General features: G+C 36.0%; 103 protein-coding genes and 1 riboswitch (2 of these 104 running past the window's edge). Of the genes, 59 read left to right on the plus strand and 44 right to left on the minus strand.

From position 1 onward, the window contains the following. The 4 genes from panC to LUA86_RS10245 all read left to right on the plus strand — a co-directional run. Window positions 1-495, plus strand: partial view of a pantoate--beta-alanine ligase gene (gene panC / locus LUA86_RS10230; protein ID WP_231460528.1) — the 3' portion only. It extends 351 nt beyond the left edge of the window; the window shows 495 of its 846 coding nt (coding positions 352-846); its start codon lies off the left edge, out of view; the stop codon is at window positions 493-495. A 129-nt stretch (window positions 496-624) separates the two neighbouring features. Beyond that, entirely contained in the window at window positions 625-975 is a 351-nt protein-coding gene (gene panD / locus LUA86_RS10235; RefSeq protein ID WP_231460529.1) for an aspartate 1-decarboxylase, read from the plus strand. A 5-nt stretch (window positions 976-980) separates the two neighbouring features. Beyond that, window positions 981-1,973 carry a lysylphosphatidylglycerol synthase transmembrane domain-containing protein gene (locus LUA86_RS10240; RefSeq protein ID WP_231460530.1) on the plus strand — a complete coding sequence of 331 codons (993 nt, stop codon included), beginning with the start codon at window positions 981-983 and terminating at the stop codon, window positions 1,971-1,973. 111 nt (window positions 1,974-2,084) lie between these two features. Further along, window positions 2,085-3,224, plus strand: coding sequence for an acyl-CoA dehydrogenase (locus tag LUA86_RS10245; RefSeq protein WP_231460531.1), 1,140 nt, complete (start codon window positions 2,085-2,087; stop codon window positions 3,222-3,224). Between the two features lie 128 nt (window positions 3,225-3,352). Here LUA86_RS10245 and LUA86_RS10250 read toward each other — a convergent pair whose 3' ends face one another. Beyond that, window positions 3,353-3,697 (minus strand): phage holin family protein, encoded by a 345-nt coding sequence (locus LUA86_RS10250; RefSeq protein WP_231460532.1) that lies wholly within the window; start codon window positions 3,695-3,697, stop codon window positions 3,353-3,355. 18 nt (window positions 3,698-3,715) lie between these two features. Between LUA86_RS10250 and LUA86_RS10255 the strand changes: the two genes are divergently transcribed. The 4 genes from LUA86_RS10255 (at window position 3,716) to infB (ending at window position 9,094) form a co-directional block, all read left to right on the plus strand. Continuing rightward, on the plus strand, window positions 3,716-4,144 hold the full coding sequence (locus LUA86_RS10255; RefSeq protein WP_231460533.1) for a hypothetical protein: 429 nt from the start codon (window positions 3,716-3,718) through the stop codon (window positions 4,142-4,144). 121 nt (window positions 4,145-4,265) lie between these two features. Then, window positions 4,266-4,730: a ribosome assembly cofactor RimP gene (rimP, locus tag LUA86_RS10260; protein ID WP_231460534.1), complete on the plus strand. Its 465-nt coding sequence runs from the start codon at window positions 4,266-4,268 to the stop codon at window positions 4,728-4,730. Window positions 4,731-4,732: 2 nt separating this feature from the next. Next, window positions 4,733-5,977, plus strand: a complete 1,245-nt coding sequence (gene nusA / locus LUA86_RS10265) for a transcription termination factor NusA (RefSeq protein ID WP_231460535.1) — start codon at window positions 4,733-4,735, stop codon at window positions 5,975-5,977. A gap of 60 nt (window positions 5,978-6,037) precedes the next feature. Next, a complete protein-coding gene (infB, locus tag LUA86_RS10270) occupies window positions 6,038-9,094 on the plus strand; it encodes a translation initiation factor IF-2 (protein WP_231460536.1) in 3,057 nt (1,018 codons plus the stop codon). Between the two features lie 69 nt (window positions 9,095-9,163). Here the strand turns inward: infB and cphA are convergent, their stop codons facing one another. Further along, window positions 9,164-11,779, minus strand: a complete 2,616-nt coding sequence (gene cphA, locus LUA86_RS10275) for a cyanophycin synthetase (protein ID WP_231460537.1) — start codon at window positions 11,777-11,779, stop codon at window positions 9,164-9,166. A gap of 261 nt (window positions 11,780-12,040) precedes the next feature. On the opposite strand from cphA, the gene LUA86_RS10280 reads away from it, so the two are divergent. The 4 genes from LUA86_RS10280 to LUA86_RS10295 all read left to right on the plus strand — a co-directional run bounded on the left by LUA86_RS10280 (window position 12,041) and on the right by LUA86_RS10295 (window position 17,052). Next, window positions 12,041-12,940 (plus strand): cyanophycinase, encoded by a 900-nt coding sequence (locus LUA86_RS10280; protein WP_231460538.1) that lies wholly within the window; start codon window positions 12,041-12,043, stop codon window positions 12,938-12,940. 99 nt (window positions 12,941-13,039) lie between these two features. After that, complete coding sequence (locus tag LUA86_RS10285) at window positions 13,040-13,882, plus strand: isoaspartyl peptidase/L-asparaginase (protein ID WP_231460539.1); 843 nt, start codon at window positions 13,040-13,042, stop codon at window positions 13,880-13,882. 29 nt (window positions 13,883-13,911) lie between these two features. Continuing rightward, window positions 13,912-14,595: a hypothetical protein gene (locus LUA86_RS10290; protein ID WP_231460540.1), complete on the plus strand. Its 684-nt coding sequence runs from the start codon at window positions 13,912-13,914 to the stop codon at window positions 14,593-14,595. 255 nt (window positions 14,596-14,850) lie between these two features. Then, complete coding sequence (locus tag LUA86_RS10295) at window positions 14,851-17,052, plus strand: carboxy terminal-processing peptidase (RefSeq protein WP_231460541.1); 2,202 nt, start codon at window positions 14,851-14,853, stop codon at window positions 17,050-17,052. A gap of 257 nt (window positions 17,053-17,309) precedes the next feature. On the opposite strand, the gene LUA86_RS10300 is transcribed toward LUA86_RS10295, so the two are convergent. Continuing rightward, window positions 17,310-18,242, minus strand: coding sequence for an SPFH domain-containing protein (locus LUA86_RS10300; protein ID WP_231460542.1), 933 nt, complete (start codon window positions 18,240-18,242; stop codon window positions 17,310-17,312). A gap of 89 nt (window positions 18,243-18,331) precedes the next feature. On the opposite strand from LUA86_RS10300, the gene LUA86_RS10305 reads away from it, so the two are divergent. The 3 genes from LUA86_RS10305 (at window position 18,332) to LUA86_RS10315 (ending at window position 21,027) form a co-directional block, all read left to right on the plus strand. After that, window positions 18,332-20,374: a M13 family metallopeptidase gene (locus LUA86_RS10305; protein WP_231460543.1), complete on the plus strand. Its 2,043-nt coding sequence runs from the start codon at window positions 18,332-18,334 to the stop codon at window positions 20,372-20,374. Window positions 20,375-20,526: 152 nt separating this feature from the next. Continuing rightward, a complete protein-coding gene (locus tag LUA86_RS10310) occupies window positions 20,527-20,712 on the plus strand; it encodes a hypothetical protein (protein ID WP_231460544.1) in 186 nt (61 codons plus the stop codon). 96 nt (window positions 20,713-20,808) lie between these two features. Beyond that, a complete protein-coding gene (locus LUA86_RS10315; protein ID WP_231460545.1) occupies window positions 20,809-21,027 on the plus strand; it encodes a helix-turn-helix domain-containing protein in 219 nt (72 codons plus the stop codon). Window position 21,028: 1 nt separating this feature from the next. Here the strand turns inward: LUA86_RS10315 and LUA86_RS10320 are convergent, their stop codons facing one another. The 3 genes from LUA86_RS10320 to LUA86_RS10330 form a co-directional block, all read right to left on the minus strand. Continuing rightward, on the minus strand, window positions 21,029-21,214 hold the full coding sequence (locus LUA86_RS10320) for a hypothetical protein (RefSeq protein ID WP_231460546.1): 186 nt from the start codon (window positions 21,212-21,214) through the stop codon (window positions 21,029-21,031). Between the two features lie 38 nt (window positions 21,215-21,252). After that, window positions 21,253-22,347, minus strand: coding sequence for a CapA family protein (locus tag LUA86_RS10325; protein WP_231460547.1), 1,095 nt, complete (start codon window positions 22,345-22,347; stop codon window positions 21,253-21,255). A gap of 176 nt (window positions 22,348-22,523) precedes the next feature. Beyond that, complete coding sequence (locus LUA86_RS10330; protein WP_231460548.1) at window positions 22,524-23,081, minus strand: C40 family peptidase; 558 nt, start codon at window positions 23,079-23,081, stop codon at window positions 22,524-22,526. A 754-nt stretch (window positions 23,082-23,835) separates the two neighbouring features. Between LUA86_RS10330 and pdhA the strand changes: the two genes are divergently transcribed. Both pdhA and LUA86_RS10340 read left to right on the plus strand, forming a co-directional pair. Beyond that, entirely contained in the window at window positions 23,836-24,831 is a 996-nt protein-coding gene (gene pdhA / locus LUA86_RS10335; protein ID WP_231460549.1) for a pyruvate dehydrogenase (acetyl-transferring) E1 component subunit alpha, read from the plus strand. A gap of 30 nt (window positions 24,832-24,861) precedes the next feature. Continuing rightward, window positions 24,862-26,526 carry a pyruvate dehydrogenase complex dihydrolipoamide acetyltransferase gene (locus tag LUA86_RS10340; protein WP_231460550.1) on the plus strand — a complete coding sequence of 555 codons (1,665 nt, stop codon included), beginning with the start codon at window positions 24,862-24,864 and terminating at the stop codon, window positions 26,524-26,526. A gap of 156 nt (window positions 26,527-26,682) precedes the next feature. On the opposite strand, the gene LUA86_RS10345 is transcribed toward LUA86_RS10340, so the two are convergent. Further along, a complete protein-coding gene (locus LUA86_RS10345; RefSeq protein ID WP_231460551.1) occupies window positions 26,683-26,952 on the minus strand; it encodes a GxxExxY protein in 270 nt (89 codons plus the stop codon). A 280-nt stretch (window positions 26,953-27,232) separates the two neighbouring features. On the opposite strand from LUA86_RS10345, the gene LUA86_RS10350 reads away from it, so the two are divergent. The 4 genes from LUA86_RS10350 to LUA86_RS10365 all read left to right on the plus strand — a co-directional run bounded on the left by LUA86_RS10350 (window position 27,233) and on the right by LUA86_RS10365 (window position 30,614). Then, complete coding sequence (locus tag LUA86_RS10350) at window positions 27,233-27,784, plus strand: cupin domain-containing protein (protein WP_231460552.1); 552 nt, start codon at window positions 27,233-27,235, stop codon at window positions 27,782-27,784. A 68-nt stretch (window positions 27,785-27,852) separates the two neighbouring features. Beyond that, the gene (locus tag LUA86_RS10355; RefSeq protein ID WP_231460553.1) at window positions 27,853-29,082 is read left to right on the plus strand and encodes a serine hydrolase; all 1,230 of its coding nucleotides are present in this window, start codon (window positions 27,853-27,855) and stop codon (window positions 29,080-29,082) included. 515 nt (window positions 29,083-29,597) lie between these two features. Further along, window positions 29,598-29,903, plus strand: a complete 306-nt coding sequence (locus LUA86_RS10360) for a YbaB/EbfC family nucleoid-associated protein (RefSeq protein ID WP_231460554.1) — start codon at window positions 29,598-29,600, stop codon at window positions 29,901-29,903. 33 nt (window positions 29,904-29,936) lie between these two features. Further along, on the plus strand, window positions 29,937-30,614 hold the full coding sequence (locus tag LUA86_RS10365) for a metal-dependent hydrolase (protein ID WP_231460555.1): 678 nt from the start codon (window positions 29,937-29,939) through the stop codon (window positions 30,612-30,614). A gap of 55 nt (window positions 30,615-30,669) precedes the next feature. Here the strand turns inward: LUA86_RS10365 and LUA86_RS10370 are convergent, their stop codons facing one another. From LUA86_RS10370 to polA, 3 genes are all read right to left on the minus strand, one after another. After that, window positions 30,670-31,005 (minus strand): hypothetical protein, encoded by a 336-nt coding sequence (locus LUA86_RS10370; RefSeq protein ID WP_231460556.1) that lies wholly within the window; start codon window positions 31,003-31,005, stop codon window positions 30,670-30,672. A 222-nt stretch (window positions 31,006-31,227) separates the two neighbouring features. Continuing rightward, window positions 31,228-31,602, minus strand: coding sequence for a hypothetical protein (locus tag LUA86_RS10375; RefSeq protein ID WP_231460557.1), 375 nt, complete (start codon window positions 31,600-31,602; stop codon window positions 31,228-31,230). Window positions 31,603-31,611: 9 nt separating this feature from the next. Next, complete coding sequence (gene polA / locus LUA86_RS10380) at window positions 31,612-34,422, minus strand: DNA polymerase I (protein ID WP_231460558.1); 2,811 nt, start codon at window positions 34,420-34,422, stop codon at window positions 31,612-31,614. Window positions 34,423-34,569: 147 nt separating this feature from the next. On the opposite strand from polA, the gene LUA86_RS10385 reads away from it, so the two are divergent. Then, on the plus strand, window positions 34,570-35,250 hold the full coding sequence (locus LUA86_RS10385; RefSeq protein ID WP_231460559.1) for a hypothetical protein: 681 nt from the start codon (window positions 34,570-34,572) through the stop codon (window positions 35,248-35,250). Between the two features lie 27 nt (window positions 35,251-35,277). Here the strand turns inward: LUA86_RS10385 and LUA86_RS10390 are convergent, their stop codons facing one another. From LUA86_RS10390 to trmB, 5 genes are all read right to left on the minus strand, one after another. Beyond that, window positions 35,278-35,817 carry a GNAT family N-acetyltransferase gene (locus LUA86_RS10390; RefSeq protein WP_231460560.1) on the minus strand — a complete coding sequence of 180 codons (540 nt, stop codon included), beginning with the start codon at window positions 35,815-35,817 and terminating at the stop codon, window positions 35,278-35,280. Further along, window positions 35,814-36,398 (minus strand): DNA-3-methyladenine glycosylase I, encoded by a 585-nt coding sequence (locus tag LUA86_RS10395; RefSeq protein WP_231460561.1) that lies wholly within the window; start codon window positions 36,396-36,398, stop codon window positions 35,814-35,816. Before LUA86_RS10395 ends, LUA86_RS10390 begins: the two co-directional genes overlap by 4 nt. Before the next feature lie 220 nt (window positions 36,399-36,618). Further along, window positions 36,619-36,960, minus strand: coding sequence for a carboxymuconolactone decarboxylase family protein (locus LUA86_RS10400; protein WP_231460562.1), 342 nt, complete (start codon window positions 36,958-36,960; stop codon window positions 36,619-36,621). Window positions 36,961-37,017: 57 nt separating this feature from the next. Beyond that, window positions 37,018-37,353 (minus strand): MGMT family protein, encoded by a 336-nt coding sequence (locus LUA86_RS10405; RefSeq protein ID WP_231460563.1) that lies wholly within the window; start codon window positions 37,351-37,353, stop codon window positions 37,018-37,020. After that, window positions 37,353-38,003: a tRNA (guanosine(46)-N7)-methyltransferase TrmB gene (trmB, locus tag LUA86_RS10410; RefSeq protein ID WP_231460564.1), complete on the minus strand. Its 651-nt coding sequence runs from the start codon at window positions 38,001-38,003 to the stop codon at window positions 37,353-37,355. Before trmB ends, LUA86_RS10405 begins: the two co-directional genes overlap by 1 nt. Window positions 38,004-38,120: 117 nt before the next feature. On the opposite strand from trmB, the gene LUA86_RS10415 reads away from it, so the two are divergent. Next, complete coding sequence (locus tag LUA86_RS10415; protein ID WP_255713443.1) at window positions 38,121-39,047, plus strand: GDP-L-fucose synthase; 927 nt, start codon at window positions 38,121-38,123, stop codon at window positions 39,045-39,047. Here the strand turns inward: LUA86_RS10415 and LUA86_RS10420 are convergent, their stop codons facing one another. The 3 genes from LUA86_RS10420 to LUA86_RS10430 are packed head-to-tail and all read right to left on the minus strand — an operon-like array spanning window position 39,048 to window position 43,172. Continuing rightward, entirely contained in the window at window positions 39,048-39,617 is a 570-nt protein-coding gene (locus LUA86_RS10420) for a Crp/Fnr family transcriptional regulator (RefSeq protein WP_231460565.1), read from the minus strand. Between the two features lie 34 nt (window positions 39,618-39,651). After that, window positions 39,652-40,434 carry a GLPGLI family protein gene (locus LUA86_RS10425; protein WP_231460566.1) on the minus strand — a complete coding sequence of 261 codons (783 nt, stop codon included), beginning with the start codon at window positions 40,432-40,434 and terminating at the stop codon, window positions 39,652-39,654. A 5-nt stretch (window positions 40,435-40,439) separates the two neighbouring features. Further along, on the minus strand, window positions 40,440-43,172 hold the full coding sequence (locus LUA86_RS10430; RefSeq protein WP_231460567.1) for an outer membrane beta-barrel family protein: 2,733 nt from the start codon (window positions 43,170-43,172) through the stop codon (window positions 40,440-40,442). 364 nt (window positions 43,173-43,536) lie between these two features. Between LUA86_RS10430 and LUA86_RS10435 the strand changes: the two genes are divergently transcribed. Next, window positions 43,537-44,175: a GIN domain-containing protein gene (locus LUA86_RS10435; protein ID WP_231460568.1), complete on the plus strand. Its 639-nt coding sequence runs from the start codon at window positions 43,537-43,539 to the stop codon at window positions 44,173-44,175. An 82-nt stretch (window positions 44,176-44,257) separates the two neighbouring features. On the opposite strand, the gene LUA86_RS10440 is transcribed toward LUA86_RS10435, so the two are convergent. Both LUA86_RS10440 and LUA86_RS10445 read right to left on the minus strand, forming a co-directional pair. Continuing rightward, complete coding sequence (locus LUA86_RS10440; RefSeq protein ID WP_231460569.1) at window positions 44,258-45,799, minus strand: aldehyde dehydrogenase family protein; 1,542 nt, start codon at window positions 45,797-45,799, stop codon at window positions 44,258-44,260. A gap of 26 nt (window positions 45,800-45,825) precedes the next feature. Beyond that, entirely contained in the window at window positions 45,826-46,284 is a 459-nt protein-coding gene (locus LUA86_RS10445; RefSeq protein ID WP_231460570.1) for a nuclear transport factor 2 family protein, read from the minus strand. Window positions 46,285-46,533: 249 nt separating this feature from the next. Here LUA86_RS10445 and LUA86_RS10450 point away from each other — a divergent pair, with 249 nt between their 5' ends. The 11 genes from LUA86_RS10450 (at window position 46,534) to LUA86_RS10500 (ending at window position 54,735) form a co-directional block, all read left to right on the plus strand. Next, window positions 46,534-47,937, plus strand: coding sequence for a tetratricopeptide repeat protein (locus tag LUA86_RS10450; protein WP_231460571.1), 1,404 nt, complete (start codon window positions 46,534-46,536; stop codon window positions 47,935-47,937). Window positions 47,938-47,997: 60 nt separating this feature from the next. Next, a complete protein-coding gene (locus LUA86_RS10455) occupies window positions 47,998-48,765 on the plus strand; it encodes a phosphosulfolactate synthase (RefSeq protein WP_231460572.1) in 768 nt (255 codons plus the stop codon). A gap of 114 nt (window positions 48,766-48,879) precedes the next feature. Further along, complete coding sequence (locus tag LUA86_RS10460) at window positions 48,880-49,629, plus strand: shikimate dehydrogenase (protein ID WP_231460573.1); 750 nt, start codon at window positions 48,880-48,882, stop codon at window positions 49,627-49,629. A 21-nt stretch (window positions 49,630-49,650) separates the two neighbouring features. Further along, entirely contained in the window at window positions 49,651-50,235 is a 585-nt protein-coding gene (locus LUA86_RS10465; RefSeq protein ID WP_231460574.1) for a gliding motility lipoprotein GldD, read from the plus strand. Between the two features lie 11 nt (window positions 50,236-50,246). Continuing rightward, window positions 50,247-50,885 (plus strand): MBL fold metallo-hydrolase, encoded by a 639-nt coding sequence (locus LUA86_RS10470; RefSeq protein WP_231460648.1) that lies wholly within the window; start codon window positions 50,247-50,249, stop codon window positions 50,883-50,885. A 59-nt stretch (window positions 50,886-50,944) separates the two neighbouring features. After that, window positions 50,945-52,177: an ABC transporter permease gene (locus LUA86_RS10475; protein WP_231460575.1), complete on the plus strand. Its 1,233-nt coding sequence runs from the start codon at window positions 50,945-50,947 to the stop codon at window positions 52,175-52,177. Between the two features lie 2 nt (window positions 52,178-52,179). Beyond that, a complete protein-coding gene (locus LUA86_RS10480; RefSeq protein WP_231460576.1) occupies window positions 52,180-52,557 on the plus strand; it encodes a hypothetical protein in 378 nt (125 codons plus the stop codon). Between the two features lie 85 nt (window positions 52,558-52,642). Beyond that, window positions 52,643-52,978: a tRNA-binding protein gene (locus LUA86_RS10485; protein ID WP_231460577.1), complete on the plus strand. Its 336-nt coding sequence runs from the start codon at window positions 52,643-52,645 to the stop codon at window positions 52,976-52,978. A 7-nt stretch (window positions 52,979-52,985) separates the two neighbouring features. Then, window positions 52,986-53,453 carry a nucleoside deaminase gene (locus LUA86_RS10490; protein ID WP_231460578.1) on the plus strand — a complete coding sequence of 156 codons (468 nt, stop codon included), beginning with the start codon at window positions 52,986-52,988 and terminating at the stop codon, window positions 53,451-53,453. Window positions 53,454-53,594: 141 nt separating this feature from the next. Further along, entirely contained in the window at window positions 53,595-54,203 is a 609-nt protein-coding gene (locus LUA86_RS10495; protein ID WP_231460579.1) for a superoxide dismutase, read from the plus strand. Between the two features lie 91 nt (window positions 54,204-54,294). Continuing rightward, the gene (locus LUA86_RS10500; protein ID WP_231460580.1) at window positions 54,295-54,735 is read left to right on the plus strand and encodes a hypothetical protein; all 441 of its coding nucleotides are present in this window, start codon (window positions 54,295-54,297) and stop codon (window positions 54,733-54,735) included. Between the two features lie 3 nt (window positions 54,736-54,738). On the opposite strand, the gene LUA86_RS10505 is transcribed toward LUA86_RS10500, so the two are convergent. Further along, entirely contained in the window at window positions 54,739-55,671 is a 933-nt protein-coding gene (locus tag LUA86_RS10505) for a hydrogen peroxide-inducible genes activator (protein WP_231460649.1), read from the minus strand. 151 nt (window positions 55,672-55,822) lie between these two features. Between LUA86_RS10505 and LUA86_RS10510 the strand changes: the two genes are divergently transcribed. Next, on the plus strand, window positions 55,823-56,257 hold the full coding sequence (locus tag LUA86_RS10510; RefSeq protein ID WP_231460581.1) for a carboxymuconolactone decarboxylase family protein: 435 nt from the start codon (window positions 55,823-55,825) through the stop codon (window positions 56,255-56,257). 45 nt (window positions 56,258-56,302) lie between these two features. On the opposite strand, the gene LUA86_RS10515 is transcribed toward LUA86_RS10510, so the two are convergent. Both LUA86_RS10515 and LUA86_RS10520 read right to left on the minus strand, forming a co-directional pair. Then, entirely contained in the window at window positions 56,303-57,094 is a 792-nt protein-coding gene (locus LUA86_RS10515; RefSeq protein WP_231460582.1) for a rhamnogalacturonan acetylesterase, read from the minus strand. Further along, window positions 57,091-58,719 carry a glycoside hydrolase 43 family protein gene (locus tag LUA86_RS10520; protein ID WP_231460583.1) on the minus strand — a complete coding sequence of 543 codons (1,629 nt, stop codon included), beginning with the start codon at window positions 58,717-58,719 and terminating at the stop codon, window positions 57,091-57,093. Before LUA86_RS10520 ends, LUA86_RS10515 begins: the two co-directional genes overlap by 4 nt. Before the next feature lie 242 nt (window positions 58,720-58,961). Here LUA86_RS10520 and LUA86_RS10525 point away from each other — a divergent pair, with 242 nt between their 5' ends. From LUA86_RS10525 to LUA86_RS10575, 11 genes are all read left to right on the plus strand, one after another. After that, window positions 58,962-59,918 (plus strand): pectinesterase family protein, encoded by a 957-nt coding sequence (locus LUA86_RS10525; RefSeq protein WP_231460584.1) that lies wholly within the window; start codon window positions 58,962-58,964, stop codon window positions 59,916-59,918. Window positions 59,919-60,074: 156 nt separating this feature from the next. Then, entirely contained in the window at window positions 60,075-61,745 is a 1,671-nt protein-coding gene (locus tag LUA86_RS10530) for a glycoside hydrolase family 28 protein (RefSeq protein ID WP_231460585.1), read from the plus strand. A gap of 6 nt (window positions 61,746-61,751) precedes the next feature. Next, window positions 61,752-63,680: a glycoside hydrolase family 88 protein gene (locus LUA86_RS10535; protein ID WP_231460586.1), complete on the plus strand. Its 1,929-nt coding sequence runs from the start codon at window positions 61,752-61,754 to the stop codon at window positions 63,678-63,680. 44 nt (window positions 63,681-63,724) lie between these two features. After that, window positions 63,725-64,711: a pectate lyase gene (gene pelA / locus LUA86_RS10540; protein WP_231460587.1), complete on the plus strand. Its 987-nt coding sequence runs from the start codon at window positions 63,725-63,727 to the stop codon at window positions 64,709-64,711. Between the two features lie 34 nt (window positions 64,712-64,745). Continuing rightward, a complete protein-coding gene (locus tag LUA86_RS10545) occupies window positions 64,746-66,257 on the plus strand; it encodes a tagaturonate reductase (protein WP_231460588.1) in 1,512 nt (503 codons plus the stop codon). Between the two features lie 2 nt (window positions 66,258-66,259). Continuing rightward, window positions 66,260-67,906 (plus strand): UxaA family hydrolase, encoded by a 1,647-nt coding sequence (locus tag LUA86_RS10550; protein ID WP_231460589.1) that lies wholly within the window; start codon window positions 66,260-66,262, stop codon window positions 67,904-67,906. A 96-nt stretch (window positions 67,907-68,002) separates the two neighbouring features. After that, a complete protein-coding gene (gene uxaC, locus LUA86_RS10555; protein ID WP_231460590.1) occupies window positions 68,003-69,403 on the plus strand; it encodes a glucuronate isomerase in 1,401 nt (466 codons plus the stop codon). A 113-nt stretch (window positions 69,404-69,516) separates the two neighbouring features. Next, window positions 69,517-70,584, plus strand: coding sequence for a sugar kinase (locus LUA86_RS10560; protein WP_231460591.1), 1,068 nt, complete (start codon window positions 69,517-69,519; stop codon window positions 70,582-70,584). Continuing rightward, entirely contained in the window at window positions 70,565-71,227 is a 663-nt protein-coding gene (locus tag LUA86_RS10565) for a bifunctional 4-hydroxy-2-oxoglutarate aldolase/2-dehydro-3-deoxy-phosphogluconate aldolase (protein ID WP_231460592.1), read from the plus strand. Before LUA86_RS10560 ends, LUA86_RS10565 begins: the two co-directional genes overlap by 20 nt. A 20-nt stretch (window positions 71,228-71,247) precedes the next feature. Beyond that, entirely contained in the window at window positions 71,248-72,693 is a 1,446-nt protein-coding gene (locus LUA86_RS10570) for an MFS transporter (protein ID WP_231460593.1), read from the plus strand. 117 nt (window positions 72,694-72,810) lie between these two features. Beyond that, on the plus strand, window positions 72,811-74,436 hold the full coding sequence (locus LUA86_RS10575) for an NADP-dependent glyceraldehyde-3-phosphate dehydrogenase (protein WP_231460594.1): 1,626 nt from the start codon (window positions 72,811-72,813) through the stop codon (window positions 74,434-74,436). 81 nt (window positions 74,437-74,517) lie between these two features. On the opposite strand, the gene LUA86_RS10580 is transcribed toward LUA86_RS10575, so the two are convergent. The 4 genes from LUA86_RS10580 to LUA86_RS10595 all read right to left on the minus strand — a co-directional run bounded on the left by LUA86_RS10580 (window position 74,518) and on the right by LUA86_RS10595 (window position 81,374). Next, a complete protein-coding gene (locus LUA86_RS10580; RefSeq protein WP_231460595.1) occupies window positions 74,518-75,276 on the minus strand; it encodes a rhamnogalacturonan acetylesterase in 759 nt (252 codons plus the stop codon). Further along, window positions 75,251-76,264 (minus strand): pectinesterase family protein, encoded by a 1,014-nt coding sequence (locus LUA86_RS10585; protein ID WP_231460596.1) that lies wholly within the window; start codon window positions 76,262-76,264, stop codon window positions 75,251-75,253. Before LUA86_RS10585 ends, LUA86_RS10580 begins: the two co-directional genes overlap by 26 nt. A gap of 99 nt (window positions 76,265-76,363) precedes the next feature. Further along, on the minus strand, window positions 76,364-78,157 hold the full coding sequence (locus LUA86_RS10590; RefSeq protein WP_231460597.1) for a RagB/SusD family nutrient uptake outer membrane protein: 1,794 nt from the start codon (window positions 78,155-78,157) through the stop codon (window positions 76,364-76,366). 10 nt (window positions 78,158-78,167) lie between these two features. Beyond that, window positions 78,168-81,374, minus strand: a complete 3,207-nt coding sequence (locus LUA86_RS10595; RefSeq protein ID WP_231460598.1) for a TonB-dependent receptor — start codon at window positions 81,372-81,374, stop codon at window positions 78,168-78,170. 260 nt (window positions 81,375-81,634) lie between these two features. Here LUA86_RS10595 and LUA86_RS10600 point away from each other — a divergent pair, with 260 nt between their 5' ends. Both LUA86_RS10600 and LUA86_RS10605 read left to right on the plus strand, forming a co-directional pair. Next, the gene (locus tag LUA86_RS10600; RefSeq protein ID WP_231460599.1) at window positions 81,635-82,669 is read left to right on the plus strand and encodes a LacI family DNA-binding transcriptional regulator; all 1,035 of its coding nucleotides are present in this window, start codon (window positions 81,635-81,637) and stop codon (window positions 82,667-82,669) included. A 64-nt stretch (window positions 82,670-82,733) separates the two neighbouring features. Continuing rightward, the gene (locus tag LUA86_RS10605; protein ID WP_231460600.1) at window positions 82,734-83,918 is read left to right on the plus strand and encodes a class I SAM-dependent rRNA methyltransferase; all 1,185 of its coding nucleotides are present in this window, start codon (window positions 82,734-82,736) and stop codon (window positions 83,916-83,918) included. 77 nt (window positions 83,919-83,995) lie between these two features. Here LUA86_RS10605 and LUA86_RS10610 read toward each other — a convergent pair whose 3' ends face one another. Together LUA86_RS10610 and LUA86_RS10615 are read right to left on the minus strand one after the other, a co-directional pair. Further along, window positions 83,996-84,244 (minus strand): DUF6814 family protein, encoded by a 249-nt coding sequence (locus LUA86_RS10610; protein WP_231460601.1) that lies wholly within the window; start codon window positions 84,242-84,244, stop codon window positions 83,996-83,998. 12 nt (window positions 84,245-84,256) lie between these two features. Further along, complete coding sequence (locus tag LUA86_RS10615) at window positions 84,257-85,780, minus strand: MFS transporter (RefSeq protein ID WP_231460602.1); 1,524 nt, start codon at window positions 85,778-85,780, stop codon at window positions 84,257-84,259. Window positions 85,781-85,913: 133 nt separating this feature from the next. Between LUA86_RS10615 and LUA86_RS10620 the strand changes: the two genes are divergently transcribed. Next, a complete protein-coding gene (locus LUA86_RS10620; protein WP_231460603.1) occupies window positions 85,914-86,804 on the plus strand; it encodes a bestrophin family protein in 891 nt (296 codons plus the stop codon). Here LUA86_RS10620 and LUA86_RS10625 read toward each other — a convergent pair. The 5 genes from LUA86_RS10625 to LUA86_RS10645 form a co-directional block, all read right to left on the minus strand. Next, window positions 86,801-87,430, minus strand: a complete 630-nt coding sequence (locus LUA86_RS10625) for a Pr6Pr family membrane protein (RefSeq protein WP_231460604.1) — start codon at window positions 87,428-87,430, stop codon at window positions 86,801-86,803. The genes LUA86_RS10620 and LUA86_RS10625 overlap by 4 nt on opposite strands. 88 nt (window positions 87,431-87,518) lie before the next feature. Beyond that, the gene (locus LUA86_RS10630) at window positions 87,519-88,301 is read right to left on the minus strand and encodes a TerC family protein (RefSeq protein ID WP_231460605.1); all 783 of its coding nucleotides are present in this window, start codon (window positions 88,299-88,301) and stop codon (window positions 87,519-87,521) included. A gap of 168 nt (window positions 88,302-88,469) precedes the next feature. Further along, a complete protein-coding gene (locus LUA86_RS10635) occupies window positions 88,470-89,771 on the minus strand; it encodes a hypothetical protein (protein WP_231460606.1) in 1,302 nt (433 codons plus the stop codon). 82 nt (window positions 89,772-89,853) lie between these two features. Further along, window positions 89,854-90,390, minus strand: coding sequence for a hypothetical protein (locus tag LUA86_RS10640; RefSeq protein ID WP_231460607.1), 537 nt, complete (start codon window positions 90,388-90,390; stop codon window positions 89,854-89,856). After that, entirely contained in the window at window positions 90,383-90,940 is a 558-nt protein-coding gene (locus LUA86_RS10645) for an RNA polymerase sigma factor (protein ID WP_231460608.1), read from the minus strand. The genes LUA86_RS10640 and LUA86_RS10645 overlap by 8 nt, the downstream gene beginning before the upstream one ends. Window positions 90,941-91,351: 411 nt before the next feature. Here LUA86_RS10645 and LUA86_RS10650 point away from each other — a divergent pair, with 411 nt between their 5' ends. Continuing rightward, the gene (locus LUA86_RS10650; protein WP_231460609.1) at window positions 91,352-91,756 is read left to right on the plus strand and encodes a hypothetical protein; all 405 of its coding nucleotides are present in this window, start codon (window positions 91,352-91,354) and stop codon (window positions 91,754-91,756) included. A gap of 121 nt (window positions 91,757-91,877) precedes the next feature. Continuing rightward, complete coding sequence (aspS, locus tag LUA86_RS10655) at window positions 91,878-93,623, plus strand: aspartate--tRNA ligase (RefSeq protein ID WP_231460610.1); 1,746 nt, start codon at window positions 91,878-91,880, stop codon at window positions 93,621-93,623. Window positions 93,624-93,804: 181 nt separating this feature from the next. Here the strand turns inward: aspS and LUA86_RS10660 are convergent, their stop codons facing one another. The 7 genes from LUA86_RS10660 to LUA86_RS10690 form a co-directional block, all read right to left on the minus strand. Further along, a complete protein-coding gene (locus LUA86_RS10660) occupies window positions 93,805-94,242 on the minus strand; it encodes a hypothetical protein (protein ID WP_231460611.1) in 438 nt (145 codons plus the stop codon). Further along, a complete protein-coding gene (locus tag LUA86_RS10665; protein ID WP_231460612.1) occupies window positions 94,229-94,609 on the minus strand; it encodes a phage holin family protein in 381 nt (126 codons plus the stop codon). Before LUA86_RS10665 ends, LUA86_RS10660 begins: the two co-directional genes overlap by 14 nt. 53 nt (window positions 94,610-94,662) lie before the next feature. After that, on the minus strand, window positions 94,663-94,929 hold the full coding sequence (locus LUA86_RS10670) for a YtxH domain-containing protein (protein WP_231460613.1): 267 nt from the start codon (window positions 94,927-94,929) through the stop codon (window positions 94,663-94,665). Window positions 94,930-94,997: 68 nt separating this feature from the next. Then, a complete protein-coding gene (locus tag LUA86_RS10675; protein WP_231460614.1) occupies window positions 94,998-96,047 on the minus strand; it encodes an AI-2E family transporter in 1,050 nt (349 codons plus the stop codon). Window positions 96,048-96,113: 66 nt separating this feature from the next. After that, the gene (locus LUA86_RS10680) at window positions 96,114-97,538 is read right to left on the minus strand and encodes a sigma-54 dependent transcriptional regulator (RefSeq protein WP_231460615.1); all 1,425 of its coding nucleotides are present in this window, start codon (window positions 97,536-97,538) and stop codon (window positions 96,114-96,116) included. Between the two features lie 99 nt (window positions 97,539-97,637). After that, window positions 97,638-98,414, minus strand: coding sequence for an enoyl-CoA hydratase/isomerase family protein (locus tag LUA86_RS10685; protein ID WP_231460616.1), 777 nt, complete (start codon window positions 98,412-98,414; stop codon window positions 97,638-97,640). Between the two features lie 3 nt (window positions 98,415-98,417). Beyond that, entirely contained in the window at window positions 98,418-98,837 is a 420-nt protein-coding gene (locus LUA86_RS10690; protein ID WP_231460617.1) for a cobalamin B12-binding domain-containing protein, read from the minus strand. 116 nt (window positions 98,838-98,953) lie between these two features. Between LUA86_RS10690 and LUA86_RS10695 the strand changes: the two genes are divergently transcribed. Next, window positions 98,954-100,609, plus strand: coding sequence for a glutamine--tRNA ligase/YqeY domain fusion protein (locus tag LUA86_RS10695; RefSeq protein WP_231460618.1), 1,656 nt, complete (start codon window positions 98,954-98,956; stop codon window positions 100,607-100,609). 273 nt (window positions 100,610-100,882) lie between these two features. Here LUA86_RS10695 and LUA86_RS10700 read toward each other — a convergent pair whose 3' ends face one another. Then, the gene (locus LUA86_RS10700; protein ID WP_231460619.1) at window positions 100,883-101,719 is read right to left on the minus strand and encodes an N-acetylmuramoyl-L-alanine amidase; all 837 of its coding nucleotides are present in this window, start codon (window positions 101,717-101,719) and stop codon (window positions 100,883-100,885) included. Window positions 101,720-101,833: 114 nt separating this feature from the next. Here LUA86_RS10700 and LUA86_RS10705 point away from each other — a divergent pair, with 114 nt between their 5' ends. Continuing rightward, window positions 101,834-103,507, plus strand: coding sequence for a Zn-dependent hydrolase (locus tag LUA86_RS10705; protein ID WP_231460620.1), 1,674 nt, complete (start codon window positions 101,834-101,836; stop codon window positions 103,505-103,507). Window positions 103,508-103,911: 404 nt separating this feature from the next. Continuing rightward, entirely contained in the window at window positions 103,912-106,353 is a 2,442-nt protein-coding gene (locus LUA86_RS10710) for an outer membrane beta-barrel protein (RefSeq protein WP_231460621.1), read from the plus strand. A gap of 310 nt (window positions 106,354-106,663) precedes the next feature. Here LUA86_RS10710 and carB read toward each other — a convergent pair whose 3' ends face one another. Beyond that, on the minus strand, window positions 106,664-109,501 hold the full coding sequence (gene carB, locus LUA86_RS10715) for a carbamoyl-phosphate synthase large subunit (protein ID WP_231460622.1): 2,838 nt from the start codon (window positions 109,499-109,501) through the stop codon (window positions 106,664-106,666). A gap of 209 nt (window positions 109,502-109,710) precedes the next feature. Further along, window positions 109,711-110,028, minus strand: a complete 318-nt coding sequence (locus tag LUA86_RS10720) for a carboxypeptidase-like regulatory domain-containing protein (protein ID WP_231460623.1) — start codon at window positions 110,026-110,028, stop codon at window positions 109,711-109,713. A gap of 444 nt (window positions 110,029-110,472) precedes the next feature. Here LUA86_RS10720 and pnuC point away from each other — a divergent pair, with 444 nt between their 5' ends. The 4 genes from pnuC to LUA86_RS10740 all read left to right on the plus strand — a co-directional run. Continuing rightward, window positions 110,473-111,090 carry a nicotinamide riboside transporter PnuC gene (gene pnuC, locus LUA86_RS10725; RefSeq protein WP_231460624.1) on the plus strand — a complete coding sequence of 206 codons (618 nt, stop codon included), beginning with the start codon at window positions 110,473-110,475 and terminating at the stop codon, window positions 111,088-111,090. Continuing rightward, on the plus strand, window positions 111,074-111,604 hold the full coding sequence (locus tag LUA86_RS10730) for an AAA family ATPase (protein WP_231460625.1): 531 nt from the start codon (window positions 111,074-111,076) through the stop codon (window positions 111,602-111,604). Before pnuC ends, LUA86_RS10730 begins: the two co-directional genes overlap by 17 nt. Window positions 111,605-112,040: 436 nt before the next feature. Next, window positions 112,041-112,177, plus strand: a riboswitch (TPP riboswitch). A 56-nt stretch (window positions 112,178-112,233) separates the two neighbouring features. Next, window positions 112,234-114,675 (plus strand): TonB-dependent receptor, encoded by a 2,442-nt coding sequence (locus LUA86_RS10735; protein WP_370634358.1) that lies wholly within the window; start codon window positions 112,234-112,236, stop codon window positions 114,673-114,675. A gap of 94 nt (window positions 114,676-114,769) precedes the next feature. Continuing rightward, window positions 114,770-115,343, plus strand: partial view of a thiamine phosphate synthase gene (locus tag LUA86_RS10740; RefSeq protein WP_231460626.1) — the 5' portion only. It continues 59 nt past the right edge of the window; 574 of the gene's 633 nt are visible here — the first part of the coding sequence; it begins with the start codon at window positions 114,770-114,772; the stop codon falls past the right edge of the window.

Below are 115,343 nucleotides of genomic sequence, written 5' to 3' on the forward strand. Positions count from 1 at the left end.
TTAGAAGGTGAATTTAGAAAAGGTCATTATCAAGGTGTTACCCAAATCGTTAAAAAGCTTTTTGATGCCGTAGAGCCCAATATTGCTATGTTTGGGCAAAAGGATTTTCAGCAGGTGTTAATGATAAAAAATATGCTGACTCATTTCAACTTACCTATTAAGATTTTTACCTGCCCAATTATCCGTGAAGATGATGGCCTGGCCATGAGCAGCCGAAACATTCACTTGTCGGCATCTGATAGAACTCATGCACTCGTGCTCAACAAATCTCTCCAATTTGTTTTAGATAACTATAATAACTATTCCTTAACCGAACTTCAGGAAAAAGCAAAAAACTTTTATAATGGAATTAAAGATGTAGAATTAGATTATTTTGTAATAGCTAATGGAGATACATTAGAGCCTGCAACTTCAAAAAATGAAAAAAATCAGGTAGCTTTAGTTGCTGCAAAAGTTGGTACAACAAGATTGATTGATAATATGATTATTAATTAATGATTGAATGATATGATATTCGAAAATACATAATATCATTAGTTGATTAATTCCTTAATTCAAATTCAAATCGTTCTGTAATTCTATCATTTCATTAATTCTCTAATTCATTATTACTAACTTTGCAAAATGGTTATCACAATATTAAAATCGAAAATACACCGTGTTAGGGTTACACAAGCCGAATTAAATTATGTTGGCAGTATAACGATTGATGAAGATTTAATGAATGCAGCGAATATTATCGCTAACGAGAAAGTTCAGATTGTAAATAATAATAATGGTGCTCGTTTCGAAACTTATGTTATAAAAGGCGAACGTGGCACAGGTACAATTTGTTTAAATGGTGCTACCGCCCGGTTAGCACAACTTGGAGATGTACTTATTATTATGTCTTACGGTTCTTTACCAATTGATGAAGCAAAAAAGTACAATCCTATTTTGGTTTTTCCTGATGATAACAACCATTTGCTAAAATAAATGATTTGATACTCGACCTAAAGACAGCATTAAAATATATCATCCTGTTTTTAATAGGTGTAGGAGTTCTATATTTAGCTTTTAAAGGTCAGGATTTAGCCAGAATATGGCAGGAAATTAAAACTGCTAATATTTTTTGGATTTTCATTTCAGCTTTTACCGTGTGGATAGCTAATTTTTTAAGAGCACTTAGATGGCAAATGCTGTTTCAATCCATCGATTACAAGGTAACGTTAAAAAATGCTTATCACGGTGTAATGATTGGCTATCTTGCTAATCTTGCGCTACCAAGGTTCGGAGAAATCGGGAGATGTTCTATTATTAATAAAACCCATGGCGTTCCAATGTTTTCATCCATCGGAACCGTAATTACAGAAAGACTTTTTGATATTTTAGCTTTATTTCTAAGCGCATTAATTCTATTAATATTTCAGTATAATCTAATTTCCAATTTTCTTCACGAAAATATTTATCAGTCCATAGCAAACAAAATTTCCTCATTAAATTACTTTTGGATTATCGTAACTGCTTTAGCATTTATTCTTGTTGTAATTGTTCTGATATATTTTTTAAGACAAAAATTCAACACAAAATTTTTAAAAATTATTGTCGGCTTACGTCAAGGATTTAGTTCATACGGAAAACTTCAGCAAAAAGCATTATTTCTTTTTTATACGATAGCCATCTGGCTGTGTTACTTTGTTTCGATGTATACTTGCTTTTTTGCACTCGAAGAAACTTCAACACTACCGGTTAATGCTGCTTTTACGGCAATAGTATTTTCCGGTTTCGCAATGGTTGCTCCCGTTCAGGGTGGTATTGGTGTATTCCATTGGATGGTTGCACAATCTTTAGTGCTTTATAATTTGCCGTTTAAAGATGGCTTAGCTTATGCAACCATTATTCATTCATCACAATTGCTCTTAACACTTTTATTAGGAACCTTAAGTTTATTAGCGGTTTTTATGGTCAAGAGAAATACATCAAAAGAAAGATAATTATATTTTATCTGTTTCACAGCTTCTCCTCATAAATAATACTATGCAACCATAGTATTTTTGAACTATAAACCCTACATTTGAATTACTAACCTTTTATAGATAAATGTTATGCATTTCGAATTAAATGAAGAACAATTAATGATACAACAGGCTGCCCGCGATTTTGCGCAGCAAGAATTAAAGCCTGGAGTTATAGAACGAGATGAACACCAAAAATTCCCGACAGAACAAGTTAAAAAACTTGGTGAATTGGGTTTTTTAGGGATGATGGTTGATCCAAAATATAATGGAAGCGGTTTGGATGCAATTTCCTACGTTTTAGTAATGGAAGAGCTATCAAAAATCGATGCTTCTGCATCTGTTGTAGTTTCTGTTAATAATTCACTGGTTTGTTACGGCCTTGAAGCCTACGGTAGCGAAGAACAGAAAGAAAAATACCTTAAACCTTTAGCATCCGGAGAGAAAATCGGAGCATTTTGCCTTTCTGAACCTGAAGCCGGATCTGATGCAACTTCTCAGCGAACAACTGCAGAAGATAAAGGCGATTACTATTTGCTAAATGGAACTAAAAACTGGATTACCAATGGTGGCACCGCATCTACCTATTTAGTTGTTGCCCAAACCCATCCCGAGCTTAGGCATAAAGGCATTAACGCATTTATTGTAGAAAAAGGTGCCGAAGGATTTACAATTGGCCCTAAAGAAAATAAGCTGGGTATACGTGGCTCAGATACACATTCTTTAATGTTTAATGATGTTAAGGTGCCCAAAGAAAATAGAATTGGCGAAGATGGTTTCGGGTTTAAATTTGCCATGAAAACTTTAGAAGGCGGCAGAATCGGAATTGCTGCGCAAGCTTTAGGCATTGCACAGGGTGCATTCGAATTGGCAACTCAATATGCAAAAGAACGTAAATCTTTTGGCAAGCCGATTTCAGAACATCAGGCTATTGCCTTTAAACTTGCAGATATGGCTACACAAATTGAGGCTGCCCGATTATTGGTTTACAAAGCTGCGTGGCTCAAAGACCAGGGTTTACCATACACTCAAGCAGGTTCAATGGCAAAATTGTATGCTTCGAAAGTTGCTATGGATGTAACGGTAGAAGCCGTTCAGGTGCACGGCGGCTATGGCTTTGTGAAAGAATATCACGTAGAACGATTAATGCGTGACGCAAAAATTACTCAGATTTACGAAGGAACTTCTGAAATTCAGAAAATGGTAATTTCAAGAGAAGTGATTAGATAGCCTTAAGGGCAATGTAAAAGAAAATGTAGATTAATGCAAAATGAGTAATGTAAGATGGATAATGGAATTTCATTTGCCATCTTACATTTCCCCTCCTACATCTTCCCTCTTACATTTTCCATCCTCACCTATTCTTTCTCTCCTGCAATTGCACCGAATACTGCTTTAATCAACGCTACCACAATTGCTAAAAATGCTGCAGCAAAAAAACCAGTTGTATTAAAAGAAGTCATCATGCTGTCTACTAATAAAATCATTAGTACCGTTATAATGAAAGACATTAACCCAAGGGTAAGAAAATTAACCGGGAAGGTTAAAAGCCTTAAAATAAAACCGATGGTTGCATTTGCAAGTGCAATTAAAACTGCCGCTATAATTGCACTTCCGTAACCATCAACAGTTACGCCCGGAACAAGTTTTGCACCAATAAAAACCGCTAATCCCATTAAAAGGATTTCAATAATTAGTCTCATAAAGTTTAATTTAGTAAAATGTTAAAATCAATTAAATATTTGTTTTTTGCGTTGTTGGTTATAAATTTAACTTCTTGCACGAATACAAACAACAATATTGTCATTAAGTTTTCGCCAGATAGTAATTTAATTATCCTCAACAAAATAGATAAAAAAAGCATCTATCAGGTTAAAAACGATTTGAAACAAAATTTAGACTCATCAAATTTAGTTTCGGTGGTTTGCATACCAGGCGAATTAGATAGTTTACAAGATGAAGAAACTATTTCAGGTAAATTAACACTTGCAGGCGACTCCTTAATTTTTGCACCTGATAAGCCTTTTCTAAAAGGAAAATCATATTTAGTTGAAAGCTATCTCGGTACATCTTTTGCAGATAGAAACAAACTATTTAAAGGCACAATAAAACATAATCTTAAGCCCCAAACTCAATTGCTGAAAAGATGATTTAAGATGTAAAATACTGTATAAGAGTTTGATTATTTCCAAAATAGTTGTACATTTGCATCGTAATCGAAGAAAAGAGAAGGGGACCATGTCCCCTTTTTCTGTGAAATCAGGTTAAAATATGCAGGTAGAAAAGAGAGTTACAGCACTCATAGAGGAAAAAATTGCAGACAGGCCAGAACTATTTTTGGTTGAAGTGAAAATGTTGCCAAACAATAAATTAATTATCCATGTTGATGGCGACCAGGGCATAAGCATACAGGATTGTGTAGCCATTAGCAGGCATGTTGGTTTTCATCTCGAAGAAGAAAATACAATAGAGCAAGCTTACAATTTAGAAGTTTCATCTCCAGGTGTAGGCGAGCCATTAAAACTCATCCGCCAGTATAATAAAAACATTGGCCGTTCGGTTGGAATTAAACTTAAAGACGGACAAAAGAAAGAGGGTAAGCTTTTATCGGTTACAGAGAATGAATTACTGATTGAAGAATCGGTTAAACAAAAAGGCAAAAAAGCGGTTTCAGTAGAAACAACTGTTCCGTTTAATGATATAATAGAAACAAGTGTGTTAATTTCATTTAAGTAAAAATGAGTACTACAACAATTAATTTAATTGACTCTTTTCAGGAGTTTAAAGATTTCAAAAATATAGATCGCCCAACGGTGATTAGTGTGTTGGAAGAAGTTTTTCGTAGCATGTTACGTAAAAAATACGGAACAGACGAAAACTGTGACGTGATTGTGAATCCAGATAATGGGGATTTAGAAATCTGGAGAACGAGAAAGGTGATGGAGGATGGATTTTCTGAAGATGATGATTTAGAAATTGAACTTGCAGAAGTTTCTAAACTTGATAGTACTTTAGAGGTTGGTGATGACTACATTGAACAAATTACTTTAGAGAGTTTTGGTCGCAGAGCAATTTTAGCCGCTCGCCAAACATTAGTTTCTAAAGTTTTAGAATTAGAGAAAGACGAAATTTTCAAGAAATATAAAGATCGCGTTGGCGAAATTATTACAGGTGAGGTTTACCAGGTTTGGAAAAAAGAAACTTTAGTTTTGGATGATGAAGGCAACGAACTTTTGATGCCGAAAACTGAGCAAATTCCTGCAGATTATTTCAAAAAAGGAGATTCTGTAAGAGCAGTAATTTCTAAAGTAGAAATGATTAACGCTAACCCGAAAATTATCATTTCAAGAACAGCACCAGAATTTTTGCAACGTTTATTTGAGCAAGAAGTTCCGGAAATTTTTGATGGCTTAATTACCATCAAGAAAATTGTTCGCGAACCGGGAGAACGTGCTAAAGTGGCTGTAGAATCGTATGATGACCGTATTGACCCGGTTGGAGCATGCGTGGGCATGAAAGGTTCACGTATTCACGGTATCGTTCGCGAATTGAAAAACGAAAATATTGACGTGATTAATTTCACAAATAACATTTCATTATATATTACCCGTGCTTTAAGCCCGGCAAAAATTACCTCTATTAAATTAGATGATGAAACTAAACATGCATCGGTTTACTTAAAACCAGATCAGGTTTCATTGGCAATTGGCCGTGGCGGACACAACATTAAATTAGCCGGCAAATTAAGCGGTTATGAAATTGATGTTTATCGCGAAGCAGGTGAAGAAAGTGATGAAGACGTTGATTTAGAAGAATTCTCAGATGAGATTGATAGCTGGATCATCGATGAATTAAAGGCTATCGGTTGCGATACCGCTAAAAGTGTATTAGCACTTACAGTGGAAGATTTGGTAAAACGCACCGACTTAGAAGAAGAAACAATTAAGGAAGTGGTTCAGATTTTACAGTCAGAATTTGAATAAGTGGTGTAATTGCCAAATAAACACTACTTTTGTATTAAAATAAAAAATAACAGGAGCTAAATGTCAGACGACAAACCAATCATTTTAATTAAAGCTATTAAAGAACTTAATATAGGCATGGGTACGGCCGTAGAGTTTTTAAACAAAAAAGGGTTCTCAGCCGAGAAAAGCCCTATGTTTAAACTTTCGGGCGATATGTATGATGCCTTATTAAAAGAGTATCAGGGAGATAAGATCGTAAGAGAAGAAGCCAAACAAATAGTGATTGGTAAAATACGTCGTGACGAGCCTGAGACTGAAAAGCCAGCTGAAGCACCTAAAAAGAATACCGATTTCGAGAAAAATGAAGAGATTTTGATAAAAAATACTCAATCATTTGCACCTCCGGTAGAAAAGCCTAAAGCTGAGCCAGAGAAGGTTGAAGCACCTAAGGTGGAACAACCTGCAGCTAAAGAAACTGTTGCGGAAACGAAGCAGGAAGAAAAAGCAGAAGACGGAAGTTTGCCAGGTGTAAAAATTGTAGGGAAAATCAATTTAAATGATTTAAACTCAAAAACTCGCCCCGCTAAAAAAGAAGAGGCTCCGGTTGAAGCGCCAAAAGTTGAAACTGCTGCAAAGCCTGTTGTAGAAACTCCAAAGGTTGAAGAAAAACCAATTGAAGTTAAAAAAGAAGAAACACCAGTTGCACCGCCTGCACCTGTAGCGCCAACCGCTACGGTTACAGCGCCAGAGCCAGCTAAACCTGTTGAGCAGCCTAAAGCAGAAGAAAAACCTGCTGAAGTTAAGCCTGCCAGCAACGAGCCTGAAGTAATGAAAGCTCGTAGCGTAAAATTAACCGGTCCAAATATTATTGGTAAAATTGTTTTACCTACTACGCCCGATAGAAGAAACGGCCCAGTTGCATCATCTAGTGATAGCGAAGCCGCCAAACGTAAACGTAAGCGTAAAAAAACTCCTGGAGCTCCGGGTCAACCAGGTCAACATGGTGGTAATCCAGGGCAGCAAGGGCAAAACCCAGCTGGTCAGGGTGGTGCACCAGGACAACCGCGTCAACCTTACCAAGGTAACAGACCGGCCGGAACACCATATCAGGGTAACAGACCTGCCGGGCAAGGTGGAACTCCATATCAAGGAAACAGAAATAACAACAGACCAGGTTTTCAGAATAGAAATGCTACACCAAGCGGACCTAAAGAAGAACCTACTGAGAAAGAAATTCAAGATCAAATCAAGGCTACTCTTGCTCGTTTAAGCGGTGCGGGTAAGTCTGGTAAATTTGCTCAACGTGCTAAGTTACGTCGTCAAAAACGTGATGATGTTGCGTTTTCAGCAGAAGAAGCAGCAAATGAGCTTGAATCTCAATCAAAAATATTAAAAGTAACAGAATTTGTTACGGCAAATGAATTGGCGAGCATGATGGATGTTCCGGTAACAAAAATTATCGGTACTTGTATGAGCCTCGGCATGTTCGTATCAATTAACCAGCGTTTAGATGCTGAAACTTTAACCATTGTTGCGGATGAATTTGGTTACGAAATACAATTTGTTAAACCAGATGAAGACGAAGAAAATGTAATTGAAGAAGTTGATAACGAGGCAGACTTGATTGAAAGAGCGCCGGTTGTTACAATCATGGGGCACGTCGATCACGGTAAAACCTCATTGCTGGATTATATCCGTAAAGCAAATGTTGTAGCTGGTGAGGCAGGTGGTATTACCCAGCACATTGGTGCCTACATGGTAACTACTCCTTCAGGCAAAAAAGTAACCTTCTTAGATACACCTGGTCACGAAGCTTTTACGGCGATGCGTGCTCGTGGTGCGAAAGTTGCAGATATTGCAATTATTGTAGTTGCGGCGGATGACGCTGTGATGCCTCAAACTAAAGAAGCAATTAACCACGCACAAGCGGCTGGCGTTCCATTGGTTTTCGCTTTTACTAAAGTAGATAAACCTGGTGCTAATGCAGATAAAGTTCGTGAGCAATTATCAGTAATGAATATTTTAGTTGAAGATTGGGGTGGTAAATATCAATCACAAGAAATCTCAAGTAAAAGTGGTTTAAATGTTGATTTGCTTTTAGATAAAGTATTATTAGAAGCTGAATTATTAGAACTTAAAGCTAATCCTAACAAGAGAGCAACAGGTTCGGTTATTGAATCAGCATTAGATAAAGGCCGCGGTATTGTAACTACAGTGTTGGTACAAGCGGGTACTTTAAGAGTGGGTGACCCGATTTTAGCTGGTAGCTATAGCGGACGTGTAAAAGCATTAACTAATGAGCGTGGACAAAAAGTTGAGTCGGCTGGTCCATCTCAACCCGTACAGGTATTAGGTATGCAAGGAGCGCCTACTGCTGGCGATAGATTTAATGCACTTGAAAGTGAAACTGAAGCACGTGATATTGCAAACAAACGTATGCAATTACAGCGTGAGCAAGGTTTACGTACGCAGAAACATATTACACTTGATGAGATTGGCCGTCGTTTAGCGATTGGAAACTTTAAAGAGCTTAACATCATCGTTAAGGGTGATGTGGATGGTTCGATTGAGGCCTTAGCCGATTCATTATTGAAATTATCGACTGAACAGATTCAAATTAACATTATTAGTAAAGGTGTTGGTCAGATTTCAGAATCTGATGTATTGTTAGCTTCTGCTTCTGATGCGATTATTATTGGTTTCCAGGTTCGCCCATCAACTGGTGCACGTAAACTGGCAGAAGCTGAACAAATCGACATCCGTCTATATTCTATCATCTATGATGCAATCAACGAGATTAAATCTGCAATGGAAGGCATGTTAGACCCAGAATTTGAAGAGAAAATTGTGGCTAACGTAGAGATTCGTGAAACGTTTAAAATTACTAAAGTTGGTACTATTGCAGGTTGTATGGTATTGGATGGTAAGATTACACGTAACAGCAAAATCCGCATCGTTAGAGATGGAGTTGTAATTTACACTGGTGAACTTGCTTCATTAAAACGCTTTAAAGACGATGTTAAGGAAGTTAATAAAGGATATGAGTGTGGTTTAAACATTCAAAACTTTAACAATATCGAAGTTGGAGATATTGTAGAAGCTTACGAACAAGTAGAGGTTGCAAGAAAATTATAATTAGAATTTCTTATAAACAAAGAAGCCCCGAAAATTTCGGGGCTTCTTTGTTTATGGCTTTTTGGCAAGTTAACCTTCCAGCTCTCTATCTAAATGCTCCGTAACACGCTGAATTGTATTATCAATTGTGTTACTTAAAATGGTAATGTACGAACCTTTTTCAGCCGTATCAATCGCATCCTGAAGGCATGCAGTGCTTTTATTGTTTACTACAACTTCTTTATTAGGATCAACTTCTTTGATTCCTTGTAATAACAAATCAACCAATTCCTGCTGATCGCGGCCACGTAAATATTTCTCCTGGCACACATAAATTTTATCAAACATCTGGGCAGAAATTCTTGCAGTTTCTATAATGTCTTCATCTCTCCTATCTCCAGTACCTGAAATAATTCCAACATGTTTTGTTGCCTCAACAGATTGTAAATAAGCTTTTACACCATTAAAACCATCAGGATTATGTGCAAAATCAACTAAAACCTTAAAATCTTTAAAGTTGAAAACATTCATTCTGCCAGGCGTATGAGCTGCTGAAGGAATAAAAGTTTCTAGAGACAAACGAATATCTTCTGGTTTGTAACCCCACAAATAAGTAGCAAGTGTTGCTGCAAGAACATTTTGAATCATGAAATTAACGGAGCCACCAAAAGTTAATGGAATATGTGTTGCTTTATCCACACGCAGCTTCCAATCTCCGGTTTTAATGGTGATAAAACCATTTTCGTAAATTGCAGCTACGCCACCTTTACGGCAATGCTCTTTAATAACCGGATTATTTTCATCCATACTAAAGTAAGCTACGTTACAACGGGCATCCTTTGCAATACGTACACAGTAACCATTATCAGCATTTAAAACAGCCCAGCCTTTTCTTCTTACTGCGCCAATAACAACGGCTTTAACCCTTGTTAAATCATCAAGCGTATGAATATCAGAAAGGCCTAAATGATCTTCTTGTATGTTAGTAACAACGCCAATATCGCATGCATTAAAGCCTAAACCAGCTCTTAAAATACCACCTCGTGCAGTTTCGAGCACTGCAAATTCTACCGTTGGATCTTTTAAAATAAATTCTGCGCTGACTGGTCCGGTTGTGTCACCTTTCATCAGCATAGTATTATGTACATATACGCCATCAGAAGTGGTAAAGCCAACACGTTTACCATTGCTCCTTACAATATGTGCAATTAACCTCGTGGTTGTGGTTTTTCCATTAGTTCCGGTTACAGCAATAATCGGTATTTGAGACAATCGCCCTTGCGGATATAACATATCTACAACAGAAGCCGCAACGTTTCTTGGTAAGCCTTCGCTAGGCGCCAAATGCATTCTGAAACCTGGTGCGGCGTTTACCTCTAAAACGACACCCCCGTTCTCGGTAAGCGGTTGGGTTAAGTTCTGTGCCATGATATCAATACCGCAAATATCCAGTCCAATAACTCTTGATATTCTTTCGCAAATAAAGATATTCTGAGGATGAACAATATCAGTAACATCTATGGAGGTGCCTCCGGTACTTAAATTAGCCGTTGATTTTAGGTAAACAACTTCGCCCTTTTCAGGAATCGTTTCCAATGTATACTCTTTTTTAGCTAATAAATCCAGTGTATCTCTATCAACGCTAATTTCTGTTAATACATTTTCATGCCCGTAACCACGACGAGGATCTTCATTCTCCTTATCTATTAGTTCCTGAATAGTATGGATGCCATTTCCACGCACATGAGCTGGGTCGCGTTGAGCCGCCGCTACAACTTTATTATCAATTACGAGTACTCTAAAATCATATCCGGTAATAAACTTTTCTATGATAACTCTTCTTGAATATGTTTTTGCATATTCAAAAGCAGCCCTTGCAGCTTCTAAAGTTTTAACATTTATGGTGGCGCCTTTACCATGGTTACCATCCAGAGGTTTAAAAACTAATGGGAAACCCACTTTCTCCACAGATGCTTCTAAATCATCAGGATTTGAAATGGTAACGCCTTTCGCAACAGGAATAGCCGCCTCAGTAAGCAAGCGTTTGGTTTCTTCCTTATTACTGGCAATATCTACCGCAATGCTACTTGTTTTTTCAGTCATGGTAGCACGAAAACGAACTTGATTTTTACCATAACCTAATTGTACTAAAGAACTTTTATTTAATCTTATCCAGGGGATGCTTCTGCTCACCGCTTCTTGAACGATAGAGCCAGTACTTGGACCTAAAGCCTCCAATTCACGGATTTCTTTCATTCTTCGAATATCATGTTCTAAGTCATATTCCACATCATCAATTAAAGCCTGGGCAATATTAACAGCTGCCTCGGCAGCATAAACGCCTACCTTTTCTTCCAGATATGTGAATACAACATTATATATACCTTCGGTTTTTGTTTGGCGGGTTCTTCCAAAGCCAGTTTCCATACCAGCTATCGATTGAATTTCCAATGCAATATGTTCTATAACATGCCCCATCCACGTTCCTTCTTTCACACGGGTAAAAAAACCTCCCTCTACTCCTTTAGAGCAGCGATGGGTAAACATGCTTGGCAAAAGTTTTTCTATTCTATCACTAAATCCATCTATGGTATTGGTTGGCCTTTGCTCTAAATCCTCCAAATCTAAACGCATTTGGATTAGCTTTTTACGACTGATAGACCATATGTTTGGTCCTCTTAATACTTGTATATTTAATATCTTCATGTAAAGTTTTGTATTCGTTTAATAAGGCTTGGAATTGCCCTTTTCATTTATTAATTGAGCAGAATTTAGTGACTGTAAATTATACATTTATTTTCAATTAGTGATAATCAAATACCTAAATCAATTTAAAGTGTAATTGTTTTAATTTCAACCCGAAGAAAGCCGATTTAAAATAAAGTTTTTTGCACGTTTGTTAATAAAGTGAATATTATTGACAAAAAAAGTCGTGTTTTTTATCATAAGCTGATATATTTGAGTTTTTTGATAAATACTAATACACAAAGAATGGTTCCGAAAGGTAAACTTATCATCATAGGTGGGGCAATAAACACTGGTAGCTTTGCAGAAACGCAATTTGGACTGCCAGAAAACATGAATTTTTTTGAGCGTGGAATTTTAAAGAGAATTACCACAGAATCTGTTAAGGATGCAGAATCTCGATTTGAAATCATTACAACGGCATCCTTAATGCCAGAAAAAGTTGGTGAAGAATATATAAAGGCTTATGCTCAACTTGATGTTCATAATTTGGGCGTATTAAATATTGCTAACCGCGAAGATGCAAATGCTGAAGAAAATTGCGAAAGAATTAAAGCCGCTGATGTTATCATATTTACTGGTGGCGACCAACTAAGGCTATCATCAATATTCGGGGGAACAAAAATCCATCAAATTTTATTGGAGAAATATAAGAATGAAGCCGTAGTTATTGCCGGCACATCTGCTGGTGCTGCTGCAAGTTCTAAAAACATGATATATCAAGGCAGCAGCAAAGATGCCTTACTTAAAGGTGAAGTAAAAATAACAGGTGGTTTAGGTTTTATTGATGATGTTATTGTTGATACACATTTTGTACAACGCGGTAGAATTGGCCGTTTATTGTATGCAGCAGCTAGTAATCCTGGTATTTTAGGCATTGGTTTAGGTGAAGATACCGGTTTATTTATTTCTGATGGACATACCATGGAAGCCATCGGCTCTGGAATGGTAATTTTAGTTGATGGCAGAAACATGGCCGATACAAACTTAACTGATGTAGAGATGGGGCAACCAGTTTCGATAAAAAATATGGTGGTGCATGTTATGTGCGATGGTGATGTATATGATTTAACCGATCACAGCCTGGTGATTCACCATCCAAAAGTTATTCCTGTAGCATAGTTCAGCAAGCTTAAAGCAAAAAGGATAAAAAACCTTAATAACTATTAGTCTTATTATCTGATACTGACATCTTAATACTAATAGCTAGAAACTAACAAAATGAAACTAATTATTCATGGTGGCTTTTTTAGCGAGTCATCTACAAATTTAGAAACCAAAAAAGCGAAGCAAGATGCCCTTGCAGAAATTGTAACGCTTGGACACCAGTATTTAAAAAATCATACCGCTCTAGAAACTGTAGTTTACACTGTTGCACTTCTGGAAGATAATGAATTGTTTAATGCTGGCATTGGCTCACAAATACAAAGTGATGGTAAGGTTAGATTGAGTGCTGCACTAATGGATGGTAAAACTGAAAAGTTTAGCGGTGTTATCAATGTTGAAGATGTTAGGCATCCTGTTGAGTTATCTTTAAAATTAATGGATTACGATGATCGCGTTTTGAGTGGTGCAGGTGCGCAAAATTTTGCAAGAAAAAACGGCTTTGATTTTTTTAACCCGATTACAGCACAAAGACAGCAAGAATACCAAGCCAAATTAAATCAGCAAAACAATAAAGGTACGGTAGGTTGTGTGGCTTTGGATAAAGATGGAAATCTTGCAGCTGCTACATCAACCGGTGGTAAAGGTTTTGAAATTCCTTGCCGCGTAAGTGATTCTGCAACCGTTGCCGGAAACTATGCAAACCAATTTGCTGGTATATCTTGTACCGGTGTTGGCGAAGATATTGTTAGCGGTGCATTGGCCGCAAAGATTGTAACACGGGTAACAGATGGTTTTTCACTAAAAGATGCCGCTGATAAATCTTTCAAAGAATTAAAAGCTTTTAATGGCTTTGCAGGCGTTGTTGGAATAACCGCAGGGGGAGAAATTTACCACTGCGATTCTCACCCATACATGGTTTGGGCATCTTTCGATGTTAATTTACAGGTATTTAGCTAAAATCTAATTTAAAGTATTATTTTTGTTGCATGACTAAAATAGTTGTGGCTTTTTTAAGCCTCTTTGCATCCCTACAACTTAATGCTCAAAACATTGATAAATCTGATAATCAAGAACCAGGTATAGGCGGAAGTGCTATCAACATAGCTGTATCTAAATATGATTTGGCAGAAGGTAATAACTTTTTTGAAGATGCAGAGGATTTGGAACGCAAAGGCGATTTCAACGAAGCCCTAACGCTGTTTGGCAAAGCTGCATTTGAATTTAATGCCGTAAAAAATCTTAATCTTTACGTACAAGCGCTTACTAAAATGAGCAACATGCACTATTTATTAGGTCGTTTTGGCGATGCAGAGCAGATTCTGTTAAATGTTGTTTTAAAAAATTATTCGAAAATGGGAAGCCGTAGCGGGCAAATGAATACCTATAATTTACTTGGCAAGGTTTATCTGGCCAGTAATAAATATACTCAATCTATGTGGTTTTACACCCAGCAAGGCATTTTAGCTAAGCAATTAAGCAACAATAGCGCTTACGTAGAATCAGTTCTTGGCTTGGCTCAGGTAAAAATTAAAAAGAAAGACTATATTTTAGCAAGCAGAGACTTAAATCAGGCTGAACTCCTTTCGCGTTCGCTTAAAAACACATCATACAAATCTCAGATAAAAGACGCCCGAGAAGTCATCGCTTCTAAAACATCTGCAAAGAAATAACCAATATCTTCCATCCTCATCAAAACAATTTTAACACTATTTAACATAGTGATAATCTTGATGTAAATTTCATACATTAAACCAAGCTAATTCTTCATTTCAAAACAAAAGGCGTACATTATCGTTGTTTTAGTGGATTGAAAAATAAAAAGCTTTTGGTTAGATTTGGTACATTTTAAAAACAGACGGAAATAATACTTCCGCTTTTTTGTTTATTTGATAAAATGGTATCATATTGGCTATATAAAATTTGAAATGGATTTTAAATTATTTAAAGAGATGTTGAAGAGAATATTTTTTGTACTATTTACGGCGGCAGTTCTCGCTTGTCAAGCGGCTCCGAAACCCCAACCTATGGTTGAAGGTGTAGTAAATGTTAAGCCAGACGAGCAACAACAGCTTGTAATTAGAGAGGTGGTTAATTTAATTGAGAGTTACAACTATAAAAAACTCGAAATTAACGATTCAATATCGTCTATTATTTTAGATAGATATATAAAATCTTTAGATCAAGGTAAAAACTATTTTATAGCTTCTGATATTAAGGAGTTTGAAAAATACAGATACAAGCTTGATGACGATTTCAAAAATGGCGATTTAAGTGGCCCTTTTTACATCTATAATGTTTATGCTAAACGTTTAAATGAGTATTTCACATATTCATTGGCTCAAATCAAAAACAAATACGATTTTAATCAAACAGATTCATACGTTTACGATAGAGAGAAAATGCCATGGGCAAAATCCATTGCATCACTTAATGATACCTGGAAAAAACGTGTTAAGTATGAGTTAATTAACTTGAATTTAGCAGGTACAACCGGACCAAAAAGTATTGAAACTTTAACCAAGCGTTATCAAAATCTTCAATCTCAAACGTCTAAAACCAATAATCAGGATGTTTTCCAGATATTGATGGACTCATTTACTGAATCTATTGACCCGCATACCAATTATTTCAACCCTGTTAATGCTATTGCTTTTAACGAAGACATGTCGCGTTCATTTGAAGGTATTGGCGCTCGTTTACAATTAGAAAACGAAGTGGTTAAAATTTCGGAAATTATCGCCGGCGGACCAGCTTTTAAGGACAAACAATTAAGTCCGGGTGATAAAATTATTGCTGTTGCGCAAGGCGATGGAGAATTTGTAGATGTTGTAGGCTGGAGATTAGATGCTACTGTTGCAAAAATTAAAGGCGCTAAAGGCACAAAAGTTCGCTTAAAAGTGATTCCATCCGGAAAAGAGATGTCTTCGAAACCAGTTATCATTTCATTAATTCGAGATAAAATTGTTCTGGAAGAAACATCGGCGAAGAAAAAAGTTAAAACCATAACACAAAATGGCAAAGAATATAAAATGGGTATAATTTCATTACCTGCATTTTATGCCGATTTTAAAGCTGCTAATGCAGGTGATAAAAACTATAAAAGCACAACCCGTGATGTTAGGAAATTAATTGATTCGCTAAAAACTTTTGATAAGGTTGATGCAATTGTAATGGATTTACGCGGTAACGGCGGTGGCTCTTTAATTGAGGCTATTTCATTAACGGGTTTATTTATTGATAAAGGGCCGGTTGTACAGGTTAAAGATTTACGCGGCAAAATTGAGATTAATGAGGATGAAGCGCCGGGTGTTGCCTGGGATGGACCGCTTGGAGTGATGGTAGATAGATTAAGTGCATCTGCATCTGAAATTTTTGCCGGAGCGATTCAGGATTATGGCCGTGGTATTATTATGGGAAGCCAAACCTATGGCAAAGGAACTGTGCAATCATCAATCGATTTAAACAAATTGGTTAACCCAAGTATGTTGCAAAGAATTGCCGGCATTATCACTAAAAACAAAACAACTGGCACAGCACCTTCTGGCGCTGCAGCAGCAACAGCAGCAGATATTAACCTTGGTCAGATTAATTTAACAATGGCTAAATTTTACCGTGTAGCCGGAAGCAGCACACAACATAAAGGCGTTGTACCTGATGTAACTTTCCCATCGCTTTATCCAATGGATAAAATTGGTGAAGATACTGAGCCGTCTGCATTGCCATGGGATGTAATTCCAAAATCAAACTTTAAATCTGTAGCAAATTTAACGGCAGTTAAGCCTAATCTGATTAAAAATAGCGAACAACGTGTTTCTAATTCATTAGATTTTAAATATCTGAAGGAAGACATTGCCGAAATGAAAAAACGTGATGCAGAAACTTCGGTTACGTTAAACGAGGCAAAACTTAAATCGGAGCGTGACGCACAGGAGACTAAATCTTTGGCTCGTGCAAACGAGTTGAGAACAGCAAGAGGTTTACCTGCATTAAAGAAAGGTGAAAAAGTTACCAAACAGGATGCTTTTGACTTCATTGAGGATGAATCGTTGCATGTTATGGGTGATTTTATGCAACAGTCGGGTAGTTACGTTATGAATTTAGGATTAGGTTCTTCGCCGAAGTTTTAATAATATTTAATTAAGAAAAACCCGATAGTGAAATAAGCTATCGGGTTTTTTTATGCAATTAGCTTTTTGATGCAGCAACCTTTGTAAATAAACAGGATGGTAGCGGTATACTTTTTTGCTTCTGAAGGCCAGAGTTATGAAACTTTATGATACAATACAGCCCAAAACTTTGTAAGGTTTTGGTAAAGCAAAAAAGATTTAGCGAACAGCCTGACTGGTTTAACCGAATACTAACTGCTTTTGCTTTTCATATAATATTATTTTTTTGCGTTATTTGCCTGAGTTTGTTGCATTGCCATCATTTGCTTCATGGTATTGTTCATTCCCTCAGTACTGCCATCAAGGAAAATAACATTGCCTTCGCTGTACTCTGCAAATTGTTTAATGGCTTCAGTCCACATAGTGAATAAAATTACCGAAGTATCTAAATTAGCTTGTTGCATTTCGTGGGCAGCATTTGTCATACCTTTTGCAACCTCTTCTCTAAATAATGCAATACCCTGACCACGAAGTTGAGCGGCCTCACGCTCGGCAGTAGCAGCGATTTTTATGGCATTACCATCGGCTTCAGCGCCTTTTGTTTTCGTAATTAATAACGCTTGTCCTTCGTTTTCTGCGGCTGCTTTTAAGTTATTTGAAGCTACAACACGACTCATTGAGCGCATAATTTCTTCATCGAAAGTAATATCGTTTAACTGTAAATCTTGCAAGTGATAACCCCAACCATCTAAAACCTGGTCGATTTGCTCTTTAACATGTAGCACAATTTCATTTCTTTGTGCCAATACATTTGCCTGCTTTTGGGTGGCAACATAAGCCCGGATAGAACCTTCAATTGTTCTGATTAATGCCTGCATTAGGTTGGTCGCATCAACAAATTTAAAAGCTACATTTTTTATGGTTTCTTCATCCTGATTTATAACCGAATAAAGCAACATGGCTTTAAAATACACATTAGCCTGATCTTGAGTAACCGCCTGAAATGACAGTTCTACAGAACGATTCTGGATGGAAATACGTGAATAAATTTGCTCGATTAATGGTATTTTAAAATTTAAACCCGGACGAAGCAAACGTTGGTATTTACCAAAAACAGTTACCACTGCTATAGTACCTTGCTTTACCGTAACAAAAGAGCTTAATAGAATGATAACACCAATAAAAATGAGAATGTAGATTGTATATTGCATAACTAGATTTTTTTATGAAGTTAGAAAAAATTTAATATAAACTACCTGCTGCATTTTGTAGCTTTACTTAACTAACTTTTTAAAAACGTATGAAAAAACAATTAATTCTGCCTGCAGCTGTGTTGTTAATGTTAGCTGCTTGCCAAAATGACAAAAGCCATCAGGCAAATGAGGCTGACCAAAGAACTGTATTTTTTGATACAGCCGGTATGGATACAACCGTAAAACCTGGTGATAACTTTTTCCTTTATGCGAATGGAAAATGGCTTAAAGAAACCGAAATTCCAAAAACCGAAACTGGTTGGGGCTCTTTTTATACTTTGTATAATGATAACCTTAAAAACCTAAAAACCATATTAGAGCAGGCTGCCAAAGGAAATGCAACCAAAGGTACTGCAGAACAAAAAGTTGGCGATTTTTACGCTAGCGGAATGGACTCAATTACTATCGAAAAACTAGGTATTGAGCCAATAAAACCACTTTTATCTCGTATCGATGCGATTAAAGATGGCAAAGATTTAATCAACTTTGTCGCCGATGGCTACAAAAATGCAGAGGGAGATTTACTCGGCTTCGGCGTTGAACCTGATGATAAAATTAGTAATAAAAATGCGTTGGTATTTTCGCAAACCGGCCTTAATTTACCCGAGAGAAGTTATTATTTAGACCAGGATGATAAGGCAAAAAAGATAAGAACACAATACTTGGCATACATTTCTAAAATTTTTGCGCTTGCTGGTGATTCTACAAACAGTAAAAAATATGCTGACGATATTCTTAAGCTTGAAACAACGATTGCACAATCGCACTCTACGCCTGTTGAGTTGAGAGATCCGGTAAAGAACTATAATAAATTTGCTGTTGCAGATTTTCAAAAACAAGTGCCGGACATTGATTTTAAAAGTGTTTTAAGCAAATTGGGTACAAGTGTAGATACGATAATTGTACGCCAACCCAAATATTATAAAACATTGGCGGCTTTAATAAAAACACAACCAATAGCCGTTTGGAAAGAAAAATTAAAGTTTGATGCTTTAAACAGTAAAGCCTATGCCCTGCCTCAAAAGTTTAGAGATGCCAGGTTTGAATTTTTCGATAAAACATTAGCTGGCCGCCAATCGCAAAAAGAGCGCTGGAAATCGATGGTAAATAATACTGATAATAATTTAGGCGATTTATTGGGTCAGTTATATGCGGAGCAATATTTTAAACCAGAAGCTAAAAAGAGAATGCTTGAGCTGGTTAATAATTTGCAAAAAGTGTATGAGGATAGAATAAAAAAACTAGATTGGATGAGTGCTGAAACCAAGAAAAAAGCACTGGAAAAATTAAATGCCTTTGTAAAGAAAATCGGTTATACTGATAAATGGAAAAAATACGATGATGTGGAGATAGCTAAAAATACATTTTTTGCTAACCTTCAATCGGCTGAAAAAAATCAGTATAAAGAAATGATTAATAAGCTTGGTAAACCAGTTGATAAAAGTGAATGGTTTATGACGCCGCCAACGGTAAACGCATATTATAATCCTGCCTACAATGAGATTGTTTTCCCTGCCGGAATTTTACAATTTCCATTTTTTGCATTTAATGCTGATGATGCCATTAATTATGGAGCGATTGGCGCTGTAATTGGTCACGAAATGACTCATGGATTTGATGACCAGGGCAGACAATACGATGCCACCGGAAATTTAAAAGAATGGTGGACAAAAGAAGATGCTGCCAAATTTAAAACCAAAGCGGATAAAGTTGGTGCATTCTACAGTAATTTTGCTTTGTTAGATAATCAACATGTTAATGGTGCCTTAACAATGGGCGAAAACCTGGCAGATTTAGGCGGTTTAAATATTGCTTATGATGCGTTTAAATTAACTAAACAAGGAAAAGAAACTGATAAAATTGATGGCTTTACTCCAGATCAACGTTTCTTTTTAAGTTTTGCTCAGGTTTGGAGAATCAAGAATCGCGATGAAACAATGCGTGTGCGTTTAAAAACCGATCCACATAGCCCGGAAATGTTCAGAGTAAATGGCCCAGTTTATAATATGGAAGCATTTTATAAAGCATTTAATGTACCGGCAACAGCAAAAATGTACATTGCGCCTGAGAATAGATTAGGCGTTTGGTAATCTTTAATAACAAGTAAATAGATTTTTACGTTAGCCACAGATTTTTCGGATTAATCATCTGTGAGATCTGTGGCTTTTATTTTTAACATATTTAACGAAGTTTAAAACAAAACGAAACCATTATTGTATTATACTCTGATAAATTTTAACATATGAATGTAAAACGCACTTTTGGAACAATATTAACCATATTAGGTGTTATTGGATTAATTTATGCAGGTTATGGTTTTGTACAACACAGCCAAGATACACGCGGACTGATGGTTTACGGTATAATTGGTTTGATTTTCTTTGTATCAGGTATTGGCCTGGTTAAGAATACTAAAGATGAAAGTTAAACTTCATTAACTCCTATAATTTGTTTTGAGAATGCGATCATATTCGTATTTTTGCATTCTCAAAATCATCCCAAAATTTATTTAAAACTCTAAATTATGGGACAAGATATGCGATATCAACTTATAGGTGATACAATTCGTACGAGACGAGTTGAATTAAAAATTACTCAAGAAAAAATGGCTGGCCTGCTTAACATTGCTACCGCCACCTACTCTAAAAACGAAAAGCAAGCAAAAGATATACCTCTAGAAAGACTCTTCCATATTGCTTTAATCTTAAACTTATCTGCTGAAGAAATACTAATACAAAAATAATCTACTTATTTTTTCTTTTGCTTTTGATAATCAGATATTGGCTATAGGCTACAACCGAACCTGCAAGAATAATTATACCAGCAGATAATAAGTTTTTAGGATTTTGGTTGATGTAAAATCCAGCAGCAAAAACTAAAATTACTGCGCTTATGCAAATTATATAATGTACGTAAATTAAATTTTTCATTAACAAATGGTCTTAATTATAGGGAGGTTAAGCAAACTTTAATCTTTTAAGCTTATTTTATTGTTTTCAAATTTTAATTGATGACCATTAAAATCAATATCCGTTAGCTCTTTAATTTTCTTAAATGCAGTATAATTTTCATCAAGCGTTAAACCGTTAATTTTATCTTGCTTAACCGAAATCATATTTGCAAATAAGAAATCGCCTCTGCTATTAATTTTAAGCTTCAAAAGAGGTGCAAAACCATTTGAACCTTTAAGGCTAAACATGCCATAAGTACAAAAGTTACCTAAACTGTATGCTATAAATTTATTTTTATACACTTCTACAGCTCGGCTTACATGCGGCCCATGACCCAAAACCACATCAGCACCGGCATCAATTACAGCATGCGCAAATGCGTAAACATTTCCACGATTTTCATTGTAAAAAATTTCGTTTTTTCGTGTTACGTGTTCAAACCTTGCACCTTCTCCTCCACCATGAAAAGAAACGATTACAATATCAGCAATTGCTTTAAGCCTTGCAACCAGCGCTTTAGCACTATCAATTTTATTTATTGATACGGTATTTTCGTTTGGAGCAAAGGCACAAAAGGCATATTTAACACTATCTTTTTCAAAAACATCAAAAGGTTTATTTAGCTGGCCGGCATAATGAATTTGGAGTGAATCTAAAATTCTTGCGGTATTTTTACGGCCTTTTGCATCAAAATCACCTACATGGTTATTGGCAATACTTAAAACATTAAAACCTGCCTTTTTGTAGATGCCTGCATAACGCTCGGGCATTCTGAAAGCGTAACAATTGTTTGGATTAATGCCATTACATTTTGTAGAATTTCCAGAATTTAGAAAGCATCCTTCTAAATTTCCAAAAACGATGTCGCCTTTTAAAAGACTGTCAACCGCCTTAAAGCTACCTACAGCATCATCGGGTGGAAGATTAACTTTGGATGGAAATGCCGAACCAAGCATAATATCGCCAACTGCAGTTATGGTAATTGTATCCTTTATTTTTCTGGCAACAGTATCTGCTTTGTTGATAGGTAGGGTTTGAGCATTATTGCTCGTACAACTGATTATTGCTATTAAAATGAGGAATGATAGAATTATGCTAGCGGTTAATTTCATTAAGTAGTCAATTAAAGTTATGTGCTTCCAATAAATACCTATCGCTTTAAGATTCTGAAATAAATTTAGAATGACGACTATAGTTGAACGGGTATGTATAAAAAAATCCTCCAAAATTGCTTTTGGAGGATTGTATATATTTATTTTAAGTCGTAATTCTACAATCTTAAATTTATTTATTCTACTGTAAAATCTTTCTTAAACGACTCTAAAATACGGCCACCTTTATAAAAATAACGGCTGTAATAAGGCTCATTTAAATTGCTGATAACTACCCCACGAGAACTTGATGCGTGAGCAAATCTGTTATCTCCTAAATAAATACCGATGTGAGAAATGCTTCTGCTTTTTATTTTGAAGAAAACTAAATCGCCTTCTCTTAAATCTTCTTTAGATAATGGATCAACCATGCTAAAAATATCTCTTGAATTTCTTCTGATGGTTGTGTTGAAAACTTTATCGTAAATAGCTTTGGTAAAAGCTGAACAATCGATGCCTCTTTTGGTATTTCCACCGAAACTGTAAGGCGTTCCAATCCATTCGTAAACGAATTTGTATAATTTTAAATTAGATGTTGCATCTACAGCTACACCCATAACCTGAGAAAAATACTGAGAAGCCAGGTTATCTGGGTCATTTAATTCTTTGCCTGTTTCTTTTGTTTTTGTTTGCGCAAATGCGGCGGAGAGCGTGCAAATAGCGATTAGAGATGAAAACAAAAATTTTTTAATCATGTTATACAGTTATGTTTGGGTACTTCACTTACACATTAACGTACACCAGCTAGGGCTTATTGTCTGAGTTTCAAAATTATTAATTAAACAAATGTTATCCAAATGTTTGTTGTTAAAAACCTAAAGTTATTAACATTTTTTCTTTTTTGGAAGATGCTTTGATAGGAATATAGCTATAGGTTTTGTGATTTATCACCAGTATTTATTTCGAAGAAAAACTCAAAAATTGTTTTCGCACACATATTTAGTTATGATATTTTGTAATCATTAAAGGCTTAATGTTAATTTCTAAAACAATGGTTTAAACGATAACCAAATTATACAAGATGTAAAATGGTATTTATTAGAACAGGCTCAAATTAAATAAGCCCGACAGCAGCAATTATACTTTTTTGATGCAATTCCTAAAAATCAGCAGAAAATTTCGATAAAAAAGATAATGCGAATGGCGGGACTGATGTAACCGATTTACTACTTCAATTGCCTTTCTAAAAATCTTTATATTATGAATAATTTGCCTTTTGCAGAATTAAATTTTACTTGTATTTAAAATCAATATCTTGAAAAATTGCAAAGTTAAACTTCTATAAAATCGGCTACTTAGTGTAAATGCCAGAGATTTGATTTATTTAATTGTAAAACAACTATTAAGTGATATTTTAACCCTATTATTATGATGTTTTTACAATAGAAAGTGACAAAAATTACAATAAAAAAATTAGATTTGCTGTCGCAAAAAACAAATAACCTTAAAATGAGTGCAGTAGAAATAAATAAAGATACCTGGTTGAAGTGGTTCGAGTCGATGTTGCTTATGCGCAAATTCGAAGAAAAAACTGGCCAGTTATACGGACAACAAAAAATTCGTGGCTTTTGTCATTTATACATTGGACAAGAAGCTGTAGTTGCAGGAGCAATTTCTGCAATGCAAAAAGGCGATTCGATGATTACTACTTACCGTGATCATGCTCATGCATTAGCTTTAGGCGTAAGTGCCGATAGTATTATGGCTGAAATGTATGGTAAAGCTACTGGTTGCTCTAAAGGTAAAGGTGGTTCTATGCACATGTTTAGCAAAGAGCATAACTTTTATGGTGGCCATGCAATTGTTGGAGGTCAAATTCCACTAGGTGCTGGTGTTGCTTTTGCAGAAAAATATAAAGGAACAGACAACGTAAATATTTGTTATATGGGCGATGGTGCGGTGCGCCAGGGTGCATTAAACGAAACTTTTAACATGGCTATGTTGTGGAAATTGCCTGTTGTTTTTGTTTGCGAAAACAACGGTTATGCAATGGGTACGTCGGTACAACGCACAACAAACATGACAGATATTTACAAAATAGGTTTAGGTTTTGATATGCCTTGCGCTCCTGTTGATGGTATGGACCCTGTTGCTGTACACAATGCAATGGATGAGGCCATTCAACGTGCCCGTAAAGGTGAAGGACCAACTTTCTTAGAAATGAGAACTTACCGTTACCGAGGTCACTCTATGTCTGACCCTGCTAAATACCGCTCTAAAGAAGAATTAGAAGATTATAAGGCAAAAGATCCGGTTGAGCATGCAAGAGAAACTATTCTTAAAGAGAAGTATGCTGATGAAAAATGGATTGAAGAAGTAGAATCTAAAGTTAAAGCTACGGTAGACCAGGCTGTGAAATTTGCAGAAGAATCTCCTTGGCCAGATGCATCTGAATTGTACAAAGATGTATACATGACTGAGAACTACCCTTACGTAATGGACTAATTTTATAAGGATTTCAATTAATTAGATATAATGGCTGATGTAATTAAAATGCCCAAAATGAGCGACACCATGACCGAAGGGGTTTTGGCTAAGTGGCACAAAAAAGTAGGCGATAAAGTGAAAAGCGGCGATGTTTTGGCAGAAGTAGAAACTGACAAAGCAACAATGGATATGGAATCTTATTGGGATGGTGTTCTTTTATACATTGGTGTAGAAGAAGGTACTGCTGTTCCGGTTGATGCTGTTATGGCCGTTATTGGTAAAGAAGGCGAAGATTACAAAGCGGCATTAGAGGCTGAATCAGGAAGTCAGGAATCGGCAAGCCCGAAATCTGAAGATGCAGCGCCCAAAGCTGAAGATAAAAAAGAAGAAGCGGCTCCTGCCCAAGGCGGTGGTTTAAGCGAAGAAGAATTAGCAGCTAAAGGTGTTACGGTTATCCGCATGCCTTTATTAAGCGATACAATGACTGAAGGCGTAATTGCTGAATGGCATAAAAAAGTTGGCGATAAAGTGAAGGATGATGATGTTTTAGCTGATGTAGAAACCGATAAGGCTACTATGGAAGTTATGGGCTATGCAACCGGTACTTTATTACACATTGGGGTAGAAAAAGGTTCGGCTGCTAAAGTAAATGGAATTATTGCTATTGTTGGCCCGGAAGGAACTGATGTTAGCGGAATTTTAGCTGGCGGTTCTGCGCCAGGAGCAAAAGCTGAAAGCAAAGAAGAAGCTCCGAAAGAAGAAAAACAAACTGCTACTGCCGATGCAAATACATCTGCTCCTGTTGCAGAAAGTTCTTCTGATAGCCGTGTAAAAGCATCTCCTTTAGCTAAGAAAATTGCTAAAGATAAAGGAATCGATTTATCGCAAGTTGCAGGTAGTGCAGAAGGTGGACGTATCATTAAAAAAGATATCGAAAACTTTAAGCCAGCTGCTGCGCAACAATCTGAAAGTCCGAAGTCAGAAAGTCAGAAGCCTGCTGCCGCTCCGGTAATTCCAACTTATGTTGGCGAAGTTAAATATACCGAACAACCTGTTTCGCAAATGCGTAAAGTAATTGCAAAACGTTTGGCAGAAAGCTTATTTACTGCTCCACATTTCTATTTAACGGTAAGTATTGATATGGATAACGCAATGGCCGCTCGTACAACTATCAATGCAGTTGCTCCTGTTAAAGTATCTTTTAACGATTTGGTTATTAAAGCAGTTGCTGTTGCGTTGAAAAAACATCCGGCAGTTAATTCATCGTGGGGTGGCGATAAAATCCGTTTCAACGAGCATACTAACATTGGTGTTGCTATGGCAGTTGAAGATGGCTTATTGGTACCTGTTGTGCGTTTTGCTGATGGTAAATCATTATCTCACATTTCGGCGGAGGTTAAAGATTTCGGCGGCAAAGCAAAAGCTAAGAAATTACAACCTGCAGATTGGGAAGGTTCAACCTTTACCGTTTCTAACTTAGGTATGTTTGGCATTGATGAGTTTACCTCAATTATCAACTCTCCTGATGGTGCAATTTTATCTGTAGGTGCTATACAAGCAGTTCCTGTGGTTAAAAATGGGGCAGTGGTTCCTGGAAACGTAATGAAATTGACTTTAGGTTGCGATCACCGTGTGGTTGATGGCGCAACCGGAGCACAGTTCTTACAAACTTTAAAAGGATTATTAGAAGAGCCAATTAGATTGTTAGCGTAACATTAAAAAGCAATTGTCATCCTGAACTAGTCGAAGGATCTCGTAATATTTTTAAGGCTTCCTGATTTATCGGGAAGCTTTTTTGGTTTTTAATATTTGTCCCGCAGATTTTTATGATTTACACAGATTTTAATGATTTGAAATATAACCAGAAATTTATAAGCCATTTGCCTCTCTATAAATCGAATCGATAATGTTTGCAGTATTAAAATTGACTAAAATCCCTTGCTTCACTCCTGAAAGTTTAAGATAAGTTAATAATTGATTATGATGAACAGGTGCGATAATTTCAACGGATTTTATTTCAATGATAACCAAATCATTTATTAATAGGTCTAATCTATACCCTGCATTTAATTCGATACCACCAAAAATTATAGGCAAGACAACTTGCCTTTTTACGTCTAAGCCATTTTCAGTCAACAAGTGAACTAATTACTGCTTCATAAGCAGATTCTAACAATCCTGGGCTTAGGGCATTGTAAGTTGTGAAGATTGCTCCTCTGATTAGATAGATATATCATTTTCATCCATAATTGTCTTTATTTAAAGTATGGATGATTACTTTAAATCTAATAAATATCATACCATAAAGAATAGATGTAAGAAAAAATAATACCTCTGCGAAAATCTTCTTTAATCTGCGGGACAAACAATCTTAAACCCTTTCCCTATTCCATTGTTAATTAATTAAAACACCCTAATCATGGATAAAGAAAAATTAATTCAGGAAGCCTATTTAGTTTCGCATAAAATTGAAGAAAACGGAAATTTCCCAAATAACCCCCTATATCCACTTATGATTTATAAGGGTGCATTTTTGATACATCCTGATGATAAAATCGATGTAATTAAAACAGTTTTTGCTAAAAACGGCTATACAAATGCCTGGGTTAATGGTATTTTTGACTATCATCACTACCACAGCAATACGCATGAAGTTATGGGTGTTTTCTGCGGCAAAGCCGATGTACAATTTGGTGGCGAACATGGTGTTTGTATAGAACTTGATAAAGGCGATGTAGTATTAATTCCTGCCGGTGTTGCACATAAAAAGTTAAACTCAAGTGATGATTTTCAGGTTGTTGGCGCTTACCCGAAAGGCGCAGAATATAACATGAAATATGGTGAAGCAAGTGAAAGACCACAAGCAGATGAAGATATTGCAAAAGTAGAGAAACCCGACAACGACCCGGTTTATGGTAGCAAAGGACACTTATTTGAGTGCTGGTATAATCAGAATTGCCAAAATGTGTAAAACTCTTTGCCTTTAACCGTACAAAATTATTTAATTTTCGGGTTTTAAATACTACACTACCTGAATAAATGAATTTTAAGCATATAATTTCTGCATTAGCAATTTCGATTACCATATTAACCGCCTGCAACAGCAAAAAAACAGAAGAAAAAAAGGCTGCTGAAAAGAAAGTCAGAATTAAAGAAGATGACAAAGCCGACAGCTTATTATTAACTTACGACCCGCAAAAAGGCGATAAATGGATTGCAGATTTTGTAACCAATTTGCACAAAAAATATGGTTTTAACGGAAATATGCTTGTGGCCAAAGATGGTAAAATTCTTTATGAAAAAGCAATTGGATGGGCAGATTATCTTCATCGCGATAGCTTAAAAATCAATTCAGAATTTGAATTGGCATCCATTACCAAAACTTTTACCGGCGTTGCCATTATGCAATTGGTAGAAGCCGGAAAGCTTTCACTTAATGATGATGTTAAAAAATTCTTTCCAAATTTCCCTTACGATGGCATTACAGTAAAGCTACTTTTAAGCCACCGCAGCGGCATGATGAATTATGTTTATTTCATCGACGACATTTGGAGAAAAGAAAAACGTCCGATGAAAAAAGGAATAACCAATCAGGATGTGATGAATGTTATTGCCGAGCGTAAACCAACTCCATACACAAAACCCAATAATCGTTTCCATTACAACAACTCTAATTTTATGGTTTTGGGGGCTATTATCGAGAAAGTTACTGGCCAACGCTATTCGCAATACATGATGGAGCACGTTTTCAAACCTGCCGGATTAAAACACACCCACGTGTACAGCACTTCTGAATATGAAAAAATTCCGGTAGATGTGGTTGGTCACGATAGAACCTGGCGTTATTCGGTAGCGCAAAATTTCTTAGATGGGCCGGTTGGCGATAAAGGTATTTACAGCACCGTGCATGATTTGGTTCTGTTTGATAAATACCTGAAAAACGAAAGATTGCTGAGCAAAAAAAGTCTCGATTCTGCTTACGTTGGCCGAAATAAACCAGTTAATGGCCACTTTAATTATGGTTATGGCTGGCGCATGTTCGATGGCGAAAAGATGGATAAAGTGGTTTACCATACAGGTTGGTGGCATGGTTTCCGCCACATTTATGTTAGAGATTTGGATAAAAACATCGTAATTGTCTTTTTAGGCAATTTAACAAACGGCAGTTTAATGCACCTCGACGATTTGTACAAGCACTTTAACATGCCTGTTATTCGCAAAGGCGCTTATCATGGCAATGGCAGCTTACCAGGCAGCGACGAGGATTAATAAATCAATCAAAATATTTATTTGAAAATTATCGGTTGCCGTATTTGGCGGCCGATAGCCCCGCAATTGCCAATAGGCCCGATGAAGCCTGTGCAAGAACGAAGCAAATACTTTTATAAAATCGGGCGCTATTTGGCGCTATCGGGTTTATAAACAAAGGTTGGCGGATTGCCAACCCACCGAAATGCAATTAATTTAGGTTAATAGCCCCGACAAACGCGGAAATACTTTTGGTATGCAGAACCTTCGATACATTGTCATGCTGAGGCACGAAGCATCTGCAACAAATGAAACAGATGCTTCGTGCCTCAGCATGACAGAAGTTACCAAAAGATTGCAGCATTGGCGGGACAGGATTTGCCATGAAAAACGGAACCTTGCGCTTCAAAAAAAACCAGATAAATTCAAAAAAGTTCATGCAACCTACTTGCAAATAATTAAGTAAAATAACACCGAATAATTAAATTCTTAAAACAATTTGCCGATTTTTGTTTTTTAATTAAAACGATAAAATTATGTTCGATAAATTATTTGCAGCACAACAAAAGGCCGAAGAAGTAAAAAAACGCTTAGATACTATTTCGGTATATGGCGAAGTAGAAAACGGTGCAATTAAGATTACTGCAACAGCAAATAAAGCCATTACAGGCATTGCAATTGATGAAGAGTTTTTTAAAAATGCAGATAGAGAAGAATTGGAAGAGCTTCTGCAAACTGCAATTAATAAAGCTTTAGCCAATGCCGAAGAGGTAAGCAATACTGAAATGCAGGCATCAGCAAAAGATATGCTTGGTGGTTTGGGTGGCATGTTTGGTCAGTAAAAATAAAAACAATTCTAAATATTAATCTGAACTATGAACTTTACATACTATGGTCAATCTTGCTTTTTACTAGAAGCAGATGGCAAAAAATTTTTATTCGACCCATTTATAAAACATAATCCTCTAGCTAAGGATGTAGACACCTCAAAAATCGAGGCCGATTATATTTTGGTTAGTCATGGCCACGGCGACCACGTTGCTGATTTGGTTGAACTAGCAAAACAAACAGGTGCACCCGTTATTGCAATGGTAGAAGTTGCAGACTGGATTAAAAAGCAAGGTGTGGAAAACGTTATTGATATTAATTTCGGCACACAGCAATTACCATTCGGCAAATTACGCACTGTTTGGGCTGTTCACAGCAGTTCAAATCCTGATGGTAGTTATGGTGGAAATCCGGCGGGATTTGTATTAACTTTAGAAGGAAAGCAAATTTACTTTGCTGGCGATACGGCATTAACGGTAGAAATGAAACTATTAGCCGAATTACACAATTTAGACTATGCCATTCTGCCTATCGGTGGTCATTACACCATGGGAGTGGATGATGCCGTAATTGCATCAAAATACATTGATTGCGATAAAATTATTGGTGTTCATTACAATACTTTCCCACCAATTAGCATTGATACAGAAGATGCTGTTGCCAAATTTGAAAGAGAACACAAAAGTCTGTTACTTCCGCAAATAGGCGAAACCATAACTTTATAAAAAAAAGAAGGCTCCAATTTTTCAATCGGAGCCTTCTCAAAATTAAAAACCAAACCTAGTTCTTTTTTGCAGCAGGTTTATTTGCTTTGTAACGCATATCTGCTGTACCATCTTTTTTGGTAGGACCAACAACCTTGGTTACCGCCTTACCTTTATTTTCTTTATAACGCATATCTGGCGTTCCATCAGCTTTTAATTTAGTAGCAGTTGTAGTTGTTTTAACTTCTACCTTTTTAGCTTCTTGTTTTGCACCAGCTTTTACAGGTGTAACTGTAGTTTTTACTTCTTTTTTAACAATTGCTTTTGCAGGCGCCTTAGTAGCTGGTGTTTGAGCAAATGCTGTTGTTAAACCAAATGCTGCGATTGCGATTAAACTTAATAACTTTTTCATATCCTTTAGATTTGTTTTTAAATAACACGAGCCTCTTTTTTAAATTCAAAGTTCGTATGTTTCTTTTTTTTTAATTCGTTAATTGATTGGTATAAAATTGAAGAATCGGGATGAAGTTTTAATGAAGATAGGGATAAATATTGTCTGCTTCTAAATTATTACTGTATTAAATCTGTATCCTGTTATTTTTTTAACCCGCTGTAATTTAAACAACATACATACTCAATTTTCACCGAAAGTAGTAGTTTGTAAAACATTACCGCTTGCATCATAAATTATCCATGTGCCGCTTTTGTTCCCATTTGAATAATGACCTTTTAATTTAGGTTTTGCATGCTCGTATTCAATATAATCACCATTTAAAACTGTTAATTTCTCATCGATAAAGGTTTCTCTCTTCAAGAGTTCCAGGTTTTGGTTCAGCGTTGTCCTAATCCAGGTAGAATCATTAAGCTTGTAAATTTTATAAACATTTGTAGTTTTTTCCTTTTTGATTTCCTTGCCACCAATATTAATATAACTATACAAAGTATCGCTTTTCTGCGCTAAAGATTTAATAGATATTAATGTTAAAACCAGGATGATTACAAATTTCATATTAATAAATTAATGAGCGGCAAGCCAATTTTCTCCCTCACCAATTTCTAAAACAATTGGTACGCTTAATTTAATCGCATTTGCCATTTTATCTTGAATAATGGCTTTCATTATATCTTTTTCAGATTTTACAACATCAAAAACCAACTCATCATGTACCTGCATTGTCATGGTTGATTGAAGTTTTTGTGCCTTCATTTCTTTATGAATGTTAATCATGGCAATTTTAATCATATCTGCAGCCGAACCTTGTATTGGCGCATTAATAGCATTTCGCTCAGCAAAACCTCTAACCGTTTGGTTGGCAGAATTAATATCACGTAAATACCTTCTTCTGCCCATTATGGTTTCTACAAAACCATTTTCCCTGGCAAAATTCATGGTATCACTCATGTATCGTTTAATACCAGGATATTGATTAAAATACTGCTCAATAAGTTCTGCTGCTTCTTTACGTGGAATGCCCAGGTTTTGAGATAAGCCAAAAGCCGACTGGCCATAAATAATTCCAAAATTTACCGCTTTAGCATTTCTACGCTGAGTGCTATCCACTTCTTCAATGCTTATTCCATAAACTTTTGCAGCTGTTGCGGTGTGGATATCAATACCTTTTGAAAAAGCATCGAGCATATTTTCTTCTTTACTGATTTCTGCAATAATTCTAAGCTCTATTTGCGAATAATCGGCAGATAACAAAATGTGATTTTCATCCCTCGCGATAAATGCTTTTCTCACTTCCCTACCGCGTTCGGTTCTGATTGGAATATTTTGAAGATTTGGGTTATTGGAACTTAATCTACCCGTTGCAGCTACCGCTTGATTATATGATGTGTGTACGCGACCAGTTTTAGGATTAACCATCAACGGCAAGGCATCAACATAAGTAGATTTTAATTTTTGCAACTGGCGAAAATCCAGAATATCCTGAACGATATCGCTTTTGCTAGCCAAAGCTAATAAAACATCTTCCCCGGTTTGGTACTGACCGGTTTTGGTTTTCTTGGCCTTTGGATCGAGCTGTAATTTATCGAATAAAACTTCACCTAATTGTTTTGGAGAAGCCAGATTAAATTTAACACCGGCTTTGTCGTAAACATTTTGTTCAAACTTAACAATATCTGTTTCCAGCTCTTTAGAATATGCTTTTAAGGTTTCAATATCTATACGCACCCCTTCCTTTTCAATATCTGCAAGAACATAAACCAAAGGGTTTTCTACTTCCTCGGCAAGTTTTGCGGCATTTAATTCTTTAAGCTTTGGCTCAAAAACATGTGCCAATTGAAGTGTGATATCTGCATCTTCTGCTGCATAATCAACAACTTGCTCTACCGGAACATCACGCATATTGCCTTGGTTTTTACCTTTTGCCCCAATCAGTTTTGTTATTGAAATTGGCGAATAACCCAGGTAATTTTCAGATAAAACATCCATGCCATGGCGAGTATCCGGATCTATCAAATAATGTGCAAGCATCGTATCAAAAAGCTTTCCTTTAACATCTATATCATACCATTTCAGCACCAAAATATCATATTTTGTATTCTGTCCGATTTTTTCGATGTTTTCATTTTCGAGCACAACCTTAAATTCATTAAGAATTGCTAAAACTTCATCTCGGTTAGCAGAAAGTGGAATATAAAAGCCTTCTCCCGGTTTTATTGAAAAAGACAAACCAACCAGTTCGGCCATATTTGCATCTGTACCTGTGGTTTCTGTATCAAATGAAATTTTTTTCTCCTGAAGTAATTGCTTTATTAAATTTGATCGTTTTTCAGGAGTATCAATTAATTGATAGTGATGTTCTGTATTGTCTATATTTTTGGCAGGTAATTGCTCTGCCGGCTCTTCTTCCAAGGTATTGGTATAAACAATAGTCTCACCTTGCTGATTTCCAAATAAATCAGTTTGTGCACCTTCTTGAAATTTTGCAGTAGTAACCGAGAAGCCATCCCCAAAAACCCTTCTGCCTAAAGTTCTGAATTCGAGCTCAGTAAATAAAGGCTCTAATAAATCTTTGCTTGGGTCGCAAAGCTCTAAGCTTTCTTCATCAAGTTCTACCGGTACATCTAATAAAATGGTAGCAAGTTTTTTAGATAATAAACCTTGCTCTGCAAAATTTTCTACGTTTTCACGCTGCTTTCCTTTTAGTTCATGCGCATTTGCAATAATATTTTCCATCGAACCATATTGCTTAATCAACGCTTTTGCCGTTTTCTCGCCAATACCCGGAATACCCGGAATGTTATCAACTGCATCACCCCACAAGCCTAAAATGTCAATAACCTGTAATACATTTTCAATTTCCCATTTGGCTAAAATCTCTTTAACACCCAATATTTCCATATCGTTACCCATTCTGGCAGGCTTGTAAATGAAAATATTTTCAGAAACCAGTTGCGCAAAATCCTTATCGGGTGTCATACAGTAAACCTGATAACCTTTTAATTCTGCTTTTTTAGCTAATGTTCCAATAATATCATCTGCTTCATAACCATCAGATGTTATAACCGGAATATTAAAGCCTGTAATGAGTTTTATAACGTAAGGCATCGCCGCTGCCAAATCTTCGGGCATTGCCTGGCGCTGTGCTTTATAAGCTTCGAAAGTTGTATGTCTTTCAGTTGGTGCTTCAGTATCAAAAACAACGGCAATATGTGTTGGCTTTTCTTTCTTTAAAACATCGAGCAAAGTATTGGTAAAACCCATCACTGCAGATGTATTTATTCCTGTTGATGTAAAACGAGGATTTTTACTTAGTGCAAAATGCGCTCTGTACATTAGCGCCATACCATCTAAAAGAAAGAGTTTTTTATTGTTCATGTGAAAAACGGTTTAATAATTTACCGATTGGCAATATTTTGCTGCCAGATAAAAGTAACCAAAGTTAACGATAACAATAAAATTTAAATGTAAAGGATAAGATTATAAATTTAGTTCCGTTATTTTTGAGCAAGCAATTTTTTTATTATGAAAATATTCTTCCTTTCGATTTTAGTTTCTGTTTTTGCACTTACCGCTTCTGCCCAGGATTTTATCGTAAAAAATAATGATGATGTAATTCGTGGTACAATTAAAGGCACCGATTATTTCTCTGTTTACATTAGTGCTAATGACGAAGCTGATGTAATTTTGCTTGCGAAAGATGTGAAGAATTTCTTTTGGAATGGTAACAGCTACATTAGTAAGGGCTTTGCCAATAAGAAAAACTTTGAATACCGATTTGTAAAAGTTATTGAAACGGGTGCAATAAATTTATATTCTTTCGGCGGAGGCACATTGATGCCTGTTAAAAAGGAAAAAAATGTAAGGTTTAGACCTTCGATTGGTATTGGTACCGGAACCGGTGGCTTAGGAGGAATGGGAATGGGTGGCGGAATTAGCATAGGTGGTGGAAGAAACAGTGGTCCAGAACCTCCAATTGGTGCGCTGGTGGTTCGCTATTTTATCGAAAAACCAGGAACAGGCCCGCTTCAGGAAATTCCAATAAAAGCGATAACAGAAGACACAAGAAAAGCAGAAGTGCGTAGCATTTTATTACAAAAGCTTGGCGACAAGCCTGCTATAAAAGAAAAGATTGAAGCAAACTCAAGCTTAAATAGTAAGGATGTTGTTGAGTTGGTTAGAGAATATAACGAAGGAAAAAAATAGGATCAGGATTTTTAAAATTTAAGGATTTTAAGATAAAGGTTTCAACTTTGCAAAAATTGACAGGCTAATTGTCTTGCCATTTTTAATTTCACAGTTTTTCATGGTTACTTCGTATTCAAAAGCTAATTTTAGCAATGCATTTTTACTATTCTCATTCTCAGATTCTACAAAAGCTTCTATTCTGTTAACATGCAAACTATAAAATGCGTAGTTACAAATTGCAGTTGCTGATTCATTTACAATTCCTTTTTTCCAATATTTAGGTATTAACCAGAATCCTATTTCTACTTTCTTGTGCGATTTATTAAAATTATTAAATCCAACAGCGCCCATAAAATCGCCATTTTGCTTATTACAAATTGCCCACCATATTCCTGTGTGTTCAATTTGAATTGTTTTAAACCATTTTAATTGTTCCTGAGTTTCTTGTATGCTTTGGTAATGTACTCCATAGTATTTGATTACATCAGGATTCGATAAGCCTTTGTAAACATTTTCTAAATCAAAATCTTCAAATTGCCTTAATCGCAATCTATCGGTACACAATTCAGGAAAAACATCAATCATCTTGCACAGCAATTTATTAAGTGATCATTTACCATTCCCGTAGCTTGCATGTGCGCATAACAAATCGTTGTCCCAAAAAACTTAAAGCCACGTTTTTTCATGTCTTTACTTATTTTATCCGACAATTCTGTTCTGGCAGGAACGTCAGACATCTTTTCAATATGATTTAAAATTGGCTTTCCATCAGGTAAAAATCCCCAGATATAATTTGCGAAACTCCCAAATTCTTGCTGAATTTTTATAAAAAGTTTAGCATTGGTAATTGCACCATTTACTTTAAGTCTGTTTCTGATTATTCCCGCATCAGACATTAAGCGTTCAATATCTTTACCATCGAATGCAGCAACTTTTTCAACATCAAAATCAGCAAAAGCTGTTCTGTAGTTTTCTCTCCTTTTGAGTATCGTTATCCAACTCAAACCTGCTTGCGCACCTTCTAAAATTAAAAACTCAAAAAGGGTTTTATCATTGTAAACTGGCTTTCCCCATTCTTCATCATGATACTTTACATAAAGCGGATCTGAGCCAGCCCATGTGCAACGGATGCACTCCTCAGTCTTTAGTCCCAAGTCTTCAGTCATTTTACGAAAATTTTAAGCTTCCCCAATACTACTACAAACCTACCTTGATGAGCTCCGAATTTGAGCAAACAAACTAAACTGTTCTGCTTCTCGGAAAAGTCTTTGTTAAATTACGGATCTCTACTAATAAGGAAAATCATTTTTTATAAACAATTAGTTCTCTGAGCTTACACATACCATATTGTTTTTCTGATATAGCATTTTGGTATAATACTTTTGACTAACTAGAAAGCTCATCCCAATACTCAACAGCTCTTCTGTAATGCGGAATGACGATGCTACCGCCAACTAAATTTGCTATCATAAAAATTTCGTTCATCTCATCACTGTTTACACCTGCATCATGGCATTTTCCTAAATGATATTTGATACAATCATCGCAACGCAAAACCATCGATGCAACCAAACCCAACATCTCCTTAGTTTTAACATCTAAAGCGCCATCGGCATAACTTGTGGTATCTAAAGCAAAAAACCGCTTAATGTTGGTGTTTGCAGTCTCCATAATTCTATCGTTCATTTTTTCGCGATAGCCATTAAATTCTTCTACTAATTTCCCCATGATTATTATTTAAATGAATGATTTTTTATAAAAATTGTAAGCAACCTGCCGGTGCAATTAGTCAACAGAAAGTTCATCTAAAGGATTCCAAAAGACTTTCTTAAAATCTACAACCTTATCGTTTTTTACTTTGATGTCTTCTTTTGCAAGCAATTCCTCCATCAATTCTGGCGGACTAAAATGAAACTTACCTGTTAACAAGCCGCTACTATTTACAACTCTGTGCGCCGGTACATAAGGATGCGCAGTACCTGCATAGCTCATTGCATGCCCAACCATACGAGATGATTTTGCTGCTCCTAAGCTCTTTGCAATTGCACCGTATGAGGTAACTCTTCCCTTTGGGATGAGCCTCACAACCTCGTAAACTTGCTCATAAAAGTTGGTGTCCATTACGCAAACGAAAATTGAATGTAATTAATGTTTTTATCGTGCAAAAGGTATTTTTTCTCGTAATATGTTTTAATCGAAAGTATTTCATCAGCAAATTCTGATGTATACAAATGGTCGGTATTTTTATGAACCGGAAGATTTAATTCTGATACTTTCTCGTTTGTATAAAGATAAAGCTGATCATTATCAGTTTTTAAATTTACCCTTCCATCAGCTTTTAGAATAGCCTTGTATTTATCTAAAAACGCTGGAAAGGTTAACCGTTTCTTTTCGCGACTATCCTGTGGTTGAGGATCAGGAAAAGTAATCCATATTTCGTCAATTTCTCCAGCCTCAAAATAATCAAGCAAGTTTTCTATCTGAATTCTTAAAAAGGAAACATTATTTATACCTTCTTCAATAGCAGTTTTAGCACCACGCCAAATGCGATTGCCTTTATAATCAATCCCTATAAAATTTTTATCAGGAAATAATTTAGCAAGGTTTACCGAATATTCACCTTTCCCACAGGCCAATTCGAGCACAATAGGATTATTATTTTTGAAATGTGTGTTAGCCCAATTGCCTTTGAGCGGCTTTCCTTCATCTAATTGCAATACGTTTGCAAAAGTTTCAATCTCTGCAAAACGCCTAAGTTTATCTTTACCCAAGAGTTTTTTTTCGTCAAAAATACAATTAAATCATTTAACGGAATTTTTTTTACCAATAATCTTAATACGTATTCGCTTAATGTGTTGTATTTTTGGAAGCATTTTTAACATTCAACATTGGAAAAATCAGCCAAAATTTACATCGCAGGGCACCGAGGAATGGTGGGTTCAGCAATCTTTCGCAAGTTAGAAAAAGAAGGTTACACAAACCTGCTCACCAAAACTTCTGAAGAATTAGATTTAAGAAACCAGCAGGCAGTTACTGATTTTTTTGCTGAAGAAAAACCTGACTATGTATTTCTAGCCGCAGCAAAAGTTGGTGGCATTGTAGCCAATAATACATACAGGGCGGATTTTCTTTTTGAGAATTTATCTATTCAAAACAACGTAATCCATAATGCATATTTAAACGGAGTAAAAAAACTTATGTTTTTGGGCTCGAGTTGCATTTACCCTAAATTGGCTCCGCAGCCATTAAAAGAAGAATATCTTTTAACCGGAACTTTAGAAGAAACCAATGAGCCTTATGCCATTGCAAAAATTGCCGGAATTAAAATGTGCGATGCCTATCGCGACCAATACGGTTGTAATTTTATCTCTGTAATGCCAACCAATTTATACGGCTATAATGACAACTATCATCCTCAAAACTCGCACGTATTACCTGCATTGATACGTAAAGTTCACGAGGCTAAAATTAATAATGAAAAAGAAGTGATTGTATGGGGCTCTGGCTCACCGATGCGTGAGTTTTTATTTGCCGATGATTTGGCAAATGCCTGTTATTTCTTAATGGAAAACTATAACGAAGCAAACTTAATAAATATTGGTGTTGGACATGATTTAACCATTAAAGACTTAGCATTGCTTATTAAAGATGTTTTGCAATATAAAGGAGAACTGGTTTTTGATGCCAGTAAACCCGATGGAACACCGCGTAAATTAATGGACGTTACTAAACTTCATAACTTAGGCTGGAAACACACCATCGAACTTCGTGAAGGAATAGCTCTTGCTTATCAGGATTTTTTAAGCAGGTATTAATTAATTCTTAGCCCTGATTTTACTGAGAAATTCTGGTGTGAAACCTAAATAAGAAGCCAGCATATATTGCGGTATTCGTTGTACAAATTCTGGAAATAACTTATTAAAGTGGTGGTATCTTTCTTCGGCAGTTTGGCTGTATAAAAACTTAATCCGCATTTGCGATGCCTGGTGATTTTTCTGTAAAATAAGTCTGAAATATCTTTCCATTTTTGGCAATTTGCTAAAGAGCAAATCGTAGTCACGGTGTTCTATAGCAATTACCTCGGTATTTTCTGCCGATTGAATATAAAATTCTGAAGATTTCTGAAACAAAAAACTTGTCAAATCGGTAATCCACCAATTTTCGATAGCGAATTGAGTAGTTTGCTCTGCTCCTTTTATATCGATGAAGTATAAACGCAAACAACCTTTAACAACAAAATAATTCGCTTTGCAAACTTGTCCTTCCTCAAGCAAAAAAGCTTTCTTTTTAATTGTTATCGGTTTGAGTAATGAAGTCAGGGTTTCCTTTTCTACATTACTCAAATCGATAAATTTGTTGATATGATTTAAAAGTGGGCTATACATTTCAGTTGATTTAACCCCGCCAATTTACCACAAATTATAGTGTAAAGGCTTTTAGATAGGGCTGTGCATAGGCGCCTTCGTCTTTAAAAACCGATAGCAGGATTTTCTTTAGCCCCGCATTATCTGTAGGCTTTCCTTTGGCTGGCGGCAACAAATCTTTTTCTGGTACGGCTACTTCAGTAACCTTGGTTGCAAACCAGGTAATATTATCGTGCGGTAAAGCTAAACCTAATATCATACCAGGCAAACCACTAAAGGTTTCAGGGCCACCAGAAACAGCAATTTGGTTGGAGTAATAAGCTACAACATATACCGAATCCATAATAATTGCATTTGCTCTTCTGCATTCATATCCAGCAATTTCACGGGTTTCATCAGTAATTTTCCAATTTATTTTACGTACGCTATCTTTTACCAAATAGGTTGCCTCATAAACACTTTTTTGAATGGTATTGGTTGCCGTAGTATAATCAGTGGCGATAATATTTTTTAAATCGGCTATTGGATTATTGTGCAGCCAATTATTGGTTGTTGGTGCCGCATCTTCAATAAATTTATAGAAACTTTTATCGCTGTTAAATTTTAGTGTGCTTTTAGCCGATTTAAACTGCGGAAAATTCTTCTTATAATTCTCAAAAGCTTGAGCCATGTAAGATTCATTATCACTATTTATTTTCTTTTTTACCAATGCGTACATATTTGAGCGTTTCTCGTATTCGATAACACCATTCTTAATAAAATGTACATTTTGTGCAATACAAGTATTGCTGATAAATATTACCGCTAAAATTATTGTAAGTTTTAATATCGTTTTCATGGCTATTAATTTTGAGGTGCTGGAGTAGCTGCGCCACCGCCCATTTTAGTAAAATCCCAGCTTACAGTAAACATAAAATATCTTCTGATGGTTCTATAACTGCTCTGTGTAATGTTTCCGTTTGATGCATAACGGTTAAACCCTTGATTCTGATTTAGTAAATCAAACCCTTGAATTGATGTTCTTAAATTTTGTGCTTTGAAGAACTTTTTCGTTATTGTAGTATTCCAGATAAGTTGTGTAAATGATTCGTTAAAAGCCTGAGTTTTTGCACGATACGTGTATTGCCCGTCTGTTGTTATCTCCAATTTACCTGGTAATTGAACCGAACCTGATAAGTAACCCGAAGCGCCCCATCCATTACTATTAAAAGCTTGCTGAACCGAGGCTACCGAAGTTGTGTAATCTGGCCCGAAATAGCCGTAAATGCTGTATTTCCCATCTTTATATCTATTAATATTGATTTGAGGAGAATAACGCATTGTTTTAGTCTGGTTTAATACACTATTAATAAAGTTATAAGATGTGCTACCGTTCATATTAAGACCTAAACCCACATTTGTACCAAAAATTTTCCGACCAAAGCTAGAATATAAACTAAAATTTGTTGGTACTTTATCTGCTAAATTTACAGCTTGAAAAGTACTTTTACCTGCTGCATCGGTTACCACATTACTTGCAATCGGGTTGTTTGTAAAGCTAAAATAACCACTAATATAAATAGACTGACTGCTTATAACTTTATAGGAATTATAACTTGCATTTAAATTACTTCTAAAAGATGGTCGTAAATCCGGGTTTCCTAAAGTAATATTTAAGGGATCGGTATTTACTCTTATAGGCTGAATTTGGTCTAAACTTGGCTGTTGTGTATTTCCATTATAGTTTATACGGAAAGATTTTTGCTGAGAGAAATTATATTGATACATCGCCTGTGGCATGTAGTTTATAAATTTCCTGTCGTATCTGATTTTATTGTATAAATCTTCCTGTTTAAAATTAACATCGCTAAATTTAGAGCCAACATTTAAAACACTTTTTCCCTTCTTGTAGTTAAAGACTGCACCCCCAGAATTGATGATCTGATCCAATTGGTAATCATTACTAAATTGAGTATCTAATATATCATATCTGCCAGGTAAAGATTGATTAAATGATTTTCTATCTGAACGGCCATTACTTAAATTTAAACCATAATTAAGAATCACTGTTAAAGATTTCGTAATGGGCTCTGTATAGGCCAAATTGGATTTAAAAACATTGTTTTTAATGCTATTCAATTTATACTGGTTTATGTTTGCAATACTATCCAAAGCGCCATTTACATTATAAAAACTATTAGCAGAGTTTAAATATCCTTCTGTATTATTATCGGTAACAGATTGACTTAAATTTAGAGATAACGTACGTCCTTTCTTTTTTAGTTTTTTTGTTAAAAAGGCATTGATGTTAAATATCTTATCTTCAGCATTATTAGCTAATGTTCTAGAACTTGTATTTAGCAAACTATTATTACCTCTAGTACTAACGGTAGCATAATCTTGAAAGGTGTCGCTTTTTTTAAGTGTTCCATCAACATTAATTTTTAGTGTTAAAGTAGTATCCAACTTAATTTCATACATCGCATCAAGCTTCTGTCTGAAAACATCATTATCATAATTCTGATTTGAAATATTATTAATGATACCCGAAGCTAAATTATTCTGGCTGATTGTATTTCTATCACCAAAAACCCTTAAAGAACCGATTTTGTAATTTGTATTTAAAGTTTCTTTATCGCTATTCCATTTGTTATCGAAATGCAAACCACCGGTTCTGGCTACCGGAATACCTTCTCCATTATATTGTCCGCCCCAACCCTCAAATTCATCACCACTGCTGGTAAAATAAATACCACCATCATCACTCATTGTACCAGCACTTTGCGTTCCAAGCTTCTGACTATCTTCCCAGCCTAAACCAACCTTACCATTGTTACCTAGTATACCATAAGCAGAAAATTTCTTCTTACCTGCAAATTTGTTAAACATTAATTGGCCTTGATAAAAATCATCTGTACCAACACCTGCAATTACTTTTCCAAAATAGCCGTTTTTAGCATTCTCTTTAAGCTTAATGTTTAACGTTTTGGTTTTTTCGCCATCATCAACACCTGTAAAAGTTGCCTGGTCGCTTTTTTTATCATAAAGCTGAACTTTATCAACCATATCAGCTCTAATGTTTTTTGTCACCAGTGTGGGGTCGTCTCCAAAAAACTCTTCTCCATCTACTAAAACCTTCACGTTTTTTTGGCCTTGTGCGGTTATTTTGCCGTCTTTATCAACCTCTATTCCCGGAAACTGTTTAATTAAATCTTCAACCTTTGCATTGGGCTCAATATTATATGCCTGCGGGTCAAATTCTGTAGTATCTCCTTTAATTTTTATCGCAGTGCGATTTCCTTTAATAATTACATCGGCAAGAAGCTGCGCTTTTCCCGTTAGGTTAATTTTACCATAATCAACATCTTTTTTATTAGAATCCAGCACAAAGTGATCAACAAAATCAGCGTATTTCGGATAGGAAACCAAAAGGATGAATTTTCCATTACGGATGTTGGGGAGCTCAAATGAGCCATTTTCTGCTGCCCGGGTAAATTTTACCAAAGTAGAATCTTTGGCATTTAAAATCGAAACTGAGGTTCCTCCGAGGATAGAGGTTGCGGCCGTATCAATAACACGGCCCTTAATAGTATGCAAATTTTGAGCTTTTGCTGTACAAAAAATCAAAAAGAGAAAACATACTGTGAGTAGCGTTCTTTTCATAAATAGAGTTGGTTTTCAGGACCAATATAAAACTAATTTTTTAGTTTCATTATGCCTTAACAAAATTTAACAATAATGTTATGTGGAAATTACATTAGCTGAAACGTTTTAGCTGAAACAGCTATAAGTTTACCATTTTTGGTATAGATATAATGCCCGTTCGTCTATAAATTACCGACAGTGGTATATTACTGTTCACTAGTCTGAAACGTTTCCTGAGTGTTGCCGTCTTATATTTAAAACCACCTAGAAATTAGGGGATTAAAAAAAGATTTACAAAACATAAAATATTCAGGTCATGAAAAATTCTATTAAAAACTTATTCGCAGCAGCTTTAGTTATGGTAACTTTAAGTAGCGCCACAGTTGTAGCAAACGCAACAGAATTGAAGTCTAGTTACACTACAATTAATCAGGTAAAAAACATCAGCAAAATCTCGGTAAGCGGAAATGTAAAATTAATCCTGGTTCAGGATAGCCAAGAAAGCATAGAGGTTTTTGATAAATATTATACCAGCAATGCATTGGTGCAACAACAAGGTTCTGAACTTAGAATCAGTTCATTTGCCAAAGAACCTTTAACTGTTATTGCACATGTTAACAACATTCAATCAATTGTAGCTTCAAATACATCAAGCGTTACCACCTCAGGAAAATTCAATTTATTAGATTTAGAGGTTATCCTTAAAGACAAAGCTTCGGCAAACATTAATGCCAACACCGTAAACTTGTTTACAATAGCAAATGATGGTACAAGTTTGAATTTAGAAGGCACTACAGAAATGCATACTGCAACTTTAGGCAATGAGGCGAAATTAAAAATGAATGAATTTGCTGCTCAAAATACCAACATCAGCATTGCGCCAAAAGCAATTTATGCAAGCAACTTAAATCGCTATGAAGATTTAAAAATAGACTTATTAGAAAAACTTTTCTAATAATCCATCATACATATAGTTTAGTTTTAGTTAATGATAACATCGGCAGGAGCAATTCCGGCCGATGTTTTTGTATTTTAAACTATAAATCAAATTTTATTCCTTGTGCTAAAGGCAAAGTATTAGCGTAATTTATGGTGTTGGTTTGTCTACGCATATAGGCTCTCCATGCATCAGAACCACTTTCTCTTCCTCCGCCAGTTTCCTTTTCGCCCCCAAAAGCGCCGCCAATTTCTGCTCCGGAAGTACCAATATTTACATTTGCAATTCCACAGTCAGAGCCTTGATAAGATAGAAATTGCTCGGCCTCTCTTAAATTAAGCGTCATTATGGCTGATGATAAACCTTGAGGAACACCATTTTGCAATGCAATCGCTTCATCAAGATTTGTATACTTAATCAAATACAAAATCGGTGCAAAAGTTTCATGCTGAACAATTTTATAATCATTTTTAACTTCGGCGATGCATGGCTTAACATAACAACCACTGGCATACTTTTCACCCTCTAAAACGCCTCCATCAACAACAAAATTACCACCTTCGGCTTTACATTTTTCAATAGAATCGAGATAGGCATTTACCGCATCTTTATCAATCAGCGGACCAACATGGTTATTTTGATCTAAAGGATTGCCAATTCTTAACTGGGCATAAGCTTTAACCAGTTTGGCAACAAATGTATCGTAAACGCTTTGGTGAATAATTAATCTTCTTGTTGAGGTACAACGTTGACCAGCAGTACCAACCGCACCGAAAACTGCCCCAATTAAACTCATATCTAAATCAGCATGCTCTGATATGATGATGGCGTTATTACCTCCAAGTTCTAATAAACTTTTACCTAAACGAGCACCCACCGCCACAGCTACAGCTTTACCCATCCTGGTAGAACCAGTTGCAGAAATTAAAGGTACACGTCCGTCATTAGTCATTAACTCGCCAATTATTCTATCGCCAATAATTAAACTCGATACCCCTTCAGGGATATCATTAGCTTTAAAAACTGCTGCAATAATTTTTTGGCAGGCAATGCCGGTAAGTGGTGTTTTTTCTGAAGGTTTCCAGATGCAAACATTACCACAAACCCATGCCAACGCAGCATTCCAGCTCCAAACCGCAACAGGAAAATTAAAGGCAGAAATAATTCCAACAATTCCAAGCGGATGCCACTGCTCGTACATGCGATGGTTTGGACGCTCGCTGTGCATGGTTAATCCATAAAGCTGACGCGATAAACCGACAGCAAAATCGCAGATATCAATCATTTCCTGCACTTCGCCATAGCCTTCTTGCAAACTTTTACCCATTTCGTAAGAAACCAATGTTCCTAAAGCCTCTTTATTTTTACGCAAAGCATCGCCAAACTGACGCACAATTTCTCCTCGTTTAGGTGCAGGGACAGTTCTCCAATACACAAATGCTTCTTGCGCTTTTGCAATTACTTGTTCGTAATCATTATTTGAAGAAACCTTTATCGATGCTATTTTTTGTCCATCAACAGGCGAAAAACTATCTATATTTTCTGTGTTATTTGCACCACCCCAATCATTGCCGGTACTATATGCCGGGTTAATATTTTCTATGCCGAGTTGTGTTAAAATCGATTGAATATTTGCGCTCATGTTTTTGATATTATTATTTTATAAATCTAAGGTTTACAATTATCTTTTCTACGGGTATCTATTAAATAAGCAATCTGCCAGCCTTTTTCGCCCTTTACCAGTTGAAAGGAATTTACCCCGCAATGGCTAAATCTTTCATTAATGTAAAATTTATATTCGGTCCAAACAGCAGCTAAAGCACCATCAATTAAAATTTTAGAGAATACAATCCGCTCATCATAAATTTGCGTTCGTGGTATAGCTATCATTTTTAAAAATCCCAAAACGGATTCTGTTTTAATGGTGTTTTTGCCTTCTTTACTTACAATTGTTTGCAATATACTTTCTTTAGCAAAAGCTGATGCCGCTAAAGAGCTATCGCCATTTTTCATCCCTAGAAAAAGATTATTTATAGTTTGCTTAATGGCTTGTTCATCATCACTTTGTGCCCACAATACATTAGCAGAAAAAATGATGAATAACGTTAAAAAGGTTACTTTTTTCATGACTTATTGGTTACGCTTAATTAAATAAATTTATACTATTTTTGTGAAAGAAGGGAAAAGGAACTGCGCTACAGAAAAAAGTTGTTGATAATACACACAGGCCAAAACCGCCAATATCATTTATTTTCAACCATTTACATGCAACAGCATTAACAATGTTGATAATTATTTTTATAGTTGCTTTGTAAATATTGTAAACTTAGGTTGTGTTTATCTGCTTATTGGCACGGTTCTTTAATAGTTTAATATATGGAAGAAGAATTCTTTTTTGAATCCAACGAAGATGCACAACGTTCAGTTGAACGTTACGAAGAGATGATCCGTAATAAAGATCAATATTTTTTCGATGCAGGCGCTTTTGAATACATTGTAGATTTTTACATTGAAAAAAACGATCCGGTTAAGGCTTTACAAGTTGTAGATTACGCTGTTAGTCAGCATCCTTATGCAACAGTTTTTTTAATTAAACAGGCGCACCTTTATATTTTAACAAATAATTATGAGAGCGCTTTTCTGTCTTTACAAAAAGCTGAACTTTTAGAATCATCAGAACCTGACATTTATCTGCTTCGCGGAAACATTTATCAAAATACTGAGCGTTATACCGAAGCTTTAGAAAATTATGAAAAAGCTTTAGGCTTGGCAGAAAGTACGGATGAAATACTTTTGCAGATGGCTTATGTTTACCAAAGCATGTCTGACTATGAAAATGCCATTGTTTACATTAAGCTAAGCTTAGAGCAAAACATGGAAAACCAGGATGGTTTGTATGAACTGGCATTTTGTTATGATGTTTTAGATAAACAGGAAGAAAGTATCAAATTTTATCAGCAGTATATTGATACCGACCCATACTCTTATGCGGCCTGGTATAATTTAGGCAACAGTTTTCATAAATTAAATCTTTTTGAAAAAGCAATTGATGCGTATGATTATGCAATTTTAATCAAAGAAGATTTCAGCTCTGCTTATTTTAATAAAGGAAATGCTTTAGTTCAGCTCGATAAATATGATGAAGCTATAGAGGTTTACAAACAAACTTTTGAATATGAACAGCCTAATGCCGATACCTATTGTGCAATTGGCGAATGTTTCGAGAAGCTCGAAAAAATGGACGAAGCCCGTTCTTATTACAAGAAATCGGTAAAGATGGACCCAAAAATGGCTGATGCCTGGTTTGGTATTGGCGTTACATTAAACCATGAAGAACGTTATTTCGAATCGTTACATTTTTATAAAAAAGCAATTGATTTAGAAGGCGAAAATTCTGATTTCTGGTTTGCAATGGCCGATGCCTACTACAAGCTAAATCAAATTGATGAATCTATAGAAGCGTACGAAAAGGTTTTAGAATACAATCCTTTGGATATTGAAGCCTGGCTAGATTTTAGTACCGTTTTGTACGAACAAGGTAAACTTTTAGAAGCTTCTGAAACCATGGCAGAGGCCATTAAGAACAACCCGGAAGCGGCAGAATTATATTACAGAATGGTTGCTTACTTATTTGCGCTTGGCCACTATGCCGATGCGTTAGGTTATTTAGAAACTGCTCTAACTACCGACCCGGATAAGCATTATATTTTGTTTGAATACCTACCACAATTGCAGGATAATAGTGCAATTATAAATGTTATTAACCGTTACATCAGGTAAAATCAGTGTGAGAAAATTTTGACATATAATTCTCAATTTTTTTTCCACTTTTGTACACATATGAATTACCCATTATTAAACGTTCCCGAGCGTCCGGAAAAGCCACGCCAAAAAGGCATTACAATGGTTATGGATAAGGGATTAAGCCTACGTCAGGTAGAAGATTTTCTTGATGTTGCGGGCGTACATACAGATATCGTAAAATTAGGCTGGGCTACCTCTCATGTTACCCCAAAGCTTAAAGAAAAATTAGCATTATATAAAAGTGCCGGTATTCCAACCTATTTTGGAGGAACTTTATTTGAGGCATTTATCATCCGCAATCAGTTTTCAGATTACCAACGTGTTTTAGATCAATACGGAATGGAATATGCCGAAGTTTCTGATGGCTCCATCGAAATTGAGCACGATTTAAAATGCAATTACATTAGTGAACTTGCAAAACAGGTTACTGTAATTTCTGAAGTTGGAAGTAAAGATGCTGCTAAAATATTTGCGCCATATAAATGGATTAAATTAATGCAGGCCGAACTTGAAGCTGGCTCTTGGAAAGTTATTGCCGAAGCTCGCGAAGGTGGAAATGTTGGTATTTATCGCGGTAGCGGTGAAGTAAGAGAAGGTTTGGTAGATGAAATTTTAACACAAATACCTGAAGAAACAATTATCTGGGAAGCACCACAAAAAGAGCAGCAAGTATGGTTTATCAAACTTATTGGAACCAATGTTAACCTTGGTAATATTGCACCTGCTGAAGTAATTCCATTAGAAACCATCAGATTAGGATTAAGAGGTGATACATTTGATCACTTTCTTAACTTAAATAAATAAAATTTAAACCATTTATTTGAATGGCAAAATGGCTTTAGCTTAAACAGGCTAAAGCCATTATTATATTATCGGCACGCAATTCTTTACCTCTATTATTGGGCAAACGAAATAAAAATGAAAACTTACGGTCTAATCGGTTATCCGCTTTCGCATTCCTTTTCAAAAAAATATTTTACTGAAAAGTTTTCGAAAGAGCATATTTCAAATCACCAATATGAGCTTTTTCCAATGGAAAATGTTTCTTCAATCGTAAATTTATTGAATGATGACGAAAGCCTTTGCGGATTAAACGTAACCATTCCTCATAAAGTTTCGGTTTTGCCTTTTCTTGATGAGATTGATGAAGCAGCAGATAAAATTGGTGCTGTAAATTGTATTTCTGTAAAAAACATCAATGGCAAAAAACACCTTAAAGGATACAACACGGATGCTTTTGGTTTCGAAGAATCTTTAAAACCTTTACTTAAACCGCAACATACAAAGGCTTTGATTTTTGGTGATGGCGGCGCAGCAAAAGCTGTTAAATATGTACTCCACAAATTAAATATTGATTACAAAACTGTTGTTAGAAAACCTGCTTCAGGCGCAATTTTATATTCAGAAATTACGGATGATATGCTGCAATCTCATAAGCTTTTAATTAACACAACGCCTTTGGGTATGTCTCCGAATTTAGAAGGTTGCCCGGAAATTGAATACACATTATTAAGCAAAGAACACTTAGCTTATGATTTGGTTTATAACCCATTGGAAACTAAATTTTTAGAAAAGGCAGCATTACAAGGCGCTTCTACAAAAAATGGTTTAGAAATGCTGCATCAACAAGCAGAACAAGCTTGGCGTATATGGAACAATTTGGATTAAAAAACGTTTGGCAAACAGGATATGAAAGCTAAAAACTTATTTTTTTTACCCATTATTTTACTTTTGTTTATTGCTGCCTGTCAGAACAATGATTATAGCCCAAAACCTAAAGGCTATTTTCGCATCGTATATCCTGAAAAAAAATATCAATCTTTTGATAGTAAAGCTCCTTTCAGTTTTGAATATCCGGTTTATGCTAAAATGGAAAATGATGACAAGAAAGGGCAAAAATATTGGTACAATCTACATTTTTCGCAGTTTAATGGCTATCTGCATTTAACATATTATGATATTGCCAATAAAGCCATTTATGATGAAATGGTGGAAGATGCCCGGAAACTTGCATTTAAACATACCATAAAAGCAAGTGCAATCGACCAGAAACTTATTAATTATCCCGATAGGAAAGTTTACGGAATATATTATGCCATAGAAGGCAATACAGCTTCATCAGTTCAGTTTTTTTTAACAGATAGCGCTAAGCACTATTTTAGGGCTGCGCTTTACTTTAATGAGCGCCCGCAGTACGATTCTATTGAACCTGTTGTAAAATTTATCAAGAAAGACATTGATAAGATGATTACAACCTTTAAATGGAAAAATTAGATTATAAAAACATGATTAAAATAAAAATATTTACGTTTAATGCCTACGGTGAAAATACATACGTGCTTTTTGATGAAACCAATGAATGTGTAATTATCGACCCGGGAATGTATGAAGGCTTTGAGCAGAACGAGTTAGTTTCATTCGTTAAAGAAAATAACTTAAAGCCCGTATTACTGTTAAATACCCATTGCCACTTAGACCATATTGTTGGTAATAAATTCGTTTTTGATACCTGGGGTTTAAAACCTCAGTTTAACAAAGGTGAATTACAAGTTTTGCAGGCTGTACCCGGCTATGCGCCTCAAATGGGTTTTACTCAGTATGAATTATCGCCTGAGCCTGAAACATTTTTGGGTGAAACCGGAACTGTAAGCTTTGGCAATAGCACCTTAGCACTAATTTTTGCGCCAGGTCATTCGCCGGCACATTTGTGTTTCTACAGCAAAGTTGATAACATTTTAATTGGTGGTGATGTTTTATTTTATCAAAGCATTGGCAGAACAGATTTACCGGGCGGAAACCACCAGCAATTAATCAATAGTATTGAAACTAAACTGTTTACGTTACCAAACGAATGCAAAGTTTTTCCTGGTCACGGCCCATCTACTACAATTGGTTTTGAAAAACAAAACAATCCGTTTTTCTAAGTGTCTATCTACAAGCAAACAATTTCTACATAATTAAGCTAAAACATTATATTTAATCTGTGAATACGCCTTTATATATCGCCAAAAGATATTTGTTTGCCAAAAAATCGACAAATGCAATCAATTTGATTTCCGGCATATCCATGGTGGGCGTTATGGTTGGTAGCGCAGCATTAATCATCATCCTATCTGTTTTTAATGGCTTAGAAGTAACCATTTTAAACATGTTTAATACGCTTACGCCTGAAATTGCAATTACACCTGCTAAGGGAAAAACCTTTAATCCAAACACAGCATATTTCAATAAGTTAAAGGAAAATAAAGATGTTTATTCTTTTACAGAAGTTTTGCAAGAAAATGCGCTCTTAAAGTATAATAATAAACAAGCTGTAGGAATGGTTAAAGGCGTTGGACCAGATTTTCTGAAAAATAAAAAACTGGATAGCACCATAAAAGAGGGTCGCTTTGTGCTCAGCAACAGAAGTGGCTACACTTCCGTAATTGGCTCTACCTTGCAAACATACTTGGCTGTAAACACAGTTGATCCCTTTACAGAGCTTGAAATTTTTTCGCCAAAGAAAGATATTAAGGTCAATAGCATAAATCCAGCTGAAGATTTTGTAACCGAAAGTATTCGTATAAGTGGCGTTTTTGAGGTTCAGCAAGAATTTGATAATGGGATTATTGTTCCGTTAGATTTTGCCCGCGAATTATTGGGCGAATCAGAAAATGTTTCGTCAATTGAAATAAACCTTAAACCAGGTGTTGATATAGAGAAATTCAAAACCGATGTAGCAGAGCATATAGGAACCGATTTTGAGGTCCGTAATCAGGCAGAGCAAAATCGTTCCGTTTATCACATCCTAAATACCGAGAAATGGGCTGTTTATATAATTCTAACATTCATACTAATAATTGCTATATTTAATATTATAGGCTCATTAACCATGCTGGTAATTGATAAGGTTAAAGATATAGCGATATTACGCAGCCTTGGCGCAAGCAAAAAGCTTATAAAACAAATTTTTCTTTTTGAAGGGATGATGATTACAATGTCGGGGTGTGTATTGGGGCTAATAATTGGGGTTATATTTTACCTTATACAACATAATTTCGGTTTGATAAAAATGGGAGAAGGTAGTGATACACTTTTAAGTTCCTATCCCATAGGCCTTAAGTGGAAAGATTTCATTTTAGTTTTTGTAACTGTAGGGATTTTCTCATTTTTGGCATCTGCTTTGTCATCAAATTTAAGTGTTAAAAAGATAGACCAAATAAATCAATCAATATAAAAATGAAGTTATTTAAACAAGCAATTGTATATGTTATGCTTTTAGGTGTGGCCATTACCGCTTGTAACCGAGCAGAAAAGCCAGAGGAAAGCGACAAGAGAACTGTTAAGGGTTTATATAGCTTTGGCCCGGAGATGAAATCTTTCACACTGTGTGAGGATAATCGTGAGTATTGGGTTTTAGATAGCGTAAAAAATCTCGAACTATCTTATAGCAACCTTAATTTCGAAAAACCTTACGAGCCGGTTTATGTAGAATTAGAAGGCTATTTTGCAAAATCAGATACTGCCACAGTTTCAGCTGATTTTGATTCGACACTGGTGGTTACCAAAGTGATAAAAATTAGCAAAGAAATTCCAGACGGCCCTTGTGCCCAATAAATATTAAAAGTTTTATCTGAGGCCTTTTGTAAAGGCCTTTTTTATTTCTAATTGTTTAACAAATTATCATTTTACGAAACATACCATGGAAGATATTAGCTGGAACGATTTTGAAAAAGTAGAATTAAGGGCGGGAACTATACTTGAAGTTTTCGATTTCCCGGAAGCCAGAAAACCTGCTTACAAACTAAAAGTAGATTTTGGACCATTTGGAATTAAAATGAGTAGTGCCCAAATTACCAAGATATATACCAAGGAGGAGTTACCTGGCAAGCAAATAATTGGCGTGATAAACTTCCCTAAAAAACAAATTGGTAAATTTATGTCTGAGTTTTTAGTAACCGGCTTTGCTAACGAAGATGGAGATATTGTACTCAGTACAACGCAACTAATTGTACCAAACGGCAGCAAGTTGATTTAAATATAATATGAGTTTTTATAATTTCGAAGATAACAATCCTGAAGCGGAAGATATTCATTACATGAAGCTTGCTTTGGCCGAAGCTGAAAAAGCCCTGGCAGAAAATGAAATTCCAATCGGAGCAATTATCGTTAGTAAAAATAGAATTATTGGCAGAGGTTACAATTTAACCGAGCGGTTTAATGATGTTACCGCTCATGCAGAGATGCAGGCTTTTACATCAGCATCGCAAACTATTGGCGGTAAATATTTAAACGATTGCACGCTATACGTAACGATTGAGCCTTGCGTTATGTGTGCAGGTGCTAGCTATTGGACTCAAATTAGCCGAATTGTATATGGTGCAAGAGAAGAGAAAAGAGGTTTTCTATCTAAAGATACAAATCTTTTACACCCAAAAACTAAACTAAAAGGTGGTGTTTTAGCAGAAGAATGCAGCAGGTTAATGGTTGATTTTTTTAAAAAGAAAAGGTAATATTTTGCTATGTGCCTTTATCAACATTACAATTATTTAACCTAACACAAATGCAATTGATGATAATTACATGAACAAAACTTAATGTTCGAATGTTATATTTGCTTCAAGAAACATTTTTAAACTTAAACATATAATATTATGGCTTTTGAATTACCTGCGTTACCTTACGCAACCGATGCACTAGAACCGCATATTGACAAAACGACCATGGAAATACACCATGATAAACATCACCAGGCTTATGTTACCAACCTAAATAAAGCATTAGAAGGTAAGCCTGAAGCAAATTCAAGCATCGAAGATATTATAAAAAATATTTCAAAATATCCTGCTGCAGTTAGAAATAATGGCGGTGGTCATTACAATCACTCTTTATTCTGGACTGTTTTAGGCCCTAATAAAGGTGGCGAGCCAACTGGCGATTTAGCTAAAGCCATTAATGATGCTTTTGGTTCATTTGCTGACTTAAAAACTAAAATGCAAGAAGCTGGAGCTACACGTTTCGGTTCTGGTTGGGCTTGGTTATCAGTTGGTGCAGATAAAAAACTTCAGGTTTCATCTACTCCAAACCAAGATAATCCATTAATGGATGTTGCCGAAGTAAAAGGTACTCCAATTTTTGGTATCGATGTTTGGGAGCATGCATATTACTTAAAATATCAAAACAAACGCCCGGATTATTTAGCGGCAATTTGGAATGCAGTAAACTGGGATGCAGTTGCTGAACTTTACAAAAAAGCACTTTAATCATCACATTTTAGCATGATATGGGAGCCTGCAAAACACAAATTTGCAGGCTTTCTTATTAATTAATAACTTCGTATAAATTTTAGCAGATATGAAAAAGGTTATATTTTTATTTTTAATCGCAATAGGCATCAGTAATTTAGCAAAGGCACAGCAAAATAAAATGCCTACGCCTACAGAAATCGCGAAGAAAAATGTAGAGGATTTAGATAAAAAGCTAAAATTGAATGATACGCAAAAAAGCATTATCTATAGCCTAACGTTTAACCAGGCTAAAGAACAAGCAGAGCTGATAAAACGTCAGCAGGCCGGAACATCTAGAGAAGAAGATGCCGACAAGTATTTTAAAATGCAAAATGAAACCACTAAAAGCATTCGTAACGTTTTAAAAGGCGACCAGCCAAAACAGTACGATAAAATTATCGAAGAGCGTTTGAGCGGAAAATCTAATAAAAAGAAGAAAAAAGGCGAAGAAGAGGTTGAAGGCGACATCAATGGTCTTTTATTAGCAAAACCAGAAAAAATGAACTAACGCTTATATTCCAATTATATCCTTTTTCTTTTTTTGCTTCATTGTTTTCGGGATAATTTCTAAAATTTCATCTTTTAAGGCATTTAACATCCTTTTCTTAATGAAATTTTTATGTGTAACTAAACTAATTTCCCGCACTGGTTCAGGGCTTTTAAAATGCCTGATTTTTCCACTTTGCTTGGCGCTCAATTCTGCTATTGCTAATTCTGGCAATAAAGTGGCACCTCCGTTTAAATCAACCATTCGTATTAAAGTTTCAACACTTCCGGTATTGTATTCTAAACCTTGTAATCGATTATTTTTAGTAGAACGACAAATATTTAATACCTGATTGCGCATGCAGTGGCCTTCGTTTAAAAGCCAAATGTTTTCATCGTTTAAATCTTCCGAATCAACCGCTTTTTTCTTGTATAATTTGCTGTTTTTGCTAATGTAACTTACAAATGTTTCATAATATAAAGGCATTTCAACAATATTAGCATCCGTTAGTGGCGTAGCTAAAATGCCGCAATCTAAAACGCCGGTTTTTAAATGATGAATAATATCTTCGGTGGTGTATTCCCAAATCATAAGTTTTAATTCAGGATATTTTTCGAGCATGGTAGAAATTACCTCGGGCAAAAGATAAGGCGCTATAGTTGGAATAACGCCTATTCTAAGTTCACCTAAAACATCTTGTTGCTGACTATTAATTAATTCTTTAACCTTACCGCTTTCTTGTAAAATGATTCGTGCCTGCGCAATAATTTGAGCGCCAATTTCGGTCGGACTTACCGGTTGTTTGCTTCTATCGAAGATTTTAACGCTTAGCAATTCTTCCAATTTTTGCACTTGCATACTCAAAGTTGGTTGTGTAACAAAACACTTTTCTGCGGCAGTTACAAAACTTCTGTACGTATCTACGGCTACAATATATTCCAGCTGAACTAAAGTCATATAGTTAAAAACAATTAATAATCTCAAATATATAAGTTTTAACTATTAATAATAAACGATTACCATTAAATGGATTAATTTATTTCTTAAACTACATTAAGTTTTTTAACAGTCGGGTTTCAGAACTTTACATCAACAGAAAACAAAAATAATGGAAAGTAGAATCGATATTCAAAAAACAGAACCAGCTGCTTATCAAGCTATGTATGCACTAGAAAAGTATTTAGCTGGCAGCAAACTAACACCAATTCATAAAGAATTAATAAAAATGCGAGCATCACAAATTAATGGTTGCGCCTTTTGTTTAAATATGCATAGTGTGGATGCGAGAAAATTAGGAGAAACAGAACAACGTATATATTTATTAAACGCCTGGAAAGAAACCAATTTATTTACCGAAGAAGAACAAGCAATTTTAGCTTTAACTGAGGAAGTTACGCTGATTACAAACCACGTATCAGACAATACGTACAATAAAGCAGCAAAGTTATTTGACCAGAATTATTTATCACAAATTATTATGGCCATTGTAACTATAAATGCCTGGAATAGAATTGCGATAACATCAAGAACTATGGTTGGCTAAACCTTTTGAAATAAACTCCGCCTAAATGGCGCCCAAAGGTGAAGTTTATTTCATTTTATTAATCTTTATCAGCTCATCAAAAACCAACCTGGCCACTTCTTTTGCACCTTTTGTCTGGAAATGCGTATTATCTTTTAGTCCCTTTGGGTAAGCTTCATACTTACCTGAATCTAAATTCATGAAATAGTTTTTTGACACAAAATCCTGACCCATTTCAGTGAAGAATTCTGCTGATAATTTTGTTAAATCAATAATCGGAACATGCATTTTATTAGCTACATCTTTAACAGCTTCCGGGTAATCACCATGTGCGCTTCCAAGCACCTTACCCTTCCATGGATAATTTCTGGTAACCGGAGTAATCAATATCGGGATTGCTTTTTTTCCGCGTGTTTCCTTAACATACAACCTTAGCAATTTTTTATATCCAGCAGTATCAATATATCTTTCTGGTTTATCTTTAGCGGCATCATTATGCCCGAACTGAATTAAAACTAAATCGCCTTTTTTAAGTTTTTTTGTAATTTCTGTCCATCTGCCTTCTGCTAAAAAAGTTTTTGTACTTCTCCCGCCTTTAGCCTTATCTACAACCAAAACAGTATCATTATCAATTAAATGGTTTAATTTTTTAAGTGTTTCTTTACTAAAGAATTGCTGAAAAACCTGCCCCCATCCAGTTATAGGATATTTTTTAGCCATATAATTTTCTTCCAAGGAATAGTCGGCTACTGTAGAATCACCAATCAAATAAATTACAGTTGGTTTTTTAATTAGTGTAAAGGCCTGAAAAATCAAACCAAACAATAACATCATCAAAATTATTAGTCGCCTGCTCATATTTTATCAACTCTAAACCAATCATATTCAGCAAACCCTGAATCATTTGTTTGCGTATTCCGGGTAGCAAAAATTCCTACTTTGGCACCAATCCATTGGCCTGCAACTGCCTGAAATTCTTTATCAATTTCGATGTAGTTTTTACCATCTTCACTATAACTAAACTTACATTTTGCACCAGCGTAAACTTTTACTTTTAGGTAAACGGTAGATGATTTTAATTTAAGTATTTCGGTTGCCTGCTCATCTTTTCCTTTATCTGCATTATGGCAAATGCCCATGCTTAAAAACAATTCATCATTTTTACTTTCTACAAAAAGGCTTGCATAACTTCTGCCCATAATAACCAAACCAGTTCTTTCATTTTCGAGTTTCGGATTTGGTTTAAACGTGAGTTTAGTCGTTACCTGAAATTCCTCGGCCGGAAATTTCTGCATCAAAACATTAGGCACATCCCATAAATTTTTTGAGTTATCAGGAATTTTGGCAGTGTAAAGTTTAAGTACACCTTTTGCAGCATCAGTAAATAACCAGGTTGGTTTCGGGTTTGCCTGCCACTGCCATTGTAAACCCAATTTTTGCGATGAAAACTCATCACTTTCTGCTGGTGTTTGAATTGGATAAACCTGATTAACATTTGGTTTTTTATAGCTTACAACTGGATCACCAATTCCATCACCATCTTCATCCAAACCAATTACGGGCCAATCATTTACCCATTTCAATGGCTGCAAATGTACAACTCTTCCATAAGCATCTTTATCCTGAAAGTGAAGAAACCAGTCTTCGCCTGATGTTGTATTAACCCAAGCGCCCTGATGTGGTCCATTAATGGTAGATTTACCTTGATGCATCACAACCCTTCGTTCGTAAGGGCCATAAATATTTCTGCTCCTTAAAACAAGCTGCCATCCGGTTGAAACACCTCCTGCAGGTGCAAAAAGATAATAATAACCATTGCGTTTATAAGCTTTGGGTCCTTCAATAGTTGGGTCTAGTTCGTGTCCATCGTAAACAATTTGGCCGTTACCGCTAGCCTGCGAGCCATCGGCATTTAAAGGCATAACAGCTAAAACACTTTTAATACCTGCACGGCTACCTGCATAGGCATAGGCAAGATAAATTTTACCATCCTCATCCCACAGCGGACATGGATCTATCAAACCCTTTCCTGCAATAACTAATTTTGGCTCAGACCAGGTTCCGGTAACACTTTTTGCTTTTGTTAAATAAATTCCAAAATCCGGGTCGGGATAGTAAATATAAAATTCGCCATTTTTGAACCTTATTGAGGGTGCCCAAACGCCATTACCATGCTGTGTTTTTTCAAAATGCTCAAGCGGAGGTTGTTTGAGCAAGGCATGAGCCACAATTTTCCAATTAACCAAATCTTTCGAATGCAAGATTGGCAAACCGGGAACAGCATCGAAACTTGAAGCAACCATGTAAAAATCATCGCCAACCCTAATGGCATCCGGGTCTGAATAATCGGCATTTATAACCGGATTTTTATACCGACCATTTCCCAAATCAGATATCCATACTTTTGAAATGTTTAGCGTATTTTGGGCATGAAGAGATAAGCTAATATTAACCAGAAAGAAGGTATATACAAAGTATTTCATAGGCTCGTTTGAAATGGTAGAAATTATATTTGGTTAAGCAATTTTAGTTGAATTTTAGCCCGAAAACAACTTGAGTTGTGCAATCGTTCCCGATATCGTTTGCACTTTTAAATTCTGACAAATGTTTTTTAGCTTTAAGTTTAATGACTACAATTGCTTATCATATTTTAGTTTTAGAATTCGGCTGCTTATTAGGAAACTAAAAAATGCAGCCGATTTTAATTTATACCTAACCAAATTATATGAAATTAGCCTTATTTATATTTCTTTTGTTTATTAGCCCATTAGTTTATGCAACTAATGTTAAAGCAGATTTTATCGTGTCTAAAGATGGTAGTGGAAATTTTAAAACCGTACAGGAAGCCATTAACGCTGTGCCCGACTTTAGAAATAAGGTGACCGTTATTTTTATTAAAAAGGGTATTTATAAAGAAAAACTAGTGCTCTCAGGTTCAAAAAAAAATATAAAATTTATTGGTGAGGATTTGCACAAAACCATTCTAACTTATGATGATTTTGCACAAAAAAAGAATGCTTTCGGCGAAGAAAAAGGAACATCAGGCTCCGCTAGTTTTTATATTTATGGAGAAGGTTTTACTGCCGAAAATTTAACCTTCCAGAATTCTTCTGGTCCGGTTGGACAAGCTGTTGCCGTTTGGGTTGGTGGTGATAAATCAAGCTTTATAAATTGCAGATTTTTAGGCTTTCAAGACACGCTCTACACTTATGGAGGGAATAATCGCCAGTATTATAAAAATTGTTACATAGAAGGTACTGTTGATTATATATTTGGAGCAGCCACCGCCTGGTTCGAAAACTGTACTTTATTTTGCAAAAAGGCGGGCTATATTTCTGCCGCATCAACTGCCGATACTACAAAATTCGGTTATGTTTTTAATAAATGTAAGGTTACGGGAGATGCGCCCGATAATAGTTTTTATTTAGGAAGACCATGGCGTCCGTATGCGAAAGTTGCATTTCTGAATTGTGATATATCAGCAGTTATCAAACCAGAAGGCTGGAACAATTGGGGTAAAGAAAGTAACGAAAAAACAGCTTATTACGCCGAGTACAATAATACCGGTGCAGGTTCAAAAATAACTTTAAGAGTAAATTGGGCTCATCAGTTAACTCGGCAAGAATACCAACTCTACACTTTGGAAAACGTTTTCCGAGGATGGATACCGGAGCCCAAATAAAGCATTAATTTATTCATTACAAACCAGTTAACTAAACACACTCAAGCCTCTCTGCCGTAATCTTTGGCAACGATTGCATAGATTTCTCTTCGATTTTAGCTGTAAAGACCGTACACTTGTTTATTAACAACCAAGTATATTTAAACCGAGCAGCTAATGAAACATAATTCTGGTTACTTAAACCAATTTAAAAGGCTATTATTTACAGCCATTTTGTTTTCTGCAGGCGTTGCAGAAGCTCAAAATCAAAAGTTACCAACCATCCAACAGGTTAAATTTAAAAAAGATACCCTAAGCATCGCAAGTTTCGGTGCCAAAGGCGATGGCATAACTTTAAATACAGCACAAATAAACAAAGCCATTTTAGCAATGAACCAAAAAGGTGGCGGCGTGGTTTTAATTCCTTCCGGATTATGGCTTACCGGACCAATTGAGCTAAAAAGCAATGTTAACTTGCACATAAAACGTGATGCAATATTGCAGTTCACGGCTGATTTCAATCAATACAAGCTGGTACAAGGTAATTGGGAAGGTCAACCTGCGTGGAGAAACCAAAGCCCGATTTCAGGTTTAAATCTCGAAAATATAGCGATTACTGGTAGTGGGATTATTGATGGTAATGGCGGTGCCTGGAGAATGGTAAAAAAGGATAAATTAACCGATTCTCAATGGAAAAACTTGGTTGCTTCTGGTGGTTCTGTTAGTGAAGATGGAAAAATGTGGTATCCATCAGAAAAAACTGTAAAAGGTTCTAAAACCAAAAATGCAGGCGTAATTATTCCGGGCAAAACTGCAGCAGATTACGAAGATATCAAAGATTTTCTTCGCCCTAATTTATTGGTGCTTACAAATTGCAAAAAAGTTCTTTTAGAAGGTGTTACTTTTCAAAATTCACCTGCCTGGAACCTGCACCCATTACTTTGTGAAGATTTAACGTTAAGAAACCTGCAGGTTAAAAACCCCTGGTTTGCACAAAATGGTGATGGTGTTGACATCGAATCTTGCAAAAATGTTTTAATAGAGGGCAGCACTTTCGATGTTGGCGATGATGGAATCTGTATTAAATCTGGTAGAGATGAAGCAGGGAGAAAACGAGGTGTAGCAACTGAAAATGTAATTATTAGAAATAATGTGGTTTATCACGCCCACGGCGGTTTTGTAATTGGCAGTGAAATGAGCGGTGGTGCTAAAAATATCTGGGTTTACGATTGTTCTTTTATCGGTACAGACATTGGCTTACGCTTTAAAACTACACGTGGCCGCGGCGGCGTTGTAGAAAACATTTATATTGATAGAATTAACATGATTGATATTCCGGGTGAAGCGATTCTTTTTGATATGTATTATGCTGCGCAAGACCCGATTCAACTTGCTGGTGAAAAACGCGAAGCCATAAAAACGGTAACCGTTCCGGTAACAGAGGCTACGCCACAATTCAAAAACTTCTACATAAAAAATGTTGTAGCTAATGGTGCTTCGAAAGCCATATTTTTTAGAGGATTGCCGGAGATGAATATTAAAGATATCCACTTAGAAAATGTAACGATACAAGCTAAAAAAGGTATCGAAATTATCGAGGCTTCGGGCATTTTCTTAAAAAATGTAAACGTTATAACAGAGGATACAAATCCGGTTGTAACCATCCAAAACGCAAGTAATGTAAATATAAACGGCTTGCAATACAAAAAAGACGCGGAGCTTTTATTTAATATCAACGGAGAAAAAACCAAAGGCGTTAAAGTATTAGCAACCGATGTATCAAAAGCAAAGAAAACATCAGCCTTTGGCGAAGAAGTAAATAAATCAGTTTTAGAAATTTCCAAATAATTAAGCATGAAATTATCTGTCATTTATAAATCCGTTGCTGTACTTGGATTGAGTATTTTATCCATCGGTAGCTTCGGGCAAAAGCAATTATCAGAACAGCTCACATTAACGGCCATGGAGAAACTTTTTCAGGATACAACGGTCTTGAAAACGGCTAAAGGACCAAAATGGAGTTATGATATGGGCGTTGTTTTGGAAGGTGCCGCATTGGTATGGAGAAACACCGGAAATGGCGATTATTTTAAGTACATCCAATATTCTATGGATGCTTATTTAGATAAAGATGGCAACATCACTACTTATAAAGCCGAGGATTTTAATATTGATAATGTAAAGAATGGCAGAGCATTATTATTGCTTTACAAAGTTACCGGACAACAGAAATACCTATTAGCAGCAACGAAGTTATACGACCAATTACAGCAACAACCTCGTACCAAAGAAGGTGGTTTTTGGCATAAAAAAATCTATCCAAACCAAATGTGGCTGGATGGATTATACATGGCCGAGCCATTTTATGCAGAGTATGCGGCCTTAATGAAAAAAGATGCTGCATTTGATGACATTGCCAATCAATTTATCTGGATGGAAAAAAATGCCAGAGATTCAAAAACCGGTTTACTTTACCACGGATGGGATGAAAGTCGCGAAGAAAAATGGGCAGATAAAACAACTGGAAAATCGCCAAATTTTTGGGGACGAGCAATGGGCTGGTACATAATGGCGCTTGTTGATGTTTTAGATTACTTCCCAAAAAATCATCCAAAATACAATGAATTGCTAGCGATTTTAAATCGCACTGCCACAGCAACCGTAAAGTACCAGGATGCAAAATCTGGCGTTTGGTTTGATATTTTGGATATGCCTAAACGTGAAGGAAATTATCTGGAATCATCAGCATCGAGCATGTTTGTTTATGGCTTAGCAAAAGGTGTTAGAAAAGGCTGGTTGCAAAAATCTTTTGCCGCAGCGGCGAATAAAGGTTATGCAGGTTTAAAAAAGGAATTTATTGAACCGGCAGGAACCGATAGAGTAAATTTAACTAAAACCGTTTCCGTTTCGGGATTGGGTGGAAAACCTAGATACCGTGACGGTAGTTTTGAGTACTACATCAGCGAAAAAGTTATCACAAACGACCCGAAAGGTGTTGGCGCTTTCATTTGCGCTTCGGCAGAAATGGAAATAGCTGCCTTGCCAAAACCAGGAAAAGGCTTAAAGGTTATGGTTGATAATTTCTTTAACAACGAATACATGACCGGCCCAACGGGCGACAAAATTCCATTCCATTACCTTTGGGATGAAGATGACAACAACGGTTTTTCTCTATTTGGTAAGGTTTTTAATGATGCAGGTGTAGCGACTTCAACGTTAAAGACGGCACCAACAACTGCAAATTTAAAAGGCACGGATATTTACATCATTGTAGATCCGGATACACAAAAAGAAACCGCATCTCCAAACTTTATGAATGCAGAACACGCCAAACAAGTAAACGAATGGGTAAAAGCCGGCGGTGTTTTGGTACTGCTTTCAAACGATGCTGGAAATTGTGAAATAACAAAATTTAATGTTTTGCCAGAAACGTTTGGCATCCATTTTAACGAGGATAGCAGAAATAGAGTTCAGGGTTTAAATTTTGAACAAGGTGCTATAAAAATCCCGGAAGGAAATACAATTTTTAAAACGGCTAAAAAAGTTTACATCAAAGAAATTTCTACCATAAAGATTAATAAACCCGCGGTATCGGCTTTAACTGATAACGGCGATGTGATAATCGCGACAGCAAAATATGGAAAAGGAACTGTATTCGCGGTTGGCGACCCTTGGTTTTACAATGAATATATTGATGGTAGAAAATTACCGAAAGACCTTGAAAATTTCAAAGCAACAAACGATTTAGTAAATTGGTTAATCAAACAAGCGGCGGCTAAATAATGATAAATAGATATAGAATATTATCATCCCTCCTATGCAGTTTTATGCTGGTATATTGTTATGCGCAAAAGCCAACAGATAGCACAGCCGATAAAATGTTGGTTTATCAATTGGCAAACGGCGGCTGGCCTAAACAACTGGAAGATAAAAGCGTGATAAATTATGGTGCCACTTTAAACGATGATTTATTGTCAAAAATTAAAGCAACCACTATTTTACATGCAACTTTTGATAATAAGGCAACCAGCAGAGAAATTACTTATCTGATTAAAGCATACAACACTACCAAAAATGAAACTTACTTAAAAGCAGCCGAAAAGGGTTTAGATTATGCCTTATCTGCACAAAATAAAAATGGTGGCTGGCCTCAATATTATCCTGACAAGTCGCTTTATCGCTCGCAGATTACTTATAACGATGATGCAATGATTAATATTTTGAATATCCTTCAAGATATTATTACAAAAGCCAATGGTTTTGATGTGGTGAATCAATCTTATATTCCAAAAGCCGAAGCAGCTGTAAAAAACGGAATCGATTGTATTTTAAAAACACAGGTAAAGCAAAACGGCCAATTAACCATTTGGGCTGCACAATACGATAAAGATTCAATGTTGCCTGCAAAAGCAAGAAATTTTGAACCAGCATCTCTGAGCACAGCTGAATCTGTAGGTATTGTTCAGTTCTTAATGCGTTTGCCAAATCCATCACCTGAAATAAAAGCATCTATTTCTTCAGCTGTAAAATGGTTTGAAAAATATAAAATTTCGGGCTATAGATTTGATAGAACTGAAAACTCGACAGGCAAAAACGCGGCGCTGCTAGAAGATGATAAAAGTGTAGTTTGGGCAAGATTTTATGATTTAGAAAAGAATATCCCAATTTTTGGAGACAGAGATAACAGCATAAAATTAAAGCTCGAAGATTTATTGCCAGAACGCAGAAATGGTTACGCATGGTATGGCAACTTCGCTCAAAAATTATTAGAAAAAGAATATCCAAAATGGTTAACAACCAACGGAATAAAATAATATAAACTCGTCATAAACGGCAAAAAAGAAAACAATGATTTTAAACAAAGAAAATTTAAAAAACATAAACGCAGAAAACGTTAATATCCCTGCGGCAGAACTTTTAGAATTGCCCGAAAGAGTTATTCAGTTTGGCACAGGTGTTTTACTTCGTGGCTTACCAGATTATTTTATCGATAAGGCAAATCGCAATGGTATATTTAACGGTCGCGTTTTGGTTGTAAAATCGACTGCCAAAGGCGGTGCTGATGCTTTTTCTAAACAAGATAATCTATACACGCTTTGTGTTAAAGGAATCGAAGATGGAAAAAATGTAGAGGAAAATACCATCAATTCTTCAATAAGCAGAGTTTTATCTGCTTCGCAGGATTGGGCAGAAATTTTAAAAGCTGCACAAAATGCGGAGTTACAAATTGTAATTTCAAATACAACTGAAGTTGGCATTGTAGCTAGTGAAGATAAAATTACAGATACACCTCCACAATCTTTTCCGGGTAAATTACTGGCCTTTTTACACGAGAGGTTTCAAACCTTTAACGGATCTGTTGAAAGCGGAATGGTTATCGTGCCAACAGAATTAATTAGCGATAATGCAGATAAGCTTAAAGACATTTTATTGAATTTAGCTATTCATAACAAACTTAGCTGGGATTTTCAGCAATGGTTAAAAACTGCTAACCATTTCTGTAAAACTCTGGTAGATAGAATTGTACCCGGAAAACTGCCTGCCGAAGCTCAGGCATCTATCGAGAAACAATTAGGTTATAGCGATGAACTGATGATTATGGCGGAGCCTTTCCGTTTATGGGCAATTGAATCATCAAATGAAAAGGTTAAAGAAATTTTATCTTTCGCAAAGGCGGATAAAGGAATTTTCATTGTTCCGTCAATCAATAAATTTAAAGAACTTAAGCTTCGCTTATTAAACGGCACGCATACTTTCAGCTGTGGATTAGCCATCCTTTCGGGCTTTAATACAGTTAAAGAAGCAATGGCTGATGAAGTTTTCGCCAGCTATGTATCTACCCTAATGCAAAATGAAATTGCACAATCTTTGGAGAACGACGACATTACTTATACTGATGCCGTTGACTTTGCTAAAAGTGTAATCGATAGGTTTAGCAACCCATTTTTAGAACATAAATGGCAAGCCATTACGCTAAATTTTACATCGAAGATGCAAATGCGGAATATGCCATTAATCAGAAAACATTATAGTCAGAAAAACGAAGTGCCACCATTTATGGCGGTTGGTTTGGCAGCGTACATCATTTTCATGAACACTAAAAAAGATGGCGAAACATTTACAGCGAATGTAAACGATAAGAATTTTGCTATTGATGACGAGTTTGCACAAATATTATATGAATACTGGAAAAATCCTGAAACTGCAATCGACAACATTTTAGGCGATAGACGTTTGTGGGATAAAAATTTAAACAATTACCCAGGCTTTAATGCGGCAATTAAAAACTACGTTAAGTTATTACAAAATAAGGGTGCAAAGGAAACTTTGAGTAATTTGCATTCAGAAAGAACACTTTAAAAATGGTAACAAGAATTTTAAAAATTCATCCGAATGATAATGTATTAGTGGCTTTGCAAAATCTTGCAAAAGGAGAAACCATTATACATGATGGCCACGAATATGTTTTACAGGATGATATTCAGGCAAAGCATAAATTTTTTATGCAGGATATGAATGAAGGCGATCACATCATAATGTATGGCGTATTGGTTGGGAAGGCACAGCATTTTATTTTAAAAGGCGGCTTGATGGATACCGAGAACACTAAACATGCTTCCGACCCTTATGAATTTAGACCATATCATTATGAGTGGCAAGCACCTGATGTTTCTAAATTCGAAGGCAGAACTTTTAACGGTTACATACGCAATGACGGTAGAGTTGGCACAGCAAATTACTGGCTGTTTATTCCAACCGTATTTTGCGAAAACCGTAACCTGGATGTGATAAGAGAAGCATTACATAACGAATTAGGTTACGCAGTTACCGACAAATATAAAACCTATACTCAACACCTTGTAGAAGCCTATAAAAATGGAGAGAATTTGAGTGAAGCAGATAGTAATTCTATTGCACAGGCCAATCATGTTTCAAACCGAATTTTTAAAAACGTTGATGGAATTAAATTTCTAAATCATCAGGGTGGATGCGGCGGTACTCGTCAGGATGCGGCAGTTTTAAGCAAACTTTTAGCAGCTTATGCCGATCATCCAAATGTTGCCGGAGTAACCGTATTAAGCTTAGGATGCCAAAATTTGCAGGTTCAGGATTTTGTTAACGATTTAAAATTACGTAGCCCTAATTTCGATAAACCACTATTCATTTTTGAGCAGCAACAATCGCAAAGCGAAGAACAGCTGGTTAAAGAGGCTATTCGTAAAACCTTTATTGGCTTAACCGAAATCAATAAATTCGAGCGTCAGCCGGCACCTTTAAATAAATTGGTATTAGGCGTAAAATGTGGTGGAAGCGATGGCTTTAGCGGCATCAGCGCAAATCCTGCAGTAGGTTACACCTCTGATTTACTGGTTGCACTTGGCGGTACAGTTTTATTGGCTGAATTCCCTGAATTATGCGGTGCAGAGCAGCAACTCATTGATAGAACAAAAGATGAAACTGCGGCTCGTAAGTTTATCCAGTTAATGACCAACTATAACCAGGCAGCTGAAAATGTTGGCTCAGGATTTTTTATGAATCCATCGCCAGGAAATATTAAAGATGGGCTTATTACAGACGCGATAAAAAGTACCGGAGCGGCAAAAAAAGGCGGTACATCGCCAGTTGAAGATGTTTTAGATTACACCGAACCGGCAACAAAACCCGGCTTAAACCTGGTTTGCACACCTGGAAACGATGTTGAAGCCACAACCGGTAAAGCGGCATCTGGTGCAACGTTGATTTTATTTACAACAGGTTTAGGTACACCAACTGGCAATCCGGTTTGCCCAACAATTAAAGTTTCTACTAATAATGCACTTACTAAAAGAATGAGTGATATTATTGACATTAACTGCGGACCAGTTATAGAAGGTGAAAAAACCATCGAGCAAATGGGTGAAGATATTTTAGAATATTGCATTAAGGCTGCTAGTGGCGAAGTAATTCCTAAAGCTGTTTTACTAAATCAAGATGATTTTATCCCTTGGAAAAGAGGCGTTAGCTTATAATTCAGATATCTGAATAGACAAAATAAATAATTAATTTAAAAATAATAGATTTTAGCAATAAGCATGTGCTTTGCAATATCTGAAACATATTTTAGCATGAAACCTTTTTTAGATGATAATTTTCTTTTAGAAACCAAAACCGCAGAAACGTTATTTCATGAGTATTCTAAGGCTTTACCTATTATAGATTATCATAACCATTTGATTCCTGAACAAATAGCCAATGATGTTCAGTTTGAAAACATAAGTCAGGTTTGGCTTGCCGGAGACCATTACAAATGGAGGGCTATGCGTGCGAATGGAGTTGATGAAAAGTTTATCACAGGAAATGCTTCTGATTTTGAGAAATTTGAGAAATGGGCAGAAACCGTTCCTTACACGCTAAGAAATCCATTATACCATTGGACTCACTTAGAGCTTCAGCGCTACTTCGGGATAAGTGAATTATTAACCGGTAAAACAGCTAGAAAAATTTTCGATGAATGCTCGGCGAAGCTACAAACTCCAGAATATTCAGTGCGTGGTTTACTTGCTAAAATGAATGTTGAAGCCGTTTGTACAACGGATGATCCTTTGGATAGCTTAAACTTTCATCAACAACTGGCTAATGAAGGCGCTAAACTTAAAATGTTACCTGCATTTCGCCCGGATAAGGCAATGAATAGCGATGATGTTTCAGGCTTGAATGAATATATTGATAAGCTGGAAAAAGTTGTAGACAACAGCATTAGCACTTTCCAGAATTATATCGGTGCTTTAAAAAGCCGCCATGATTATTTTAGCGAGAATGGCTGCTCAGTTTCTGACCATGGTTTAGAGCAGATATATGCGGAAGATTACACAGAAGCAGAAATTTCTTCAATATTTGATAAAATCAGAAATAAGCTAAACATTTCATATGAGGAAAATCTAAAATTCAAATCAGCTATGCTGGTTCATTTTGCAGAATGGGACCATGAAAAAGGTTGGGTTCAACAATATCATTTAGGCGCTTTAAGAAATAATAATGCCCGAATGTTAAGCAAACTCGGGCCAGATACAGGGTGGGATTCTATTGGTGATTTTAGTCAGGCGAGAATGCTTTCTAAGTTTTTAAATAGATTAGATACACAGGATAAATTGGCTAAAACCATTATCTATAATTTAAACCCTGCAGATAATGAACTGATTGCCACAATGATTGGAAATTTCAACGATGGCTCAGTAGCTGGCAAAGTTCAATTTGGTTCTGCATGGTGGTTTTTAGATCAGAAAGATGGTATGATTAAACAACTTAATGCCCTATCAAACATGGGCCTTTTAAGTCGCTTGGTGGGCATGTTAACAGATTCAAGAAGTTTCCTTTCTTTTCCACGCCACGAGTATTTTAGAAGAATTGTATGTAACCTTTTTGGAACAGATGTAGAGAACGGAGAGTTACCGAACGACATTGAGTGGATTGGCAAGATAGTTAAGGATATTTCGTATTTTAACGCGAAAAATTATTTTAAATTTTAACCAAAACGAAGCTTTTATCAGGAAAACCCTTAGAATCAAATCGTTTCAATCGTTTTCCTAAAATTTATATTTCAGCTATCAAAATAGCGTAAACACGCCGATTAATCAAAAAAATGAGCAACCCGATATCATCTTCATTAAGAAAAGGAGAAAAAGTTTTAAGCTTTGGCGAATTGCTTTTACGCATCTGCCCTGATATGGATGGACAATGGCTTAAAGAAAATAAGCTCCCTTTTTACATTGGGGGTGCAGAGCTAAATGTTGCTACTGCCCTAGCTTTATGGAATGTTCCATCTGCTTATTTATCGGCTGTGCCTAAAAATTCGGTTACTGATGAGATTATTGATTATTTAAACCATAAAAATATTGATACCAAACCCATGGTTTACCATGGCGAAAGGTTGGGTTTATATTATCTACCAAAGGGAAAAGACTTAAAAAATGCAGGCGTAATTTATGATAGAGCAAATTCTGCTTATGCAACTTTAATGCCCGGACAGATAAATTGGGATGAAGTTTTTGATGGTGTAACCTGGTTTCATTTCAGTGCAATTTGCCCGGCAATAGATCAAAATATTGCCGATGTTTGTCTTGAAGCCTTAAAAGCTGCTCAATCAAAAAACATTACCATTTCTCTTGATTTGAACTACCGTTCTAAACTTTGGAAATATGGTAAAGAACCTATTGAAATTTTACCAGAACTTGCCAAATATTGCACCTTGATTATGGGTAACGTATGGGCTGCAAACAAAATGTTGGGCACTAACCTGCATGATGATTTAAAACCATCCGAAGGTTATGCAAAAGAAACGCTACTACAACAGGCAATTGAAACTTCTAAAGAGATAATAAAAGATTTTCCGGCATGTAAAGCGGTTGCAAATACTTTCCGTTTTGATAATGGAAAAGGAATTAGATATTATACCGCAATTTATACTGAAAATGAATTAACAGTTTCGGCTGAATACGTTTCTGAAGAAATTTTAGATAAAGTTGGTAGCGGAGATTGTTTTATGGGCGGCTTGATTTATGGTTTTTACAACAACCGCAGTGTACAAGAAACATTAGATTTTGCAACGGCTGCTGCCTACGATAAATTATACATTCCGAGCGATGCAACAACCAGCACCGTAATCGACATAGAAAAAAGAATTATACGAAATGATAAGCAACAAGCATAAAATTTTAGATGCCATTTTAGAGCAAGGCATGTTACCACTTTTTTATCAGGATAGTGAAGCTGGAAGCGTAGAAATTTTGCGCACACTTTACAAAGCTGGTGTTCGTGTTTTTGAATATACAAATCGTGGTAAATCGGCTTTGCCAAATTTTAAAAAGCTAAAAGAAATTCGCGATGCAGAAATGCCAGATTTATATTTGGGTATTGGAACCATAAAAACGCCGGCAGATGCAAATGCGTTTATCGAAGCCGGAACAGATTTTATTGTTGCGCCAATTGTTAATCCTGCAGTTGCAGAAATTGCAAATAAAATTGGTATGCTTTGGATTCCGGGTTGTATGACGCCAACCGAAATCAGCATTGCACAGGAACATAAAGCCATGTTAATTAAAATTTTCCCGGCTAACATTCTAGGTCCGGAATTTATTTCATCGATAAAAGATTTATTTGCCGGACAACTTTTTATGCCAACAGGTGGTGTAGAAATCAATTTAGAAAACCTTAAAACATGGTTTAAATCTGGTGTTTGCGCTGTTGGAATGGGCAGCAAATTAATTAGTAAAGAGGTGATGAGTAAAGGTCTTTACGATGATTTATTCGAAAACACAAAATTAGCGCTTGATTTGATTAAAGAAAGCAAATAAATAACACAAACCTAACCAAAATGAACCAAGCAGTTAAAGGAAATTACAGATGGACGATTTGTGCGCTATTGTTTGTAGCAACAACCATTAATTATTTAGATAGACAAGTTCTTTCGCTTACCTGGAAAGATTATTTCGTTCCTGAATTTCACTGGACAGATAGCGATTACGGCACAATTACCGCACTTTTCTCTCTTTTTTATGCAATTTCGATGTTAATAGCAGGCCGTTTTGTAGATTGGATGGACACCAAAAAAGGGTTCTTGTGGGCAATCGGCATTTGGTCTGTAGGTGCTTGTATTCATGCTTTTTGCGGTATTGCAACTTCTGGTTTAATTACCGGCGATTGGGCTTTAAGTTTCTCAGGCGCTAAAGAATCCCTTTCAACCGTTGGCAATACAAGTTTAATTTTATCTACAAGTTTATCATTATTTATTTTCGCACGTTTTGTACTTGCATTGGGCGAAGCAGGTAATTTCCCTGCTGCAATAAAAGCCACAGCCGAATATTTCCCTAAAAAAGACAGGGCATTTTCTACAAGTATATTTAATGCAGGGGCAACTGTTGGTGCATTAGCGGCACCTGTTACCATTCCATACATAGCAGAAGCTTATGGTTGGGAAATGTCTTTCCTAATTATCGGTGCATTAGGTTTTATCTGGATGTTTTTTTGGATTCTACTTTACGGCAAACCTGAAACGCATCCACGTGTAAGTAAAGAAGAGTTAGCCTACATACAGCAAGACATCGTGGTAACCGAACAACTTTCTGAAACGGTTACAGCGGCATCACCAGTAAAAAAATTATCATTTACCGATTGCCTTAAATTTAAACAAACCTGGGCTTTTGCTTTTGGTAAATTTATGACAGATGGAGTTTGGTGGTTTTATCTGTTCTGGTCGCCAGCTTACTTAAAAGATATTTATAAAATGAATGGTACCGAAAGTGCATTTCCGTTATTCATTTTGTATGTTATTACCTTGTTATCTATTGTTGGTGGTTGGTTACCATCGTATTTTGTAAGCAAGAAAAATATGAATCCTTATGATGGAAGAATGAAAGCCATGCTAATTTTTGCATTTTTCCCTTTACTTGCTTTGCTTGCGCAGCCATTAGGTGGCTATACTTTTTGGTTACCGGTTATAATAATTGGTATTGCCGGTGCGGCACATCAGGCTTGGTCTGCAAATATTTTTTCAACCGTAGGTGATATGTTCCCTAAACAAGCCATTGCAACAGTAACCGGAATTGGTGGCATGGCCGGAGGTTTAGGCTCGTTTTTTATAAACAAAGGCTCTGGAGTACTGTTTACTTTTGCGGGCGATACTCAAATGACTTTTATGGGTTTTCAAGGCAAAGAAGCTGGCTATTTCATTGTATTTTCTTTTTGCGCCATTGCCTACCTTATTGGCTGGATAGTAATGAAAACCTTGGTACCAACTTATAAAATTGTCGAAGTAAAATAAATTTATTTTCCATGCGCCTTTAAAAAAGGCACATGGAAAAACATATAAAAGCACTAAACAACAAATCTATACTTAAACTATAGATTTACCGAATTATAAACCTAACAATAAACCAACTTGAGCACAAACTTAAACCTCGAAAGCATTTTCGTTGATGAAAGCCAGATTCCGGAAGAATTTAGGCTTCACGAAGAAATAGAGCAGAAAGAGTTTCTCTCTAATGGAGAAATGAAAACCTGGAATGGTCCATTCAATGATGTTTTTTCGCCGGTGTGTGTAAAAACGCCCGAAGGCTTAAAACGTAAACGGATCGGCAGCTTTCCGGTTTGCACTGAAAAAGAATCAACAGAAGCACTTGATGCCGCAGTTGCTGCTTATGATAATGGCCGTGGACAATGGCCAACCATGAGTGTTGCGGATAGAATTAGTTGCGTAGAAAACTTTACACATAAAATGATTGAGCAAAAGCAAATTGTTGCGAAGTTAATTATGTGGGAAATCGGTAAATCTTATGCAGATTCTATCAAGGAATTTGACCGTACCGTTGAGTATATTTATGCAACTATTGATGCCTTAAAAGATATCGACCGTCAATCCTCTCGTTTTGAACAAGAACAAGGTATTATTGCTCAGGTTCGTCGTTCGCCATTGGGCGTTGTATTGTGTATGGGGCCGTTTAATTATCCATTGAATGAAACTTTCACTACCTTAATTCCGGCTTTGATAATGGGCAATACGCTACTTTTTAAACCACCTAAGCATGGTACCTTATTGCATTATCCATTATTAGAGGCTTTCCGTTCGAGTTTTCCAAAAGGTGTTGTAAATACCATTTATGGAAGAGGAAATACGATTGTGCCCGGATTAATGAAATCTGGTAAGGTAAATGTATTAACCTTAATTGGTTCGAGTAAGGTTGCGAATGAGTTGAAAAAACTGCATCCAAAAGTGAATCGGTTAAGAGCAATTTTAGGACTCGACGCAAAAAATGCTGCAATTATCACTAAAGATGCAGATTTGGATTTAGCCGTTTCTGAAACTGTTTTAGGTTCATTATCATTTAATGGACAGCGTTGTACGGCGATTAAAATTGTGTACGTACACCGCAGCCTTGCACAAGAATTTTTAAAGCGTTTATCAGCAGAAGTAGAAAAATTAAAATTTGGAATGCCTTGGGAAAAAGGAGTTGCATTAACACCGCTTCCTGAGTTGAATAAGCCAGAATATTTAAAAGATTGCATTGATGATGCAGTATCTCATGGCGCAAAAGTGGTTAATAAAAACGGCGGACAAACCTTGGAGACTTTTGTGTATCCGGCAATTGTATATCCGGTTAACAGCAACATGAAATTGTATCGTGAAGAACAATTTGGCCCGGTAATTCCGGTTGTTCCATTTGATGATTTGGAAGAACCAATCGAGTATTTAATTGGCTCACCACATGGTCAACAAGTTAGTATTTTTAGTAATAACGCGGCTGTAATCTCTTCACTTATCGATCCATTGGTAAATCAGGTAAGCAGGGTTAATGTAAATTGCCAGTGCCAACGTGGTCCGGATGTTTTTCCATTTACCGGAAGAAAAGACAGTGCCGAAGGAACGCTTTCAGTTGTTGATGCTTTACGCTCGTTTTCAATTCGTTCGTTAGTTGCAACCAAATTAACAGATAATAATAAGAAACTGTTAAATGAAATTGTAAGCGGAGATGATTCTAACTTCTTAAGTACGAAGTATATTTTTTAAAATATATAGTCCAATCGTCATTGTGAGGCACGAAGCAATCTTTACCAATAGATTGCTTCGTGCCTCGCAATGACGATTTTTTTAAAGTAACTTATTCACCAAATTTAATTTCAGTTCTTGAATCCCTTCCACTACTAAACCTGCAATTTGCCGGGCACCTTCAGGACTTAAATGCGTATCATCTTTCTTGCCTGCCGGATAATTCACATGCCCGGAATCGACATAGTTAAAAAGTTTAATTGATGGTTTGTCACCTAATCTATTCAATAAACTTTCAGTTTTAACCAACATATCAATAAGTGGAACTTTTAAAGAATCTGCAACTGCTCTGGTCGCTTTTGGATAATCGCCATGCGTATCCATCAATTTACTATCTTTAAAACTTCTTCTCGATATCGGTGTTAACAAAATCGGTATAGCGTTTTTATTCCTTGTTTCTAAAACATATTTGCAAAGGTTGGCTTTAAATTCACTAATTGATGTGCCTGTACCTGGCTTGTCAATCTTTTCATCATTATGGCCAAATTCTATAAACACATAATCGCCAGGTTGTAGTTTTTCGGTAATTGGTTGCCATTGTTTTTCATTTAAAAAAGATTTTGTACTTCGTCCATTTAGCGCTCTGTTATCAATAACTACAGATTTTTTAAAAAACGATTGAAGCTCCATTCCCCAACCTGTTTCCGGATAAGCCTTTGCTTGTTTGTTTGCAGCTGTCGAATCGCCAATTATGTAAATTGTGATTTGTTTTTTAATTGCGAAAGACATCAATAGTATTGAGCAAACCACACCAATGCTAAAAATTATTGTTGATTTATTTTTTAGGATTCCAGCCATCATAACCATACAAAATATTTGAAACAGTATATTTCTTTGCCTTATTTTTACTCAATTGCTTAGCCCAAATTACGCGTTGCGACGTTACCGAGCCTTCGCCAACATTTTTGAACTCTCCATAAAAAACTGTTTTTTCCTTATCAGGAAACATGGCATCACCTTTCCATGGATTCCAGCCATCTGCCGAAATATGTTTTCCTAAATCACAGAACAGAAAAACTGTTTTAGCATAAGGCCGCCATGGCCTGCCCAAATAAGCCTTGTTTACATCTGCTTCTGCAATTAACTTACAATGCAAAAATACAAAGCCAAATGTTTGGGCTTTTGATGTTGATGCAGCAGTGATAAAGGAATTTGTTAAATTCTTAATCGTACAGTCTTCAAATACAACTGTTGCCGAGCCAAAAATAAAATCGGTTGTGCCTTCTATAAAACAGCTAGCATAATATTGCCTACTATTATCTGTGGCCAAATAAAGTGTATCCTGATTCCCTAAAAAACTACAATTTAGCGCTGAAAATCTATCTCCTTCAACATGTAAAGCAACCGCCTGGCCAACTCTACCTGCGGTATTGGCAATTGTTAAATTTTTAAAAGTAACATCATTCGCTTTTACCTGTACAGTATAAGAAGTGAATGTAGAAAACTTAGCATTACCAAACTCATCCCTACCAGATGGAACCAGTTTACCTGAATAATCGTTATTGGTAATAATTGTGTTTGCTCTGCTTTCTCCAATTAATAAAATTTTTGTTTTCCATGATGGAATAATAATCTTTTCGTTGTAAGTTCCGTTTTTTACAAAAATTTCAACTTCTTGCGCTCCTAAATCACGTATTGAATTTATGGCTTCCTGTATGGTTTTATAATTGCCAGTTCCGCTTTTATCAACAGTAATTTTTGAAGGATAAGTTTTATTCTGTGCGGATAAATCTCTTCCAGCAACGAGTAAAAGAAATAAGATGATAACCTTTGAGTAAATAAATTTCATTTTATTAGAATTGATTAGCAAAGCGATTAGATTAATTCGTCATAAAAAAAGGGCTAATAAAAATAGCCCTTTTTAAATTAATTGTTTGGTTTAAATTTTTTAATAACCGTATAACTGTCCGCCCAACTTCGGATTAGCATCAATTACAGATTGCGGCAGTGGTAATAATTCGCTTTTATTTGGTGTAAACGCAATTGCGTAATAGGCAAGTAATGTGCTATTAATTGTTGTTGGATTAATCCATGCCACATTTGCCGAACCAGTAGGCGCCGTTGGAGATGGCGAGTAAAATGAATTGAGCCATACCACAGTTGCCTGGTTTGGTGTGTAATACATGGTTGCAGGTAAGTTTGCGTAAGGAGCAGACCTGGCAGCCATAAGCGCTAAGTTTGTTTTTGTTTCAGCGATTTTTGATGCAAGCATATTCCATCTAATTAAATCATATTTACGAATACCTTCACCGCCAAATTCAAACTGACGCTCTTTAACAATCGCATTGAAGAAACTATTATAATCTGAAGGCGTAGTTCCGATTAGTGATGCTGTACCACCAAATCCACGCACTCTCACTTGCTCAAAAGCAGCTTTTGCAGCAGCAGTTGGCCCAGCGCTTAATTCATTATCTGCTTCAGCAAACATTAAAAGCACATCAGAGAAACGAATAATTGGCCAGTTAACACCAAAATACTGAGATGCGCTTGTTAAAACAGATGGCGTTTGCCAGTCTCTTCTAAACTTTCCATCAAGCATGGTAACCAAAGAACGGGGACGTAAAGTTAATTCCAGGTTATTATCGTATGGCGCACAGGTAACATCTCTGCGTCTATCGTTTGCATCAAAAGCATAAAAATAAGTTGGTAAAATGGTTAAGGCTGCGTTTCCAAGTGCTGTTGTACCAGGCGTGGCAACTGTAAATTGGCGAGGGCCGTTGTAATAACCTAGTTTACTATCGCCCACACCCGAGCTTCCTCCGGTCATACCAACTTCCCAAAGTATTTCTCCATTTGCCTCAAAACGGTGTGCATTTAGGGCATCTTTAAATACAGATTGAAAACTTGCATTTAATTTATGGTCGGCCCTAGCCATAATTATTGTACATTCATCTTTAGCAATCTGATAAAATGTTTTGTAATCGGCATTACGCTTCATGGTTCTGTCACTTCTTAAAGAATATCCACCTCTAAATAAAGCATAACGGGCACGTAGCGCTCTAATTGCACCCTGACTTAATCTATCGCTTGTTACAGAAGATTCTGTACGCCAGGGAACTAAAGGAGCAGCAACAGCTAAGTCTTTAATAATACGGTTGTAAATGGTATCTCTATCTGTTCTACCATTGTATGGGTCAGAAACATTTATTGATGAGGTAAACTGAGCCGGAACATCACCCCAATTTCTAATAATTTCGAAATAAAACTGTGCCCTCAAAGCCAATGCTTCGCCATACAGTCTTTTGAGTTCTTTTTGATCTGCTGCACTACCATTTGTATAAGCATCCATTTTTGGAATATTATCTATACAAATGTTTGCACGTTCTATACCTGTATATAATTGATTGAAGGGTCCTGCCAACTGTGTATTAGCGGGTTGAACGTTAAAGTGGGCAATATCTCTACGTTCATTATCTGGATAAGGTGTTCCACCCTGACCCATCATTTCATCATTATCGTATGGATAATACATACTTAATCGTATGCCGTAGCCTTGGTCGCCACCAAGCGCTGAATAAGCACCCAAAACAGCCTTTTGTGCATTTGTTACGTTACTGAAAACGTAATCGTTACCGAAAGATGAAATTGGTTCTACTTCTAAAAATTTTTTACAAGAAGAAACGGTGAAAAGTGTTGTGGTGATAAAAATTCCACCTATAATTAATTTTAAATTAGTTTTCATTTTGCTCAGTTTAAAGCGTAAAGTTTATACCAAAAATAAATGCTCTGCTGCGAGGATATGCAGAATAATCTACACCAGGGGTTGTTCCATTAGCACGGCGAGTATTTACTTCCGGATCGTAACCAGAATAATTTGTAAATACAGCAAGGTTATTAACAGTTGCATAAAAACGCATTCTGTTTATTTTGATTCGTTTTAAAAGCTCGCTTGGCATAGTATAGCCCAAGGTTATGTTGTTAATTCTCAAAAAAGAGCCATCTTCAACTGCGTAAGAATTTACAAAGAAAGAACTGTTACTGGTTAGCGGGCTCCAAAGCGTAGCATTTGCATTAAGCGCAGCCAATTCCGTAGGGTCGGTTACCACCACACCCTGGTCGTTTACATTTCTCCATCTACCATTCATGGTGGCTAAAAGATTACTATTTGGGGTATAACCACTTGTAAACTCTAGCTTGTTTGCATTTAAAATATCGTTACCAACCTGGAAATTTACAAATACGTTTAAATCCCAGTTTTTGTAAGTAAAGGATTGATTAAAACCACCTGTAAATTTTGGATTTGCATCTCCAATAGTGGTTCTATCATTCGTAATATCAACAATTCCATCACCATTTAAATCTTTAAATTTGATTACACCCGGTTTTGGCGTTAATGAGGTTACACTCGAGTTATTTGGTACACCTGTTTTTAATGTATAAACACCATTTGCGTAGTTAAAATCTTCAATTTTATAAAAACCATCATTCACTAAGCCATACATTTTACCAACGGCCTGCCCTACTGCAACCTGGTAATCTGCCGGAACATTTGTTCCAGCCCAACCAGAATTTATTAAGAAAGCTTTTTGGTATTCACCCAAACTCTCCACTCTGTTTTTGTTGAAGGAAATGTTAAAATTAGTTGCCCAAGAGAAGTTTTTAGTTTGTATTGGTGTTCCGTTGATTTGAAACTCTATACCCTTATTACTTGTAGAGCCGATGTTTTGAAGTTGAAAAGCATAACCGCTTGTTGATGGAAATGGATTATTTACTAAAAGACCTCTGGTTTTATTGCTGTAAACATCAAGTGAAAATTGTAACCTGTTGTTTAAAAAACCTGCATCTAAACCAATATTTCTAGAGATTGTAGTTTCCCATTTCAGATTAGGATTTGAAAGTTCTGGTGCAACCAGTGCCGTTACCAAAGTATTGTTTATATCGTAAAAAGCTGTAGGCCTGAATTGAGTTGTATATAAGAAATCGGCAATGCGGTTATTCCCTGCCTCTCCATAACTTACTCTCAACTTCAAATCATTCATACGGATGGAAGTTTTAAAGCTTTCCATAAATTTCTCATCCGAAATTCTCCAGGCAATTGAACCTGACGGGAAATAACCCCACTTATTGCCTTCAGCAAATTTCGAAGAACCATCTGCCCTCATACTTAAGGTTAAAAGGTATTTTTTATCGAATGAATAATTTAACCTGCTAAACACGGAAAACAATCTTGCGGTTAAATCGCTTGATGTAGCTGCACCAGCCGGCGTTGTACCTAAAGCCATGTTTGATAAGGCTCGCTCGGCAGTTATCCCGATAGGAAATAACCTGTTTTCTGTAAAGTAAGCTTGCACTTTATCTTGATAAAGCTCCTGACCGATTAGGGCATCGATGCTATGGCGTTTACTAAATTCGCTTTTAGAACCTGAGTTTGTGTAAGAAATTACGTTTGAGTTGTTAATCGTTTGTCTGTTAGATGTTCCGATAGAAGCAATTGGCTGAGATGAGCCAACCAGTCTTGATTCGTTTGTGATGATATCGTTAAATATATTAGTACGACTGTTGCTAAAATCAACACCCAATGTACTTTTAAAAGATATACCCTTATAAATTGTGTAATTAAAATAACCGTTAAAGTTGGTTACGTTCGTAAATACCTTTTTGTATTCTGCATCATTCAATAATAATGGATTTACCAAAGAAAGGCTATTTCCATTTGTTTCACTGGCATAATCAGGATCATAAGCATAAACATCCTGACCTTTAACCAATAATGGCCTGTATTTAACCGCTTGGCGTAATCTGTTAAGCGATGAAGAACCCTCGCTACTTGTGCCTGCACCATTAACAACGGTGTTATTGTATCTTACATTAAAACCAACTTTAAGCTTGTTATTAAACTTATGGTCGAATTTAAAATTGATAAGCTTTCTATCGAAATTTGAAGCAAGCATTACACCGTCTTCAGTATTTGAAGTTACACTTAAATTAAACGTAGATTTTGCATCACCACCTGTTACACCAACATTGTGCGTTTGCATTAATGCATTTCTGCCAAATAATTCTTCTTGCCAATCTACAAATGGCGAACTTTTAAAACTCTCTAAATCGCCAAAAGTTCCATAATAACCTGCGTATAAACTTTCACTGGTTGCGTTTCCGCGACTTGCCTCGTACTGATACTTAACAAAATCATAAGGATTCATTACTTCAAGCTTATTTGCTAATTGTCTGATACCCACCAAACCGTTATAAGTAATGGTAGTCTTCATCTCTCTGCCGCCTTTTGTTGTGATTAAAACCACACCATTGGCACCACGGGAACCATAAATTGCTGTCGCAGATGCATCTTTTAAAACATCTATACTTTCAATATCTTGAGGTGATAAAACAGATAAAGCATTTTCTACCTGAATACCATCAACCACATATAGCGGTGTATTATCTTGCGTAATCGAACCGCCACCACGCACCCTTATTTGTGCGCTTGCATTTGGCGTTCCTTCTGAAACTGTAATCTGCACACCTGCCAAACGACCAGCAATTGATTCTGCCAGAGAATTATTAGGAATATCTTTTAATTGTTTTGCCCCTACTGATGAAACTGAACCGGTTAAATCTCGGCGATTAACCGTTGCATAGCCGATGGCCACAACTTCATCTAATTCTGTAGCGTTTGATTCCAGACTGATTTTTAAATTCGTTTGGCTACCAACCGTAACTTCTTTGCTTTTATAACCAATATAATTAAAAACCAACGTAGCTCCGGTATTTACGGCTATAGAAAACCGCCCGTTGTTATCGGTTTGTGTACCGGTTTTGGTTCCTTTAATTAAAACGCTTACGCCTGGGATGGTTTCACCTCCTGCTTCGGTTACTGTGCCCGAAACCGTTTTGGTTTGCCCAAGCGCAGTGCTGAAATAAAAAGCGAATACACTAAAAAAGAGTAAAATTCTGCTCATAACTGTTAATTGTTTGATATTTGGTTTTTTTAGAATGTGCAACTGCTTGCTTATAGAATATTATTTTTAGTTGTAGAAATATTCTTAGTTAATATTTGGTTGTATGGTGTAACAATTTTACAAACTAAAAATGGCTTGAAACCAGTTTTAGCCAAAAAAGTGTGCAATCGTTCCCAAAAACGTAGTTTTAACGTTTATAAAAAATAGACTTGAAATGCCTAAAAGAGATATTTTTTGTAACTTGTGAGCAAGTATAAGAGATGAGATTTGAAACTTCAACTATAAAAGATATTGCCAAAGCTTTAGGATTATCTACTTCTACAGTTTCAAGAGCTTTGAGAGATCGCTACGAAATTAGCGAAGAAACCAAAAAAGTAGTTTTAGCATACGCCGAGAAAGTAAATTACCGTGCCAACCCAATTGCCAGAAGCTTAAAAGAAAGAAGGAGTTATTCAATAGGCATTATTGTAAGTGAAATTGCCAATAACTTTTTTTCTCAGGTGATAAATGGAATGGAATCCATCGCTTACGCAAGGGATTATCATGTTATAATAGCACAAAGCCACGAATCCTCCAAACAGGAAAAACTTAACGTAGAGCATCTGGCATCGCGTTCCATTGATGGTTTGCTTATAGCCTTATCATCAGAAACCCAAGATATCAGTTACCTTAAAGATTTATATCAAAAAGGATTGCCCATTGTGTTTTTTGATAGAGTACCTGATAATTTTGAAACACACAAAGTGATTGCAAATAATTTCAAAGGCTCTTTTGATGCAACGGAACATTTGATTTTATCTGGCAAAAGAACAATAGCACACTTAACCAATTCTGAAACCCTATCCATTACAAAAGAACGTTTGGCTGGTTACAAAGCTGCTCTCGCCAAATATCACATCAATTTTAATCCAGAACTGGTAAAATATTGCCAGCATGGAGGCATGCATAGTGCCGAGTTAGAAGATGCAGTAAAAGAACTTTTGCCCTTTAAACCTGATGGTATTTTTATTTCGAGCGATAGGTTAACCACTGGTTGTATTATGGCTTTAAAGAAAAGCAGCCCTGAAGTTGCACATAAAATCGCGATAGCGGGCTTTACAAACTCAAGTCTGGTCGATTTATTTAGTCCTTCCTTAACTTCGGTTAAACAACCAGCCTTTGAAATGGGGCAAGTTGCCACAGAATTGCTTATCTCAATGATTGAAGCAAAAAGACCAATTACGGAATTTGAAACTAAAGTATTGGATACAGAGCTTGTAAGGATGCAGAAAAACGTTGGCAATCCATTTCTATAGACTTCATTTACAAAAGCACAATTAATTATTTAAAGCCTAAATCTCTTTTACTTACCTTTGCGCCATGGTAGAAATCATTTTAAAAAGGGGAAAAGAGAAGGCAGCAATTCAAAGGCATCCATGGATATTTTCGGGTGCTTTGGAAAAAGTAAAGGGTAAACCAGAAAATGGAGAAGTTGTAAAAGTTATTGCTTTTGATGATGAATTTTTAGGCTATGGCTACTACAACAGCAATTCTCGTGTGGCTGTTCGCCTTTTGGAATGGGATGAAAACCAAACAATAGATACAAAATGGTATGAAAACCGTTTAAAACAAGCTATCGCTTCACGCCAGTTTATTTTAAATGATGAAACAAATACATGCCGCTTAGTATTTAGCGAAGCTGATTTTTTGCCCGGCCTCATCGTAGATAAATACGCAGATTTTCTTTCCTTGCAGATATTAAGCTCGGGTATGGAAAGCGTTAAAAATGATATCGTTGAAATTTTAAAAGCAGAACTTAATCCGAAAGGAATTTTTGATAAAAGTGATGCCACAGCCCGCGGACATGAAGGTTTAGCCATTGAAAATGGTTTGCTTTGGGGAGAAAATCCACCTGAATTTTTAGAAGTAAAAGAGAATGGAATTGCTTACCATATCAATATTGCAGAAGGACAAAAATCGGGCTTTTACTGCGACCAGCGAGATAACAGAAGCATTTTGGCAAGTTATACAAATGGCAAGAAAGTATTAGATTGCTTTAGTTACAGTGGTGGTTTTACTTTAAATAGCCTTGCTAAAAACGCCAAAAGCGTTACCAGTGTTGATAGTTCTGCTTTAGCCATCGAAACCTTAAAACAAAATATTACCTTAAATAATTTTGATGCGGAGAAGGTTACAACTATACAATCTGACGTTAATAAACAATTGAGAGCCTTTAAAGATAGCGGAGAACTTTTTGATGTTATTGTTTTAGACCCACCAAAATATGCGCCTTCTCGTTCGGCGATGGATAGAGCGGCAAGGGCTTATAAAGATTTAAATCGTTTAGGCATGTTGCTTTTAGAAAAAGGTGGTTTACTGGCTACTTTTTCTTGCTCAGGAGCGATTGATATAGAAACCTTTAAACAAATTATTGCCTGGGCAGCGCTTGATGCCGGCAAAGAAGTTCAAATCATTAAACAATTTTGCCAGCCTGAAGATCATCCGGTTCGTATTTCTTTCTCTGAAGGAGAATATTTAAAGGGATTATTGCTCAGGGTTTTGTAAGAAAAAATACCACGCAAACACAGAACACAAGGAAAAAAATTCCGTGTTAATCCGGGTTTCCGTGGCAAATTAAATCTTTAAATCTTTTGTGAACTTTCAAGTTTTTCATATTCACCTTTCCAGGCATAAAAACCAAAAATCATTAGCCCCAGGCTAATTGGGAAAAATATAAAAAGTATAATTCCCCACTGCAACATGGTGTTTGTTCTTTCGATATCGCTATGCGCTAAGCCTACTTTATCAATTGCCTGAATAAATAAAAAAGTCATCGCAACCGGACCTAAAACCATCCAAATTAAACCTAAAAATTTCTTTAACCTATTCATAAAAAATATTTTCTAATCGTTAATGTTTTCGTCTGCTTTGTTCGATAAATAAATTGTACCGATTATTAAACTTAAGGTTGCAATCCCGATAGGATACCACAGACCAGAAAGTGGATTTGAGCCTGCAAAACTGGCAATTAATGTTGCAATAAATGGAACCAAACCACCAAACACCCCATTACCAATGTGGTATGGAAGCGACATGGAAGTGTAGCGTATTTTAGTTGGGAAAAGTTCGACCAAAAAGGCGGCTATTGGACCGTAAACCATGGTAACCAGCAATATTTGAAAGAAAATCAATCCTACAAATTTCCAGAAAACAGGCGTTGGTAATACTTTATCTTTAACCAATTCTTTTGCTGGCAAAATTCCTTTGGTAACAGAGATGGTATCGGTTTGAACTCTTGTAAACTGCATACCATTTGCAAGTTTTACTCTGGTTTCCACTATACTTAAACTATCTCCAGAAGCTGAAAGAGGTGTAATTTTGCTATCGCTCGCAGTACTAGAAAGCACGGGGCTGTTAGCATAATTCTCAACACTCGTATCATTTAAAAACGTTTGGTAAATCGGTCGGTAAAAAATAATACCGAGTAACATTCCGCTCAGCATAATCCATTTCCGACCTACTTTATCGCTCCATGCTCCAAAAATCACAAAGAAAGGTGTTGCAAAGGCTATTCCCCAAAGCAAAATATATCTCGAATCGTTAAAATCTAATTTACAGGTATTTTCTAAAAATGATTGAGCGTAAAATTGTCCGGTGTACCAGATAACGCCCTGCCCCATGGTAGCCCCAAATAATGCCAGCAAAACCATTTTAAAGTTTGCCTTATTGTTAAAGCTTTCTTTTAGCGGATTTTTAGAAACCTTGCCTTCTGATTTAAGTTTAGAAAACATTGGCGATTCATGCATTTTCAGCCTGATGTAGATTGAAACAACCACTAACAAAATAGAAAGTAAAAAAGGAATGCGCCAACCCCAATCGCCAAAAACATCAGCGCCTAAAATATTTTTGGTAATTACGATTACGCCAAGCGATAAAAATAAGCCCAATGTAGCGGTTGTTTGAATCCAGCTGGTAAAAAAGCCCCGCCTATTTTTTGGCGCATGCTCTGCTACGTAAGTTGCTGCTCCACCATATTCACCACCCAAAGCCAAGCCTTGAATAAGTCTTAAAATTAAAACCAAAATCGGGGCAGCATAACCAATGGTTTTGTATGAAGGAATTAATCCGATTAGAAAGGTAGAACCGCCCATTAAAATCAGCGTGAGCAGAAAAGTATATTTCCTGCCAATTAAATCGCCTAATCTGCCAAATACCAAAGCGCCAAAAGGACGAACAATAAAACCCGCAGCAAAAATTGCAAGCGTATTAATTAGCGCAGAAGCCCCGGCATCTTCAGGAAAAAGTTGATGCCCGATAATTACAGCCAGACTACCGAAAATATAGAAATCGTACCACTCAATTAATGTACCCAAAGATGAGGCACCAATAACTTTAAAAATGTTATTCTTCGGAAGTTCTTCACTCATAAATATGATGTTTGGTTTTCTAAGATAATGATTTGAAGTTCAAAACAATATAATGTGCTTTAGCTTGATTTAAATTGTTACAATTAAAACATTTCAGCTTTACTTTTGTATTTTGATACGAAAAAATAAATTTATGCTTTTAGTACAAAACATTAGGTTAACCAGAATATTAAGAAATACCTGGCAAGTTGATTTAATCATGATTGCATCTTGCAGCGTGGCTTACTTGGTTAGGGAGTACCTGATTGCGCATCATTTTGAAATCCCATCGATAATACCAACCGTTTTAGGAACAGCGATTGCCTTTTTTATTGGTTTTAACAATAATCAAGCTTACGATAGATGGTGGGAAGCCAGAAAAGTTTGGGGCGCATTGGTTAACGATTCTCGCTCTTTTGCCAGAAATTTAATTAATTATGCTGAAGACGATCAGGTTATTGTAAAAAGAATGGTTTACAGGCACATAGCATTTCTTTATGCATTGAAGGCTAACCTGAGGGATACAGTAGATGAAATTTATATTAAATATTTGGATGAAGCCGACATCACCGAGATGGCAAAACACAAGAATACCCACAATGCGCTTCTAAATATTCAATCCAGAGATTTACAAAAATTATCAAAAGCTAATGCAATTGATGGTTTCAGATTTATAGAAATTAACGAAATGCTTGTACGTTTTTCTGACTCGATGGGTATGAGCGAACGTATTAAAAATACCATTTTCCCAACTACTTATAACTATTTAACAAAGGTTTTTATCTGGTTATTTGTTATGACCTTTACACTTGTTATCAGTCAATCGGCAGGTGTATATTCTATATTTTTAGGCTGGATGATTGGTTTCGTTTTTGTATCAACCCAAATTAATGGTATGAGCCTGGTTAACCCATTCGAAAATAATTCGGCTGGTGTTCCTTTAAATTCTATAACCAGAACCATCGAAATTAATTTACTGCAAATGCTGGAAGAAGAAGAAATTCCTGAACCAATAAAACCAATTAACGAGGAATATATTCTTTAATTTTTGTGATTTAATCGCTTTGCGATAAACACAAATAACATGGAGAGTAGCCAGAAAACAATCATTATAATAAAAGTATTTAATAATGCCTTCGGGTAACCCAACTCTACTACATTGATAAAGGGATACGGATATTCGTTAATTACGGAACCGCGGATAATAGTCATTACCACATAGCATAATGGGTAAATTAACCAGTTAAAAGTTTGTTGATATTTCAGCGCCGATTTTTCCACAAAAAACACCCATAAGCCTAAAAACAATAATGGGTTTATTACATGCAAAAGTTCATCAGCTACTATATGCCAACCTTTCAATTGCACTAATCCACGAAGTGCAACATTATAAATTAGCCCGACAACTAATATGTAAATGGTAATTGCGGTTATGGTTGAAGATTTTGAAAAAAATTTGCCTAAACTTTTACCATGAAATAATACTATTGATGTTAAACATATACCACACAATATATTTGTAAGTACCGTAAAATAAGATAGGAAAAGAGCTAACGTAAAAATGACATTGCCATTTTTAAGCATTAAACTTAAGTTAAATTGCAAACAGAGTGCAAACCAAATAACTATTGCGGCGATTAAGGCATAAATCTTTCCTGAGTGAGATTTCATAAAATTGAGCGGGTGATTTATAAATATTAAGGCAAAAAAAATGCCTACTCTAAACAAGGTAAGCATTTTTTTTAGCTTAAAACTAGCCTTATTCTTTAGGAATATTACGAAGCTTAACTGGTTTTTTATTCTTTGTATTTTTCTTCATCTTTAAATTTAACATCTCTACTAAAACAGAAAATGCCATTGCAAAATATACATATCCTTTCGGGATGTGTTGGTCTAAACCCTCAGCCAATAAGGAAACGCCAATTAGCAATAAGAAGGATAATGCAAGCATTTTTACCGTTGGGTGATTGTTAACAAATTCACTAATTGCTCCAGCCGAAAACATCATGATAATTACGGCAATTACTACGGCGGCAATCATAATCTCGATATGATCTGCCATTCCAACAGCTGTAATTACGGAGTCGAGGGAGAAAACAATATCCAATATTAAGATTTGAACAATGGTAGCCCAAAAAGAATGCTTTTTAATATTGCCTTCATCATCTTCTTCACCTTCTAATTTGTTATGAATTTCATGTGTGCTTTTGTAAATCAGAAACAAACCACCAATAATCAAAATTAAATCCCGCCCTGAAATCGCTAATTTCTCAAACCATTCTCCGGATGTAATGCCTATCCAACTTCCAATATTAAATAATGGCGAAGTTAAAGTCATTATCCAGCTTAAAGAAAGTAGCAATAATACTCGGGTAATCATTGCTAAACCTAAACCAAGCTGCCTTGCTTTTTTCTGTTGATTTGCTGGCAATTTGCCCGATAAGATAGAAATGAATACGATGTTATCTATCCCTAAAACGATTTCGAGAACAGTTAAGGTTAGTAATGAAATCCACGCTTCGGGCGTGCTTAAAAAGTCCATATTTTTATTAATCTGATAGCACGAAGATATTAAAAAGACTTATGCTTTTAGGCATTCAGATTTTAAAGTTTAATTCGAGTTTTCTCTTGTCTAAATAAAAAAAAATTCATTTTACAAAAAAAGTCTTGCATCAATTAAGAAACAAGACTTAAAACTTTATTTTTTATCTTATTTAAAAACGACAGCGCCGTATTCTGATTTTATCGAAATATTGGCATTCCCGCCGCTTCCAACTTTTCCTGTATACTTTTTAGTTTGGTCGTATTCGCCGCTCGTTTTACTTGCCGAAACATTCGAGCCATATTTAAAACCTGCATAAGTTGTTGTAACATTAAAGTTTGCTGCGTATCTATCATCAAAACCAACACCTACACCAACATATTCGCCATCAAAAATTAAGTTTTTACAAGCTGGTGTAATTTCGGCAATGTTTAATTTATTGTAACTCATTGCAATATTAGCATCTCCATTTAAAGTACCGAGCGCAACACTTGTATATTCACTTTTTAAAGATAGCTTGCCCACGCTTGCCATTGTTAAACTGCCATAAGCTTGCTTAATTACCGTATTGCCTTTTACGTTATTGATGTTAACCTTTGCATATTCGGCGTTAAGCATTAAATTACCTGCAATATTACCCACAGTTAAACCAGAGCCATACTGTATTTTTAAATCTGCAGATTTACGTATAGAGTTAATATTAACGCCAACATACTGGGCATCCAAATCGATTGTATTTACTGCGCCTATACTTAGTCCGCTACCGTATTGGTGCTTTACAATTGCCGTATTTAAATCTTCGATAGTGGCTTTGCCATACTGTACATTAATATAGTTGTTATTGTTGGATAAATTCCCGGCAGTTAAGTTTCCATATTGTACCTTTAAGGATGTTGGACCTGAAAAATCGCCCATATCAACATTACCATATTGTTGTGAAACCGTTAAAGCATTTACCGATGGCATGTAAACCGTATAATTTACCTTAACTTCTCTTCTCCAGGTTGTAACTCCGTTTTTTACGTTTCTACCATATCGGCCACTTCTATCGCCTACGTTAGTTTTAAAAGAAATAAGATCACCACTCTTTGAGGCATCAATGCTCACCTCATCAATAAGTTTCTGCGCATCACTTTCTGATGTGCTATAGGCTCTTATGTCAACATCAACCTTTACCTCTCTTTTGTCCCAGGTTTTAATTACCATGGCTCCATACTGATTGTTAAGATTAACTTTATCACCATTATCAACGCTGAAACTTTTGCTAAAAGATTTGGAGCGTTCATTATCACCTCCCATTTCCTGAGCATCGTTTGTATAAACATTAACAACGGAAGATGTATTAGATGTTATTTTGGTGTTTACAACCGCATAATTATTATTGGCTGTTGTAATTGATATGTTGGCTTGTTGAGCGTAAGAATTTACGGCGATTGAAGCCACAAAGGCTAATAGTATTGCTTTTTTCATGTTTTTTTTTTTTAAAACACTGTTGCTTAAACCTGCCGGCTGGCCTAAGTTTTAGTGTTATGAGCGCATGTATTTTTATTAACTAAATTTGGTTATCCCTCTTATAATCGTCTACTTGGTTTATTATTGATAATTGTTGCTTTAATAGGTTTAACTGAAGCTCGCGATTTTTAACCATCGCTTTAACTACAAAAACCTGATTTGGTGTATTTGGCAGTTCCGCTTTTAAACGTTCGTAATCTTCATCAAGCTTTTTTAAATCAGCTGTAAATTTTTTGTACAAATCGGGGTTTGTAGAAGCAAAAATTGCCAGGCTATCCCTTTTTTCAGTAATTAAACTCGTAAACTGAATTTCTTTCTTAGCAGCAGCTGCATTTACATCAGCAATTTCTACATCATTATTTTGTGTTCTACCTTTATACAACCAAACTAAACCAAAAACAACTACAATAGCCGCAGCCGTACTCATCCATAAATACAACCTTTTTAGCTTTACCTGTTTTGCAGGTTTTTGCTCATCTAATTGCTTTTCAATTTTTGCCCAAAGCGCAGCCGATGGTTCCATTACATCGAAAGCCTTTCGGTTATCCTTAACAAATGTTTCTAATCTATTATTCATCTCTCATCCCTTTCATTTCTAAAATACTTTTCAATTTCTTTTTCGCCCTCATGTATTGTGTGCGACTCGTATTTTCACTAATTTTTAAAATATGCGATATCTCTTCGTGGTCGTAACCTTCTAACAAATACAAACTCAAAACCACTCTGTAACCATCTGGCAATTGTGTTATGGCTTGTCTAACTTCATCCGCTTGTAATAAAGTTTCGTGTTCATCAAAACTTACTTCATCAGGCACTTCACTAATTTCATCAGTACTTACAAATTCCATTTTTCGCTTACGCAGATAGTTAATGGATTTGTTGATTACAATCTGTTTAAGCCATAAACCGAATGTGGTTTCCTGTCTAAAATCAACAATTCGTGTAAAAGCATCTAAAAACGATTCCTGCAAAACATCTTCTGCTTCCTCTTCGTAATTTAAAATGCGCAAGGCCACGTTATACATCGCCTTTGCATACAGTTTATATAATTCAAACTGCGCTGCCCGGCTGCCCTGCATGCATTCTTTTACTAATTCTAGGTTTTTATCGATGTATACCGTCTCCAAAATTTTGATGATTCTGATTATAAGACATAAGAGATTTTAAAACGTTGCATCAAGGTAGAAAAAAATTAAAGAAACTTCTTTACGCTCATAAATATGTAATTGTTTAAATTTTAGAAAAGCAATTGGAGTAGCTTTTAGGTTATTGTAGCCCCGCATTTCGTTGCAATCTTTTTTAAACTCCTGTCAATCCCTTACACTTGGGTCATTGCGAGGAGGCACGACGTGGTAATCTTTTTCGAACATCCATTAAAAAAGTATTTTTACTACAACCGGGTTTATTTAACTTCTTGTCTACAATAAACTAACCACCCCGCCCTGCGGGCACCCCTCCAAAGGAGGGGAATTGCAAAATGCCCTATTCAATTCATCTTAAATTTTGAAAACACTGAAACAAAGGATTAACTTCATGCCATGGAAACAGATTTAATTATTTCGGAAATAGATGCCATACACAGGAAAATTGATTTAGCATTAGAGCAGAAAGACGTTGGCGCATACGCATATTTTCTTGATGAGAGCATTGATTATAAAAACGCTGACGGAACCATATTAGATAAAGCCGGGCTATTTGAAGAAGTTAAAAGATATTTTGATAGCCTAAAATCGCTAAGCACTTCACATTATCGAATTAAATCATCATTCGATAATGAAATTTTTATCGAAAAAATTGCCAGAAAATCAGTTGTACATCAAAGCAATCTGCTAATATTCACCAAAAAGAAAACCACTCAAACCGAAGAAATTTACCAATGGAAACAATTTGGCCCTGAATGGAAAGTCATATCAATTGAAATTACTTTGGAGGAAAAATATTAAAATGAAAGCTTTCCAATTCCGTGTTTTCTGCGCTTCCGTGGCAAGCAAAACAGCAACATAATTTTACTCAAAACTTTAAAACAAAATCGGTATTTTTGCCGCTCAATTTAGATTACAATATATGTTAAGAACAGTAACTTGTGGTGCGCTAAACCTAAATAACCTAGGCGAAAGTGTAACTCTATGTGGTTGGGTACAAAAATCAAGAGATTTAGGCGGTATGACTTTTATAGACATTCGCGATCGTTATGGCATAACACAGTTAGTTTTTAATATGGATGATAACCGTACGTTATGCGAAGCCGCACGTACGCTTGGCAGAGAGTTTGTAATTAAAGCAACCGGAACCGTTGTAGAACGTAGCAACAAAAACCCTAAAATGTTAACCGGTGATATTGAAATTAAAATTTCGGACTTGGAAATACTTAATGCAGCTAAATTACCTCCGTTTTTAATTGATGATGAAACGGATGGTGGTGATGAGTTGCGTATGAAATACCGTTACCTGGATTTACGTCGTAACCCGGTTAGAAATAACCTGGTTTTACGTCATAAAATGGCACAATCGGTTCGCCGTTATTTAGATGCTTTAGATTTTATCGAGGTAGAAACTCCGGTTTTAATTAAATCTACACCAGAAGGTGCGAGAGATTTCGTTGTACCTAGCCGTATGAACGAAGGCGAGTTTTATGCTTTGCCTCAATCGCCACAAACTTTTAAGCAATTGCTTATGGTTTCAGGTTTCGACAGGTATTTCCAGATTGTTAAATGTTTCAGAGATGAAGATTTAAGAGCAGACCGCCAACCAGAATTTACACAAATCGATTGCGAGATGTCTTTCATCGAGCAGGAAGATATATTAAACACTTTTGAAGGTTTAATCCGTACTCTATTTAAAGAAGTTCGCGATTACGATTTACCTGAAGTACCGCGTATGCAATACGCCGATGCAATGCGCTTGTATGGTTCTGATAAACCAGATACACGTTTCGACATGCAATTTGTAGAGCTGAACGATATTGTAAAAGGAAAAGGCTTCCCGGTTTTTGATAACGCAGAATTGGTTGTTGGTATTAATGCAAAAGGTGCTGCAAGCTATACCCGTAAACAATTAGATGAGTTAACAGATTTTATCAAACGCCCGCAAATAGGTGCAACTGGTTTAATTTACGCCCGCCATAATGATGACGATACCATTAAATCATCAGTAGATAAATTTTTTAACGAAGACGATTTGAAACAATGGAGCGAGGCTTTTGCCACAGAAAAAGGCGATTTAATTTTGGTTCTTGCTGGCTCAACAGATAAAGTTCGTAAGCAATTAAACGAACTTCGTTTAGAAATGGGTAATCGTTTAGGCTTACGTGATAAAAACAAATTTTCGGCACTTTGGGTGTTAGACTTCCCACTGTTAGAATGGGACGAAGAAACTGAACGTTATCATGCCATGCACCATCCTTTCACCTCTCCAAAACCAGAAGATATCGCTTTGCTTGATACTGACCCTAAAAATGTTCGTGCAAATGCTTACGATATGGTTATCAACGGAACGGAAATTGGCGGTGGTTCTATCCGTATTCACGATAGAGCGTTACAAGCTTTAATGTTTAAACATTTAGGTTTTAGTGCAGAAGAGGCTCAAAAACAATTTGGTTTCTTAATGGATGCTTTTGAATTTGGTGCTCCGCCACATGGTGGTATCGCTTTCGGTTTCGACCGTTTAACCTCAATCTTTGCTGGTTTAGATACCATTCGTGATGTAATTGCATTTCCTAAAAATAATTCGGGAAGAGATGTAATGATTGATAGCCCAAGTACAATTGATGAAAAACAATTAAAGGAACTAAAGATTAAGACGGATCTATAGATGGTTCAATAGTTCATTGGTTGATTAGATCATTGGGCTAATCGTACAAGGATTTTGACAATAAAAAAACCCACTTAGCATAATGTTAAGTGGGTTTTTTAGTTTTATCATTTCGGTATAAACTAATGACCAACTAATATTGATGAACCAATGTTACTAATGAACAACTGATACCAATGAACTAGTAAGTTTCACTATCCGGCGGGATGCCATAATCAATAAATTTTTTGTCTTTTTTTTCTTTCTTTTTTCCAAACCAACCTTTAACAGAATTAAAGATTGCAGAAATATGTTCAGCATCAAGTGATTTACCAACTTTTCCTGAAACCAATCCAACAGCTGCTTTAGTTAAAAACCCGGCGCCTCTAAATAAGGTTTTATTCATAAACATTGGTAAAATTAACGACATTGCAGTACCACTAAGATTTAGCTTATCATCAACTTTAAAAAGATTACTAGGCGTAGCATATTTTTTAATCAATGCGCCTAAAGTAAACTGCTTTGCATATTTTTTGGCGTCTGCCTTTAGCAAATTTCCTTTTAGCGTGAAATCTACCTTAAGCTCAAGCTTTCTAGATTGCAAATCTTCGAGAGTGCGAATGTTTTTATATGCGCTCATCTTCTTCCTCCTTATCCGCTAGCTTATCAAAATACTTTCTTATCGCAATATTAATAATTGCCCTTTCTATGTACTTATCTTTAGTTACATAAACCCCAACGGCAAGGAGTATATAAATTAATGATACACAACCAAAACCACGTGTAAAACTACCAAGAACATCAGATAAAAATAACGCCAGCGTAACCGAGCCGAACAGGAAAGCCAAAATAAAGCAAACAATTACGGCAGTATTTGTAACTAAATCTGCAAAAATTTTAGATACTTTTTCTACTAAATAAAGCCTAGTATATTCAATCCTAGCCTCTAAATAGCCCTTCGCATCGTCAACAATATCTTCGATGCTTTTTTCTTTATTTTCTTGCATAGTTTAGATTGAGTAAATGAAACCGGATGCGGGCGCATCCGGCTAAAAATTTATTATGCGTGCTCTACGTCGTCGCTATATTCTTCTTCAACACTTCTCAATTTAGTTTTAATTGAGCTAACTACTTTCTCTTTTAAACTAGAAAGGTTATTAATTTCGTCTGCAGCTTTATCGCGGATAGAATCACCTAAATCTTTTAGAGATTGGCTTAATTTATCACGAGTTTCTTCACCTTTTTCTGGTGCAAATAAAAGACCTAATGCGGCACCTGCAGCTAATCCTGCTAAAAGGGCAACTACAACTTTTGAGTTATCATTCATAATTATCTATTTTAAGGGTTTAACATTACAATATAACGGCGCTATATTATTTTAAGTTAAGCTATAAATCATAACTCAATTTGCTCATTATTTGTTTTAATTCTTTCTAATCTTTCTGAAGCCAGCGTACTGGTTTCATAAATTTTAATGAGCAAAATAAAATAAGATAGCAAAAGCGGACCAAATACTAGTCCAAGTATTCCGAATAAAGGGATACCAATAATTACGCCAATTACTGTAATTATTGGATGTATGTTGCCAACTTTTTTCGCGATTATAAATCTGAGAACGTTATCGATATTAATGATAACTACAAAGCCAAATATTAACATTGCCCAGCCTGCAAAGTTATTTCCATTTGCAATTTGAAATATTGCTGCCGGAACAAATACAACAGGAGGCCCCAATACCGGAACAAACGATATAAATGTAGTAATAACACCCCAAAATACCGGATCTTTATAGCCTAAAACATAAAAAGATAAGCTAACCAAAGAGCCTTGCACAATACAAATTAAACCTTGCCCAATTACATTTGCATAAGTAGTGTTTCGCATTTCATCGCCAAAACGTAATGCATTTTGCTCGCGTAGTGGTGCGTATTTTATTAAAGAAGTTTCAAATTGTTTCCGCTCGATTAGCATAAAGTACAGTAAAAAGTACATCACCAGCAGGCTTAGTACAATATTTATTGCACTCGATATTAATGAAGGAAAAAGTTGGGTTGCCCAGGTACCCAGCCTATTCATCCCATCCTGAATAAGAGTTTCATTTACCTTAAATGGAATAAGATGTTGGATTTTAACTAGTAAGTTTCTAAAAAATATTTCGTTGCTTTTAAGCTCAGATATTTTACTGATGACCATGCTGCTTAAAGCATAAAACGGCAAAATTATAAGCACAATACTAACTGCGATGATAAGAATGGCTACAATTCTTTTATTCCAACCTTTGGTTTCTGCAAGGTATATGTAACCCGGGCGCATGATGGTGTAAAGTACCAGCGTGCTTAATATGGCACTAAAAATTCCTTGCAAAGAGTACGCAATTAAAAGCCCCAATGCTATTATTATAACAAGGTTGATGTTATTGCGTTGCTTATAAGAAAATACCGACATAAGGTTGTGTTGCTTAGTACTTTCTAAAGATGAAAAACAGAATAATTGTTTTTGCTGATTTAAGATTTAATTTTGGTCATCAATCTTAATAGCTTTAATTTTATTATACAATGTTTTTCTATCAATATTCAAGATTTTTGCAGCTTTGGTTTTATTAAAATTTACTTCTTTCAAAACCCTTAGTATCGTATCATATTCGGCTTCCTGAGCTGCATTTTTTAAATCTTTTGGTTTATCGCTTTGCTTAAGTTTTACCTGTGTTAAAACTTCATCCCTATCGTAATCTCTAACATAGTTAGATAATTCTAATGGCAAAACATCTACCTGAATTTCGTTGCCCTCTGTTAATAGCGCAACACGTCTGATAACGTTTTTCAGCTCCCGAACGTTTCCTGGCCAATTGTAATTTAAAAAGCACTCTTTTACTGCAGGAGAAAAGCCCTTTATATTTTTTCCTAATTCCTCATTCGCTACCGTTAAAAAATTCTCGGCAAAAACTAAAATATCTTTACCACGCTTTTTTAAAGATGGAATATGAATAGAAAACTCATTAAAGCGGTGGTATAAATCTTCTCTAAAAGTTCCTTTTGAAATATTTTCGACTAAATTTTCGTTTGTTGCAACGATAATTCTTACATCTAAATCTATTTCTTTAGTGCTCCCAATGCGCTTAACCTTACGCTCTTGTACAGTTCTTAAAAGTGTAGCTTGAATTTCGTACGATAAATTTCCGATTTCATCAAGAAACAAGGTACCACCATTAGCCTGCTCAAAATGCCCGATTTTAGTATACAATGCACCGGTAAATGCGCCTTTTTCATGACCAAAAAATTCGCTTCCGGCAAGTTCTTTTGTTAATGAACCGCAATCCATTGCAATAAATGGCTTATCTTTTCTTAAACTATTTAAATGGATGGTTTTTGCAACGTATTCTTTACCCGTACCACTTTTACCGGTTAAAATTATGCTATATGATGTTGGGGCAATTAAATGTATTTGTTTTAACAAGGTTTTAGAAACATCACTCATGCCATCAATATAATCGCTGTGGTTAATGTACTCTTGTTCGGTATTTTTATTATTGCTGCCTTTTGTATTTTTTACTACTACATTTTCATTTAAAGCACGTTGGGTTTCAAGCGCTTTATTAATCGTATTTAAAATTTCATCAGGGTAAAGTGGTTTTGTTATATAATCGTAAGCGCCTAACTTAATTAGCTCAACGGCTAGTTTAATATCGCTGTAACCTGTAATAATAATAACACCAGTTGTAGGGTAATTTTCCTTTATTTTGATAAGAATTTCCCGCCCGTCAGTATCATCCAATCTATAATCGCATAATACCAAATCGAAAGTTTGCGTAGTTAGGATATCCATTGCAGAATTACCTGTAATGGCATTAGCTACCTCAAACCCGTTTCGGGTTAAAAATTTAGACAATAAAAGGCCAATATTTACCTCATCGTCAATTATCAATATCTTTTTTTTCATAAGGTGAGAATCGTAGTACATAATTAGGGAAAATATTTCAAAACGGGAAATTTTTTCTACACTAAATACCAGATTCTCATAGAATTAATAATACGAAGACTACTTACCAGTAAATTTCCCCGGTCTTTTTTCAATAAAAGCTTTTACACCTTCTTTAAAATCATCCGTATCAAAGCATTTTCCAAAGGCTTCAATTTCAACATTATAGCCAGATTGATTTATTGAAGCATTTACCGCTTTAATTGCACCAGCTACTGCAAGAGGTGCTCTTTGCTTTACAAAGCCTAAAATTTCTTCAGCTTTGCTAATTAAATCGGCCTTTGGCACAACATAATTTACCAGACCAATCTTCCCGGCTTCTTCTGCCGATATCATATTTGCAGTAATAATCATTTCTATAGCCTTACCTTTACCAACCAATTGGGTAAGCCTTTGCGTGCCGCCATAACCAGGTATTAAACCTAAATTAACTTCGGGTAAACCTAATCTGGCATTATCTGCTGCCAACCTAATGTGGCAAGCCATTGCCAACTCTAAACCGCCACCTAAGGCAAAACCATTAATGGCGGCAATAAATGGTTTAGAAGAATTTTCAATCGCATTAAAAATATTTTCTTGTCCTTTTCTTGCCAATTCCTCACCTTGTTTTCCGTTGTAATCAGAGAATTCTTTTATATCTGCACCCGCAACAAAGGCTTTTTCGCCAGCACCGGTAATAATTACACCTCTAACATCGTTGGTTTTTTCAGCATACTCAATTACATCGGCAAGTTCCGTTAATGTATCTTTATTTAATGCATTAAGCGCCTTTTCCCGGTTAATCGTTATATATAAAATATTTTCTTTTACTTCTGATATTAAATTTTGATATGCCATCGCTTAAAAATTTCTGTTTTCTGTAACCCAATTTTGAATATACTCTACAATGCTTGCCATTGTTGTTCCTGGAGGAAATAATTCCCCAACACCCAAATCTGCCAACTTTTTTCTATCTGCTTCGGGGATAATTCCGCCGCCTGTTAAAAGTACATTATCAAGCTGTTTCTCTTTCATAAAATGAATAATTTTCGGGAAAACCGTCATGTGTGCACCAGATAAAATCGAGACGCCAATAGCATCTACATCTTCCTGTAATGCAGTGTTAACCACCATTTCAGGTGTTTGGCGAAGCCCGGTATAAATCACTTCCATACCGGCATCTCTTAAGGAAGTTGCAATTACTTTTGCGCCACGGTCGTGCCCATCAAGCCCAACTTTTGCCACCAAAACGCGTATTGGCCTGTTTAATACTTTGCTCATAATGAATATTAAGTTGATGTAAATGTATTGATTTTGATGTTCAAATTAATCATTAACTAAAACAACCAGAATTGCTCTAATCTTTTTACCTTTGCATTCCTAATTTACAGGTTTTTATGAGTGAAGAAAAGTCATTGAACTTTATTGAAGAAATTGTTGAGAACGACTTAAATAGTGGTAAGTATGAAACCCTGGTTACGCGTTTCCCGCCTGAACCAAATGGTTATTTACACATTGGCCACGCAAAAGCGATATGCTTAAACTTCGGACTAACACAAAAATACGGCGGTTATACTAATCTACGTTTTGACGATACCAATCCGGTTACCGAAAAAACCGAATACGTTAACAGCCAGCAAGAAGATATTAAATGGTTAGGTTTTAACTGGAAAAATGAATTATATGCATCAGATTATTTTGATGAGTTATATTCTTTTGCTGTAAAACTTATCGAAAAAGGTTTAGCTTATGTTGATGAAAGTTCTGCTGAAGAAATTGCAGCATTAAAAGGCACACCAACAGAACCCGGACAAGATAGCCCTTATCGCAGCCGTAGCGTTGAAGAAAATTTGGACCTTTTCACCAAAATGAAAAACGGCGAATTTGCCGATGGCGCTTATATTCTGAGAGCTAAAATCGATATGGCGAGTCCGAATATGTTAATGCGTGATCCAATTATTTATCGCATCAAACATGCCGAACACCACCGTACCGGTAACAAATGGTGCATTTACCCAATGTATGATTTTGCTCACGGCCAAAGTGATAGTATTGAACACATTACACACTCTATCTGTACTTTAGAATATGTTTCGCACCGCGAATTGTACGATTGGTTTATCGAGAAATTAGAGATTTTTCCATCAAAACAATATGAATTTGCTCGTTTAAACCTTACTTCAACAGTAATGAGTAAACGTAAATTACTGCAATTAGTAAACGAAAACTTAGTTAGCGGCTGGGACGACCCACGCATGCCTACAATTTCTGGCTTGCGCAGAAGAGGTTTTACACCAAAAAGTATTCGTGAGTTTTGCGAACGTATTGGTATTGCAAAACGCGAAAATTTAATCGAACTAAGTTTATTAGAATTCTGTATTCGCGAAGATTTAAATAAAACGGCTAATCGTGTAATGGCAGTTTTAGATCCGATTAAACTAATCATCACTAACTACGAAAAAGGAACTGAAGATTTAATCGGAGAAAATAATCCTGAGGCAGAAGATGGAGGTGGTACACGTGTTATTCCTTTTAGCAAAGAACTTTGGATTGAGCGTGAAGATTTTATGGAAGTACCTGCGAAGAAATGGTTCCGTTTGGCACCTGGCGCAATGGTTCGTTTAAAATTTGCCTACATTGTTAAGTGCGAAGATTTTGTTAAAGATGAAAATGGAAATGTAACTGAAATTCATTGTACGTATATTCCAGAATCGAAAAGTGGAAGCGATACAAGTGGCATTAACGTTAAAGGAACAATCCATTGGGTAAGTGCGCAACACGCAAAAACTGCAGAAATTCGTTTATACGATAGATTATTTACTTCTGAAACACCAGATGCTGAAGAAGGCGATTTTAAAGATTATTTGAATCCGGAAAGTTTAACGGTTTTACCAAACGCATATATCGAACCTGCTTTAGCTGATGCAGATTTGGATGGACGTTATCAATTTATTCGTAAAGGATATTTCTGCTTAGATAAAGATTCTACAGCCGATAAATTGGTTTTTAATAGAACTGTTACGCTGAAAGATACTTTTAAAAAGCCGAATTAAAGCCCCACCCAACCCTCCCCGGAAGGGAGGGCTTAAGCAATAGCGTTAAACAAATTTAAAGCCCTACATAGTTCTCTCCAAAGAGAGGAGAGAGATTGTTTAAATAGCCGAATTAAAAGCCCACCCAACCCTCCCCGGAAGGGAGGACTTAAGAAATAGCGTTAAACAAATTAGAAGCCATGCATAGTTCTCTCCAAAGAGAGGAGAGAGATTGTTTAAGTAGCCGAATTAAAAGCCCCACCCAACCCTCCCCAGAAGGGAGGGCTAAAAAAATTAATACTTCAAATAAAGATTATAAAGCACCAAAATATCAACCGGTGTAAGTTTTTTACTTATATCAGTTTGTATGAAATGTATTTTAAAGGCTTCAATGGCGGCCGGTAAGTTTGTGGTGTTGTAACCAATATATCTCAGTGCTTTTTCTGTGTCGAAATCAGCTGGTGGATTTTTCAAAATCGAATCGTACCAAAAACCAAAACCCTTATCTGCTAATTTTTTCCAAGGGAAGTTTTTCGGGTCGTTTTTACGACCTGGTGCAATATCTGCATGCCCGATAAAATTTGCTGTTGGAATATTGTAGGTTTTCTTTAACGTTGCCAAAAGCTTTATCAGGCTATTAATCTGAGCATCTTGCCAAACATCGCCAATACCGTTATTATCTAATTCTATACCTATTGAAGAGGAATTTAAGTCGGTATCTTTGCCCCATTTGCTTACACCCGCATGGTTTGCACGCAGGTAATCGTTAACCATGTGCACAACCTTACCATCGCGACTAATTACATAATGTGCGCTTGTACCCGCTTTTGTAGAGTGAAATGTTTTAATGGTTTGATTTAAACTATCTTGCGCAGTATGATGAATAACTACAAAATTAGGCTTTCTGATGCCGAAATTCACAGAACCAACCCATTGCTGATTGTTGGTGTTTAATGAATCGTACAACTGTCCGGCTGGAGGCGTTGCCTTTATAATTTCTGAAAAATCCTTTGCTTTTTGCTTATAAACCTTTTCGGTTACGGCATATTTACTTGTGCTACATGATGTTACAAGCATTGCAGAAATAATGACTATTGAAGAAGAAAGTTTCGAGATTTTAAACGAAAACATATTTGCTTTTGTTAATGTAGTAAAACGACAAAGTTATAGTAAACATCCTCCAAATCATCAAAATTATTCAAAGCTTTTAAATTTTACTAATTTAGCGGCCTTATCCATTTTAAAATGAAGAATTTATACAAATCGAATATACTTTTAATATCGTTGGTGGCTAGTGTTTTTGCAGCCTGCAACGGAAATAATACCACAGAAACCAATAAACCCGTTGCCGTTCAAAAAGATAGCTTAACAGATTATGTTGCACAGCGCTTACCGATTTACGAACGTGTAAAGCTTTCTACAGACCTTAATAGTTTAAGCGTAAGCGACCGTAAAATTTTGCCTTTGCTTATACAGGCTGCAGAAATTATGGATGAGCTTTTCTGGAAACAAACTTACCCGCAAAAAGACAGTTTACTTGCGACCATTAAAGATGAAAAAACACGTGAATTTTTTGCTATAAACTATGGACCTTGGGATAGATTAAACAACGATAAACCTTTTGTTAATGGTGTTGGCGCTAAACCCGATGGCGCATCATTTTACCCGGCTGGAATGACTAAAGAGGAGATTGAAAAATCTAATCTGAAAGATAAGTTTGGAGCTTACTCGGTGGTAAGAAAAGACAGTACAGGTAATTTAACTACTATTCCTTATCATGTTTTATTTGCTGCGGAATTGCAAAGAGCTTCATCTTTACTTAAACAAGCGGCATTAATTACTGAAGATGCTGGATTAAAAAAATATTTAAACTTAAGGGCCGATGCATTAGTGAGCGATAATTTTACAGCGAGCGATTACGCCTGGCTAGACATGAAAACCAATGGTTTGGACATTATTATTGGTCCGATTGAAAATTATGAAGACAAACTTTTTAACGCCCGTACCAGCTACGAAGCTTATGTTTTGGTTAAAGATGCAGCGTGGAGCAAGCGCTTAGCTAAATATGTTGCCATGTTACCGGAGTTGCAGAAAAATTTACCTGTTGCCGCAAAATACAAAGCCGAAAAACCTGGTACTGATTCAGAATTGAATGCTTATGACGTAGTTTATTATGCCGGCGATTGCAATTCAGGCTCAAAAACCATCGCCGTTAATTTGCCCAACGATGAAAAAATTCAGCAGGAAAAAGGAACCCGCCGTTCGCAATTAAAAAATGCGATGAGAGCAAAATTTGATAAGATTTTAGTGCCCATTTCGAAAGAACTTATTGAGGCTGAACAGCAGAAATACATAAAGTTTGATGCCTTTTTCGCAAATGTAATGTTTCATGAAGTTGCGCATGGTTTAGGCATTAAAAAAACCATTAGCGGTAAAGGTTTTGTGCGTGAAGCTTTGCAAGAGCAATTTAGTTGGTTAGAAGAAGGTAAAGCCGATATTTTAGGCTTATACATGGTAACGGGTTTACTAAAAAAAGGAGAACTGCAAGGCGATATTAAAGATTATTATACCACTTTTATGGCCGGCATTTTACGCTCTGTTCGCTTTGGTGCGGCAAGCGCACATGGAAAAGCCAATATGCAGTGCTTTAATTACTTTAAAGAAAAAGGTGCCTTTGAACGTTCGGCTTCGGGGGCTTACCGGGTAAATTATGAAAAATTTGCTACCGCGATGAACGATTTGAGTGCATTCATTATTACACTACAAGGCAATGGCGATAAAACTGCTGTTGCAAAAGCACAAAAAGAAAAAGCAAATATTTCTACTGAATTGCAGAGTGATTTAGATAGACTTATGAAAAAGAACATTCCGGTTGATGTTGTTTTTGAGCAAGGTGTTGACGTTCTTGGAATGAAATAATTTTTATAACCCGTATTTGAAGCCGCAGCTTTTACAGATTTTTACTGTAAACCTGCGGCTTTTTTATGCAGTGATTTTTGTTAACTAAGCCTGACAGTAGCGGAAATACTTTTGGTTTGTAGAAGCTTAAATACATAGTATGAAAGGGCCACCAAAAGATTATAGCAAATGGCAGGGCTGAAAAAGCCATAAACCACTGATATTCACTTTCAAGAAAATTACAGTACAACCTTTTTTAAAATTCTTGTAACCTTTTAAAAAAACGGTCGTCTTACTTATAACTGAGCAAAAGAAACCTTTCCGTTTCTGAACTAAACTTAAAATTAAAGCATGCGATTAAAGCCCATGAAAATGGCGCTATGGAAATTGTTTTGCCATTTTTTAGCCGATTAAAATTTATACAAATGAAGAACCTATACAAAATTGCACTAATATTAACAGCCATTTTTTCTTACGGAAAAAGTTTTGCCCAAGTAACTCCTAAAGCAAATATAACAGGCACTATTATAGATGAAAATAAAAAACCAGCAGATTATGTAACCGTTGTACTCTACGCCGCAGCAGATTCTAGCGTGGTTAAAACCGCTTTTACAGACCCAACAGGTATCTTCAGTTTCTCGGTAAACACGAAAGGAAACTACTTTTACAAAGCAAGTAGCATGGGTTATGCTGCCATAAAAAGCAAAACACTTACCATGGGCGATGACCAGAAAATAGATTTTGGAACTGCTCAATTGGTATCAACAAGTCAGAATTTAAAGGAAGTTACCGTTGCAGCAACTGTTCCTTTAATTGAGCGAAAAATGGATAGAACGGTTATGAATGTTTCTAACAGTTCAACCGCTGTTGGCTCCACTGCTTTAGAATTACTACAAAAAGCACCAGGAGTAAATGTAGATCAGAATGATAACATTTCGATGCAAGGCAAACAAGGTGTAATGATTCAGATTGATGGTAAGCAAACATACATGAGCAATGCAGATGTTGCCACTTTGCTTAAAAGTATGCAAAGTTCGGAGATAGAAACAATTGAACTTATAACTAATCCATCAGCTAAGTATGATGCAGCAGGAAATTCGGGAATTATTAATATTAAAACAAAGAAAAATAAAGGTGGCGGTACAAACGGAAGCGTAAATGCGGCTTTTGGTAGAGGAAAAAGGTTTAGAGAGAGTGCCGGTGGAAATATAAATCACCGCACAAAATCTGTTAATTTATTTGGCAATTACAGCTACTATAATAATACCCGGGTTACCGATTTAACAATAGATAGAATCGCTAATGCTTCAGTAGGCGACAGATATTTTTCTCAATTGAGCACTTTCGAAAGAAAAAATGATGGCCATAATTATAAAGCCGGAGCAGATTTTTTCTTAAATAAAAACAATACGCTTGGAGTATTAATTACTGGTTATACTGGCATAAGTAATGAAGGTTCTGTTAATAAAACCAATATCGGTGCATCATTTACCCAAAGAGATTCATCTGTTTTGGCCAATAATATAATTCGTAATAAATACAGCAACATTTCGTACAATTTAAACTATAAATCTGTTTTAGATACCGCCGGACAAGAAATTACGATAGATTTAGATTATGGCAGGTATAAAGGAAATGATGATGCAGATTACGTTAGTGATTACTTTTTTAAGAATGGAGGCTTAATCAGACCTACAGTTATTACCAGAAATATTACGCCATCATTAATAAATATAAAAGCATTTAAAGTTGATTATGCCTTGCCTTTAAAAAAGCAAATGAAGTTAGAAGCAGGCTTAAAAAGCAGTTGGGTTACAACAGATAACAATTTAATTGCAGAGCGATTTGTAAACAACAACTGGCAAAACAATCAGTTGTTAAGCAATCAATTTATTTACGATGAGAATGTTAACGCCGCTTATGTAAACTTTAACAAGCAATTTAAAACAACAAGTGTGCAGTTGGGTTTAAGAGCCGAACAAACCAATTCAAAGGGCAATTCAATAACCACAAATAAAGTTATAGATAGAAGTTACTTAAACTTTTTTCCTAGCGTGTTTATAAATCAAGTGCTAGATAAAAATAACGACATCAATCTGTCGTACAGTCGCCGAATTGATAGACCAAGCTACGATGCTTTAAATCCTTTTGTGTACTTTCTCGATCAATATACTTACAACCAGGGCAATCCATTTCTAAATCCACAGTACACTAACAATTTCGAATTTACCTATCTATTAAAGAAAAAATACTCAGTTACTTTAAATTATAGCCGCACTACTGATGTGATTACCGAAGTATTGCTTCCTGATAATGAAAAGCAGGCTTTGTATCAAACCAATGAAAATATTGCCACACAAAATGCTTATTCTTTAGTCTTAAATGCGCCCGTTAAATTTGTTAAATGGTGGAATAGTAATAACAGCTTAAACATTTTTCACATCGGCTTTAAAGCGCCAGATTTAGCCGGTCAAAAACTCGATAATAAAAGCACATCATTTCAATTTAAATCTCAGCATACCTTTAATATTCAACCAGGCTTATCTGCAGAATTAATGTTTAGATATGATAGTCCGGTTACCTTTGGCGTAATGGAAATCGGCACGAGATATGGTTTTGATGCTGGCTTTAGCAAGTCGTTATTTAACAAAAAAGCGAGTTTAAAATTGGCTGCAACAGATATTTTTAATACGCAGATTAATAGAATTAAAAGTGCTTTCCCAGGCTTATCATATTCACTTTATGGCAATAACGACAGGCAATATGTTAGCTTAAGCTTTACTTATCGTTTTGGCAAAAATGAAATTAAACCTGCCAGAAACAGAAGCACCGGTTTAGAAGCAGAGCAAGGTAGAATGAAAAACTAAATTATAAATCCTTTGAAAAGCAAAAGCCCGGCTACAAACATCGTTAGCCGGGCTTTTTGCTTAATCTATTAAATTATTTCTGCAGTGCTAAGTCAAGAAGTATCCCTGCCTGCGGCATGTAGTGTTTTATCGGTTGCAGATGCTTCGTGCCTCAGCATGACATTGTTAATGAAGTTGGTGCAAATTTAAAAGGATATCGCTTCAATCCCGTTTATAAACAAAATTTATTGCTGCTATTAACGGTTGCAAATTGGCAATAGCGAACAATCAGAAAACAAAAAAAGGGCGATGTTTCCATCGCCCTTTGCTATTATTTACTCAAATACATCGATTTATCTTTGTAAAGCTTGCGGAAGTAAGGGTCTTCCAAATCTTTAATGAAACGTATAGCTTCACCAGTAGATTTCATTTCCGGACCTAATTCTTTCGTCACTTCAGGGAATTTCTCATAAGAAAAAACCGGTTCTTTAATTGCGTAACCTTTTAATTTACGTTCGATGGTGAAATCTTTCAATTTCGCAACACCCAACATAATTTTAGCCGCAATATTAATGTAAGGAACATCGTAAGCTTTCGCAATAAATGGAACCGTTCGCGAAGCTCTTGGATTGGCTTCAATTACATAAACCTTCTCATCTTTAATTGCAAACTGAATGTTTAATAACCCTCTAACATCTAAAGCTTTGGCAATTTTAACAGAGTATTCTTCCATCGCCTTAGTTACTTTTTCAGATAAACTAAAAGTTGGCAATACTGCAAACGAATCTCCTGAGTGAATACCTGCGGGCTCAATATGCTCCATCATACCAACAATGTGAACATCATCACCATCAGAAATCGAATCAGATTCTGCTTCTTCTGCTCTATCTAAAAAATGGTCAATTAACACGCGATTGCCTGGCAAATCGCCTAATAATTTTACTACTGCTTTTTCAAGGTCTTCATCATTAATTACAATGCTCATGCCTTGTCCGCCTAATACATAACTAGGGCGCACTAAAACCGGATAACCAACTTCGTTTGCAACTACAATTGCTTCTTCTGCATTTTCTGCAACACCGTAACGTGGATATGGAATATCTAACTCTTTTAACAAATCAGAGAAACGACCGCGGTCTTCGGCTATATCCATGTTCTCGAAAGAAGTACCGATAATTTTAATGCCTTTTTCTTTAAGTTTCTCAGCCATTTTCAAAGCTGTCTGACCGCCTAATTGAACAATAACACCTTCAGGTTTTTCTAAATCGATAATCTCACGAACATGTTCCCAAAAAACCGGCTCGAAATAAAGTTTATCAGCCATGTTAAAATCGGTAGAAACCGTTTCAGGGTTACAGTTAACCATAATGGCTTCAAAACCGGTTTCTTTAGCGGCAAGTAAACCGTGTACGCAAGAGTAATCAAACTCTATACCCTGGCCAATACGATTCGGACCAGAACCTAAAACAATTACTTTTCTTTTATCAGAAGGTTTCGATTCGTTTTCTTCATCAAATGATGAGTAATAATATGGTGTTTGAGCCGGGAACTCCGCAGCGCAGGTATCTACCATTTTATAAACTCTTTTTATACCAAGCTCTTTTCTACGGTCGTAAACTTCATCTTCTGTTACATTACCCAATAACCAGGCAATTTGTATATCAGAGAAACCTTTTTGTTTCAGCGTGAAGAAGAAATCCTGAGGAATATTATTTAAAGAGTATCTTTTCAGCTCAACCTCCAAAGCCACAAGCTCTTGAATTTGATTTAAGAACCATTTATCAATTTTAGTAACCTTACGGATTGATTCCAAAGGCACACCCATCGTCATGGCATCTTTTATTAAGAATAAACGGTTCCAAGAAGCATGCTCCAAACCGTCCATAATATCTTCAATGTTGCGTACTTGCCTTCCATCTGCGCCTAAACCTGCACGGCCAATTTCTAAACTCTGACAAGCTTTTTGTAAAGCTTCGATGAACGTACGGCCAATTGCCATAACCTCACCTACAGATTTCATTTGCAAACCTAATTCTTTGTTAGCACCTTTAAATTTATCAAAATTCCAACGTGGAACTTTAACGATAACATAATCTAAAGTAGGTTCAAAATATGCTGAAGTTGTTTTGGTAATTTGATTTTCGATTTCATCTAAGTTGTAACCGATAGCCAACTTCGCTGCAATTTTAGCGATTGGATAACCAGTGGCTTTACTTGCTAACGCTGATGAACGAGAAACTCGAGGATTAATTTCGATGGCAATGATATCATCATTAGCTGGATTAACCGAGAACTGAACGTTACAACCACCAGCAAAAGTTCCGATGGCACGCATCATTTTTATAGCCTGGTTACGCATTTCCTGGTAACAACGGTCAGATAATGTCATAGCCGGTGCAACCGTAATCGAGTCTCCGGTGTGGATACCCATTGGGTCGAAGTTTTCGATTGAACAAATGATAATTACATTATCATTGCTATCTCTTAATAACTCCAGCTCATATTCTTTCCAACCTAAAACTGCTTGCTCTACTAATACTTCATGCGTTGGAGAAGCTTCTAAACCACGTTTTAAGGCAGCGTCAAACTCTTCTTTTTTGTGTACAAAACCACCTCCGGAACCACCCAAAGTATAGGATGGGCGAATTACCAACGGAAAACCAATTTGTTGTGCGGCTTCTTTACCTTCTAAAAACGAGTTCGCAATTTTAGATGGTGCTACACCTACGCCTATATCAACCATTAACTGGCGGAAAGCTTCACGATTTTCAGTTTTTTCGATAGCTGCTACATCAACGCCGATAACTTTAACGCCGTATTTTTCCCAAACACCGCGTTCTGATGCCTCAACACAAAGATTTAACGCAGTTTGTCCGCCCATTGTAGGCAATACTGCATCAATTCTTGGTAAATCCGGCGAGTCGATGTGCTCCTGTAAAATAACCTCAATCGAATCAACAGTTAACGGACGAAGATATACATGGTCGCCAATTACTTTATCCGTCATAATGGTAGCCGGATTAGAGTTGATGATTGAAACCGTAATTCCCTCTTCTTTTAAAGAAAGGGCCGATTGAGAACCCGAATAATCAAATTCGCAGGCTTGACCAATAATAATTGGGCCCGATCCGATAATTAGTACTGATTGTATGGAAGTGTCTTTAGGCATGATAAAGCTTAAACAATGATTAAAATTCTAAAGTTGTTAACCTTTTCAGGTGAAGAAGCAAGGAGGTTTTTTGCTTTTGAGGAGGAAAATCCCAACTGTTCTGTCGGGATGCAAAGATACACCTTTAGATATTATTTTAAGCCTATTTTTTAAAATAAAAAAGAGGATTTAAGAAACCCTCTTTTTAAACTTTTCTTTTGCAAAAACTGCTATTGCTGTAATTTTATTTCGCCTAAATCGGTTGTAGAACTATCTTTTACGGCTACATTTTCAATCGTTGCATCTTTATAAGGTGCACTGCCTTTAATCCATACTTTGTAAACTCCTTCTTTTAGATTAATAAAAGTAAAAGAGCCCTGGTTTAAATCGGCTTTTAAAGTATCTGTTCCGGCAACTAATGCCACATCAGCCACGCCACTTGCAGGTGTAATCTTTCCGGTAATGCCCCCAAGTTTAATATTGGTAAATGCGAAGATTGCAACACTAATCATCAGCAATGCTGCAATAAATATATTTTGCTTTCTCATAGTTCTCAAATTAAGATTCGCCAAATTTTTAAAAAGTTAAATTATGTTAAATACAAACGCTTAAAAACACTAAAAAGTTTATAATAATGCATTATAATTTAAACACTGTACCAAATCTTGTACATGGAAATATGTACCTCACACTACAATTGATGAAGAATTTATTGCCATTATAGTCTTTTTTAATTTGATTTTAATTGGGCAGTCATGTTTAAGTCACGAATGACTGAAATGAATACTATTGGCAACAATCTTGTAATAAGCTCATCGTATTTGCGTTTTGTAAATACTTTAGAGTTCGATCTAAAGCTTCCTCAGCGGCTTAGTTACCCGCAAAAGAGGATTTCTTCATAAATAGTTTGTTTGGTTTATTATCCGGTCAGAGGAGCCCTCCTCGACCGGATTTTTTCTTTAATGTGGTTTTTGTTTCTATTTTTGAAATACATGACAATTGCCACAACCTCTTTCTTCGATTTTTTGATTAACCAATTTATACAAACATCAATTCTAGAATGGTTTGCTGTAATTACAGGCTTTATTTGCATCTATCTTGCAGCCAAAGAGAGCATTTGGAATTGGCCAATATCATTAATAAGTGTTACTTGCTATGGCTTCTTGTTTTTTAGAGAAGCTATGTATGGCGACATGACTTTACAAGTCTATTTTTTGTTTACCGGAGTTTATGGCTGGTATTATTGGCTCAGCAAAAAAGAGGAAATTCAAAAACCAATTACAACACTCAAGCCCAAAGGTTGGTTTCTTGCCATTTTATTCATAACTGGCCTTAGCGTACTGTTAGGGTGGTTTATGGCAAACTACACCAATAGTACAGTGCCTTATGCCGATGGTTTTTGCACATCAATAAGCTTTGTAGCACAAATTTTGTTAACGAGAAAAGTATTACAGAACTGGCTTTTATGGGTTTTTGCAAATGCTTGTTATGTACCATTATTTATTTACAAGCATTTAAATTTAAGTGCAATATTATATTTTGTACTAATTATTATCGCCTATAATGGCTATCGGGATTGGAGAAAAAAATATCGTGAACAAGAAAATTAAAAAGATAGCAATAGTTGGCCCGGAAAGCACCGGAAAATCGACCATGTCGAAATATTTATCTAAGTACTATAATGTATCGTGGGTACCAGAATATGCCCGTTATTATTGTGCCAACCTCGAAGCGCCATATACTTTACAAGATGAGCTGAATATGTACTATGGGCAAATTTCTCTTGAAGATGCCATCCTAAACATCACAAAAAATGATTTCATCATCTGCGATACCACATTTATAACAGTAAAAATATGGAGTGATGAAATGCTTGGTGAAACGCCGCAAATTGTTACCGATGCCTTACCCGAAAGACCGTATGATTTATACCTTTTAATGGATATAGATTTGCCCTGGCAGGATGATCCGCTACGGGACTTCCCCAACCAGCGAGAATATTTTATGAAAATTTGGCATAAAGAATTAAAGGCTTTGAACGCAAATTATAAAGTTATAAATGGTTTGGGCGAGGAACGCGAACAGAACGCTATTAACGCTATTGATAAATTTTTAGCATTATAGATTTTGGAAAGCACTGCCCATACAAATTAGGTTAATTTCTTCCCGCCCCCGCTTCTGCCCCACCGAAAAGTTGGGGACATCTCGCTATGGTCGCCTGCCTGCCGAAGGCAGGGGTTTAGGAGGCAAAAATAGTTGCGCAGTTTAATGTAAGAAAAGCCTGATTGACGCTGAAATCTTTTTGTTGCAGCTAAACTTTAATATACTGTCATGCTGAGGCAGGAAGCATCCGCAACCGATGAAGCAGATTCTTCGTTCCTCAAATAACAAGAGATAAAAAAAGTTGCAGCAAAAAGCAAGACTATCGAAACCGAAGAACCACTAAAATTGCTTTTTTAAAAAAAGACGAGCGTATTTTGAACAATAATTAACATATTTTTCTACATTTGCCACATCATTAGGGGTGCCTTGTTTTAAATAACACAAAAACGGGCTGAGATCATACCCATTTTAATGTTTTAAGTTAAACGTTATAAGTAATAAGTTGAGCGACTTAAAACTTAGAACCTACAACTTAGAACTTTAAATGCACCTGATCCGGGTAATGCCGGCGTAGGGATTGGAGTTATGGAAGTTTAACTGAAATCGGGAGTACCCCTATTTCCGATGGGTTTAACTAAAAAACAAAAACATTGAAAAAACTACTTTTTGCGGTTTTAACTGCAATGCTGCCATTTTTTGCATTGGCACAATTTTCTGTTACGGGTAAAGTTACAGACAACAATCAAAAAGCCTTACCAGGCGCAACAATCAAGGTTAAAAACTCAAAAATCACGGTATCTGCCGATGAAAATGGAAATTTTACCATTGGAAATTTATCGAGCGGAAAACATGTGATTTCTGCGAGTTACCTCGGCTATAAATCAACAGAAAATGTAGTTGATTTAAACCAAAACCTAAATTTAAACTTTACGTTATCTGCTCAAAGTTTTCTTGCCGAAGAAGTTGTGGTTAGGGCAACGAGGGCAAACGAAAAATCGGCAACTACTTATAAAAACGTAAGCAAAGCCGAAATTCAGGAGAATAACTTCGGGCAGGATTTACCTTTTATTTTGCAAAACACGCCAGGTGTTGTAGTAAATTCTGACGCTGGCGCAGGTGTTGGCTATACCGGTATCCGCATCCGCGGTAGCGATAACAGCCGGATAAATGTTACGGTTAATGGCATTCCAATTAACGATAGTGAAAGTCAGGGTACATTTTACGTTAACATGCCTGATTTTGCTTCATCTGTAGATAACATACAGATTCAGCGTGGCGTGGGTACATCTACAAATGGCGCAGGTGCATTTGGTGCGAGTTTAAACATTCAAACTACAGGCAGCGAAATGGAACCTTATGCCGAATTAAACAACACCTACGGCAGCTTCGACACCTGGAAAAATACAGTAAAAGTGGGTACAGGCTTAATTAACAATCGCTTTAGTTTCGATGGGCGCTTATCCAGAATTAGTTCTGATGGTTATGTTGATAGAGGTTCTTCATTGCTGAAATCTTACTTTTTATCTGGTGCGTACCATGGTAATAAAGATTTGCTTCGTATAAATGTTTTTGCTGGCGCAGAAAAAACCTATCAATCGTGGAACGGTATTCCAGAATCGAGGTTAAATAATGATGTTGCCGGTATGCAGTCTTACATTGCTAGAAATGAACTGAACGCGGATGATGCAGCCAATCTTTTAAACTCCGGCAGAACGTACAATAGCTTTACCTATAATAATCAAACCGATAATTATTGGCAAAATCATTATCAATTGATTTACGCAAGGCAACTTACCGATAAGTTTTCGTTTAATGGTGCATTACATTATACTCAGGGCGAAGGTTATTACGAAGAATACAGAGCAAACAACCGATTAAGCGACTATGGTTTAAATCCGGTAGTAATTGGCGGCACAACAATTTCACGTACAGATTTAATCCGTCGCCGTTGGTTAGACAACGATTTTTATGGCGCAACCTATTCATTTAATTATGTGCCTCAAAAAAACCTAAATTTTACGGTTGGTGGTGCATACAACGAATACAAGGGTGCGCATTTCGGACAAATTATCTGGGCGCAATACGCATCTAATGGAAATATAGACAGGCATTATTATGATAACGATGGTTTCAAAACCGACTTTAACATCTATGGCAAAGTGAATTACAGTCCGGTTGAGGCTTTGAGTTTATTCGCCGATTTACAATACCGCCGTGTGTATTACGATATTTTAGGAACTGAGAATAAGCTGAACTTTTTATCTATAAATGATAAGCTAAATTTCTTTAATCCCAAAATCGGGGCAACTTATTTCATCAATACAGAAAGCAATTTGTATGTGTCTTTTAGTGTGGCCAATAAGGAACCAAATCGCGATGATTATACGGATGCCGCAGCCGGAACATTCCCTAAAGCAGAGCAATTGAACGATTTAGAGTTGGGCTATCGCTTTAAAAACAGTAAGCTTAATTTAGGCGCCAATGCTTATGGTATGTTTTACAAAAATCAGCTCGTTGTAACCGGAAAGATTAATGATACCGGAGGTAATTATCGCCAAAATGTCGATAACAGTTATCGTTTAGGTATCGAACTGGATGGTTCATACACATTTAATAAATTTTTTGCTTTAAATGCGAATGCTGCTTTTAGCAGAAATAAAATAAAAAACTTTATTGAGTATTACGATGATTATGATAATGGTGGCCAGGTTGTAAATAATTATGAATTAACAGATATTTCTTATTCGCCTGCTGCAGTGCTTTTTGGTGAAATTGTATACAAACCAATTAAAGGTTTTGCCATTGCACTACAGAGTAAATATGTAAGCAAGCAATATTTAGATAATACCCAAAATAACGATAGAACCATTAACGGATACTGGGTTAACAACGCTCGTTTAGGTTATAATTTTAAATTTGCCGGTGTTAAAAATGTAAACCTGGGCTTATTGGTTAATAACTTATTAAATAAAAAATACGAAAGTAACGGATATACATACGGCTATCTTTTAGGTGGAAGCAGAACAACAGAAAATTTCTTTTATCCTCAAGCCGGCACTAATTTCTTGTTAAATTTGAACGTTAAGTTTTAATAAAACTATGATTTCGTCATTGCAAGGCTCCAAGCAATCCCAATCAATAGATTGCTTCGTGCCTCGCAATGACGATTTTTATAATAATCCTGGCATGAAATACATAGAAAAGCTTCATTACATTACACACGATATTCCAAATTTTTCGCACTTAGGCCAGGTGCAATTGGCCTGCGAAGCCGGAGCAAAATGGATTCAGTATCGTTGTTTAAGCAAAGCTGATGATGAGCTTTTGGAAGACATAAACTCCATCGCCGAAATTTGTGATGACTGGGGCACAACGCTCATCGTTACCAATCACATCCATTTAAATGGCAAAGCTGATATTCAGGGCTTTCATATAGAAGATATGGGTGCAGATTTCATCGCATTGCGAAAACTTGTTGGCAACGACATTACTTTAGGTGGCTCGGCAAACACAGTCGAAAACCTTATTCGCCTGGCAAAAGAAGGCGCTGATTATGCAGGTTTTGGTCCATTTGCAGTAAGTAAAACCAAGCCGAATAACTACCCGGTTATTGCATTGGAAGATTATAAAAAGGCAATTGAAGAATTAAATAAACTGGAAATTAATCTGCCAATTTTAGCTGTTGGAGGAATTACCTTATACGATGTTGAAGCTTTAATGCAAACCGGCATTTATGGCATTGCAGTTGCCGGGGCAGTAA

Source organism: Pedobacter sp. Leaf132 (genome assembly GCF_920984695.1).
Taxonomy (GTDB): domain Bacteria; phylum Bacteroidota; class Bacteroidia; order Sphingobacteriales; family Sphingobacteriaceae; genus Pedobacter.

What these genes read in the sequence shown, in the direction of transcription:
- panD (WP_231460529.1), top strand. Translation starts at nt 625, where the DNA reads ATGGTTATCACAATATTAAAATCGAAAATACACCGTGTTAGGGTTACA.
- LUA86_RS10245 (WP_231460531.1), top strand. Translation starts at nt 2,085, where the DNA reads ATGCATTTCGAATTAAATGAAGAACAATTAATGATACAACAGGCTGCC.
- LUA86_RS10250 (WP_231460532.1), bottom strand. Translation starts at nt 3,697, where the DNA reads ATGAGACTAATTATTGAAATCCTTTTAATGGGATTAGCGGTTTTTATT.
- LUA86_RS10255 (WP_231460533.1), top strand. Translation starts at nt 3,716, where the DNA reads ATGTTAAAATCAATTAAATATTTGTTTTTTGCGTTGTTGGTTATAAAT.
- rimP (WP_231460534.1), top strand. Translation starts at nt 4,266, where the DNA reads ATGCAGGTAGAAAAGAGAGTTACAGCACTCATAGAGGAAAAAATTGCA.
- nusA (WP_231460535.1), top strand. Translation starts at nt 4,733, where the DNA reads ATGAGTACTACAACAATTAATTTAATTGACTCTTTTCAGGAGTTTAAA.
- infB (WP_231460536.1), top strand. Translation starts at nt 6,038, where the DNA reads ATGTCAGACGACAAACCAATCATTTTAATTAAAGCTATTAAAGAACTT.
- cphA (WP_231460537.1), bottom strand. Translation starts at nt 11,779, where the DNA reads ATGAAGATATTAAATATACAAGTATTAAGAGGACCAAACATATGGTCT.
- LUA86_RS10285 (WP_231460539.1), top strand. Translation starts at nt 13,040, where the DNA reads ATGAAACTAATTATTCATGGTGGCTTTTTTAGCGAGTCATCTACAAAT.
- LUA86_RS10290 (WP_231460540.1), top strand. Translation starts at nt 13,912, where the DNA reads ATGACTAAAATAGTTGTGGCTTTTTTAAGCCTCTTTGCATCCCTACAA.
- LUA86_RS10295 (WP_231460541.1), top strand. Translation starts at nt 14,851, where the DNA reads ATGGATTTTAAATTATTTAAAGAGATGTTGAAGAGAATATTTTTTGTA.
- LUA86_RS10300 (WP_231460542.1), bottom strand. Translation starts at nt 18,242, where the DNA reads ATGCAATATACAATCTACATTCTCATTTTTATTGGTGTTATCATTCTA.
- LUA86_RS10305 (WP_231460543.1), top strand. Translation starts at nt 18,332, where the DNA reads ATGAAAAAACAATTAATTCTGCCTGCAGCTGTGTTGTTAATGTTAGCT.
- LUA86_RS10310 (WP_231460544.1), top strand. Translation starts at nt 20,527, where the DNA reads ATGAATGTAAAACGCACTTTTGGAACAATATTAACCATATTAGGTGTT.
- LUA86_RS10315 (WP_231460545.1), top strand. Translation starts at nt 20,809, where the DNA reads ATGGGACAAGATATGCGATATCAACTTATAGGTGATACAATTCGTACG.
- LUA86_RS10320 (WP_231460546.1), bottom strand. Translation starts at nt 21,214, where the DNA reads ATGAAAAATTTAATTTACGTACATTATATAATTTGCATAAGCGCAGTA.
- LUA86_RS10325 (WP_231460547.1), bottom strand. Translation starts at nt 22,347, where the DNA reads ATGAAATTAACCGCTAGCATAATTCTATCATTCCTCATTTTAATAGCA.
- LUA86_RS10330 (WP_231460548.1), bottom strand. Translation starts at nt 23,081, where the DNA reads ATGATTAAAAAATTTTTGTTTTCATCTCTAATCGCTATTTGCACGCTC.
- pdhA (WP_231460549.1), top strand. Translation starts at nt 23,836, where the DNA reads ATGAGTGCAGTAGAAATAAATAAAGATACCTGGTTGAAGTGGTTCGAG.
- LUA86_RS10340 (WP_231460550.1), top strand. Translation starts at nt 24,862, where the DNA reads ATGGCTGATGTAATTAAAATGCCCAAAATGAGCGACACCATGACCGAA.
- LUA86_RS10350 (WP_231460552.1), top strand. Translation starts at nt 27,233, where the DNA reads ATGGATAAAGAAAAATTAATTCAGGAAGCCTATTTAGTTTCGCATAAA.
- LUA86_RS10355 (WP_231460553.1), top strand. Translation starts at nt 27,853, where the DNA reads ATGAATTTTAAGCATATAATTTCTGCATTAGCAATTTCGATTACCATA.
- LUA86_RS10360 (WP_231460554.1), top strand. Translation starts at nt 29,598, where the DNA reads ATGTTCGATAAATTATTTGCAGCACAACAAAAGGCCGAAGAAGTAAAA.
- LUA86_RS10365 (WP_231460555.1), top strand. Translation starts at nt 29,937, where the DNA reads ATGAACTTTACATACTATGGTCAATCTTGCTTTTTACTAGAAGCAGAT.
- LUA86_RS10370 (WP_231460556.1), bottom strand. Translation starts at nt 31,005, where the DNA reads ATGAAAAAGTTATTAAGTTTAATCGCAATCGCAGCATTTGGTTTAACA.
- LUA86_RS10375 (WP_231460557.1), bottom strand. Translation starts at nt 31,602, where the DNA reads ATGAAATTTGTAATCATCCTGGTTTTAACATTAATATCTATTAAATCT.
- polA (WP_231460558.1), bottom strand. Translation starts at nt 34,422, where the DNA reads ATGAACAATAAAAAACTCTTTCTTTTAGATGGTATGGCGCTAATGTAC.
- LUA86_RS10385 (WP_231460559.1), top strand. Translation starts at nt 34,570, where the DNA reads ATGAAAATATTCTTCCTTTCGATTTTAGTTTCTGTTTTTGCACTTACC.
- LUA86_RS10390 (WP_231460560.1), bottom strand. Translation starts at nt 35,817, where the DNA reads ATGATTGATGTTTTTCCTGAATTGTGTACCGATAGATTGCGATTAAGG.
- LUA86_RS10395 (WP_231460561.1), bottom strand. Translation starts at nt 36,398, where the DNA reads ATGACTGAAGACTTGGGACTAAAGACTGAGGAGTGCATCCGTTGCACA.
- LUA86_RS10400 (WP_231460562.1), bottom strand. Translation starts at nt 36,960, where the DNA reads ATGGGGAAATTAGTAGAAGAATTTAATGGCTATCGCGAAAAAATGAAC.
- LUA86_RS10405 (WP_231460563.1), bottom strand. Translation starts at nt 37,353, where the DNA reads ATGGACACCAACTTTTATGAGCAAGTTTACGAGGTTGTGAGGCTCATC.
- LUA86_RS10420 (WP_231460565.1), bottom strand. Translation starts at nt 39,617, where the DNA reads ATGTATAGCCCACTTTTAAATCATATCAACAAATTTATCGATTTGAGT.
- LUA86_RS10425 (WP_231460566.1), bottom strand. Translation starts at nt 40,434, where the DNA reads ATGAAAACGATATTAAAACTTACAATAATTTTAGCGGTAATATTTATC.
- LUA86_RS10435 (WP_231460568.1), top strand. Translation starts at nt 43,537, where the DNA reads ATGAAAAATTCTATTAAAAACTTATTCGCAGCAGCTTTAGTTATGGTA.
- LUA86_RS10440 (WP_231460569.1), bottom strand. Translation starts at nt 45,799, where the DNA reads ATGAGCGCAAATATTCAATCGATTTTAACACAACTCGGCATAGAAAAT.
- LUA86_RS10445 (WP_231460570.1), bottom strand. Translation starts at nt 46,284, where the DNA reads ATGAAAAAAGTAACCTTTTTAACGTTATTCATCATTTTTTCTGCTAAT.
- LUA86_RS10450 (WP_231460571.1), top strand. Translation starts at nt 46,534, where the DNA reads ATGGAAGAAGAATTCTTTTTTGAATCCAACGAAGATGCACAACGTTCA.
- LUA86_RS10455 (WP_231460572.1), top strand. Translation starts at nt 47,998, where the DNA reads ATGAATTACCCATTATTAAACGTTCCCGAGCGTCCGGAAAAGCCACGC.
- LUA86_RS10460 (WP_231460573.1), top strand. Translation starts at nt 48,880, where the DNA reads ATGAAAACTTACGGTCTAATCGGTTATCCGCTTTCGCATTCCTTTTCA.
- LUA86_RS10465 (WP_231460574.1), top strand. Translation starts at nt 49,651, where the DNA reads ATGAAAGCTAAAAACTTATTTTTTTTACCCATTATTTTACTTTTGTTT.
- LUA86_RS10470 (WP_231460648.1), top strand. Translation starts at nt 50,247, where the DNA reads ATGATTAAAATAAAAATATTTACGTTTAATGCCTACGGTGAAAATACA.
- LUA86_RS10480 (WP_231460576.1), top strand. Translation starts at nt 52,180, where the DNA reads ATGAAGTTATTTAAACAAGCAATTGTATATGTTATGCTTTTAGGTGTG.
- LUA86_RS10485 (WP_231460577.1), top strand. Translation starts at nt 52,643, where the DNA reads ATGGAAGATATTAGCTGGAACGATTTTGAAAAAGTAGAATTAAGGGCG.
- LUA86_RS10490 (WP_231460578.1), top strand. Translation starts at nt 52,986, where the DNA reads ATGAGTTTTTATAATTTCGAAGATAACAATCCTGAAGCGGAAGATATT.
- LUA86_RS10495 (WP_231460579.1), top strand. Translation starts at nt 53,595, where the DNA reads ATGGCTTTTGAATTACCTGCGTTACCTTACGCAACCGATGCACTAGAA.
- LUA86_RS10500 (WP_231460580.1), top strand. Translation starts at nt 54,295, where the DNA reads ATGAAAAAGGTTATATTTTTATTTTTAATCGCAATAGGCATCAGTAAT.
- LUA86_RS10505 (WP_231460649.1), bottom strand. Translation starts at nt 55,671, where the DNA reads ATGACTTTAGTTCAGCTGGAATATATTGTAGCCGTAGATACGTACAGA.
- LUA86_RS10510 (WP_231460581.1), top strand. Translation starts at nt 55,823, where the DNA reads ATGGAAAGTAGAATCGATATTCAAAAAACAGAACCAGCTGCTTATCAA.
- LUA86_RS10515 (WP_231460582.1), bottom strand. Translation starts at nt 57,094, where the DNA reads ATGAGCAGGCGACTAATAATTTTGATGATGTTATTGTTTGGTTTGATT.
- LUA86_RS10520 (WP_231460583.1), bottom strand. Translation starts at nt 58,719, where the DNA reads ATGAAATACTTTGTATATACCTTCTTTCTGGTTAATATTAGCTTATCT.
- LUA86_RS10525 (WP_231460584.1), top strand. Translation starts at nt 58,962, where the DNA reads ATGAAATTAGCCTTATTTATATTTCTTTTGTTTATTAGCCCATTAGTT.
- LUA86_RS10530 (WP_231460585.1), top strand. Translation starts at nt 60,075, where the DNA reads ATGAAACATAATTCTGGTTACTTAAACCAATTTAAAAGGCTATTATTT.
- LUA86_RS10535 (WP_231460586.1), top strand. Translation starts at nt 61,752, where the DNA reads ATGAAATTATCTGTCATTTATAAATCCGTTGCTGTACTTGGATTGAGT.
- pelA (WP_231460587.1), top strand. Translation starts at nt 63,725, where the DNA reads ATGCTGGTATATTGTTATGCGCAAAAGCCAACAGATAGCACAGCCGAT.
- LUA86_RS10545 (WP_231460588.1), top strand. Translation starts at nt 64,746, where the DNA reads ATGATTTTAAACAAAGAAAATTTAAAAAACATAAACGCAGAAAACGTT.
- LUA86_RS10550 (WP_231460589.1), top strand. Translation starts at nt 66,260, where the DNA reads ATGGTAACAAGAATTTTAAAAATTCATCCGAATGATAATGTATTAGTG.
- uxaC (WP_231460590.1), top strand. Translation starts at nt 68,003, where the DNA reads ATGAAACCTTTTTTAGATGATAATTTTCTTTTAGAAACCAAAACCGCA.
- LUA86_RS10560 (WP_231460591.1), top strand. Translation starts at nt 69,517, where the DNA reads ATGAGCAACCCGATATCATCTTCATTAAGAAAAGGAGAAAAAGTTTTA.
- LUA86_RS10565 (WP_231460592.1), top strand. Translation starts at nt 70,565, where the DNA reads ATGATAAGCAACAAGCATAAAATTTTAGATGCCATTTTAGAGCAAGGC.
- LUA86_RS10570 (WP_231460593.1), top strand. Translation starts at nt 71,248, where the DNA reads ATGAACCAAGCAGTTAAAGGAAATTACAGATGGACGATTTGTGCGCTA.
- LUA86_RS10580 (WP_231460595.1), bottom strand. Translation starts at nt 75,276, where the DNA reads ATGATGGCTGGAATCCTAAAAAATAAATCAACAATAATTTTTAGCATT.
- LUA86_RS10585 (WP_231460596.1), bottom strand. Translation starts at nt 76,264, where the DNA reads ATGAAATTTATTTACTCAAAGGTTATCATCTTATTTCTTTTACTCGTT.
- LUA86_RS10590 (WP_231460597.1), bottom strand. Translation starts at nt 78,157, where the DNA reads ATGAAAACTAATTTAAAATTAATTATAGGTGGAATTTTTATCACCACA.
- LUA86_RS10595 (WP_231460598.1), bottom strand. Translation starts at nt 81,374, where the DNA reads ATGAGCAGAATTTTACTCTTTTTTAGTGTATTCGCTTTTTATTTCAGC.
- LUA86_RS10600 (WP_231460599.1), top strand. Translation starts at nt 81,635, where the DNA reads ATGAGATTTGAAACTTCAACTATAAAAGATATTGCCAAAGCTTTAGGA.
- LUA86_RS10605 (WP_231460600.1), top strand. Translation starts at nt 82,734, where the DNA reads ATGGTAGAAATCATTTTAAAAAGGGGAAAAGAGAAGGCAGCAATTCAA.
- LUA86_RS10610 (WP_231460601.1), bottom strand. Translation starts at nt 84,244, where the DNA reads ATGAATAGGTTAAAGAAATTTTTAGGTTTAATTTGGATGGTTTTAGGT.
- LUA86_RS10615 (WP_231460602.1), bottom strand. Translation starts at nt 85,780, where the DNA reads ATGAGTGAAGAACTTCCGAAGAATAACATTTTTAAAGTTATTGGTGCC.
- LUA86_RS10620 (WP_231460603.1), top strand. Translation starts at nt 85,914, where the DNA reads ATGCTTTTAGTACAAAACATTAGGTTAACCAGAATATTAAGAAATACC.
- LUA86_RS10625 (WP_231460604.1), bottom strand. Translation starts at nt 87,430, where the DNA reads ATGAAATCTCACTCAGGAAAGATTTATGCCTTAATCGCCGCAATAGTT.
- LUA86_RS10630 (WP_231460605.1), bottom strand. Translation starts at nt 88,301, where the DNA reads ATGGACTTTTTAAGCACGCCCGAAGCGTGGATTTCATTACTAACCTTA.
- LUA86_RS10635 (WP_231460606.1), bottom strand. Translation starts at nt 89,771, where the DNA reads ATGAAAAAAGCAATACTATTAGCCTTTGTGGCTTCAATCGCCGTAAAT.
- LUA86_RS10640 (WP_231460607.1), bottom strand. Translation starts at nt 90,390, where the DNA reads ATGAATAATAGATTAGAAACATTTGTTAAGGATAACCGAAAGGCTTTC.
- LUA86_RS10650 (WP_231460609.1), top strand. Translation starts at nt 91,352, where the DNA reads ATGGAAACAGATTTAATTATTTCGGAAATAGATGCCATACACAGGAAA.
- aspS (WP_231460610.1), top strand. Translation starts at nt 91,878, where the DNA reads ATGTTAAGAACAGTAACTTGTGGTGCGCTAAACCTAAATAACCTAGGC.
- LUA86_RS10660 (WP_231460611.1), bottom strand. Translation starts at nt 94,242, where the DNA reads ATGAGCGCATATAAAAACATTCGCACTCTCGAAGATTTGCAATCTAGA.
- LUA86_RS10665 (WP_231460612.1), bottom strand. Translation starts at nt 94,609, where the DNA reads ATGCAAGAAAATAAAGAAAAAAGCATCGAAGATATTGTTGACGATGCG.
- LUA86_RS10670 (WP_231460613.1), bottom strand. Translation starts at nt 94,929, where the DNA reads ATGAATGATAACTCAAAAGTTGTAGTTGCCCTTTTAGCAGGATTAGCT.
- LUA86_RS10675 (WP_231460614.1), bottom strand. Translation starts at nt 96,047, where the DNA reads ATGTCGGTATTTTCTTATAAGCAACGCAATAACATCAACCTTGTTATA.
- LUA86_RS10680 (WP_231460615.1), bottom strand. Translation starts at nt 97,538, where the DNA reads ATGAAAAAAAAGATATTGATAATTGACGATGAGGTAAATATTGGCCTT.
- LUA86_RS10685 (WP_231460616.1), bottom strand. Translation starts at nt 98,414, where the DNA reads ATGGCATATCAAAATTTAATATCAGAAGTAAAAGAAAATATTTTATAT.
- LUA86_RS10690 (WP_231460617.1), bottom strand. Translation starts at nt 98,837, where the DNA reads ATGAGCAAAGTATTAAACAGGCCAATACGCGTTTTGGTGGCAAAAGTT.
- LUA86_RS10695 (WP_231460618.1), top strand. Translation starts at nt 98,954, where the DNA reads ATGAGTGAAGAAAAGTCATTGAACTTTATTGAAGAAATTGTTGAGAAC.
- LUA86_RS10700 (WP_231460619.1), bottom strand. Translation starts at nt 101,719, where the DNA reads ATGTTTTCGTTTAAAATCTCGAAACTTTCTTCTTCAATAGTCATTATT.
- LUA86_RS10705 (WP_231460620.1), top strand. Translation starts at nt 101,834, where the DNA reads ATGAAGAATTTATACAAATCGAATATACTTTTAATATCGTTGGTGGCT.
- LUA86_RS10710 (WP_231460621.1), top strand. Translation starts at nt 103,912, where the DNA reads ATGAAGAACCTATACAAAATTGCACTAATATTAACAGCCATTTTTTCT.
- carB (WP_231460622.1), bottom strand. Translation starts at nt 109,501, where the DNA reads ATGCCTAAAGACACTTCCATACAATCAGTACTAATTATCGGATCGGGC.
- LUA86_RS10720 (WP_231460623.1), bottom strand. Translation starts at nt 110,028, where the DNA reads ATGAGAAAGCAAAATATATTTATTGCAGCATTGCTGATGATTAGTGTT.
- pnuC (WP_231460624.1), top strand. Translation starts at nt 110,473, where the DNA reads ATGACAATTGCCACAACCTCTTTCTTCGATTTTTTGATTAACCAATTT.